Annotated in this window: 98 protein-coding genes and 1 pseudogene (1 of these 99 running past the window's edge); 63 read left to right on the forward strand and 36 right to left on the reverse strand. The window is 67.5% G+C overall.

All coding sequences use genetic code 11. The features are described from left to right. Positions 1-75 precede the first annotated feature (75 nt). The gene (locus GD429_RS15430) at positions 76-897 is read left to right on the forward strand and encodes an SH3 domain-containing protein (protein ID WP_152857684.1); all 822 of its coding nucleotides are present in this window, start codon (positions 76-78) and stop codon (positions 895-897) included. A 152-nt stretch (positions 898-1,049) separates the two neighbouring features. On the opposite strand, the gene ilvD is transcribed toward GD429_RS15430, so the two are convergent. From ilvD to GD429_RS15455, 5 genes are all read right to left on the reverse strand, one after another. Continuing rightward, the gene (ilvD, locus tag GD429_RS15435; RefSeq protein ID WP_152857685.1) at positions 1,050-2,909 is read right to left on the reverse strand and encodes a dihydroxy-acid dehydratase; all 1,860 of its coding nucleotides are present in this window, start codon (positions 2,907-2,909) and stop codon (positions 1,050-1,052) included. A gap of 280 nt (positions 2,910-3,189) precedes the next feature. Then, positions 3,190-4,212, reverse strand: a complete 1,023-nt coding sequence (locus GD429_RS15440; protein WP_152857686.1) for an Ldh family oxidoreductase — start codon at positions 4,210-4,212, stop codon at positions 3,190-3,192. After that, positions 4,205-5,797 (reverse strand): aldehyde dehydrogenase (NADP(+)), encoded by a 1,593-nt coding sequence (locus GD429_RS15445; protein ID WP_152857687.1) that lies wholly within the window; start codon positions 5,795-5,797, stop codon positions 4,205-4,207. The genes GD429_RS15440 and GD429_RS15445 overlap by 8 nt, the downstream gene beginning before the upstream one ends. A 77-nt stretch (positions 5,798-5,874) precedes the next feature. After that, positions 5,875-7,500, reverse strand: coding sequence for an APC family permease (locus tag GD429_RS15450; protein ID WP_152857688.1), 1,626 nt, complete (start codon positions 7,498-7,500; stop codon positions 5,875-5,877). Positions 7,501-7,731: 231 nt separating this feature from the next. Further along, positions 7,732-8,652, reverse strand: coding sequence for a dihydrodipicolinate synthase family protein (locus GD429_RS15455; RefSeq protein WP_059591384.1), 921 nt, complete (start codon positions 8,650-8,652; stop codon positions 7,732-7,734). A gap of 251 nt (positions 8,653-8,903) precedes the next feature. On the opposite strand from GD429_RS15455, the gene GD429_RS15465 reads away from it, so the two are divergent. From GD429_RS15465 to GD429_RS15480, 4 genes are read left to right on the forward strand one after another with little or no spacing between them, the layout of a single operon-like run. Then, positions 8,904-9,836, forward strand: a complete 933-nt coding sequence (locus GD429_RS15465) for a 4-hydroxyproline epimerase (RefSeq protein WP_152857799.1) — start codon at positions 8,904-8,906, stop codon at positions 9,834-9,836. Continuing rightward, positions 9,833-10,960, forward strand: coding sequence for an FAD-dependent oxidoreductase (locus tag GD429_RS15470; RefSeq protein ID WP_321574630.1), 1,128 nt, complete (start codon positions 9,833-9,835; stop codon positions 10,958-10,960). The genes GD429_RS15465 and GD429_RS15470 overlap by 4 nt, the downstream gene beginning before the upstream one ends. After that, a complete protein-coding gene (locus GD429_RS15475; protein WP_006491351.1) occupies positions 10,957-11,190 on the forward strand; it encodes a 2Fe-2S iron-sulfur cluster-binding protein in 234 nt (77 codons plus the stop codon). Before GD429_RS15470 ends, GD429_RS15475 begins: the two co-directional genes overlap by 4 nt. Next, positions 11,187-12,455, forward strand: coding sequence for an FAD/NAD(P)-binding oxidoreductase (locus GD429_RS15480; RefSeq protein WP_152857689.1), 1,269 nt, complete (start codon positions 11,187-11,189; stop codon positions 12,453-12,455). Before GD429_RS15475 ends, GD429_RS15480 begins: the two co-directional genes overlap by 4 nt. A gap of 43 nt (positions 12,456-12,498) precedes the next feature. Here GD429_RS15480 and GD429_RS15485 read toward each other — a convergent pair. Continuing rightward, positions 12,499-12,654: pseudogene (locus GD429_RS15485) on the reverse strand (LysR family transcriptional regulator); the annotation flags it as partial. A 169-nt stretch (positions 12,655-12,823) separates the two neighbouring features. Here GD429_RS15485 and GD429_RS15490 point away from each other — a divergent pair. The 3 genes from GD429_RS15490 to GD429_RS15500 are packed head-to-tail and all read left to right on the forward strand — an operon-like array spanning position 12,824 to position 14,022. Then, positions 12,824-13,174, forward strand: coding sequence for an ArsR/SmtB family transcription factor (locus GD429_RS15490; protein ID WP_105391262.1), 351 nt, complete (start codon positions 12,824-12,826; stop codon positions 13,172-13,174). Further along, positions 13,164-13,598, forward strand: a complete 435-nt coding sequence (locus GD429_RS15495) for a YeeE/YedE family protein (RefSeq protein ID WP_152857690.1) — start codon at positions 13,164-13,166, stop codon at positions 13,596-13,598. The genes GD429_RS15490 and GD429_RS15495 overlap by 11 nt, the downstream gene beginning before the upstream one ends. A gap of 1 nt (position 13,599) precedes the next feature. Continuing rightward, a complete protein-coding gene (locus GD429_RS15500) occupies positions 13,600-14,022 on the forward strand; it encodes a DUF6691 family protein (protein WP_152857691.1) in 423 nt (140 codons plus the stop codon). A 224-nt stretch (positions 14,023-14,246) separates the two neighbouring features. On the opposite strand, the gene GD429_RS15505 is transcribed toward GD429_RS15500, so the two are convergent. Beyond that, positions 14,247-14,597, reverse strand: a complete 351-nt coding sequence (locus GD429_RS15505) for a hypothetical protein (protein ID WP_152857692.1) — start codon at positions 14,595-14,597, stop codon at positions 14,247-14,249. A gap of 203 nt (positions 14,598-14,800) precedes the next feature. On the opposite strand from GD429_RS15505, the gene GD429_RS15510 reads away from it, so the two are divergent. Then, positions 14,801-16,285 (forward strand): PLP-dependent aminotransferase family protein, encoded by a 1,485-nt coding sequence (locus GD429_RS15510; protein ID WP_415748937.1) that lies wholly within the window; start codon positions 14,801-14,803, stop codon positions 16,283-16,285. 65 nt (positions 16,286-16,350) lie between these two features. On the opposite strand, the gene GD429_RS15515 is transcribed toward GD429_RS15510, so the two are convergent. The 3 genes from GD429_RS15515 to GD429_RS15525 all read right to left on the reverse strand — a co-directional run bounded on the left by GD429_RS15515 (position 16,351) and on the right by GD429_RS15525 (position 19,602). Beyond that, a complete protein-coding gene (locus tag GD429_RS15515) occupies positions 16,351-16,626 on the reverse strand; it encodes a hypothetical protein (protein ID WP_152857694.1) in 276 nt (91 codons plus the stop codon). Between the two features lie 97 nt (positions 16,627-16,723). After that, positions 16,724-18,142 (reverse strand): cytochrome-c peroxidase, encoded by a 1,419-nt coding sequence (locus GD429_RS15520; RefSeq protein WP_321574631.1) that lies wholly within the window; start codon positions 18,140-18,142, stop codon positions 16,724-16,726. Further along, positions 18,139-19,602, reverse strand: coding sequence for a metallophosphoesterase (locus tag GD429_RS15525; RefSeq protein ID WP_152857695.1), 1,464 nt, complete (start codon positions 19,600-19,602; stop codon positions 18,139-18,141). The genes GD429_RS15520 and GD429_RS15525 overlap by 4 nt, the downstream gene beginning before the upstream one ends. 190 nt (positions 19,603-19,792) lie before the next feature. Between GD429_RS15525 and GD429_RS15530 the strand changes: the two genes are divergently transcribed. Further along, a complete protein-coding gene (locus GD429_RS15530) occupies positions 19,793-20,641 on the forward strand; it encodes a class I SAM-dependent methyltransferase (RefSeq protein WP_152857802.1) in 849 nt (282 codons plus the stop codon). Positions 20,642-20,738: 97 nt separating this feature from the next. Here GD429_RS15530 and GD429_RS15535 read toward each other — a convergent pair whose 3' ends face one another. The 5 genes from GD429_RS15535 to GD429_RS15555 all read right to left on the reverse strand — a co-directional run bounded on the left by GD429_RS15535 (position 20,739) and on the right by GD429_RS15555 (position 28,540). Further along, positions 20,739-21,050 carry a hypothetical protein gene (locus tag GD429_RS15535; RefSeq protein ID WP_152857696.1) on the reverse strand — a complete coding sequence of 104 codons (312 nt, stop codon included), beginning with the start codon at positions 21,048-21,050 and terminating at the stop codon, positions 20,739-20,741. 61 nt (positions 21,051-21,111) lie between these two features. Continuing rightward, a complete protein-coding gene (locus GD429_RS15540; protein WP_152857697.1) occupies positions 21,112-23,133 on the reverse strand; it encodes a BCCT family transporter in 2,022 nt (673 codons plus the stop codon). A gap of 386 nt (positions 23,134-23,519) precedes the next feature. Then, entirely contained in the window at positions 23,520-24,707 is a 1,188-nt protein-coding gene (locus GD429_RS15545) for a porin (protein WP_152857698.1), read from the reverse strand. A gap of 113 nt (positions 24,708-24,820) precedes the next feature. Further along, on the reverse strand, positions 24,821-27,241 hold the full coding sequence (locus GD429_RS15550) for a glycoside hydrolase family 31 protein (RefSeq protein ID WP_152857699.1): 2,421 nt from the start codon (positions 27,239-27,241) through the stop codon (positions 24,821-24,823). A gap of 27 nt (positions 27,242-27,268) precedes the next feature. Next, a complete protein-coding gene (locus GD429_RS15555) occupies positions 27,269-28,540 on the reverse strand; it encodes an MFS transporter (RefSeq protein WP_072436590.1) in 1,272 nt (423 codons plus the stop codon). A 466-nt stretch (positions 28,541-29,006) separates the two neighbouring features. On the opposite strand from GD429_RS15555, the gene GD429_RS15560 reads away from it, so the two are divergent. The 8 genes from GD429_RS15560 (at position 29,007) to GD429_RS15595 (ending at position 38,360) form a co-directional block, all read left to right on the forward strand. Continuing rightward, the gene (locus tag GD429_RS15560) at positions 29,007-29,951 is read left to right on the forward strand and encodes a MurR/RpiR family transcriptional regulator (protein ID WP_152857700.1); all 945 of its coding nucleotides are present in this window, start codon (positions 29,007-29,009) and stop codon (positions 29,949-29,951) included. Continuing rightward, on the forward strand, positions 29,948-30,952 hold the full coding sequence (locus GD429_RS15565) for an isoaspartyl peptidase/L-asparaginase family protein (protein WP_152857701.1): 1,005 nt from the start codon (positions 29,948-29,950) through the stop codon (positions 30,950-30,952). The genes GD429_RS15560 and GD429_RS15565 overlap by 4 nt, the downstream gene beginning before the upstream one ends. A gap of 25 nt (positions 30,953-30,977) precedes the next feature. Continuing rightward, on the forward strand, positions 30,978-32,873 hold the full coding sequence (locus GD429_RS15570; RefSeq protein ID WP_152857702.1) for a dipeptide ABC transporter ATP-binding protein: 1,896 nt from the start codon (positions 30,978-30,980) through the stop codon (positions 32,871-32,873). Between the two features lie 129 nt (positions 32,874-33,002). Further along, complete coding sequence (gene gsiB / locus GD429_RS15575) at positions 33,003-34,565, forward strand: glutathione ABC transporter substrate-binding protein GsiB (protein WP_152857703.1); 1,563 nt, start codon at positions 33,003-33,005, stop codon at positions 34,563-34,565. A gap of 67 nt (positions 34,566-34,632) precedes the next feature. Continuing rightward, a complete protein-coding gene (gene gsiC, locus GD429_RS15580) occupies positions 34,633-35,553 on the forward strand; it encodes a glutathione ABC transporter permease GsiC (RefSeq protein WP_152857704.1) in 921 nt (306 codons plus the stop codon). Positions 35,554-35,560: 7 nt separating this feature from the next. Next, complete coding sequence (gene gsiD / locus GD429_RS15585; RefSeq protein WP_152857705.1) at positions 35,561-36,454, forward strand: glutathione ABC transporter permease GsiD; 894 nt, start codon at positions 35,561-35,563, stop codon at positions 36,452-36,454. After that, entirely contained in the window at positions 36,454-37,536 is a 1,083-nt protein-coding gene (locus GD429_RS15590; protein WP_152857706.1) for a P1 family peptidase, read from the forward strand. The genes gsiD and GD429_RS15590 overlap by 1 nt, the downstream gene beginning before the upstream one ends. Continuing rightward, positions 37,533-38,360, forward strand: a complete 828-nt coding sequence (locus GD429_RS15595) for a M55 family metallopeptidase (RefSeq protein WP_152857707.1) — start codon at positions 37,533-37,535, stop codon at positions 38,358-38,360. Before GD429_RS15590 ends, GD429_RS15595 begins: the two co-directional genes overlap by 4 nt. A gap of 35 nt (positions 38,361-38,395) precedes the next feature. On the opposite strand, the gene GD429_RS15600 is transcribed toward GD429_RS15595, so the two are convergent. Then, on the reverse strand, positions 38,396-39,175 hold the full coding sequence (locus GD429_RS15600) for an alpha/beta fold hydrolase (protein WP_152857708.1): 780 nt from the start codon (positions 39,173-39,175) through the stop codon (positions 38,396-38,398). A gap of 142 nt (positions 39,176-39,317) precedes the next feature. Between GD429_RS15600 and GD429_RS15605 the strand changes: the two genes are divergently transcribed. Further along, positions 39,318-40,097, forward strand: a complete 780-nt coding sequence (locus tag GD429_RS15605) for a helix-turn-helix transcriptional regulator (protein WP_321574632.1) — start codon at positions 39,318-39,320, stop codon at positions 40,095-40,097. A 456-nt stretch (positions 40,098-40,553) separates the two neighbouring features. Here GD429_RS15605 and pcaG read toward each other — a convergent pair whose 3' ends face one another. From pcaG to GD429_RS15620, 3 genes are all read right to left on the reverse strand, one after another. Next, complete coding sequence (gene pcaG / locus GD429_RS15610; RefSeq protein WP_152857710.1) at positions 40,554-41,147, reverse strand: protocatechuate 3,4-dioxygenase subunit alpha; 594 nt, start codon at positions 41,145-41,147, stop codon at positions 40,554-40,556. A gap of 3 nt (positions 41,148-41,150) precedes the next feature. After that, complete coding sequence (gene pcaH, locus GD429_RS15615) at positions 41,151-41,858, reverse strand: protocatechuate 3,4-dioxygenase subunit beta (protein WP_072436602.1); 708 nt, start codon at positions 41,856-41,858, stop codon at positions 41,151-41,153. A gap of 277 nt (positions 41,859-42,135) precedes the next feature. Beyond that, complete coding sequence (locus GD429_RS15620; protein WP_152857711.1) at positions 42,136-42,699, reverse strand: YiiX/YebB-like N1pC/P60 family cysteine hydrolase; 564 nt, start codon at positions 42,697-42,699, stop codon at positions 42,136-42,138. 120 nt (positions 42,700-42,819) lie between these two features. On the opposite strand from GD429_RS15620, the gene GD429_RS15625 reads away from it, so the two are divergent. The 4 genes from GD429_RS15625 (at position 42,820) to GD429_RS15640 (ending at position 45,476) form a co-directional block, all read left to right on the forward strand. Further along, entirely contained in the window at positions 42,820-43,557 is a 738-nt protein-coding gene (locus tag GD429_RS15625; protein WP_034179749.1) for a helix-turn-helix domain-containing protein, read from the forward strand. A gap of 77 nt (positions 43,558-43,634) precedes the next feature. Beyond that, a complete protein-coding gene (gene pcaQ / locus GD429_RS15630; protein ID WP_152857712.1) occupies positions 43,635-44,621 on the forward strand; it encodes a pca operon transcription factor PcaQ in 987 nt (328 codons plus the stop codon). Between the two features lie 127 nt (positions 44,622-44,748). Then, on the forward strand, positions 44,749-45,108 hold the full coding sequence (locus tag GD429_RS15635) for a type II toxin-antitoxin system RelE/ParE family toxin (protein WP_152857713.1): 360 nt from the start codon (positions 44,749-44,751) through the stop codon (positions 45,106-45,108). Between the two features lie 71 nt (positions 45,109-45,179). After that, a complete protein-coding gene (locus tag GD429_RS15640) occupies positions 45,180-45,476 on the forward strand; it encodes an XRE family transcriptional regulator (RefSeq protein WP_011355454.1) in 297 nt (98 codons plus the stop codon). 141 nt (positions 45,477-45,617) lie between these two features. On the opposite strand, the gene GD429_RS15645 is transcribed toward GD429_RS15640, so the two are convergent. From GD429_RS15645 to GD429_RS15660, 3 genes are all read right to left on the reverse strand, one after another. After that, the gene (locus GD429_RS15645; protein WP_152857714.1) at positions 45,618-46,892 is read right to left on the reverse strand and encodes an APC family permease; all 1,275 of its coding nucleotides are present in this window, start codon (positions 46,890-46,892) and stop codon (positions 45,618-45,620) included. 135 nt (positions 46,893-47,027) lie between these two features. Next, positions 47,028-51,482, reverse strand: a complete 4,455-nt coding sequence (locus GD429_RS15650; RefSeq protein ID WP_152857715.1) for a DEAD/DEAH box helicase — start codon at positions 51,480-51,482, stop codon at positions 47,028-47,030. A gap of 219 nt (positions 51,483-51,701) precedes the next feature. Further along, complete coding sequence (locus GD429_RS15660; RefSeq protein ID WP_152857716.1) at positions 51,702-52,226, reverse strand: metal-dependent hydrolase; 525 nt, start codon at positions 52,224-52,226, stop codon at positions 51,702-51,704. A 398-nt stretch (positions 52,227-52,624) separates the two neighbouring features. Here GD429_RS15660 and ggt point away from each other — a divergent pair, with 398 nt between their 5' ends. Further along, positions 52,625-54,346, forward strand: a complete 1,722-nt coding sequence (ggt, locus tag GD429_RS15665; RefSeq protein ID WP_152857717.1) for a gamma-glutamyltransferase — start codon at positions 52,625-52,627, stop codon at positions 54,344-54,346. A gap of 409 nt (positions 54,347-54,755) precedes the next feature. Then, positions 54,756-55,706 (forward strand): polyphosphate kinase 2, encoded by a 951-nt coding sequence (gene ppk2 / locus GD429_RS15670; protein WP_152857718.1) that lies wholly within the window; start codon positions 54,756-54,758, stop codon positions 55,704-55,706. Positions 55,707-55,761: 55 nt separating this feature from the next. On the opposite strand, the gene GD429_RS15675 is transcribed toward ppk2, so the two are convergent. Then, positions 55,762-56,052 carry an H-NS family nucleoid-associated regulatory protein gene (locus tag GD429_RS15675; protein ID WP_152857719.1) on the reverse strand — a complete coding sequence of 97 codons (291 nt, stop codon included), beginning with the start codon at positions 56,050-56,052 and terminating at the stop codon, positions 55,762-55,764. 264 nt (positions 56,053-56,316) lie between these two features. Then, on the reverse strand, positions 56,317-56,904 hold the full coding sequence (locus tag GD429_RS15680) for an IMPACT family protein (RefSeq protein ID WP_152857720.1): 588 nt from the start codon (positions 56,902-56,904) through the stop codon (positions 56,317-56,319). A 502-nt stretch (positions 56,905-57,406) separates the two neighbouring features. Here GD429_RS15680 and GD429_RS15685 point away from each other — a divergent pair. From GD429_RS15685 to GD429_RS15770, 18 genes are read left to right on the forward strand one after another with little or no spacing between them, the layout of a single operon-like run. Further along, positions 57,407-58,105 carry a beta-ketoacyl synthase chain length factor gene (locus GD429_RS15685; protein WP_152857721.1) on the forward strand — a complete coding sequence of 233 codons (699 nt, stop codon included), beginning with the start codon at positions 57,407-57,409 and terminating at the stop codon, positions 58,103-58,105. Beyond that, entirely contained in the window at positions 58,089-58,883 is a 795-nt protein-coding gene (locus GD429_RS15690) for a lysophospholipid acyltransferase family protein (RefSeq protein WP_152857722.1), read from the forward strand. Before GD429_RS15685 ends, GD429_RS15690 begins: the two co-directional genes overlap by 17 nt. Continuing rightward, the gene (locus GD429_RS15695) at positions 58,858-59,157 is read left to right on the forward strand and encodes a phosphopantetheine-binding protein (protein ID WP_152857723.1); all 300 of its coding nucleotides are present in this window, start codon (positions 58,858-58,860) and stop codon (positions 59,155-59,157) included. Before GD429_RS15690 ends, GD429_RS15695 begins: the two co-directional genes overlap by 26 nt. A 3-nt stretch (positions 59,158-59,160) precedes the next feature. Continuing rightward, positions 59,161-59,412: an acyl carrier protein gene (locus GD429_RS15700; RefSeq protein WP_034179728.1), complete on the forward strand. Its 252-nt coding sequence runs from the start codon at positions 59,161-59,163 to the stop codon at positions 59,410-59,412. Positions 59,413-59,426: 14 nt separating this feature from the next. Further along, positions 59,427-60,044 (forward strand): hypothetical protein, encoded by a 618-nt coding sequence (locus GD429_RS15705; protein ID WP_227791656.1) that lies wholly within the window; start codon positions 59,427-59,429, stop codon positions 60,042-60,044. Further along, complete coding sequence (locus GD429_RS15710; protein WP_152857725.1) at positions 60,041-61,732, forward strand: AMP-binding protein; 1,692 nt, start codon at positions 60,041-60,043, stop codon at positions 61,730-61,732. Before GD429_RS15705 ends, GD429_RS15710 begins: the two co-directional genes overlap by 4 nt. Further along, on the forward strand, positions 61,729-63,438 hold the full coding sequence (locus GD429_RS15715) for a glycosyltransferase family 2 protein (RefSeq protein WP_152857726.1): 1,710 nt from the start codon (positions 61,729-61,731) through the stop codon (positions 63,436-63,438). The genes GD429_RS15710 and GD429_RS15715 overlap by 4 nt, the downstream gene beginning before the upstream one ends. Next, the gene (locus GD429_RS15720) at positions 63,413-65,032 is read left to right on the forward strand and encodes an HAL/PAL/TAL family ammonia-lyase (protein ID WP_152857727.1); all 1,620 of its coding nucleotides are present in this window, start codon (positions 63,413-63,415) and stop codon (positions 65,030-65,032) included. The genes GD429_RS15715 and GD429_RS15720 overlap by 26 nt, the downstream gene beginning before the upstream one ends. Continuing rightward, positions 65,029-65,451, forward strand: a complete 423-nt coding sequence (locus GD429_RS15725; protein ID WP_152857728.1) for an acyl-CoA thioesterase — start codon at positions 65,029-65,031, stop codon at positions 65,449-65,451. The genes GD429_RS15720 and GD429_RS15725 overlap by 4 nt, the downstream gene beginning before the upstream one ends. Further along, positions 65,448-66,122 (forward strand): LolA family protein, encoded by a 675-nt coding sequence (locus GD429_RS15730; protein ID WP_152857729.1) that lies wholly within the window; start codon positions 65,448-65,450, stop codon positions 66,120-66,122. The genes GD429_RS15725 and GD429_RS15730 overlap by 4 nt, the downstream gene beginning before the upstream one ends. After that, positions 66,122-68,527: an MMPL family transporter gene (locus GD429_RS15735; protein WP_152857730.1), complete on the forward strand. Its 2,406-nt coding sequence runs from the start codon at positions 66,122-66,124 to the stop codon at positions 68,525-68,527. The genes GD429_RS15730 and GD429_RS15735 overlap by 1 nt, the downstream gene beginning before the upstream one ends. Beyond that, positions 68,524-69,711 (forward strand): beta-ketoacyl-[acyl-carrier-protein] synthase family protein, encoded by a 1,188-nt coding sequence (locus GD429_RS15740; protein ID WP_152857731.1) that lies wholly within the window; start codon positions 68,524-68,526, stop codon positions 69,709-69,711. Before GD429_RS15735 ends, GD429_RS15740 begins: the two co-directional genes overlap by 4 nt. Before the next feature lies 1 nt (position 69,712). Next, positions 69,713-70,216 carry a hotdog family protein gene (locus GD429_RS15745; RefSeq protein WP_152857732.1) on the forward strand — a complete coding sequence of 168 codons (504 nt, stop codon included), beginning with the start codon at positions 69,713-69,715 and terminating at the stop codon, positions 70,214-70,216. After that, on the forward strand, positions 70,213-70,938 hold the full coding sequence (locus GD429_RS15750; RefSeq protein WP_152857733.1) for a 3-ketoacyl-ACP reductase FabG2: 726 nt from the start codon (positions 70,213-70,215) through the stop codon (positions 70,936-70,938). The genes GD429_RS15745 and GD429_RS15750 overlap by 4 nt, the downstream gene beginning before the upstream one ends. Further along, complete coding sequence (locus tag GD429_RS15755; protein ID WP_152857734.1) at positions 70,938-72,167, forward strand: beta-ketoacyl-ACP synthase; 1,230 nt, start codon at positions 70,938-70,940, stop codon at positions 72,165-72,167. Before GD429_RS15750 ends, GD429_RS15755 begins: the two co-directional genes overlap by 1 nt. After that, positions 72,164-73,402, forward strand: coding sequence for a beta-ketoacyl-[acyl-carrier-protein] synthase family protein (locus tag GD429_RS15760; protein WP_193727115.1), 1,239 nt, complete (start codon positions 72,164-72,166; stop codon positions 73,400-73,402). Before GD429_RS15755 ends, GD429_RS15760 begins: the two co-directional genes overlap by 4 nt. A gap of 32 nt (positions 73,403-73,434) precedes the next feature. After that, the gene (locus GD429_RS15765; RefSeq protein ID WP_152857736.1) at positions 73,435-73,860 is read left to right on the forward strand and encodes a signal peptidase; all 426 of its coding nucleotides are present in this window, start codon (positions 73,435-73,437) and stop codon (positions 73,858-73,860) included. 13 nt (positions 73,861-73,873) lie between these two features. Then, positions 73,874-74,308: an excinuclease ABC subunit A gene (locus tag GD429_RS15770; protein ID WP_152857737.1), complete on the forward strand. Its 435-nt coding sequence runs from the start codon at positions 73,874-73,876 to the stop codon at positions 74,306-74,308. A gap of 48 nt (positions 74,309-74,356) precedes the next feature. On the opposite strand, the gene GD429_RS15775 is transcribed toward GD429_RS15770, so the two are convergent. Then, on the reverse strand, positions 74,357-75,076 hold the full coding sequence (locus GD429_RS15775; RefSeq protein WP_152857738.1) for a class I SAM-dependent methyltransferase: 720 nt from the start codon (positions 75,074-75,076) through the stop codon (positions 74,357-74,359). Positions 75,077-75,180: 104 nt separating this feature from the next. On the opposite strand from GD429_RS15775, the gene GD429_RS15780 reads away from it, so the two are divergent. Then, positions 75,181-76,440: an NAD(P)/FAD-dependent oxidoreductase gene (locus GD429_RS15780; protein WP_152857804.1), complete on the forward strand. Its 1,260-nt coding sequence runs from the start codon at positions 75,181-75,183 to the stop codon at positions 76,438-76,440. An 87-nt stretch (positions 76,441-76,527) separates the two neighbouring features. Here GD429_RS15780 and GD429_RS15785 read toward each other — a convergent pair whose 3' ends face one another. Continuing rightward, positions 76,528-78,729 carry a glycoside hydrolase family 3 C-terminal domain-containing protein gene (locus tag GD429_RS15785; protein WP_152857739.1) on the reverse strand — a complete coding sequence of 734 codons (2,202 nt, stop codon included), beginning with the start codon at positions 78,727-78,729 and terminating at the stop codon, positions 76,528-76,530. A gap of 484 nt (positions 78,730-79,213) precedes the next feature. Then, the gene (locus GD429_RS15790) at positions 79,214-80,296 is read right to left on the reverse strand and encodes a polysaccharide biosynthesis/export family protein (RefSeq protein ID WP_227791659.1); all 1,083 of its coding nucleotides are present in this window, start codon (positions 80,294-80,296) and stop codon (positions 79,214-79,216) included. Between GD429_RS15790 and GD429_RS41075 the strand changes: the two genes are divergently transcribed. From GD429_RS41075 to GD429_RS15855, 14 genes are all read left to right on the forward strand, one after another. Further along, on the forward strand, positions 80,202-80,696 hold the full coding sequence (locus tag GD429_RS41075; protein ID WP_227791661.1) for a hypothetical protein: 495 nt from the start codon (positions 80,202-80,204) through the stop codon (positions 80,694-80,696). The genes GD429_RS15790 and GD429_RS41075 overlap by 95 nt on opposite strands. 348 nt (positions 80,697-81,044) lie before the next feature. Further along, positions 81,045-82,091 carry a dehydrogenase gene (locus GD429_RS15795; protein ID WP_152857741.1) on the forward strand — a complete coding sequence of 349 codons (1,047 nt, stop codon included), beginning with the start codon at positions 81,045-81,047 and terminating at the stop codon, positions 82,089-82,091. Beyond that, a complete protein-coding gene (locus tag GD429_RS15800; protein WP_152857742.1) occupies positions 82,088-82,669 on the forward strand; it encodes an SIS domain-containing protein in 582 nt (193 codons plus the stop codon). The genes GD429_RS15795 and GD429_RS15800 overlap by 4 nt, the downstream gene beginning before the upstream one ends. Beyond that, positions 82,666-83,397 carry a sugar phosphate nucleotidyltransferase gene (locus GD429_RS15805; RefSeq protein WP_152857743.1) on the forward strand — a complete coding sequence of 244 codons (732 nt, stop codon included), beginning with the start codon at positions 82,666-82,668 and terminating at the stop codon, positions 83,395-83,397. The genes GD429_RS15800 and GD429_RS15805 overlap by 4 nt, the downstream gene beginning before the upstream one ends. Then, complete coding sequence (gene gmhB / locus GD429_RS15810) at positions 83,387-83,959, forward strand: D-glycero-beta-D-manno-heptose 1,7-bisphosphate 7-phosphatase (protein WP_321574637.1); 573 nt, start codon at positions 83,387-83,389, stop codon at positions 83,957-83,959. Before GD429_RS15805 ends, gmhB begins: the two co-directional genes overlap by 11 nt. A 210-nt stretch (positions 83,960-84,169) precedes the next feature. Continuing rightward, positions 84,170-86,392: a GNVR domain-containing protein gene (locus GD429_RS15815; RefSeq protein ID WP_152857744.1), complete on the forward strand. Its 2,223-nt coding sequence runs from the start codon at positions 84,170-84,172 to the stop codon at positions 86,390-86,392. Between the two features lie 42 nt (positions 86,393-86,434). After that, the gene (locus tag GD429_RS15820) at positions 86,435-87,616 is read left to right on the forward strand and encodes a glycosyltransferase (RefSeq protein WP_152857745.1); all 1,182 of its coding nucleotides are present in this window, start codon (positions 86,435-86,437) and stop codon (positions 87,614-87,616) included. A 20-nt stretch (positions 87,617-87,636) separates the two neighbouring features. Further along, a complete protein-coding gene (locus GD429_RS15825) occupies positions 87,637-89,061 on the forward strand; it encodes a DUF6418 domain-containing protein (protein WP_152857806.1) in 1,425 nt (474 codons plus the stop codon). Beyond that, the gene (locus GD429_RS15830; RefSeq protein WP_152857746.1) at positions 89,058-90,296 is read left to right on the forward strand and encodes a hypothetical protein; all 1,239 of its coding nucleotides are present in this window, start codon (positions 89,058-89,060) and stop codon (positions 90,294-90,296) included. Before GD429_RS15825 ends, GD429_RS15830 begins: the two co-directional genes overlap by 4 nt. Positions 90,297-90,414: 118 nt before the next feature. Beyond that, the gene (locus GD429_RS41835) at positions 90,415-91,623 is read left to right on the forward strand and encodes a glycosyltransferase (protein ID WP_152857747.1); all 1,209 of its coding nucleotides are present in this window, start codon (positions 90,415-90,417) and stop codon (positions 91,621-91,623) included. Positions 91,624-91,861: 238 nt separating this feature from the next. Then, positions 91,862-93,652, forward strand: coding sequence for an alpha/beta fold hydrolase (locus GD429_RS15840; protein WP_152857748.1), 1,791 nt, complete (start codon positions 91,862-91,864; stop codon positions 93,650-93,652). A 167-nt stretch (positions 93,653-93,819) separates the two neighbouring features. Next, on the forward strand, positions 93,820-94,986 hold the full coding sequence (locus GD429_RS15845; protein WP_152857749.1) for an acyltransferase family protein: 1,167 nt from the start codon (positions 93,820-93,822) through the stop codon (positions 94,984-94,986). Between the two features lie 165 nt (positions 94,987-95,151). Then, positions 95,152-96,399 carry a glycosyltransferase family 4 protein gene (locus GD429_RS15850; RefSeq protein WP_152857750.1) on the forward strand — a complete coding sequence of 416 codons (1,248 nt, stop codon included), beginning with the start codon at positions 95,152-95,154 and terminating at the stop codon, positions 96,397-96,399. Positions 96,400-96,463: 64 nt separating this feature from the next. Further along, positions 96,464-97,747: a hypothetical protein gene (locus GD429_RS15855; protein ID WP_152857751.1), complete on the forward strand. Its 1,284-nt coding sequence runs from the start codon at positions 96,464-96,466 to the stop codon at positions 97,745-97,747. Between the two features lie 59 nt (positions 97,748-97,806). Here the strand turns inward: GD429_RS15855 and GD429_RS15860 are convergent, their stop codons facing one another. Together GD429_RS15860 and GD429_RS15865 are read right to left on the reverse strand one after the other, a co-directional pair. Further along, positions 97,807-99,372, reverse strand: a complete 1,566-nt coding sequence (locus GD429_RS15860) for a mannose-1-phosphate guanylyltransferase/mannose-6-phosphate isomerase (RefSeq protein WP_152857752.1) — start codon at positions 99,370-99,372, stop codon at positions 97,807-97,809. After that, positions 99,369-99,953 (reverse strand): drug:proton antiporter, encoded by a 585-nt coding sequence (locus GD429_RS15865; protein WP_152857807.1) that lies wholly within the window; start codon positions 99,951-99,953, stop codon positions 99,369-99,371. Before GD429_RS15865 ends, GD429_RS15860 begins: the two co-directional genes overlap by 4 nt. Positions 99,954-101,030: 1,077 nt before the next feature. On the opposite strand from GD429_RS15865, the gene GD429_RS15870 reads away from it, so the two are divergent. Continuing rightward, positions 101,031-102,422 carry a sigma-54 dependent transcriptional regulator gene (locus GD429_RS15870; protein WP_174417868.1) on the forward strand — a complete coding sequence of 464 codons (1,392 nt, stop codon included), beginning with the start codon at positions 101,031-101,033 and terminating at the stop codon, positions 102,420-102,422. A gap of 72 nt (positions 102,423-102,494) precedes the next feature. On the opposite strand, the gene GD429_RS15875 is transcribed toward GD429_RS15870, so the two are convergent. The 6 genes from GD429_RS15875 to GD429_RS15900 all read right to left on the reverse strand — a co-directional run bounded on the left by GD429_RS15875 (position 102,495) and on the right by GD429_RS15900 (position 109,417). Further along, complete coding sequence (locus GD429_RS15875; protein WP_321574638.1) at positions 102,495-104,978, reverse strand: glycosyl hydrolase 2 galactose-binding domain-containing protein; 2,484 nt, start codon at positions 104,976-104,978, stop codon at positions 102,495-102,497. Next, positions 104,975-106,030, reverse strand: coding sequence for a DUF1839 family protein (locus tag GD429_RS15880; RefSeq protein ID WP_152857754.1), 1,056 nt, complete (start codon positions 106,028-106,030; stop codon positions 104,975-104,977). The genes GD429_RS15875 and GD429_RS15880 overlap by 4 nt, the downstream gene beginning before the upstream one ends. Next, positions 106,027-107,001: an amino acid--[acyl-carrier-protein] ligase gene (locus GD429_RS15885; RefSeq protein WP_321574639.1), complete on the reverse strand. Its 975-nt coding sequence runs from the start codon at positions 106,999-107,001 to the stop codon at positions 106,027-106,029. Before GD429_RS15885 ends, GD429_RS15880 begins: the two co-directional genes overlap by 4 nt. Beyond that, positions 106,998-108,194, reverse strand: coding sequence for an acyl-CoA dehydrogenase family protein (locus GD429_RS15890; RefSeq protein ID WP_152857755.1), 1,197 nt, complete (start codon positions 108,192-108,194; stop codon positions 106,998-107,000). Before GD429_RS15890 ends, GD429_RS15885 begins: the two co-directional genes overlap by 4 nt. Continuing rightward, on the reverse strand, positions 108,191-108,442 hold the full coding sequence (locus GD429_RS15895; protein ID WP_258283600.1) for an acyl carrier protein: 252 nt from the start codon (positions 108,440-108,442) through the stop codon (positions 108,191-108,193). The genes GD429_RS15890 and GD429_RS15895 overlap by 4 nt, the downstream gene beginning before the upstream one ends. Before the next feature lie 192 nt (positions 108,443-108,634). Then, positions 108,635-109,417, reverse strand: coding sequence for a Crp/Fnr family transcriptional regulator (locus GD429_RS15900; protein WP_321574640.1), 783 nt, complete (start codon positions 109,415-109,417; stop codon positions 108,635-108,637). A gap of 921 nt (positions 109,418-110,338) precedes the next feature. Here GD429_RS15900 and GD429_RS15905 point away from each other — a divergent pair. From GD429_RS15905 to polX, 4 genes are all read left to right on the forward strand, one after another. After that, on the forward strand, positions 110,339-111,121 hold the full coding sequence (locus GD429_RS15905) for a Crp/Fnr family transcriptional regulator (RefSeq protein ID WP_152857757.1): 783 nt from the start codon (positions 110,339-110,341) through the stop codon (positions 111,119-111,121). 32 nt (positions 111,122-111,153) lie between these two features. Then, complete coding sequence (locus GD429_RS15910; RefSeq protein ID WP_152857758.1) at positions 111,154-112,539, forward strand: undecaprenyl-phosphate glucose phosphotransferase; 1,386 nt, start codon at positions 111,154-111,156, stop codon at positions 112,537-112,539. Between the two features lie 380 nt (positions 112,540-112,919). Further along, positions 112,920-113,312 carry a TraR/DksA family transcriptional regulator gene (locus GD429_RS15915; protein WP_152857759.1) on the forward strand — a complete coding sequence of 131 codons (393 nt, stop codon included), beginning with the start codon at positions 112,920-112,922 and terminating at the stop codon, positions 113,310-113,312. 163 nt (positions 113,313-113,475) lie between these two features. After that, complete coding sequence (polX, locus tag GD429_RS15920) at positions 113,476-115,242, forward strand: DNA polymerase/3'-5' exonuclease PolX (RefSeq protein WP_152857760.1); 1,767 nt, start codon at positions 113,476-113,478, stop codon at positions 115,240-115,242. Between the two features lie 39 nt (positions 115,243-115,281). On the opposite strand, the gene ald is transcribed toward polX, so the two are convergent. Next, positions 115,282-115,343, reverse strand: the end of a protein-coding gene (ald, locus tag GD429_RS15925) for an alanine dehydrogenase (RefSeq protein ID WP_152857761.1). It continues 1,054 nt past the right edge of the window; 62 of the gene's 1,116 nt are visible here — the last part of the coding sequence; its start codon lies off the right edge, out of view; the stop codon is at positions 115,282-115,284.

Consider the following 115,343-nt stretch of genomic DNA (forward strand, 5'->3'; position numbering starts at 1 on the left):
CATTGGGGTGGCGGCCACTGGGGCGGCGGCCATCGGCACTGACGGGCGCGCGGCGGGGCCGCGCGGGAGAGCATCATGAGGAACACGATTGTTCGAAGTCTGTGCGTCGTCCTGCTTGGCCTCGCGGCCGCGCCGGGCGTCGCCGATGCGCAGAGCAGCGCTTACACGAACTCGCCGGCCGAGTTGTACGCCGGGCCGGCGCCCGATTATCCGGTGGTCGCGCAGATCCCGCCCGACACGGCGCTGGAGGTATTCGGCTGCCTGAGCGACTACTCGTGGTGCGATGTCGCGCTGCCGGGCGTGCGCGGCTGGATCGATGCGCAGCTGCTCGAGTATCCGTACCAGGGCAACTACGTGCCGTTGCTCGAATACGGCGCGATCATCGGTGTCCCGGTGACCGGTTTCGCGATCGGCGCGTACTGGGATCGTCATTACCGGCACCGTCCGTGGTTCCACGACCGCGATCGCTGGGAGCATCGCGCGGAACCGCGGCTCGGCCCCGGCGGGTTCCCGCCGGGACAGGGCCGTCCGCAGCCGGGCGGGCCGAGGCAGGTCGCACCGGGCGGCCCGCCGCAGGGGCAGCATGATGCGCGGCCGTCGGCCACGCGCGGCGGCTGGAACGGCGCGAACCGCACGCCGCCGCCGGCGGCGGCACCTGCGCCCGCACCGATGCCGGGCGCGGCGGGCAATGCTCGTCCGGCAAGCCCGCCGCCGGCCGTATCGCGTCCGTCACCCGCACCGGGCGGTGAAGCCCGTACGATGCCGCCGCCGGTGCGTCAGGGAGGAGGCGGTGGTGGTGGCGGCGGCGGCGGTTACGCGCGGCCGCAAGGTGGCGGAAACGGCGGCGGTAGCCACGGCGGCGGTGGTGGCGTCGGATCCGACGAATTCCGTCGCTGACAGCGCCGGCGCCGCGGTTGCTCCGCGCGCAGGACGAAAAAAAGCCGCTCCGGAGAGCGGCTTCTGGATGGGGCGAGCGGGAGGTTGTGTGGCCCGCGGCCGGATCGGCTACGCGTTGCCGGCTGGCCGCCCGTCGTCGGTAGGCCGCCCCGTCAGTCGTCGAGCAGCGACACGTCGCGCACCGCGCCCTTGTCGGCCGACATGACCAGCTTCGCGTATGCCTTCAGCGCCGCGGACACCTTGCGCGGACGCGGCTGCGCCGGCTTCCAGCCCTTCGCGTTCTGCTCTTCGCGGCGGCGCGCCAGTTCCTCGTCCGATACCAGCACGTCGATCGTGCGGTTCGGGATGTCGATGCGGATCCTGTCGCCGTCGCGCACGAGGCCGATCGCGCCGCCCGCTGCCGCTTCCGGCGAGCAGTGACCGATCGACAGGCCCGACGTGCCGCCCGAGAAGCGGCCGTCCGTCAGCAGCGCGCATGCCTTGCCGAGCCCCTTCGACTTGATGTAGCTGGTCGGGTAGAGCATTTCCTGCATGCCGGGGCCGCCCTTCGGGCCTTCGTAGCGCACGATCACCACGTCGCCCGCCTTGACCTTGTCGTTCAGGATGTTCTCGACCGCTTCGTCCTGCGATTCGGTCACGTGAGCCGAGCCTTCGAACACGAGGATGCTTTCGTCGACGCCGGCCGTCTTCACCACGCAGCCGTCGAGCGCGATGTTGCCCGTCAGCACCGCGAGGCCGCCTTCCTTCGAGAACGCATGCTCGTACGAGCGGATGCAGCCTTCGGCGCGGTCGAGGTCGAGGCTCGGCCAGCGCGTGTTCTGGCTGAACGCGACCTGCGTCGGGATGCCGGCCGGGCCGGCCAGGTAGAACGTGCGGACCGCTTCGTCCTGCGTGCGCACGATGTCCCACTGGTCCAGCGCGTCCTTCAGTGTCGGTGCGTGGATGGTCGGCACGTCGGTGTGCAGCTTGCCGGCGCGCTCGAGCTCGCCGAGGATCGCCATGATGCCGCCTGCGCGGTGCACGTCCTCGATGTGGTACTTGTTCGTGTTCGGCGCGACCTTGCACAGTTGCGGCACGGTGCGCGACAGGCGGTCGATGTCCTTCATCGTGAAGTCGATGCCGGCTTCCTGCGCGATCGCCAGCAGGTGCAGGATCGTATTGGTCGAACCGCCCATCGCGATGTCGAGCGTCATCGCGTTCTCGAACGCCTTGAAGCCGACCGAGCGCGGCAGCACCCGTTCGTCGTCCTGCTCGTAGTGCTGGCGCGTCAGTTCGACGATGCGGCGGCCGGCGCGCTTGAACAGTTGCTCGCGATCGGCGTGCGTCGCGACCACCGTGCCGTTGCCGGGCAGCGACAGGCCGAGCGCTTCGGTCAGGCAGTTCATCGAGTTCGCGGTGAACATGCCCGAGCACGAGCCGCAGGTCGGGCAGGCCGAGCGTTCGACTTCGGCGACGTCGGCGTCCGAATACGACTGGTCGGCCGCGATCACCATCGCGTCGACGAGGTCGAGCTTCTTCAGTTCGACGGTCTTGGTGACCGGGTTCGCGAGGCGCGTCTTGCCGGCTTCCATCGGGCCGCCCGACACGAAGATCACCGGAATGTTCAGGCGCATCGCGGCCATCAGCATCCCCGGCGTGATCTTGTCGCAGTTCGAGATGCACACCATCGCGTCCGCGCAGTGCGCGTTCACCATGTATTCGACCGAGTCGGCGATGATGTCGCGGCTCGGCAGCGAATACAGCATGCCGTCGTGGCCCATCGCGATGCCGTCGTCCACCGCGATCGTGTTGAACTCCTTCGCGACGCCGCCGGCGGCCTCGATCTCGCGCGCGACGAGCTGGCCGAGATCCTTCAGGTGCACGTGCCCGGGCACGAACTGGGTGAACGAGTTGACGACCGCGATGATCGGCTTCGAGAAATCGTCGTCTTTCATGCCGGTGGCGCGCCACAGCGAGCGCGCACCTGCCATGTTGCGGCCGGCGGTGGAGGTTTTGGAACGGTAAGTGGGCATTGTGGTTGCTGAAGAAATATCGCGGAAAAGGGTGGAGGCACGGGAATAAAGGCCTCTCTCGCGCCCGTGCGAACAACCTCTTGAGCTGCGCCCTGGGCAAACCGGGCGATTATCCCACAGCCGCCGGGGGCGTGGCGCCCGCGGGGCCGGCAACCGGCGCGTGCGGCGTGCGCGGCGCGAAACGCGCGAGCGGCTGCGGCATGCCCGCGCGGCCGGTTCGGGAGGCGGCCGGATCGCGCTTTTATCGACGATCCAACCGCGCCACTCCCGCGCTCCGGCATCAGTCGAGCAGCGTCAGGATCTCGTCGTAAAGCGCCTGCGGAATCCGCACGCCGTTCGCGATGCTGCGCGCGCGGGCGTCGAAGCGCCGTTGCGACGGCAACCGCGCGCCTTGCGCGACGATCGACCCGAACATCCGCTCGCCGCGCGCGAGCCCCGCGTCGAGATCGTCGCCGAGGAACACCTTCGGATCGAACGCGATCACGAGCTCGCCGTGGCACGGCGTCGCGCCGACGCCTTCGTCGAAATCCATCGATTCCCGGCTCGTCATGTCGCCGATCAGCGCGCCGCCGAGCAATTCGACCATCGCCGCGAGCGCCGAGCCCTTGTGGCCGCCGAACGTGCGCATCGCACCCTGCAGCGCGGCCTTCGGATCGGTGGTCGGCTGGCCGTCGGCGTCGATCGCCCAGTGCGGCGGAATCGCCTTGCCTTGCTTCGCGTGCAGCTCGATGTCGCCACGCGCGATCGCGCTCGTCGCGAAATCGAACACGAACGGCTCGCCGCCCGGGCGCGGCCACGCGAACGCGATCGGGTTCGTGCCGAACACGGGCTCGCGGCCGCCTTCCGGCGCGACCCAGCTGTGGCTCGGGTTCATCGCGATGCCGACCAGCCCTTCGGCCGCGATCGCCTCGACCTCGGGCCACAGCGCGGAGAAGTGGTAGCAGTGGTTGATCGCCATCGCGGCGATCCCGTGCTGCTTCGCCATCTCGACGAGCACGGGCAGGCCGGTTTCGAAGCTCAGCAGCGAGAAGCCGCGATGCGCGTCGACCGCGACGATCGACGACGACAGCCGGCGCAGCGTCGGCACCGCTTGCGGATCGACCTTGCCCTTCTTCAGCGAACGCACGCAGACGAGCAGCCGGTACACGCCGTGCGAGTGGCATTCGTCGCGCTGGCCCTGCATGATGACATTGGCGATCGCCCGCGCATGCGCATCGGACATCCCGTTGTGCGTCAGCACGCGCAGCGCGAGCGCATGGACTTCATCGAGCGGCAGGACGACTTCGGCGGTTTGCTCAGACATGGTTCACCTCGCGCGGCGCGGGCACGCCGTCGATGCGCTGCGGCACGTTCAGTGGATTGCCGTTGCGGATCGCTTCCGGCAACAGCGCGTCCGGCAGGTCCTGGTACGACACGGGGCGCAGGAAGCGCTCGATCGCGCGTGCGCCGACGGACGTCGTGCGCGTGTCGGACGTCGCCGGGAACGGGCCGCCGTGCACCATCGCGTGGCCGACCTCGACGCCGGTGCCGAAGCCGTTGACGAGAATGCGGCCGGCCTTGCGTTCGAGCGTCGGGCGCAGCGCGGCGAACAGCGCCGCGTCGCCGTCGGCGAGATGTGCGGCGATCGTCAACTGGCCTTCGAGCGACTTCAGCACGCGATGCAGCGTATCGGCGTCCGGGCAGCGCACGATCAGCGAAGCGGGGCCGAATACTTCTTCACGCAGTTCGGGGCGCGCGATGAACGCGTCGGCCGACGTCGCGAACAGCGCCGCGCGGGCCTGGTAGCGACTGCCTTCGACGCCTTCCGCCAGCAATTCGACCGCCTCGTGCCCGCGTAGCGCCGCGACGCCTTGCGCATAGCTTGCGTGGATGTGCGGCGTCAGCATCGTCTGCGCGGCCGCCGCGCGCACGGCATCGGCCGCCGCGGCTTCGAACGCGCGCAGCGCGGGGCCGTCGACCGCGAGCACGAGGCCCGGGTTCGTGCAGAACTGGCCGGCGCCGAGCGTGAGCGATGCGACGAACTGCGGCGCGATGGTGTCGTGACGCGTATCGAGCGCGGCGGGAAACAGCAGCACCGGATTGATCGAGCTCATTTCCGCATAGACGGGAATCGGCTCGGGGCGTGCGGCCGCGATATGCATCAGCGCGACGCCGCCGCGGCGCGAGCCGGTGAAGCCGACGGCCTTGATGCGCGGATCGGCGACGAGTGCCTGGCCGATCTCGCGCGACGCGTCGAACAGCAGCGAGAACACGCCGGCCGGCATTCCGCATTCGCGCGCGGCCTGCTGGATCGCGCGGCCGACGAGTTCCGACGTGCCCGGATGCGCGGAATGCGCCTTGACGATCACCGGGCAGCCGGCCGCGAGCGCCGAGGCCGTATCGCCGCCGGCCACCGAGAACGCGAGCGGGAAGTTCGACGCGCCGAACACGGCGACGGGCCCGACCGCAACGTTGCGCAGGCGCAGGTCGACGCGCGGCAGCGGCTTGCGCTCGGGGCGTGCCGGATCGATCCGCGCGTCGAGAAAACCGCCGTCGCGCACCAGCGATGCGAACAGCGCGAGCTGACCGACCGTGCGGCCGCGTTCGCCTTCGACGCGTGCGCGCGGCAGGCCCGTTTCGGCGACGCAGCGCTCGATCAGGTCGTCTCCGAGCGCCATGATGTGCCTGCCGATCGCGTCGAGAAACGCGGCGCGCGCGTCGAGCGTCGTTTCGCGATACGTGTCGAACGCGTCGTCGGCGAGCGCGCAGGCCGTCTCCAGGTCGTGCAGGCTCGCGCCGCCGAAAGCGGGTTCGAGTGGCTCGCCGGTCGCGGCGGCGATCGCGTGAAGGGTGCCGTTCTGTCCGGCGACGGCGGACTGGCCGATCAGGACCTGACCTGTGAGTTGCATGATTTTCCTCGGAAAAAAACAGGGGCCGGGCGTGGTGCGCCCGGCCGGAGTGATGGTGCGAAAAGGGAGCGGGTGCGTCAGTCCTCGTCGTCGTCGAGCTGCAGCTTGTCGGAACGCACGCCGGTATTCGCGCCCCAGTAATAGATGACGAGCGCGACGGCCGCGACCACGACCGTGTCGTACGGATGCGCGAGCCGGCCCGTGCCGCCGAAGCCGCCGAGATACGACAGCACGATCATCGCGGCGTAGAACGCGATCAGCCACGCGGACGAGCGCACCTGTTCGGCGAGGCTCAGGTGCGCGGTCGGCACCCAGCGGCGGCACGCGAGATAGATGACGAACATCGCGATCTGCAGGCCGAGCAGCCAGGACACCGTGCTCCAGCCCGACCAGTAGACGATCAGCGCGGCGATCACGAACGACGCGGGGCCGGTGATGCCGAACGCACTCGCGCGGAACGGCCGCGGCAGGTCGGGCGCGGTTCGGCGCAATGCGGCGACCGAGACGGGCGCGACCGCATAGCTCAGCACCAGCGCGGCCGACACGATGTTGATCAGCGCTTCCCACGACGGGAACGGCATCGTCCAGAAGATCGCGAGGCCGAACGTGAGCCACAGGCCCGCGCGCGGGATGCCCGACGCTTCGTCGACGCGCGTGAACACCTTGAAGAACGTGCCCGTCTTCGCCCAGCCGTAGACCACGCGCGGCGTCGCGTTCATGTAGATGTTGCCGCAGCCGCTCGGCGAGATCATCGCGTCGGCGACGACCATCACCGCGAGCCAGCCGACGCCGAGCGCGAGCGCGATGTCGCGGTACGGCAGCGTGAATGCCTTGCTGATGTCGTGCCAGCCGCCGGCGAGCATCGCGGTCGGGATGCTGCCGATGAACGCGAGCTGCAGCAGCACGTAGATCAGCGTCGACAGCAGGATCGACAGGATCAGCGCGATCGGGATCGTGCGCTGCGGATTGCGCACCTCGCTCGCGACCGACACGATCGGCGTGAGCCCGAGGTACGCGAAGATGATGCCGCCCGCGGACACGGCCATCTCGATGCCCGGCATGCCGAACGGCGCGAAGCCGTGCACGGTCAGGTTCGCGGGCTTGAAGAACGTGAACAGCACGCCGATCACCGCGAGCGGCACGATGAACTTGAAGATGCTGATGATGTTGTTTGCCTTCGCGAACGTCTTCACGCTCGAATAGTTCAGGTAAAAGAAGAAGCAGAGGAGTGCTGCCTGCACGAACCAGCCGATCGTCGTCGGGTCGCTCGATCCTTCGACGGTGAGGCCCGGAAACCACGCGGCCGCGTACTGGCGCGCGGCGACGACTTCGATCGCGATCAGGCTCGAGAACGCGATCAGCGTGATGAAGCCCATCAGGTAGCCGAGCAGCGGGCCGTGCGAGAACACCGGGTAGCGGACCACGCCGCCCGCGCGCGGCAGCGCGGCGCCGAGTTCGCAGTAGACGATGCCGAGCAGCAGCACCGCGAAGCCGCCGAGCAGCCACGAGAAGATGCCGGCCGGGCCCGCGATCGTCGACACGTGACTCGCGGCGAACAGCCAGCCCGAACCGAAAATGGCGCCGAGACCGATGAACGTGAGATCGGTCAGCGACAACTGTTTCTTGAACTTGCCGTGACCCGCGTCGGGGTGCACGGCACGGGAAAGCGGGACCGACGGGTGAGCGTTGCCTTGGCCTGGCATGGGCTTGTCTCCTGAGGGAATGGCGGTGCAGGCGTCGAGTGCGCCGCGCTCCGACGGAGCCGCGCGCACGCCTGCCGGCCGGCGTCGCCCGGTTCGAACGACCGGGGCGGGCCGCGGGCCGTTCACGCGCGGCGCAGGCGGGCGCCGGGGCGAACGGGCCCGCAGGCCATGCCGGACCGGAGACGGCGGCGCGCAGGGGGGAGGCCCGCGCGCGGCCGCAGGGGAAGTCGATCAGAGACCGACGTCGGGCAGCGCCGGGCGCGTTTCGAGCGCCTTCGCGACGATTGCCTTCACTTCCGCGAGCGTGTCGCCCTGCAGCGCGAGGCGCGGCGGGCGCGTGACCGCGCTGCCGCGGCCGACCAGCTCTTCGCACAGCTTGATGCACTGCACGAGGTCGGGGCGCGCGTCGAGGTGCAGCAGCGGCATGAACCAGCGGTACAGCGCGAGGGCTTCGTCGAAGCGCTTTTGCTTCGCGAGGCGGAACAGCGTCTCGCCTTCCTTCGGGAACGCATTCGACATGCCCGACACCCAACCTTCGGCACCGACCGCGATGCTCTCGACCACGACGTCGTCGAGGCCGGCAAACAGCACGAAGCGATCGCCGACCGCATTGCGCAGGTCGATGAAGCGGCGCGTGTCGCCCGACGAATCCTTGAAGCAGACGATGTTCTCGCAGTCCTGCAGCGCGATCAGCACGTCGGGCGTCACGTCGTTCTTGTAGATCGGCGGGTTGTTGTAGACCATCACCGGCAGGTCGGTGCTCGTCGCGACCGCGCGGAAGTGCGCGGCGGTTTCATGCGGCTTCGCCGAGTAGACCAGCGCGGGCATCACCATCACGCCGTCGACGCCGACGCGCTGCGCTTCGCGCACCGTGTTGCGCGCGAATTCGGTCGTGAATTCGGCGATGCCGGCGATCACCGGAATCTTGCCGCCGGCCGCGTCGCGCGCTGCCTCGATCACCTGGAGCTTCTCGCTCGTCGACAGCGACGTGTTTTCGCCGACCGTGCCGCAGACCACGAGGCCCGACACGCCGTCGTTCACCAGGTTCTTCACCACGCGGTGCGTGGCGTCGATGTCGAGGGAAAAGTCCGGCTTGAACTGGGTGCTGACGGCCGGGAAAACCCCGGTCCACTGAATGGCTTTGCGGCTCACTGAAATCTCCTACGTTCGTATCGGTCGGCCGACAGGTGTGTCGGTGTGGCAACCAGTATCGCCGCGCAAATGCCCATCACGCTTGAGTCGTATCGCGGAGCAAAATGACGAAATCGGCACAGCGGCCGCCCGATGCGCGAAGGGCGCCTCGCACTATGCCGATTTCGTCGTCGTCCTTATCGAAAAGCCACAAGCGGATGGACGCGCGACGGAGGAAGCTATGCTCCTTTCCCCACTTCGGACGGCTCATGATGAAGCGCATCCAGATCATCGATTCGCACACGGGCGGCGAACCCACTCGGCTCGTCGTGTCCGGTTTCCCTTCGCTCGGCAGCGGCACGATGGCCGAGCGGCGCGACGTGCTCGCGCGCGAGCACGATCGTTATCGCACCGCGTGCATCCTCGAGCCGCGCGGCAGCGACGTGCTGGTCGGCGCGCTGCTGTGCGAACCGGTATCGCCCGACGCGGCGGCCGGCGTGATCTTCTTCAACAATAGCGGCTATCTCGGCATGTGCGGGCACGGCACGATCGGCGTCGTGCGCACGCTGCATCACATGGGGCGCATCCGGCCCGGCATTCATCTGATCGAAACGCCCGTCGGCACCGTCGAGGCGACGCTGCACGACGACCTGTCGGTCAGCGTGCGCAACGTACCCGCGTATCGGCACGCGAAGGGTGTCGCGGTCGACGTGCCGGGTTACGGGCCCGTGAAGGGCGACATCGCATGGGGCGGCAACTGGTTCTTCCTGATCAGCGACCACGGGCAGCGCGTCGCCGGCGACAACGTCGCGGCGCTTACCGCGTATGCGTCGGCCGTGCGCGAAGGGATCGAACGCGCGAGCATCACCGGCGCGAACGGCGGCGAGATCGACCATATCGAGCTGTTCGCCGACGATGCCGAGCACGACAGCCGCAGCTTCGTGCTGTGCCCCGGCCTCGCATATGACCGTTCGCCGTGCGGCACCGGTACGAGCGCGAAGCTCGCGTGCCTCGCGGCCGACGGCAAGCTCGCGCCGGGTGCCGTGTGGCGGCAGGCGAGCGTGATCGGCAGCGTGTTCCAGGCCAGCTACGAGCAGGCCGACGGCGGCATCGTGCCGACGATTCGCGGCAGCGCGCACCTGAGCGCGGAAGCGACGCTGCTGATCGAGGAAGACGATCCGTTCGGCTGGGGCATCGTGTCGTGAGCAACGCAAGTACCGACGTCGTCGTGATCGGCGCCGGCATCGTCGGCGCGGCGTGCGCGCACGAACTCGCGCAGCGCGGGCTGCGCGTGCTCGTCGTCGACGACGCGAGCGGCGGCGCGACCGGCGCGGGGATGGGCCACCTCGTCGCGATGGACGACAACGCGGCCGAACTCGCGCTGAGCCATTACTCGATCGAACTGTGGCGCGCGTTGAGCTGCGAGATGCCGGAAGGCTGCGCGTACCGCAACTGCGGCACGTTGTGGCTCGCGGCCGACGCGCACGAAATGGATCTCGCGCGCGCGAAGCAGGCGACGCTTGCCGCGCACGGCGTGGCCGGCGAGCTGATCGACGCGGCGACGCTCGCGCAGCTGGAGCCGATGCTGCGCGCGGGGCTTGGCGGCGCACTGAAGATTCCCGGCGACGCGATCCTCTATGCGCCCGTCACCGCGAACTGGCTGCTGCAGCGCGCCCCGCGCATCACGTTGCGCCGCGACCGGGCCGTTGCGGTCGACGGGCCAAGCGTGACGCTCGCGAGCGGCGACACATTGCGCGCGGAACGCGTGGTCGTCGCGAACGGTGTCGCGGCACGCACGCTGCTGCCCGAACTGCCGCTGCGCCCGAAAAAGGGCCATCTGCTGATCACCGACCGCTATCCGGGCCACGTGTCGCACCAGCTCGTCGAGCTTGGTTATGCGGCGAGTGCGCATGCGAGCGACGGCACGTCGGTCGCGTTCAACGTGCAGCCGCGGCCGACCGGCCAGTTGCTGATCGGCTCGTCGCGCCAGTTCGATACCGAGGACGCGCGCGTCGAGCCGCCCGTGCTCGCGCGGATGCTGCGCCGCGCGGTCGGCTACCTGCCGGATCTGGCCGACCTGAACGGGATCCGCTCATGGACGGGTTTCCGCTCGGCGAGCCCCGACGGCCTGCCGCTGCTCGGCGAGCACCCGGCGCGGCCGGGCGTGTGGCTCGCGGTCGGGCACGAAGGGCTCGGCGTGACGACCGCGCCGGGCAGCGCGCGGCTCGTCGCCGCGCAGATGGCCGGCGAACGGCCGCCCATCGATATCGAACCGTATTTGCCGGGACGCTTCCTGACCGCGTCCCCCGTAGCCGGAGCGCTGACATGATCATTCATCTGGACGGCCGCGCGCTGACGGTGGCCGACGGCGCGACCGTCGCGGCCGCCGTCGCGGCGAGCGGCGACGATATGACGCGCGTGTCGTGCACGGGTGCGGCGCGCGCGCCGTTTTGCGGAATGGGCATCTGCCAGGAGTGCCGGATGACGATCGACGGCCGCCGCCGGCTGGCTTGCCAGACGCTGTGTCGCGATGGAATGCAGGTGGAGCGGACGAGATGAAACAGGAACGACTGAGCGTCGACGTCGCGATCGTCGGCGCCGGCCCGGCCGGGCTGTCGGCGGCGCGGGCCGCCGCAAAAAGCGGCGCAACGGTGGCGATCGTCGACGACAACCCGCGAGCGGGCGGGCAGATCTGGCGGCAAGGCGCAGCGGCCGCGCCGGTTTCGGCCGCCGCCGAACGCCTTGCCGTACTGCGGCAGCCGAACGTCACGCACCTCGCAGCGACGCGCATCGTCGCCGAAACGCAGCCGGGTACGCTGCTGCTCGAGGACGACGAACGCGGCCTGCTGCTCGAGTTCCGGACGCTGATTCTCTGCTGCGGCGCACGCGAACTGCTGCTGCCGTTCCCGGGCTGGACGCTGCCGGGCGTCACCGGCGCGGGCGGCTTGCAGGCGCTGATCAAGTACGGCCTCGACGTGCGCGGGCAGCGCACGGTGATCGCGGGCAGCGGGCCGCTGCTGCTGGCGAGCGCGGCGACAGCGCGTCAGGCCGGCGCGCGCGTGTCGCACGTGCTCGATCAGGCCGCATGGGGCGACGTGGCCGGCTTCGGCGCGGGGCTGTGGCGCTGGCCGTCGAAGCTCGCGCAGGCCGCGAAGCTCGTCACGGCCGCCTATCGGCCGGATGCGCACGTCGTCGAGGCGTTCGGCGACAAGCGGCTCGAACGCGTGCGGATCCGCCACGGCGATCGCGAGTTCGACGTCGACTGCGACCGGCTCGCGTGCGGCTTCGGCCTCGTGCCGAACACCGTGCTGCCGAGCCATCTCGGCTGCCGGATCGAGAACGGCGCGGTGGCGGTCGACGCGCACCAGCGTACGAGCCGCGACGGATACTTCGCGGCCGGCGAGTGTACGGGCGTCGGCGGCAGCGAGCTGGCAATGGTCGAAGGCGAAATCGCCGGTTATGCGGCGACCGGGCAGACGGCGCCGTTGGCCGCGCTCGTCGCGCGGCGCGCGCACTGGCAGACTTTTGCAGATGCGGTACGCGAGCGTTTTGCGATTCGCGAGCCGATCCGCCGGCTGGCGCGGCCCGATACGCTGCTGTGCCGCTGCGAGGACGTGCGCTTCGATGCGGTCGCGCAGGAGCCGGGCTGGACGGCCGCGAAGCTGCAGTCGCGCTGCGGGATGGGCGCGTGTCAGGGCCGCGTTTGCGGTGCGGCCGCGCAGGCGCTGTTCGGCTGGACGCCGCCCGTGCCGCGTACGCCGCTCATACCCGCGCGGGTCGGCACGCTGATGCTGGACGGCACGGCGTCCTGCGACGGCGCGTGAAGCGTCGCAGCGGAGCGGCCCGGTTTGCGCCGGGCCGCGCGATTCACTCCACTTTCACTTTCTCCCATCTACCTGCCTGAGGCGCCGCGCCGGCGCGCAGGCATTCGATCGTCGTGGCACGGCTGCGCGATTCGCGCTGTCGGGGTTCGGGGTACCGGTACATCGACACCGCGCCCTGGCCCTCGAGTTCCATCGGCAGGGCGCTGGCGCGCGACATGGTTCGCGCCGACGCGAAGCGTGTGTCGGCGCCTGTGCGATCGCTGGCGAGCAAGCCTGAGCGAACAGGGCGCAAGGTCGCCGATAGATAGCAGGAAGCAACGCTATATAAATTGATATATTATTTATTCTTTAATTGTTTTCCCGCTCCGATGAACCACGATCTTCCCGCCGGGCTGCCCGAGCCCGACCAGATGCGCGCAGCCGCCGAATCGGCCTGCGCGTTCCTCAAGGTGCTGTCGAATCCCGACCGGCTGCTGCTGCTCTGCGAACTGTCGCAGGGCGAGCGCTGCGTGAGCGATCTCGAGACGACGCTGGACATCCGCCAGCCGACGCTGTCGCAGCAGCTCGGCGTATTGCGGGACAACGCGCTGGTCCGCACGCGGCGCGAAGGCAAGAACATCCACTATTCGCTCGACAGCCCGGCCGCGATCGCGGTGATGGGCGTGCTGTACGAACAGTTCTGCGGCCCGGCCGCGAAGGGGACGCGCGATGCAGCTTGATACGCTTCATTTCACGCCGTGGCTGTCGTTGGCCGGCGGCGTGCTGATCGGGCTCGCGGCCGCGTGGCTCGTCGCGTTCAACGGCCGGATTGCCGGCATCAGCGGAATCGTCGGCGGCCTGTTCACGGCGGGTTCCGGAGAGCGCGACTGGCGCGTCGCATTCGTCGCCGGGCTGATCGCCGCACCGATCGCGATGCGCGTCGCCGGAGCCGGTCTGACGCCGCAGGTAGACGCAAGCTGGCCTGAGCTGCTGGCGGCCGGGCTGCTGGTCGGGATCGGCACGCGATACGCGGGCGGTTGCACGAGCGGCCACGGCGTGTGCGGGATGTCGCGCGGCGCGCTGCGTTCGGTGGTCGCGACCGCGACTTTCATGATCGCGGGCTTCGTGACCGTATTCGTGCAGCGGCACGTGCTGGGAGGCTGACATGCAGGCAGGATTCGCGTTTCTGGCGGGGCTGCTGTTCGGCGTCGGCCTCATCGTGTCGGGCATGGCCAATCCGCAGAAGGTGCTCGGCTTTCTCGACCTGGCGGGCCGCTGGGATCCGTCGCTCGCGTTCGTGATGGCCGGGGCGACGGGCGTGGCCGTGTTCGCGTTCGCGTGGGCGAAACGCAGGACGCGGTCGTGGCTCGGCTTGCCGATGCAGTTGCCGGCCTTGCGGGCGATCACCGTGCGCCTGGTCGCCGGAAGTGCGGTGTTCGGCATCGGCTGGGGGATGGCCGGGTTCTGCCCGGGGCCCGCGATCGTGTCGATCGGCTTCGGATCGGCCAAGGGGATCGGGTTCGTCGTCGCGATGCTGGCGGGGATGGCGATATTCGAGTGGGTCGAGCGCCGCAGGAACGTGCGGTGATTCGATGGCCGCCGCGTGCCGGGCAGGCTGCGGCGGACAACGCCATTTCTTCGGATGAGGATGGCCGGAGCGCAGTGCGTTCGCTCGTTGCCGCGATGATGAGGTGGCTGCGTGGCCGTCTCCACGAATCGGTGAGTCGGTGAGTCGGTGAGTCGGTGAGTCGGTGAGTCGGTGAGTCGGCAAACCGGCAAACCGGCAAACCGGCAAACCGGCAAGGCGCGACGTCAGGAATGCTCTCGCACACGATGGCCGCCGCGCACCCGCCCGGACAGCCGGCGCAGGATCGCGCGGCACGCTGCGAGCACGCTTCTGCGGCCGGCAGGCTCCACAACCGCCGTGCTGACCGCACCGGCGCCGCCGGCCGACAACGCCACGTGACCGGCCGTCTCGAGCACCAGGCATTCGCCTTCGTCGAGCACGCGGCGAATGTACTGCGGCGAGTCGGGCAGCCAGTCGAGCCCGCCGTGACGCAGCGTAACCGCGAGTGCGCCGTCCAGCACGATCACCTGGCTGCCCTTGTCGAACCACGCAAAGTGGCTTTGCCCGGCGTCGAGCCGGATATGTTGCGTCCGCATGGCGATTCCTTTTCCCTGTTGCGCGGCCTCGCGACGGCGAGGCGACAGCGTGCAGTCAGGTTAGGGAAACCAGCGCGGGCACGACAGATTCAGGGGACGGGAATCTGTTGCGGTGCAGGTGCCGATTTTGCGTCGCTGTATCGGTGGTTTTTCCCGGAATCTGTATCTGGCGTGCACCCGGACGCGCGGGCACGATGGCCCGCATGACGCCTTTCGCCGACGCATCCCGCACGCCTTTGCCGATGGACGGCGAGCCGCTTTACGAACGGCTCGCCGAACATTACCGCCGCATCATCGCGGCCGGCACGCTGTCGCCCGGCGACCGGATGCCGTCGGTGCGCGCATTCATGGCGCAGCACGGCGTGAGCCTGTCGACCGCGATCCAGGCATTCCGGCGGCTCGAGGATACGGGCTGGTGCGAGGCGAAGCCGCGCTCCGGCTACTTCGTGCGGCGCCGCGCGTCGGCCGCGCTCGAAACACTGCCGGAAAGCGACGGGCCGCCGCTGAGCGTCGAGCCGCCGTTCGCGGGCCTGCACGAACGCGTGTCGCGCGTGATCGACCGCGCGAATGCGGCAACCGATGCGTTGAATCTCGGCGGCGCGTCCGCGCTGGCCGCGCTGTATCCGACCGAGCGCCTGCAGGCGCTGGCGATCCGGCTGCTGCGGCGCAAGCCGACGTTGCTGACCGACGCGGGACCCGTCGGCGGTTCGCCCGAATTCCGGCAGACGATGGCCAAACGCGCGCTGTCGTACGGCGTGACCGTTTCGCCGGACGACGTGATGTCGACGAGCGGCGGCGTCGATGCCGTGAATCTCGCGCTGCGTGCGGTGGCACGCCCCGGCGACACGATCGCGATCGAATCGCCGGCCTTCTTCGGCTTGATCCAGCTGCTCGAAAGCCTCGGCCTGCGCGCGCTGGAAATCCCGGCCAGCCCGACGACCGGCCTGTCGATCAAGGCGCTCGAAGTGGCGCTGACCGCGTATCCGGACATTCGGGCCGTGGTCGTCGTGCCGAACCTGCAGAACCCGCTCGGCTGCGTGATGCCCGACGAACGCAAGGCCGCGCTCGTCGCGCTGTGCGCGCGCCACGGCGTGGCCGTGATCGAAGACGAGCCGTATCGCGAGCTCGTCGAGGCGCCGCAGGCGGTCAAGCCGGCCAAGGCATGGGACCGCGACGGCACGGTGATCTACTGCCCGTCGTTCAACAAGGTGCTGGCCCCCGGGATGCGGCTCGGCTGGATGAGTGCGGGGCGCTGGCATGCGCGCGTGAAGATGCTGAAGTTCGCGCACAGCCGGCACAACGCCGCGTTGCTGCAGGCCGTTGCCGCCGAATTCGTCGGCTCGGGCGCGTTCGATCGCCATCTGCACCGGTTCCGCGAACAGTTGCGTGTGCAGCGCGATGTGACGATCGACGCGATCGCGCGGCATTTCCCGGCCGGAACCCGAATGAACCAGCCGCCGGGCGGGATGCTGCTGTGGATCGCGTTGCCGGAAGGCGTGCGCTCCGACGCGCTGTTCGACGCCGCACTGGCGCACGGGGTCAAGATCGCACCCGGTTCGATCTTCTTGAATTCCGACCGCTTCGACGCTTATATCCGGCTTGCGTGCACGCGCGTGTTCGATGCGGCGCACGAGGCGGCATTCGAAACGCTCGGCCGCCTGATACGCGACGCGGCTGCTGCCGCATAAGCACGACAGCGGCCGGCGCGCGATCGCTCCGGCCGGCCGCGCCGCCGCAGCGGCGGGACGTCATGTCAGCGGCTGGCCGAGTGCGAAGCGAGGTGCTGGCGGATCAACGACAGGTAACGATCGCCGACCGAGAAGTCGCGTGCGACGCGCGGCCGTTCGGCCTGGCGCAGCGTGGCCGGCGCGCTCATGCCCAGATACCGGCAGACCGCCGACGGAAACGGCTTGCGCGTATGCCCGAGCTGGCGCGCCGCGCGCTCGACGCGGGCGTCGCCGACCTGGGCGCGAAGCCACGCCAGCACTTGGCGATCGGTGTCGTTGACGATTCGGACCAGATGTTCCATCGCGCACCTCACTGTTCATAAATACAGTACTGTAAATATAACCAGTGTTTGCGGCGACCGCAAGCGGGCGCGCTTGCGGCTGGCCGTTCGGCCAGGGTCAGCGCGCCGGCGAGGTGGTTCGACGGTCCGGCGATGCGGCGATCCGGGCGGCGGGGGAAGCAGGGGCAGCAGGAGCGGCGATGTCCGTATAACGCGCGTCGGTCAGCGCGCCGAGGAACGCGACGATGTCGTCGATTTCCGCGTCGGTCAGCGCGGGCGGCGTGCCGGGCCGGCGGTTCATCGGCGTCGAGTTGACGTTGATGTTGCCGCGATAGGCGGCCGGCACGTCGTCGAACGTCGTGGCGCCGTGATACCAGAAGCCGGGGTCGGTCGAGCGCGTGTTGTAGAACGCGACCGCGTCGCGCAGCGTCGTGAACACGCCGTTGTGCATGAAGGTCTGCTTGACCGTGACGTTGCGTAGCCCCGGCGTGCGCAGGTAGCCGCACCATTGCGTCGGCTCGGGCCAGCGCAGCCGCCGTGCGGTGTCGCACAGCCCGTTGTCGAAATGGCGCGGATCGCGGTTCGCCGGCAGCGCGCGGTTGCGCGGCACGGCGATCGCGTCATAACCGAAATCGGTGAACAGCGAGCGCTCCGGGCGGCTCGACGTGTCCGACAGCGTGTGGCAGGTCATGCAGTTGCCCTTGTCCGGATTCCGGAACAGCGCGAGGCCGCGCATCTCGGCCGGCGCGAGCGGCTTGCGGGTGCGCAGGAACGCGTCGAAGCGCGACGTGAACGGCGCCATCTCGTCGCTCTGCAGATAGGCCTCCACGGCCGAACCCAGCGCGCGCACGAGTTGCTCGGGATCGCGCCGCACCGGGGTGCCGAAGCGCGCGGCGAGATCGGGCGCGAGTTCGGTCGCATTGACCTTGCGCAGCAGCGCGGCCGGCGACCGGTTGTTCATCTCGTTCGGATCGAACAGCGGCCCGCGGATCTGCTCGGCGAGCGTATCCGCGCGGCCATCGCTGAACAGTCCGCCGAACGGCGACGGCGCGGGCGCATCGTCGTCCTGGTAGAAGTGGCGGCGCGGCACGTAGCGCACATAGAGCAGCGACGGCGCATTGCGCCGGCTGAAGCGCCCGGGCCGGCTGCCTTCCGGCACGCCGGGCCCCGCGAGCGAAGCTGCCGACAGCGTCGGCGCGAACGCGCGGCCCGGATCGTGGCAGCCCGCGCACGACATGCCGCGCGGCTCGGACAGCCGCCGGTCGAAGAAGATCCGGCGGCCGAGTGCGACGAGCGTCGGGTCGGGCGCGAAGCGCGCGGTGGCCGCGTCGATCTTGCCCGTCACCTGCGGCGTGCCGTTGCCGATCGTGTCGACGACGCGCGACGGCGGCGCGCCGGGGAGCAGGACCGTTTCGGACGGCGCGGCGTGCGCCGCGTGCACCACCAGCGCCAGGCCGGCGAGCACGGCCGCGGCAAGCGTGTGCAGCGTTTGACGGCCGCGCGCAACGCGGCCGTCACCTCGAACCTGTTCACTCACGGCGCAATGAACCCCGTCTTGTCGCAGGCGAGCGTCGTGCCCGACTGGTTGCACGACGCGAGCAGCTTGCCTGCCGCCGAATACGCATGGAACACCCAGCCCGTCGCCGGTGCCGCGCGGCGTTCCATGATCAGGAAGCCGAAGCTGTTGTTGTGCGACAGCCGCTCGATCACGGCGCCCGGTGCCGGCGTCAGGCCGGCCGGGAACGGGTCGGGCAGTGCGACGTCGAGATTGTCGCCGCCGTTGCCGGACACGATCGTCGCCGGGTGCCCGGACGAGAAGTTGATCGCCTGGAAGTCGTGCACGTGACCGTGCAGCGCGACGTGCACGCCCGGCGGGTAGTACGCCTGCGCGTTGAGGCTCGCCATCACCGACTGCAGCGCGAGGTTGCCCGGCGCGGGCGTGCTGCCGGCGATCGGCGCGAACGCGAGGATCGGATGATGGTTCGTGAAGATCGTCGTCGTCATGCCGGCCTTCGACGCAAGCGCGGCCACCGTCTGGAACTGCTTCTGGTAGATGCCGAATTGCGCGTCGGTCGTCTTGAGCGGCGCGCGGCCGACCTTTGCGGTGTCGAACACGATCACCTGCGAGCCGCCGCCGAGCGACACCGCATAGGGTTCCGAATAGTTCGCGTTGTTGTCGTTGGCCGGATCGTCGCACGAGCGGGCGGCCGAATACGGTCGCGGGTCGAGGAAGCGGTACCAGCCCTGGCCTGCGCGCGCGCATTCCTCGTGGTTGCCGCGCACGACGACCCACGGCGCCTTCGCGAGCAGCGGTGCGGCCGGGCGGAACAGGTCGGCCTGCCACGTATCCCAGCCATAGCCCCACGGGCTGTCCTTGCAGCCGGCGATGTCCGGCGGGCAGGCGTTCTCGCGGTAGTGGTAGTCGCCGACGTGCAGCACCAGGTCGGGCGACAGCTTCGCGACGCTGGCCGCGATCGTGTCGAACGGCCAGACCGTCGCGTCGTTGCACGCCTGCCATGCGTTGTCGGCCTTTTTCATCCGGCAACCGGTGTCGGCAATGATCGCGATGCGCTGCGGCTGTGCTTTCGGCAGCGGCAGCGTGCGGCCCGCGACGCTCGCCGCCTGCGCATCGGCCGGCAACGTCGTTTCGCAGACGGAGACCGGGAAGCTCGACGGCTTCGAATCGGCCGGGTCGCTGGCGGTCGGGCGCTGGGCCAGGGTCGCGGCGCCGGCGCGCAGCGTCATGCGCGACAGCTTGCCGTCGACGGTCAGTTGCGGACACAGCGGATCGCCGGCCGATGCGGGGGTGTAGTTCGTGATGACGCGCGCGATCGCCTGGTTCGCGTCGCCGATCTCGACCCACGCGGCCTGGACGTTGACCGACGCACTGGCCGGATCGGCCGGCGAGTCGATGTGATTCGAGCACGCGGACAGCGCGGCGAGGGCAACAAGGGGGGCGCAGCGCGCGAGCAGTGCGCGCGGGAGGAGTCGTCGCATGGGAGGCACCGTAGGAAAGCCGTCAACGATACGCAGCGCGAATGTAAGAAATGTGAAAAACCGGGGGCGCGACGGGGGGCTCGCCTTCGCGTCGGGTATCGCCGGGTATCGCGGCCGGGGCCTTGACCTCAAGCCGGCTTGAAGCAGCATAGTGCGCTTCATGATCAACGAACGAGAAGGGGAAGCGACGATGGAAACCAACCTGCCCAACGACGAACAATCGGCGCTGTGGAATGGCCCGTCGGGGCGTGCATGGGTCGATGCGCAGGCGGCGCTCGACCGGATGTTCGAGCCGTTCGAGGCGCTGCTCGCCGATGCGGCGGCCGCGTCGGCCGCGCGCGGCGTGCTCGACGTCGGCTGCGGCACGGGCGCGGTCACGCTCGCGATCGCGCGCCGGCTCGGCGCGGAAGCCCGATGCACGGGCATCGACATCTCGGCCCGGATGATCGACGCCGCGCGGGCGCGCGCCGAACGCAGCGGCATTCATGCCCGCTTCGTGCGCGCGGACGTGCAGACGCATGCGTTCGAGCCCGCGAGCGTCGACCTGATCGTGTCGCGCCTGGGCGTGATGTTCTTCGACGATCCGGTCCGGGCGTTTGCGCATCTGCGGCACGCGGCGCGGCCGGACGCGCAGATGCGGTTCGTCGCGTGGCGCAGCGCGGCCGACAACCCGTTCATGACGACGGCCGAGCGGGCCGCCGCGCCGTTGCTGCCGAACCTGCCCGCGCGCCGGCCCGGCGCGCCGGGGCAGTTCGCGTTCGGCGACCGGCAGCGGATCGCGTCGGTGCTGTCGGGCAGCGGCTGGACCGACATTGTGATCGAGCCGGTCGATATGGCGTGCGCGTTGCCCGAGCCAGCGCTGAACGACTACATCGCGCGGCTGGGCCCGGTCGGGCTCGCGTTGCTGGAGGCGGACGACGCGGCGCGGCGGCGCGTGGTCGACACGGTGCGTGCCGCGTTCGAGCGTTACGTGCACGGCGCGGAGGTGCGCTTCGACGCGGCGTGCTGGCTCGTGACGGCGCGTGCGCCGTCCGCGTAACGCGTTGCGATAAAAGGCGGATCGGGAAAGGGCCGCCTGCCGGCCCTGCGCATTGCTGTTCGCGCATGCCGCAACAGCGCCGCGCGACATGCGCGCGTCAGCGTTTGCGCGCGCGCAGCATCAGCCACGCGCAACCACCGGCAACCAGCGCGAGGCCGAGCAGGACGGCCTCGACGCCGAGCGCGAAACCGGGTGGCATTTCACCGCTGTTCGGTGCGGGCGACAGGTTGTCGCCCATCGCGACGGCGCCGCCCGCCAGCAGCGCCGTGCAGACGACCCAATAGAGCTTGCCGCGCGGCGTCGCGGCCCGAATCCGCCACAGGGCGATGCCGGCTCCGCCGAGATAAAGCAAGGCAAGCGTGCCGAGCGCGACGAGGTCGGCGGCGCGGCTTTGCAGGAGCCCGCTCATCGCGCGGCTCCTTCGGGCATGGCGGACCGGCGCGGCGCGGCAAAGGCTGCGGCGTGCGTGCTCATTCGGCCTCCGTCGCGTGTCCCGGCGCGCGGCTCAGCAGGTGCGTGCGCTTGTCGGCCGCGAGCGACACGTAACGCTCGTACTGGCGCAGCACGTCGGCAATCACTTCGTCGCCGCGCAGGTATTCGAGGTCGTAGCCGAGCCGCCCGTCCTCGAAGAACGTGACGATCCCGTATACGTGCGCACGCGCCGCTTCCGGCTCGGCCGCCTCGCGCACCAGGAACGCAGCCGCGGATTTCACCGTCACGCGCACGCCGTACACGAAATCGCGGTGCTCGGCGGTCGGCACGGTGAGCCGCACGGCGTCGTCGTTGTCGCGCTGCACGTGCGCATCGACGCCGCCCGCGCGCAGTTCGTCGGCGACCTTGCGCAGCGCGGGCTCGACCGTCTCGGCGACGAACTGGCGCGCCTCGGCCTCGGTCGTCTGCCGCAGGATGTGCGTCAGGCGGTGGCGCCAGTGCTGGCCGGTCCAGAAGCTCGCCGCAGGCGCGATCTCCTGCGAATAGTGCGCACGGTCGGCCGCGAGCCCACGCCACAGCCCGTAGCAGAGCGCGAGCATGATGATGGCGACCGGCAGCGCGGCGATCAGCGTCATCGCCTGCAGCGCACCGAGCCCGCCCGCGACGAGCAGCACCGCGGCCGTTACGCCGAGCAGCGCGGCCCAGAACAGCCGTTGCCAGACGGGCGAATGCGCGGTGCCGCGCGTCGCGATCTGGTCGATCACGAACGCGCCGGAATCGGCGGACGTAACGAAGAACACTGCGATCAGCACGATCGCGGCGATCGACAGCCATTGCGACAACGGCAGGAAATCGAAGAAGCGGAACAGCAGCGAATCGACGTTGGTGGCCGTCTGCGCGAGTGCGCCGGCGGCGCCGTGCGTGTCGAGCCAGATCGCGCTGTTGCCGAACACGGTCATCCACACGAGGTTGAACGCGGTCGGCACGAGCAGCACGCCGATCACGAACTGGCGGATCGTGCGGCCGCGCGAGATGCGCGCGATGAACATGCCGACGAACGGCGACCACGAGATCCACCACGCCCAGTAGAGGATCGTCCAGCCGCCGAACCAGCCTTCCTCGCGCGGCGACGCATACGCATAGGTGCGAAACGACAGGTCGACGAGGCTCGACAGGTACTGGCCGATGTTGTCGCCGAGCGCGCGGAACAGGAACGCCGTCGGGCCCGCGACGGCCACGAATGCCAGCAGCAGGAACGCGAGCAGCAGGTTCAGCTCGGACAACCGGCGCACGCCCTTGTCGAGGCCGCTTGCGGCCGACAACCCTGCGAGGATCACGACGAGCGCGACGAGCCCGATGCGAAACGCATTGCTGCCCGTGTCCCAGCCGGCGACCGTATGCAGGCCCGCGCTGATCTGCATCACCCCGTAGCCGAGCGTCGTCGCGATGCCGGCGACGGTGCCGACCAGCGCGAACGCGTCGACCGTGTGGCCGATCCAGCCGTTGATGCGCTCGCGCAGCACCGGATACAGCCCCGAGCGCAGCGTCAGCGGCAGGTTGTAGCGAAAGCCGAAGTACGCGAGCACGAGTCCCATCAGCCCGTAGATCGCCCATGCATGGAAGCCCCAGTGGAAGAAGGTCATCAGCATCGCCTCGCGCGCGGCGGCGGGCGTGCCGGGGTCGACGGTCGGCGGTTTCAGGAAGTGCTGCATCGGCTCGCCGACGCCGAAGTACATGAGCCCGATGCCCATGCCGGCCGCGAACAGCATTGCCGTCCACGATAGGAAGCTGAATTCGGGTTCGGCGTCGTCGGGGCCGAGCCGGATGTTGCCGAAGTCGCTCGCGGCGATCAGCACGAGAAACACGAGGAAGCCGGTGACGGCGAGTACGTAGAACCAGTCGAAGCGCGCGATGACCCATTGCTGGCCGGCGGAGAACAGCGCGCCGGCTTCGCTCGGGAGCAATGCGCACACGACGAGCAGCGCACCGATGACCGCGAGCGAGGGCAGGACGACCTGCGGCTTGAATGTCGTGCGCGGGGAGGGATGGGAATCTGGCATGTCGGGCATCCAGTTGTGGGCGCAACGAGGCGCGACGCCGTCCGGCGCGCAGGTTGCGCGGCGGACCCTGCTACGGCGTGCGTCGAGTGTACCGCGGTGTCAGGACTGCAAGAAGGGGCATGCAGAAGGGGGCAACCTGACGAATTGTAAGGTATTGCGGCGATCGAGAACACCCGTACGGTTCGCGCGGCGGGCGGACGGGGCGTGGAAAGACTGGTGGGCGCCGGGCTTCCGGCGCCCGGACGGCGCGGGCAATGCGCATCGTCCGGGGCGCGGGCAGCGCGCTGCAGGCGCAGCCGTGCGGGTTCTCAAGAAAACGCTGGGCCGCCCCAAGTTTTCTTGACCCCCTCGGGGGGCCTGGCGCGAAGCGACCGGTCTGGGGGCGCTCAGAACGTGACGGCGATCCCGGCCATGCCGACGAACTGGCCGTGCGTCGTCGACGGCGTGAGCTGCTGCGAATCGCCGACGATCGGCGCCGCGTCGATGACGTGGCCGGCGCCTTGCGCGCCGAGCGTCTGCCCGCTCGAATGCGTGTACGCCTGCAGCGCATACAGCGTCGTGCGCTTCGACAGGCTGTACGACTCCTTCAGCGAATACTGCTGGTAGCGGGCCGCGCTCGCGACGCCGTTCGCTTTCGACGCGAGCGTGTACGCGAACGCGCCGGCTACCGCGAACGCCGGCGTGAAGCGGTACGCGGCAAGCGCGCCGTAGGTGTTGAACACGGCCGTGTCGGTGAATGCGGAGCCGTTGCCGGGCAGGTACTTCACGTTCGAATAGTTGACGCCCATCGTCAGGTTGCCGAGCGTGTAGTTGCCTGCCGCCGCGACGTGCTCGATGGCCTTCGCGGTCAGGTAGCCCTGGTTCAGCACGGACACCGCGAAGCTGCCCGACGACGCGGTGGCCGGGTTCAGGAAGCCCGCCGACGAGCCCGAGCTGTTGATGCGCAGGTAGCCGGCCGCGATCCCGACCGGCCCGTTCGCGTAGCGCAGCGCGGCGCTGAACGTATTGCCCTTGCCGGTCGCGCCGGCAATGCCGCCGAATGCGTACATCGCGCTCGCGCTCAGCCCGGAGAATGTCGGCGACGTATAGGTTACCGAATTGTTCACGCGGATCGTCGTGTCGAGGCCGTCGATGTCGCCCGGATGCGCGCCAGTCGCGCCGGTCAGCCAGCTGCTCGACGCGTACGGTCCGACGAACAGGAAGTAGGGCGTGTACTGGCGGCCGGCCGTCAGCGTGCCGTAGCGATCGTTGCGCAGCCCGACGAACGCCTGGCGATTGAAGATCGTGCCGGCGGCGGCCTGCGCGCCGGTGTTCAGGTTGAAGCCGGACTGCAGGTCGAAGATCGCGTGCGTGCCGCCGCCGAGATCCTCGTCGCCGCGCAGCCCGAATTTCGACGCATACAGGTTGCCGTCGCGCATGTAGATGTTCGAGTGGCCCTGCTGGTTGTTCACGTATGCGAGCGAATCGTCGACGACGCCGTACAGCGTCACGCTGCTCTGCGCGTGGGCGGCGGTCGCGCCGAGCGATGCGGCCGATAAAATCAGGATTGCATATCGATTGGCGGGTGCTTTCATTGTCGATCTCCAGATCTCTTCATCAGTTCAACGGGGCGGGAGGCTGAAGCACCTCCTCTGTGGCGGGAGGCGGGCCGCGCGAACGGCCCGCCCGATCGGTGCGGCGTGCGCGGTCAGCTATCGAACGCGACGACGATGCGGCGCCATGCGCCGTCCTGTACATCCTGCTCGACGCGCGCGCCGCGGACGGCGAGCGGGCCTTGCAGCGACGCGGGCAGCAGGATCTCGACGCGGTCGGCCGGGCGGGCCGGGCGGCCGTCCCAACGGACCGACACGCCGAGCGCGCCCGACGCCTCGCGGCCGGTCTCGATCCGCCACAGTCCGTATTCGCCGTCGCGCCACGCCTCCGTCTCGCCGTCGTCCTCGACGCATTCGCCGTACGCGACGCCGTCCTCGATGCGCGGCGCGACGAGGAAGCCGCGCGTGTCGGCGCGCGCGCCGAAATGCTGTGCCGCGACGTTCAGCGGCAGCACGCGGCCTTCACGCAGCAGCATCACCGGCGTATCGAGCGGCGCGGGCAGCGTGATGCTCGCGCCGCCGTCGAACGACTGCGCGCTCGCGCAGCACATCCAGCGTGCACCCGACGGCAGGTAGACCGTGCGCTCCGTGCGGCCGGGATCGACGACCGGCGCGACCAGCAGCGCGTCGCCGAGCATCATGTCGTCGCACTCGTCGTAGCAGCGCGCATCGGCGGGGAAATCGGCGAAGGTCGGCCGCAGCACGGGCTCGTAGCGCGTCGTCGACAGCCACAGCAGGTGATACAGGTAAGGCAGCAGCCGGTAGCGCTGCTTGATCAGCGACGCGACCTGCGCGGCGATCTCCGGATACATCCACGGCTCGTTAACGGTGCCGTCGTCGTTCCACGAATGGATGCTGAGGCGCGGCATGAAGATGCCGAACTGCACCCAGCGCAGCAGGAGCTCGGGCGATGGCGCGGGCCCGGAGAAGCCGCCGATGTCGTGACCGATGTTCGACACGCCCGACAGCGCGAGCCCGAGGCCCATCTTCAGGTTGTAGCGCAGCGTTTCCCACGACGTATAGTTGTCGCCGGACCAGGTCTGCACGTAGCGCTGCATGCCGGCGCCGCCGGAGCGCGACACCAGGAACGGCCGCTGCGCCGGCGCATGCGCGCGCTGCGCGTCGCGCGACGCACGCATCATCAGCATCGTCTGCAGCACCTTCGCCTCGCGCGCGGGGAAGGGCCGGCCGAAGCCGTGCGCGATCGCGTCGGGCGACCAGATCTCGTATTCGTTGTTGTCGTTCCAGGTCGAATCGATCCCGTATTCGAGCAGCGCCGACGTGACCTGCTCGCGCCACCAGCGATACGCGTCCGGCTGCGTGAAGTCGAGATACGCGCCGACCTCGTCCCAGAACTGCACCCACGCGGGCTCGCCGGACGCCGAGCGGATCAGCAGCCCGCGCCTGGCGGCTTCGTCGAATGCGGGATGGTCGCGCAGCAGGCACGGCTTGATGTTCGCGCACAGGCGGATGCCGTGGTCGCGGTAGTGCTTCACGAAACCCTTCGCGTCGGGAAACTTGTCGCGGTTCCAGTTGAACACGTAGCGCTTCGCGCCGATCGACGTATAGCCCGACGACAGGTGGAACGAATCGCACAGGATGTCGTGCGCGTCGCACTGCTCGACGAACTGGTTCATCTGCTGCTGTGCGTCCGGCGCATCGGTGTAGCTCATCGTCGAGCCCGAATAGCCGAGGCCCCATTTCGGCGTGCGTGCGGGGCGCCCGGTGAGCCACGTGAAGCGCCGCGCGGCCGCGAGCGGCGTGCCGGGCGATGCGATGAAGTAGTAGTCGAGGTCGCCGTGCTCGGCGACGAAATAGCGGTACGGGCCGTGATAATTGTCGAGCTCGCGGCCCATGTCGAACGAGCAGTCCGACAGCGTGTCGTAGAAGAGGCCGAACCCCTGGCACGCAGCGGGCGACCACGTGATGTAGAACGGGATGTGCTTGTACAGCGGGTCGGTGTGCTTCGCGCTGTAGCCCATCGCGTCGATGTTGCGCATCTCGAAGCGCGCGCCCGTGCGGTCGAGGTCGCCCGCGCGTTCGCCGAGGCCGAACACCTTGTCGCCGCGCTCGCGGGCGACGTAGTGATACGCGCGCTCGTCCCACCAGCCGAAGTTGTACGCCTGCGTCGCGCGGTCGGCGAGCGCGACGCGCCACGCGCCGTCCGCGCCGCGCATCGACCACGTGCAATGGCCGCCTTGCAAGCGCACCGCGAGCCGGATCTGCGCGGTTTCGATGCACAGGCCGTCGTCGTCTTCGACGAGGCTCCAGGAAGGCAGCGCGAAGCCGTCCAGATCAAGGCGGTCGCGGCCGTCGAGCGGCACGTCGTCGAGGCCCGGTGCGATCGACCACGTGCGCGGGTTGCGTGCCGTCGCGTCGGGCAACACGCGCACCCGCACGATGTCGTCTTCGAGCACGAAGATCTCGAGGGTCGCGCCCGCGTCGGACGCGAGCAGCAGGCGGTTGGCGTGCCGGCCGGCGATGCGGAACACGGGCGGATGAAGAAGCGAAGTCATGAAGGCGATTCCTGGTGAGAGCGAATGTCAGGCGTGCCGTGCGAGCAGGCGTTCCTGCTTCGACTGCCCGCGGATCAGCACCGCGAGCAGCGTGACGCCGATGAGGTCGAACAGGCCGAGGCACGCGAACAGCGGCGCATAGCCGATCTTGTCGGCAAGCGCGCCGACCAGCAGCGAGAAACCGAGCCCGCCGATCCACGCGGCCATCCCGGCGAAGCCGCTGGCGGTGCCGACTTCCTCGGAATCGAACACGTCGGCCGACAGCGTATTGACGAGCGCGGAGATCATCTGGTGCGCGAAGCCGCCGACGCAGAACAGCGCGATGGCCGTGTACGGCGACGACACGAGGCCGATCATCGCAGGCCCGAGCATCAGCACCGCGCCGAGCGCGACGCCGGCGACGCGCGACCACACGAGCGGCAGTTTGAAGCGGTTGGCGAGATACGGCGACAGGTAGCCGCCCGCGATGCCGCCGGCGTCGGCCGCGAGAAACGGCATCCACGCGAAGATCGCGATCTGCGTGAGCGGCATGTGGCGCTCGGTCGCGAGATACAGCGGAATCCAGAAGCTGAAGGTCTGCCACGCGGGTTCGGCGAAGAAGCGCGGCAGCGCGATGGCCCAGAAGCGCCGCGCGGTGACGACGTCGCGGATGCGGCGCTTCGACACCGGCGGCATCGTGGCCTGGCCGTCGCGGATCAGCGCGCGCTCCTGCGGCGTGATGCGCGGATGGTCGGCCGGCGACCGGTATTGCGTGTACCAGAGCGCGGCCCACACGAAGCCGAGCGCGCCGGTGACCATGAACGCCGACTGCCAGCCGAACCGCATCGAGATGAACACGACGAGCGGCGGCGCGATCGCGGCGCCGAGCGACGTGCCCGCGTTGAAGTAGCCGACCGCGACGGACTTCTCGCGATCGGGAAACCATTCGGCGACGGCCTTCATCCCCGACGGAATCGCGGCGGCTTCGAACAGCCCGAGAAAGCCACGCAGGATGCCGAGCGACAGCCAGCCCGACGCGAAGCCGTGCGCGACGCCGACCACCGACCACAGCATCGCGAACAGCGCGAACCCGAGCCGCAGCCCGATCAGGTCGACGATGAACCCGCAAACGGGCTGCATGATCGTGTAGCCGATCTGGAACGCGCCGACGATGTACGAATACTGCTGCGTCGAGATCGCGAATACTTGCTTCAGCTCGGGGGCGAGCACCGCGAGGGAGTTTCGTGCGAGGTAGTTGAGGATCGTGCCGAGACACACGAGCACGATGATCCACCAGCGCAACGCCTTGACTGTTTTCACTGCTGTCTCCTGTTGGGCAGGGCGGGCATGCGGCACCTGCCTGATCCATGCAAGCCGTCCGGTCAGGAAGGCTTTTTCGGCTTATTTGTACGATGTCCGATCTTGATGGGCGCCGGTTTTACCGGTTTCTATCGAAATGATGCTGTTCGAGCGAACATTTCGTCGTCATTGGATGCGGATGTTATCGGACGACTGATCATTTTCGAACATCCTATGTTCGAATGCGAATCCGGTCAACGTGAATTTGCATTCGAACGAACTTGCTCGGGGTTTTCCCGATGGGAGGGGAGGCGGCGCGAGCGGAAACACACGGCGGTTGCGTGCGAATGCCCGTGCGGCGGGGCTGTGCGATGGCCTGGAGAGCGATGGGCGCAGGATGGGGCGTGACAACCCTGATGAAAATTTATTTTTTCTTGGCTGCGGATTGTGTAAATTGATTTTCATCTTCCTTGCAACAATCATTCGCATGACGCCTCTCGTTTCGCACGACGCCAGTCAAGACGAACCCGCGATCGCCGAGCGGATCGCGTCGGCAATGCCGTTGATGACGCCGATCCACCGGCGCATGGGCGAATTCGTGCTCGCGAATCCGTTTCGCGCGGCGACGATGCGGATCGATGAACTCGCGCAGGCCGTGAATGCGTCGATCGCGACCGCGAACCGCTTCGCGAAGGCGCTCGGCTTCGACGGCTATCCGGCGATGCGCGCGGCGCTCGTGCGCGGCTTCGAGGCGACGCTCGGGCCGGTCGAGCGGCTGCGTTCCGCGCAGGAACAGGAGCCCGGCGTACGCGGTGCCGTGTGGATCGACGCGGTGTTCGACCAGGCCGTCGCGAACATCGAGAACACGCGCGCACAACTGGACGCGGCCGATGTCGAGGCCGCGGTCGAGGCGATCGTCGGCGCGCGGCGCGTGCTGATCCTCGGTGCGGGGTCGAGCGCGTTTCTCGCCGGGCTGATGGAGCATGGGCTGTCCGTGTGTCACGACAGCGTGCAGTCGCTCGCGTTGCTCGGCGGCCCGTCGCACGCGGCGCGGCGCCTGTATACGGTCGACTCGCGCGATCTCGTGATCGCGCTCGCGTTTCCGCGCTACGTGAAGGACACGATCGAGCTGGCCCGCCGCGCGGCGGCGCGCGGCGCGCGCGTGCTCGGCCTCTCCGACGGCCCGGGATCGCCGCTTGCGCCGATCGCGTCGCTGAACCTGTACGTCAACGCCGAACGGCGCTTCGCGGCCACGTCGGAAGCGGCCGTGCTCACGATGATCGAGGCGCTGATCGATGCGGTCGCGCTGCGCACGCACCGGTCCGCGAAATCCGCCGCCGAGATGACCGAATTCCTGCTGCCGTGGCTCGTGCAGCCGCAAGCGGCGCTGCCGGCCGCCAACCCTTCTTCCACCCGTCCGAAAAAATCATGACTTCACCCGCGATCGTCGCGATTCACGGCGGCGCAGGCACGATCCTGCGCGATGCGATGGATACCGACACCGAACGTCGGTACCGTGCCGAACTGACCGCGATCCTGCAGGCCGCGCAACAAGTGCTGGCCGACGGCGGCAGCGCGCTCGACGCCGTCACCGTCGCGGTGCGGATGCTCGAGGACTGCCCGCTGTTCAACGCCGGGCGCGGCGCCGTGTACACGGCCGAAGGCAAGCATGAACTCGACGCGGCGGTCATGGATGGCGCGACGCTCGGCGCCGGCGCGATCTGTTGCGCGACGCGCGTGCGCAATCCCGTGCTGGCCGCGCGGCGCGTGATGGAGGCGAGCGAACACGTGCTGTTCGCCGGCGCGGGCGCCGATGCGTTTGCGGCCGCGCAGGGGCTCGAACTCGCGGAACCCGGCTACTTCGACACCGAAGCGCGTCATGCGCAGTGGCTCAAGGCGCGCGCGGCGGCCGGCATGATGCTCGACCACGATGCGGCGACGTTCGCGTTCGGCGCATCGCAGGCACAGCCGCAGCCGCAGCCGGCCGAACCGCTCGATCCGGACCGCAAGCACGGCACGGTCGGCGCGGTCGCGTGCGACCTGCACGGCCACATCGCGGCGGCGACGTCGACGGGCGGTATCACGAACAAGCAGCCGGGGCGCGTAGGCGATTCGCCGATCATCGGCGCGGGCTGCTATGCGGACGATGCAACCTGCGCGGTATCGGCGACGGGCACCGGCGAGACGTTCATCCGGCTCGCGACCGCGCACGACGTTGCCGCGCAGATTGCGTATCGCGGCGCGTCGCTGGCCGACGCCGCGCACGACGTCGTGATGAACAAGCTGTCGCGCCTGGCGGGGCGAGGCGGGATCATCGCGGTCGACGCGCACGGCAACGTCGCGATGCCGTTCAATACCGAAGGGATGTACCGCGGCTACGCGCGCGTGGGCGAAGCGCCCGTCGTCGGCATCTATCGCGACGACGCAGCCTGATTCCGGATCGCACGAGGAGATACGCATGAGTTCGAGCCGTAACCCGTCCGGCCTGGCGCTGCCCGAGCAGCGCGTCATCGCCGTGGAAGACCTGTCGGTCACGTTCCGCCGCGAAGGCGCGACGTTCGACGCGGTGCGCAACGTGTCGTTTCACGTCGATCGCGGCGAGACGCTCGCGATCGTCGGCGAATCGGGTTCCGGCAAGTCGGTCACGTCGCTCGCGCTGATGCGGCTCGTCGAGCACGGCGGCGGCGCGATCACGAGCGGCCGGATCGCGTTCCGGCGCCGTGGCGGCGCGCTGGTCGATCTGGCGCAGGCGAGCGCCGCGACGATGCGCGGCATCCGCGGCTCGGACATCGCGATGATCTTCCAGGAGCCGATGACGTCGCTGAACCCGGTGTTTACGGTCGGCGACCAGATCAGCGAGGCGATCGCGCTGCACCAGTCGAAAAGCGCGGCCGAAGCGCGCGCGGAAGCGCTGCGGCTGCTCGATCTGGTGCGCATCCCGGAAGCGCGCCGCGTGTTCGTGCGCTATCCGCACCAGTTGTCGGGCGGGATGCGGCAGCGCGTGATGATCGCGATGGCGTTGTCGTGCCGGCCCGCGCTGCTGATCGCCGACGAGCCGACGACCGCGCTCGACGTGACGATCCAGGCACAGATCCTGCAACTGATTCGCGGGCTGCAGGACGAGATGAACATGGGCGTGATCTTCATCACGCACGACATGGGCGTGGTGGCCGAGGTGGCCGACCGCGTGCTCGTGATGTATCGCGGCGAGAAGGTCGAGGAGGGCGAATCGGATCGCATCTTCGCGACGCCCGCGCATCGCTACACGCGTGCGCTGCTCGCGGCCGTGCCGCGGCTCGGCTCGATGCAGGGCACCGACATACCCAGGAAATTCCCGCTGCTGAAGGTGGACGGCGCGAGCGCCGCGGCGCCCGCGCCTGCGGCGAACGACGATGTGCAGCCGCCCGTCGACCCGGCTTCGTCGCCGATCCTGAGCGTGCGCGATCTCGTCACGCGCTTTCCGGTGAAGAGCGGCGTGTTCGGCCGCGTGTCGCAATACGTGCATGCGGTCGAGCGCGTGAGCTTCGAGCTGCGCGCGGGCGAAACGCTCGCGCTCGTCGGCGAGTCGGGCTGCGGCAAGTCGACCACCGGCCGCTCGCTGCTGCGCCTCGTCGAATCGCAGAGCGGCTCGATCGAATTCGACGGCCGCGACATCAGCGCGCTGAAGGGCCCGGACCTGCAGGCGCTGCGCCGGAACATCCAGTTCATCTTCCAGGATCCGTTCGCGTCGCTGAACCCGCGCCTCACGGTCGGTTTCTCGATCATGGAGCCGCTGCTGGTGCACGGCGTCGCGAGTGGCCGCGAAGCGCAGGCGCGCGTCGACTGGCTGCTCGACAAGGTCGGCCTGCCGCCCGAGGCGGCGCGTCGTTATCCGCACGAATTCTCGGGCGGCCAGCGCCAGCGGATCGCGATCGCGCGTGCGCTCGCGCTGAACCCGAAGGTCGTGATCGCCGACGAATCGGTGTCGGCGCTCGACGTGTCGGTGCAGGCGCAGATCGTCAACCTGATGCTCGACCTGCAGCGCGAGCTCGGCGTCGCGTACCTGTTCATCTCGCACGACATGGCCGTCGTCGAGCGCGTCAGCCATCGCGTCGCGGTGATGTATCTCGGCCAGATCGTCGAGATCGGCCCGCGCCGCGCGGTGTTCGAAGCGCCGCAGCATCCGTACACGAAGAAGCTGATGAGCGCGGTGCCCGTGGCCGATCCCGCGCGCCGGCATGCGCCGCGCCAGCTCGCGGTGGACGAGATCCCGAGCCCGATCCGCGCGGCCGGCGACGAGCCGGTCGTCGTGCCGCTGGTCGCGGTCGGTCCCGATCACTACGTCGCGACGCATCGCGTCGGCGGCGCGTACTGAACGCGCGGGAGGTTGCATATGGACCGCAGCTGCGCACGAGCGAGGCAACGGCGTCTTTTTCCCGAGCGGGGGCAGTCACGCCGCGATTTCCACCATGCGTTACCGAATCATCCACAGGAGCCCAACAAGATGAACAAGCCGCATTCGTTCCCGATGTTCCGTCCGCGCGCGCTGCTCGCTGCGGGTGCCGGCGCGTTCGCGTTGTCGGCCGCGATGCCCGCGTTCGCGCAGCAGAACGTCGTGGTTGCCGTGTACTCGACGTTTACGACGATGGACCCGTACGACGCGAACGATACGGTGTCGCAGGCTGTCGTCAAGTCGTTCTACGAGGGTCTGTTCGGTTTCGACAAGAACATGAAGCTCGTCAACGTGCTCGCGACCAGCTATACGGCGTCGCCGGACGCGAAGGTGTACACGGTCAAGCTGCGCCAGGGCGTGAAATTCCACGACGGCACCGACTTCAATGCCGCCGCGGTGAAGGCGAATTTCGACCGCGTGACCGATCCGGCGAACAAGCTGAAGCGGTACGGCCTGTTCCGGGTGATCGAGAAGACCGAAGTGGTCGATCCGACCACGGTGCGGTTCACGTTGCGCGAGCCGTTCTCGGCGTTCATCAATACGCTCGCGCACCCGTCCGCGGTGATGATTTCGCCGGCCTCGCTGAAGAAGTGGGGGCGCGACGTGTCGCTGCATCCGGTCGGCACCGGGCCGTTCGAGTTCGTCGAATGGAAGCAGACCGACGACATGAAGGTGAAGAAATTCGCCGGTTACTGGAAGAAGGGCTATCCGAAGATCGACGCGATCGACTGGAAGCCGGTGGTCGACAACAATACGCGCGCCGCGCTGATCAAGACCGGCGAAGCCGATTTTGCATTCACGATTCCGTTCGAGCAGGCGAACGATCTGAAGAGCAATCCGAAGGTTGACCTGATCGAGGCGCCGTCGATCATTCAACGCTACATTTCGCTGAACACACGGCAAAAGCCGTTCGATAACCCGAAGGTACGTGAAGCGCTGAACTACGCGGTCAACAAGGATGCGCTCGCGAAGGTCGTGTTCGCCGGTTACGCGACACCGCAGACGGGGGTTGCGCCGATGGGCGTCGAATACGCAACGAAACTCGGGCCCTGGCCGTATGACCCGGCGAAGGCACGCGCGTTGCTGAAGGAAGCCGGTTATCCGAACGGCTTCGAATCGACGCTCTGGTCTGCCTACAATCACACGACGGCGCAGAAGCTGATCCAGTTCGTCCAGCAGCAGCTCGCGCAGGTCGGCGTGAAGGTGCAGGTGCAGGCGCTCGAGGCCGGCGAGCGGGTGGCCCGGGTGGAGAGTGCCCAGGACGCGGCGACGGCGCCGGTGCGGATGTACTACAGCGGCTGGTCGGCGTCGACCGGCGAGGCGAACTGGGCGCTGTCGCCGCTGCTTGCTTCGGAGTCGGCGCCGCCGAAGCTGTACAACACGGCGTACTACAAGAACGGCCTTGTCGACGACGACCTCGCGCAGGCGCTCTCTACGACCGATCGCACGAAGAAGGCGACGCTCTACGCCGATGCGCAGAAGCAGATCTGGGCCGACGCGCCGTGGATCTTCCTCGTGCAGGAGAAGATCGTCTACGCGCGCAGCAAGCGCCTGCAGGGCATGTACGTGATGCCGGACGGCTCGTTCAACTTCGACGAGATCTCGCTGAAATGACGGCGGTTTGCCCGCCACGCGGCGCCGGCGGCGCAAGCTGCCGGCGCGCTGACTCGATCGGTGCCCCATGCTGAATTTCCTCGTCAAACGCCTGTTCGGCCTGCTGCCCACGCTCGCGATCGTCGCGGTGCTGGTGTTCCTGTTCGTGCACCTGCTGCCGGGCGACCCCGCGCGGCTCGCGGCCGGCGCCGAAGCCGACGACGCGACGGTCGCGCTCGTGCGCGCCGATCTCGGCCTCGACAAGCCGATGCCCACCCAGTTCGCGAATTTCTTCGTGAAGATCGCGCACGGCGATTTCGGCATGTCGACGCGCAGCAAGCGGCCGGTATCGACCGAGATCGGCGAGCGTTTCATGCCGACGCTGCTGCTGACGCTCGTCAGCATGGTGTGGGCGACGCTGTTCGGCATGGCGATCGGGATCGCGTCGGCGGTGTGGCGCAATCGCTGGCCCGACCGCATCGGCATGACGATCGCGGTGTCGGGCATCTCGTTTCCCGCGTTCGCGCTCGGCATGCTGCTGATGGAAATCTTCTCGGTGAAGCTCGGCTGGCTGCCGGTCGTGCCGGACGGCACGTGGAAGAGCTACGTGCTGCCGTCGCTGACGCTCGGCGCCGCGGTTGCGGCCGTGATGGCGCGCTTCACGCGCGCGTCGTTCGTCGAGGTGCTGAACGAGGATTTCGTGCGCACCGCGCGCGCGAAGGGCGTGCACGAGCCGATGGTCGTGCTCAAGCACTGCCTGCGCAACGCGATGATCCCGGTCGTCACGATGATGGGGCTGCAGTTCGGCTTCCTGCTCGGCGGCTCGATCGTCGTCGAGGCCGTGTTCAACTGGCCGGGGCTCGGGCGGCTGCTCGTCGATGCGGTGACGATGCGCGACTACCCGGTGATCCAGGCGATCGTGCTGCTGTTCTCGCTCGAATTCATTCTGATCAACCTGACCGTCGACGTGCTGTACGCGGTCATCAATCCGACCATCCGGTTCAAGTGAGGCGCGCATGAACGCGACTGTCCAGACCGCGGCGCCTGCCGCATCGACCGCGATCCGCACGCCGTGGCGCGAATTCTGGCGCAAGTTCCGCAAGCAGACCGTCGCGCTCGTCGCGGGCGGCTTCGTGCTGGCGCTCGTCGTGCTGGCATTCGTCGGCCCGCATATCGTGCCGTTCGATCCGGAGAACTACTTCGACTACGACGCACTGAACGCGGGGCCGTCGGCCGTGCACTGGTTCGGCGTCGATTCGCTCGGCCGCGACATCTTCAGCCGGATCGTCACCGGCACGCGCATCTCGCTCGCGGCCGGCTTCTTCTCGGTCGCGCTCGGCGCGCTGATCGGTACGATCTTCGGGCTGCTCGCCGGCTACTACGAAGGCTGGTGGGACCGCATCACGATGCGCATCGCCGACGTGCTGTTCGCGTTTCCCGGGATCCTGCTCGCGATCGGCGTGGTCGCGATCCTCGGCAACGGGATGATCAACGTGATCTGCGCGGTCGCGATCTTCAGCATCCCGGCGTTCGCGCGGCTCGTGCGCGGCAACACGCTGATGCTCAAGCACATGACCTACGTCGAGGCCGCGCGCAGCATCGGCGCGTCGGACTGGACGATCATCATGCGGCACATCCTGCCGGGCACCGTGTCGTCGGTCGTCGTCTACTTCACGATGCGGATCGGCACGTCGATCATCACGGCCGCGAGCCTGTCGTTCCTCGGGCTCGGCGCGCAGCCGCCGACGCCGGAGTGGGGCGCGATGCTCAACGAGGCGCGTGCGGACATGGTGACGGCGCCGCACATCGCGGTGTTCCCGAGCCTCGCGATCTTCCTGACCGTGCTCGCGTTCAACCTGCTCGGCGACGGGCTGCGCGACGCGCTCGACCCGAAGCTGGAGCGCCGCTGATGCTTGCTGCTCCGATGTGGACGGCGACGCTGCCGGCCGGGCCGCGCGGCACGATCGCCGACGTGCCGGGCGTGACGGTCGGCCATTGCACGCTCGATGCCGGCAACGTGCAGACCGGCGTGACCGTCGTGAAGCCGCATCCGGGCGACGTGTACCGCAGCAAGGTGCCGGCCGGCGCAGCCGTGATCAACGGCTTCGGCAAGAGCGTCGGGCTCGTGCAGGTGGACGAACTCGGCACGCTCGATACGCCGATCGCGCTGACCAACACGTTCGCGGTCGGTGCGGTTGCCAACGCGCAGATACGCGCGGCCGTCGCCGCGAATCCGCAGATCGGCCGTGACTGGCCGACCGTCAACCCGCTCGTGTTCGAGTGCAACGACGGATATCTGAACGACATCCAGGCATTCGCGGTGACGGCCGCGCATTACGACGACGCATGCCGCGCCGCGTCGCGCGACGTCGTACGCGGCGCGGTGGGAGCCGGGCGCGGGATGTCGTGTTTCGACCTGAAGGGCGGGATCGGTTCGGCGTCGCGCGTTGCCGTCGCGGCCGGCAGGCCCTATACGGTCGGCGCGCTCGTGCTCGCGAATTTCGGCCGGCTGCCGATGCTGACGCTCGGCGGCGTGCCGCTCGGGCGCATCGTCGCGCAGCGGCATGCGGCCGCTGCCGCGCACGCGGCGCCGCCCGAGCGGGGCTCGATCATCCTGTTGCTTGCCACCGATGCGCCGCTCGATGCGCGGCAACTGTCGCGGCTCGCGCGCCGCGCGGGCGCGGGGCTGGCCCGCACGGGCTCCGTCTACGGGCATGGCAGCGGCGACATCGCGCTCGCATTCTCGACCGCGTACACGATCGCGCACGACGCGTCGACCATCGCGCTGCCGGCCCTCGTGGCCGATGCGGCGCTCGATCCGCTGTTCATGGCCGCGGCCGAAAGCGTCGAGCACGCGATCGCCGATGCATTGCTGCAGGCCGTGACGGTCGCCGGGCGCGACAGCCATGTGCGGCAATCGCTGCGCGATGCGGTGCCCGATCTCGATCACCTGTTCAACGAAGGCAACGAAGGGCGTCTTACCCAGTCATGAAGATTCTGATCTCGACCGACATCGAGGGTGTCGCCGGTGTATTCGCCACCGAGCAAACACGTGCCGGCAATCCGGAATACGAGCGCGCGCGCCGCTGGATGACCGCCGAGGCGAACGCAGCGATCGAAGGCGCGTTCGCGGGCGGCGCGCAGGCCGTCTGGATCAACGATTCGCATGGCGGTTTTCGCAACCTGCTGCCCGACGGGCTCGATGCGCGCACGCGCGTCGTGCTCGGCAAGCCGCGCACGCTCGGGATGATGGCGGGCCTCGAACAGCAGCCCGACCTCGTGTTCATGATCGGCTATCACGCGAAATCGCAGACGCGCGGCGTGCTCGCGCACACGATCAACAACTTCGCGTTCACGCAGGTATGGCTGAACGGCGTCGAGATCGGTGAAGCCGGATTGTACGGCGCGCTGGCGCGCGAATACGGCGCGCACGTCGCACTGGCAACCGGTGACGACGTGTTCGCCGAGGAAACGCAGCCGCTGTTTCCGGATGCGCGTTTCGAGACGGTCAAGACAGCCGGTGGCGCATCGAGCGGCGACACGCTCACGCCTGCTGCATCGTGTGCGCGCATCGCGGCCGCCGCGCGCGAAACGGTCGCGCAGGCGCTGTCGGCAGGCTTGCGCGCGGGCGCCCACCGGCCCGCGCCGGCCGCTTGCACGCTGCGCGTGCAGACGGCCGCGCTGGCCGACCTGTTCTGCGTGCTGCCGTCGCTCGAGCGCGTCGATGCGGTGACGCTGCGCTTCGACGGGCCATCGGTCGAGCATGTGGTGCGCACGCTGAACAGCCTGTCGGCGATGTCGTTCATGTTGCGGTGATGCGCGCCGCAACGATGCCGCTTGCGTGCGGCGGGTCAGTCGCTGGCGACCGGGTGTGCCGTCGCGGCGAGCAGGAACGCTTCCATCGCCGTGACCAGCGCGAGCGGCGTCTCGTTCATCGGATAGTGGCCCGCATTGCTCAGCACGTCGACGGTGGCGCGCGGATAGCGCCGCAGGTAGGTGCGCGCCATCAGTGCCGCGTCGAACGCCGGATCGTGCTCGCCGATCAGCACTTTCACCGGATGGACGCCCGCGATCTCGTTGCTGAAATCCGTATCGGCCCACGCGCGAAAGTACGCGCCGAATGCGTGCGGCGACGAACAGGCTGCCGAATACGCGGCTTTCCACTCGACCCAGGCGGCGGGTAGCCGGCCGCCCGTGCTGCGATCGATGATGGTCCTGCGATCGGCGAGGGTGTCGGCGGCGCGCTCGAATAGCGCGCGTCGCTCGGCGTCGAACGGCAGGCCGCCGCACGGCACGGGCGCGATCGGCACCAGCGCGCGCACGCGATCGGGCGCGACGGCGGCGATCTTCTCGATCGCCATGCCGCCCATCGAATGGCCGACGAGGCTGAAGGTCGGGAAGCCGAGCGCGTCGGCGAGCGCGAGGGCATCGGCGGCGATCTCGTCGATCGTGTAGTCGCCGCGTGCGTCGCGCATGCTGCCGTAGCCGCGGTAGTCCATGAACACATAGCTGAAGTGCTCGCGCGACAGCCATGCTTCGACAGGTTCGAACGCGCGGGCGTCGCCGAACCAGCCGTGCAGCACGAGAACAGGGTGGGGGCCGTCCCCCACGCGATGAAACGTATTCGGCATCTCCGCTCCGATGAGGTTGTTATCCGGCCGATCGGGCCGACGGGTCTTGCGGCCGTCAGGTCGCGCAAGCGTGGAGCGGATCGTAGATGGATCGAAGGAGACCCGCCTTCGATATCGGGTCATTGATGATGGAATTCGGGCCGTGAGAAATACGCTGTTAGATCCCTACGAACACATTCCCCGGAGCGTGGTCGTGACCGCCAACGACTATGCGGCGGGCACGACGTTTCCGGAACACGCGCACGGGCGCGGGCAATTCGCGTTCGCGTCGCGCGGCACGATCAGCGTGTCGACGCCGCACGGTCGCTGGCTGGTGCCGCCGCAGCGCGCGTGCTGGGTGCCGGCCGGCGTGCGGCACGAAATGACGATGACCGGGCCGGTCACGATGCTCAACACGTTCGTGTCCGGCGACGCCGCGCAGGAGGCGGGCCTGCCCGCGCAGTGCGGCGTGTATGGCGTGTCCGCGCTGCTGCGGCAGTTGATCGACGATGCGATCGACCTGCCGGCCATGTACGACGTCGACGGCCGCGCGGGCAAGCTGATGGCGCTGCTGATCGCGGAAATCGCGACGATGCCGCGCCTGTCGCTGCATGCGCCGCTGCCGGCCGACGCACGGCTCGCGAAGGTGTGCCGGCACCTGTTCGCGTCGCCGTCGATCGCGGCCGATCTCGACCGCGTGGCCGCCGACGTGGGCGTGAGCCGGCGCACGTTCACACGGCAGTTTCGCGCGCAGACGGGCGTGAGTTTTGCCGCATGGCGCCTACAGGTGTGCATGCTCGCGGCGATTTCCCGCCTGAGCGACGGGCAGCCGGTGACGCGCGTCGCGCTCGATCTCGGGTATGCGAGCGCGAGCGCGTTCACGTCGGCGTTTCGCCGCATTCTGGGCGACACGCCGAGCCGGTATCTGGAGATTCGGCGCTAGGTGAAAGGAGTCGACGCCACGCCCGTTCGCCCGCTACGGCCACAAAAAAATACGCGCCTGCCCGATTCGGTCAGACGCGCTTAAAGGCACTCGGTCAGAAAAAAACGCGCACAGCCGGCAGGGCGGTGTCGCGCATTGCTTGCGGGATTGTTTCTTTTTTAGATTCAATCCGGCCGGCTCATTGTGGATACCAAAGAATACGCCGCATAACACGCAAACGATATCCTGTCGGCCCGACGATTCATGTGCTGTCGCAGCATGCGTTTCAATCGCGCGTTTGATCTGGGGGCAGAAGCCCCGACCAATGGACATCGGCACCCGCGGCTCGGCGCGATGCGGCGCAGCATCGAAAGATTGCGACCAAACACGAAAAACGCCGCGTGGCGCGATGCATGTCGGTATCGCGCCACGCGGCGGTGCGTCTGTATCCGGAACCGGCCTGCGCCGGCGCGTGCGTCAGACGTCGAAGAACACCGTTTCGTCCGGCCCCTGCATGCGGATGTCGAAGCGGTAGACGACCGGGCGGCCCGGCTGCGCGTCGCGTTTCGCGACGAGCGTCGCACGGCGTTCGGCCGGCACCGCATTCAGCACGGGGTCGGCCGCGTTCGCCGCGGCTTCGTCGTCGAAGTACACGCGCGTGAACGCATGGGAGAGGATCCCGCGCATCATCACGGTCACGTTGATGTGCGGCGCGTCATCGGCGGCGATGCGGCCCGGCTTCACCGTCTCGACGACGAAGCGGTGCTGCGCATCGGTGCCCGTGCCGACTCGCGCGAAACCGGTGAAGCCGGATTTCGCGATGTCGTCGCGCGACGCCGGGTAGCGGCCCGTGCCGTCCACTTGCGTGAATTCGAGCACCGCGTCGCCGACGACGTTGCCGTCGCCGTCGAACACCTGGCCGACCAGCAGCACGTGCTCGCCTTCGGCGTGCGTCGCGGCGATCGTCGGCGTGAACAGGCTCTTCAGGTCGTAGTCGTATTGCTGCGGGCACAGGCCGTATGCGAAGTACGGGCCAACCGTCTGCGAAGGGGTTTGCTTCAGCGTCGTCATGGTTCAGCGCTCCATCGGGGTAGCGTCGCGGCCGCGCAGCACGATGTCGAATTCGTAGCCGAGCGCATAGCCTTCTTCGGTGATGTCCATCGAGAAGCGCGAGATCAGGCGATCGCGCGCGGCCTCGGGCGTGCCCTGGAAGATCGGGTCGTACGCGAGCAGCGGGTCGCCGGGGAAGTACATCTGCGTGACGAGACGCGAGCCGAAATAATCGCCGAACAGCGAGAAGTGGATGTGATTCGGACGCCACGCGTTCGGATGGTTGCCCCACGGATACGCGCCGGGCTTGATCGTCAGGAAGCGGTAGCGGCCTTCGTTGTCGGTCAGGCAGCGGCCCGCGCCGAGGAAGTTCGGGTCGAGCGGCGCGTCGTGCTGGTCGACCTTGTGCACGTAGCGGCCGGCTGCGTTCGCCTGCCACACCTCGACGAGCGTGTTGCGCACGGGCTTGCCGCCTTCGTCGAGCACGCGGCCCGTGACGACCATGCGCTCGCCGAGCGGCTCGCCGTTCTTCACGGCGTTCTTCGTCAGGTCGTGGTCGAGTGCGCCGAGATCTTCAGCGCCGTAGACGGGCGCGTACTGGTCGCGCAGCTTGTCCTTCAGCGGGATCAGCGGGCGGGTCGGGCCGCGCTTCACCGACGAGCGGTATTCGGGGTGGACATAGGCCGGATGCGACGGCCAGTCGCGCGGCGTGAGGATCGTGGGGGAATCCATCGGGCGTCTCCTGATAGGTATTTCGCGAAGTGGATGGCAGGACTTTAGCCAATCCGGGAAGTTATGCAAAATGACCTTTTTTCGCGAGAAGCATAACCGTTCGTTATGCGCGATGCGCCAATGAAAAATCCGCCGGACAGGATGCCTGTCCGGCGGATGAAAGCGATCGGGCTTCGCGTCGTCGGTGACGACCCCGTGCACGGCCCTCCAGCCAGCCCGTCGCTATTTTTTGTCTTTTATTCTTGTTCTTATTCGGCCTCCCCGAGCCTGCCCGTCGTCATTTGTGGCCGGGATCGAACACGATCCCGTCGAATTCGAGCGACAGCGTGCCGCTGCGCAGCAGTGCGGCCGGCGTCGCGGCCCGGTCGGCGCCGAGCACATCGCTTACGTACTGCGCGCAAAACCCGCGCCGCGCCCGCAGATTGAAGCGGTTGCCCAGCAACGCGTCGATTCGCCGTTCGGCCGTCGCGTGCAACCGGCGCTGCTCGTCGGCGGTCGATGCCGCGACGCGGCGCGCCAGCGCGATGCGTCCGCCGTCGGCATGGGCGACGAAGCGCGACAGCGGCGTGAGCTTCGTCCACGCAAACGCGGGCTCGGCGATCACGGGTTCGTCGCCCGACGTATCGACCACGATGACGAAGCGATTGGCCCACGCAGCCGTCGTGCCTGCCGCGTCGCGCGGCGAGCCGGCCGGCACGCGGATGAACACGAGATCGCCGACATGGGCGCCGGCGGCCAGCGTGCGGACGGTGGCGAGCGGCATCGCGCGATCCGTGTCGCGTGCATCGCGCGGTGCGGTGTGCTGCGGTTCGTAAGCGGCGGTTTCGGTTCGAGTGGCCATTTCGGCTCCGTCGTTGAGTGACAGGACGGAGCGGATTATGCAGACAAGTATCCAAAAGTGTTCATCTTCATACGGAGGTAGCCTAATATCCGACCTTGAGCATCGTTTTTCGATACCGAAATGACCGAAACCGCCCAACTCATCGAAACGCTGAAGCGCCAGTTGAAGGCGCAGGGAATGACCTACCGCGACGTCGCGCGTGCGCTCGACGTTTCCGAGACGAGCGTGAAGCGGCTGTTTGCGAGCGGCCGCTTTACGCTGGAGCGCGTCGCGGAGATCGCGCAGTTGCTCGGCTATACGCTGGCCGAACTCGTGCAGGAGGCATCGGCGTCGGCGCCGAGGCTGCACGTGCTGACCGAGCAGCAGGAGGCGCTGCTCGTGTCGGACGAGAAGCTGCTGCTCGTCGCCGTCTGCGCGATCAACTACTGGACCGTGCAGGACATCGTGTCGGCCTATCGCTTGACGAAGGCCGAGTGCGTGAAATACCTGCTGATGCTCGACCGGATGAACGTCGTCGCGCTGCTGCCGGGCGACCGGATTCGCGTGCGCGTCGCGCGCGATTTCGACTGGCTGCCGGGCGGGCCGATCCGCCGTTATTTCCATGCGCACGCGCTCGGCGATTTTCTCGATAGCCGTTTCGACGGCGCGGGCGAGACGATGACGTTCTCGCAAGGGATGCTGACGGAGGCGGCCGCCGCGGAACTCGAACTGGAATTGCGCCGGCTGCGCAGCAAGGCGGCCGCGCTGCATGCGGAATCGTCGTCCGCGCCGCTCGGCCAGAAGCACGGGACGGGCTTGCTGATCGCAAAGCGGGTCTGGGAGCCGACCGGTTTCCACGCGCTGCGGCGTGGCGCGTGACGTGTCACCGAATGCTTGGGCTTATCCGGAAAGTTATGCAAAATGGCATTTCATCGTCATTCGCATAACCACCCGTTATGAATAACCGTATCGCCGACGGCCGCGTCAAGTTCCGGCATCTGCAGTGTTTTCTCGCGGTCGCGCAGTCGGGCGGCGTGCAGAAGGCGGCCGAAAGCCTGTCGATCACGCAGCCGGCCGTGTCGAAGACGATCACCGAACTGGAAGCGATCCTCGGCGTGAAGCTGTTCGAGCGCGGCCGGCAGGGCGCGCAGCCGACCCGCGAAGCGCAGTTGTTCATGCCGCACGCGAATGCGTGCGTGCTGGCGCTGCGGCAGGGCGTCGGGCTGCTTGCGCGCGAGGGCGGGGCCGCCGCCGCGACGCTGGAAATCGGCATGCTGCCGACCGTCGCGGCATCGCTCGCGCCCGCGTTGATGAAGGCGCTGGCCGAGCGCTGGCCGCGCATCGTCGTGCGGATCGCGACGGCCGCGAACGCCGATCTGCTCGAGCGCCTGAAATCCGGTGCGATCGAATGTGCGATCGGGCGACTGTCGGAGCCGGAGCGGATGATCGGGCTCGCGTTCGAGCAGTTGTACAACGAGCCGCTCGTCGCGGTCGTGCGCGCCGGGCACCCGCTGCTGTCGAGCGCGGCGCCGGCCGCCGAGCTCGCGCGCTATCCGGTCGTGCTGCCGCCGTACGGCACGCTGATCCGGCAGTCTGCCGAGCAACTGCTCGGCGCATGCGGCGCGCCGCCGCTGGATTCGTTCATCGAGGTGCTGTCGGTATCGGTCGCGCGCGCGCTGGCGCTCGAGAACGACGCGGTGTGGTTCGTGCCGCTCTATGCGGCCGAATACGATCTGTCGGCCGGTGCGCTGGCGCGCCTGCCGCTGCCGTCCGCGGGTACCGACGAGCCGGTCGGGCTCATTCTGCGCACCGATGCGCAGCCGTCGCCGGTCGCACGGACGCTGATCGATGCCGTGCGCGACATCGCGCGGTCGCGGTTCGGCGACAAGCGCCCGCACCGGACGCCGCGCGCCGCACGCAAGCCGGGTCGCGGCGATCGCTGATCCTTCGGGCCGCGCGGCAAGCCCGGCTCAATCCCTTTCCCCGCTTCCGGATCGGCCATCCGGCCAGTAGCCGCCCTCGTGGTGCTTGGCATATCGTATCGTTTTTGGTGCGCTCGGTGACAAGACGATGGCGAGACAGCAGATTCAGGTCACGCTCGGCGTGCGGTTCTTTCGCACGGCCCGAGGCAACGAGCCGGTGCGCGAATGGCTCAAGGCACTCGGGCAGGTGGAGCGAAGGGCGATCGGCGAAGAGATCAAGAGCGTTCAATTGGGCTGGCCGCTCGGCATGCCGCTGGTCCGGAAGATGTCGAAGGATCTATGGGAGATCCGCGTGATGCTGCCGGGGCGGAGCGCCCGCGTGCTGTTCACGGTCGTCGGCGACACGATGGTCCTGCTGCACGGCTTCTTCGAGCAGTCGCGGGCCACGCCGTCGGACGATCTCGACGTCACCGTCGCGCGCCTGAAGGCGCTGACGCACGCCATTTGAATTCCCGGTTGCGCCGGAACGCACCGTCTCCGACGGTCGGGCAGCCGCAACGCCATGCACTGGAGTACGACATGACGACCACGAACAATCCGCATATCGGCAGCGACTTCGATACCTTCCTCGAAGAGGACGGCAATCTCGAAGCGGCCACCGCCACCGCGATCAAGCGCGTGATCGCGTGGCAGATCGGGCAGGAAATGAAGGCGCAGCACATCACGAAAACCGCGATGGCCGCGCGGATGAAAACCAGCCGTGCCGCGCTCAACCGGCTGCTCGACGAAACCGACACGAGCCTCACGCTGGCGACGCTCGCGAGCGCGGCCGCCGCGCTCGGCAAGCGGCTCAGCTTCGAGCTGGTACCGGCGTGACGGGCGTGACGAAACGGCGCGCGGTCGGTTGGCGGCGGCCGTCCGCGTGATGCGCGCGGAGAATTGGCCGGTGATTCGGCCTGCGATTCACCGGTGCGTCACCGTGAGCGGGCAGGCGTCAGCCTATGCGCATACGCCGGGTCATTTGCGCGGCCCGGTCACCTGCAGATAAAGCAGCGCGCCGCCCGCGAGCAGCAGCGGGCACAGCAGATACCAGCCCGTCGTCAGGAACAGCCCGGCAACCGCAACCAGCGAAATCCATGCGCAGCGGTAAGCGATGCCGCCGCGCGGCAGCAACTTCAGCGCGGCGGCCGCGCCGAGCCCGTACACCATCACGAAACACCCGGACGTCACGAGCACGAGCGGTTTCGGTCCGACGTCCGAGATCGTCGTCGCGGCCAGCGCGACGGCCGCGAGCACGGCGATCACGCCGAGGCTGCGGCGCGGGACGCCGCCGACCTGGCTGCCTTGTGCGAGCCACGCGGGCAATGCGCCGTCGCGCCCGAGCGCCGCGCCGAGCTTGGCCGCACCCGCGAAATACGCGTTCATCGTGCCGAGCGTGAGCAGCAGCGCGGCCGCGGCTGCGAGCACCTGCGCGTGGCCGCCGATGCCGCCCGCGATCAGTTCGGCGAGCGGCGCGCCCGATGCGCCGGCAGACGGCCCGAGCACCATCACGCTCGCGGCGGCGACCGACAGATACAGGAACCCGACGACCACGACCGCGATGCCGGCCGAGCGCGGCATGTCGTGCGCGGGGCGGCGAAATTCGGCCGCGAGATGCGTGATCGCCTCCCAGCCGGCGAAGCTCCACACGAGCAGCGCGGCAGCCTGGCCGACCGCGAGCCAGCCGTGCGGCGCGAACGGCTGCAGGTTCGCGGTGCGCGCATGCGGCGCGGACGCCAGCACCGCGGCGAGCAGCAGCGTGACGAGCAGCGCCGACAGCACGAGCTGCATGCGGCCCGATACGGTGACGCCGAATGCATTCGCGGCCGACACGGTCGCGATCAGTGCGGCGGCAGTGACGATGACCGTCGTGTGCCCGCCGCCCGTGACGGCAGCGACGTACGCGCCGCCGAACATCGCGGCGGCCGGCGCGCCGGCCGGCACCGCAAAGTAGAAGCACCAGCCGACGATCGCCGCCGCCTTCGGCCCGAATGCGCGCCGTGCGTAGGTCGACACGCCGCCCGCGTCGGGATAGCGTGCGCCGAGTGCGGCGAAGGTGGCCGCGAGCGGCCCGGACAGCACGACGAGCGCGGCCCACGCGAGCAGCGACGCCGGGCCGGCGACCTCGGCGGCCAGCGCAGGCAACGCGATCACGCCGGTGCCGAGCACCGCGCCGATATACAGCGCGGCACCCTGGAAAATGGTCAGCGAGCCCGCGTGACGAGCGGCGGGCGAGTCGGCATGCGCAGGCATGAGCGGCAGTCTCCGGAAGTCTTGTTGTGTGTGGGCGCGGGAGCCCGCGCGGTCAAGCGCTCGATGCTACCCGAACGATGGCGGTAGCGCGGCCCGGCGATCAGTAGTCTGCGCCGCGCCGCCTGTCAGCCGATGTCAGCAGTGGCGCGCGAGCCGCAGGCGCGCATCCTCGCGCGCGGCGGGCGGTAATTCGGGTGCGTAGTGGAACGTACCCGACACGAGCGATGCGACGGGCACGCCGTCGCGGAACAGCACGCGATTGCCGGCCAGCGCCGGCACCTTGTCGCCGGGCAGCAGCGTGCCGGCGAGATTCAACGGGTCGGCGCCCGTCACGCATACGTATTGCCCGTTGCCGGGTTGCCGCCGCAGTTCGCGCAGGATCGGAATCGCCTCGGGCAGCGCGAACTGCTCGCCCGCGAGCCCGGCGACGAAACGTCCGCCGCGAATCTCGCCGCGCGCTTCGAGGCGCTGCAGCACGCGCGCGAGTTCGCGCCAGCTCGGCAGCCAGTCGGCCTCGCGTTCGAGCAGTCGCCAGAACACGACGCCGTAGCGGCGCAGCAACGTCCACGCGATGTGCTCGAGTGCGTCGGGATCGGTCGCGGCCGGGCCGCGTTTCGGCGCCGGCGCATCGTCCGGCGGCGCCTGACGCTGCACGAGCGCCCAGCGGCCCGCATCGTCCATCCCGCCGATCAGCGCGCCGCCGCGCCGCGTGCGCGGCGCATAGGTCGCGCTGCGCTTGACGGCCGGCTTCAGCAGCGCGCGCAGGCCCGCGTAGCTGTCCGCATTCACGAGGCCTGCCGACACGAGCTCGCCGAGCGCCTGTTCGAGTTCGACGGGCAGCATGTGCAGGTCGTCGAGCAGCGCATCGAAGAACATCGCGCCATGCGCGGCGAGCGCATCGCGCACCTGTGTGGCTCGCGCGGACAGCGCCGGTTGCGCGTCGGGGTCGCGCAGCACCTGCCATGCGGCGAGGTGGCGGCGCGGCAGCAGCACGATCGGCGTCGTCTTCACGGGCGTGCCGGCCGCGCGCGCCGGCGCGCCGATGCGCGTCCATACGAGCTTGCCCGAGCGGCACAGCTCGTCGAGGCCGCCCGCCATGTAGTCGGTGAGCCGCGCGGGCAGCAGCGCGTCTTCCCACGCGCTCGCCGCGGCTTCGTAGCCTTCGAGTTGTTCGACCACGGCCGCGAGTGCGTCGCGGCCGGTGCCGCGCGTGTCTGGCGTCAGATGTTGCCAATGGAACAGGAAGCGCATGAAGTCGGCGCGCTCGACCGGTTCGATCTCGCGGCGCAGCCGCTTCACCGTATAGCGATGAATGCGTGCGAGCAGGTGGCGTTCGCACCATTCGTCCGTCGTCGCACCCGGCGTGAACCGGCCGCGCATCACATAGCCTTCGCGCTCCAGCGCCGCGAGTGCCGTCGCGATCGATGCCGGCGGCAGGCCGAGCGGTGTCGCGATCGCGTCGAGCGCAAGCGGCCCGAAGCCGGTGAGCCGCGCGCGGATCACGTCGACGAGTGCGGCATCAGCTTCCCACGGTTGCGTGCAGGCGGCCGGCACCTTGAGCGCCGGCGTCACGCGTGCGTCGGGATGGAGTGCGCGCAGGCACACGAGCCGCTCGACCGGCACCCACAGCGCGGCGCCGTCCGGCGCGACGAGTTGGGTTGCGCGGCGGCGTTCCGCGAGTTCCGCGAGCCGGTCGGGCCAGCCTCCGTGGGCCTGTGCTTCGCTGTCGGCGACGCATGCGAGCGTGAGCAGCGCATCGTGCATTTCGTCGGCGTCGCGCACGAGCGGCCATGCTTCGTCGCGCACCGCGTCGATCGCATCGGCGTCGAGCGCGCCGAGATCGTCGGCCGATTCGGGATCGCTCCAGCGGCGCGACTGCACGGCCTGCGTGCGGCGTTCCTCGAGCGGCGCATCGTCGAGGAACGCGTAGGGTTTCGCGTTCAGGATCTCGGCCGCGAGCGGCGATGGCGCGGGCAGGTCGCGCGCGACGAGCTCGATCGCGCCGCTTTCGATCCGGCGCAGCAGCGCGAGCCAGCCGTCGGTGTCCATCGCGTCGTGCAGGCAATCGTCGAGCGTCTGGTCGACGAGCGGGTGATGCGGTATCTCGCGTTCGCCGACGATGTTCTCGAGGCACGCGACCTGATCCGGGAACACGGTCGCGAGCAGATCCTCGCTTTTCATCCGCTGCAGTTGCGGCGCGGTGCGCCGGCCGCCCGTGAAGCGCGGCAGCGCGAGCGCGGTCGTCGCGTTCCAGCGCCAGCGCACGCCGAACATCGGTGCGTCGAGCAGCGCCTGGACCAGCACGTGCTCGGCGCTGGCCGAACGCAGGTAGCGCCACACTTCGTCGAGCGCGAAGCTGTGCGCGAGCGACAGCGACAGGATGATCGCGTCGTCGGTCGCGGCGGCCTGCAGCTCGAAGTTGAAACTGCGGCAGAAGCGCTTGCGCAGCGCGAGCCCCCACGCGCGGTTGATGCGGCTGCCGAACGGCGAATGGATCACGAGCTGCGTGCCGCCCGATTCGTCGAAGAAACGCTCCATCACGAGCGTGTCCTGTGTCGGCAGCGCGCCGAGCGCGGCGCGCGTGCGGGCGAGGTAGTCGGCGATCTGGTACGCGGCGTCGGGCGACAGGTGGAGATCGTCGACGAGCCAGCGCAGTGCCGGCGCGAGGCGGCTTTCGGCACGGGCGATCGCGGTGCCTGTTTCGGTTTCCGCGTTCGCTTTCGCGTTGCTCGCGGCTTTACCACCCGCGCGTTTGCGCTCGCCGGCGTCCGCTTGCCGGTCGCCGTCGGCGAACAGCCCGTCGAGCCGTGCGCGCAGCCGGCCGACCGCCGCCGACAGCTCGTCGCTGCGCCCCGGCGCCTCGCCGAGCCAGAACGGAATGTTCGGCGACTGGCCCTGCGCGTCCTCGACACGCACGCGGCCCGTTTCCACGCGAATGATCCGGTACGACTGGTTGCCCAGCTGGAACACGTCGCCGGCCAGGCTCTCGATCGCGAAATCCTCGTTGACGGTGCCGACCTGGATGCCCTGCGGTTCGAGCAGCACCGCGTAGTCGGCCATGTCGGGGATCGTGCCGCCCGATGTGGTCGCGGTCATCATCGCGTTGCGGCGCCCGCGCACCGTGCCGCCGATCACGTCGCGATGCAGGTACGCGCCGCGCACGCCGCGGCGGCTCGTGAAGCCTTCGGCGAGCATCGTCATCACTTCGTCGAAGCGCTCGCGCGTCAGCCGCGCGTACGGCGCTGCGCGCGTGAAGCTCGCATACAGCGCGTCCTCCTGCCATTCCGTGCACGCGACTTCGGCGACGATCTGCTGCGCGAGCACGTCGAGCGGCGCTTCGGGAATCCTCAACGTGTCGAGTTCGCCGCGTTGCACGCAATCGAGCAGCGCCGCGCATTCGACGAGTTCGTCGCGCGACAGCGGGAACAGCCGGCCCTTCGGCACGCCGCCGACGTGGTGCCCCGAGCGGCCGACGCGCTGCAAGAACGGCGCGATGCCGCGCGGCGAGCCGACCTGGCAGACGAGATCGACGTCGCCGATGTCGATGCCGAGTTCGAGCGATGCGGTTGCGACGAGCAGCTTCAGTTCGCCGCGCTTCAGGCGCTGCTCGGCATCGAAGCGGTGCTCCTTCGCGAGACTGCCGTGATGCGCGGCGATCGCTTCCTTGCCGAGCCGGTCGGCGAGATGGCGCGCCATGCGCTCGGCGGTGCGCCGCGTGTTGACGAACACCAGCGTCGTGCGATGCGCGGCCGCGAGCCCCGCGATGCGGTCGTATATCTGTTCCCACACGTCGGTCGCCATCACGGGTTCGAGCGGCACGTTCGGCAGTTCGAGCGCGAGGTCGCGCTCGCGCGTGTGGCCCGTGTCGACGATCGTACAGTCGCGCGGCGCATCGGCCGGTCCGCCGACCAGGAACCGCGCGACCGCGTCGATCGGCTTTTGCGTCGCCGACAGCCCGATGCGCGGCAGCGCATGGCCGGCCAGCGCGTCGAGACGTTCGAGCGACAGCGCGAGATGGCTGCCGCGCTTGGACGATGCGAGCGCGTGGATTTCGTCGACGATGACCGAGCGCACGTTCGACAGCATCTGTCGCCCCGACGTCGACGACAGCAGTACGTACAGCGACTCGGGCGTCGTGACGAGGATGTGCGGCGCGCGCTTGCGCAGTGCGGCGCGCTCGGCCTGCGTCGTGTCGCCGGTGCGCACGGCGGTGCGGATCGCCGGCACCGGCAGGCCGAGTTGCGCGAGCGATTCGGCGATGCCGGCGAGCGGCGCGTCGAGGTTCACGTGGATGTCGTTCGACAGCGCCTTCAGCGGCGACACGTAGACGACGAGCGTCGCATCGGGAAGCGTGCCGTCGTGCGACAGCGCATCGCGCACCAGGTCGTCGAGCGCGCACAGGAACGCGGTGAGCGTCTTGCCGGAGCCGGTCGGCGCGGCGACGAGCGTCGAGCGGCCGGCCTTGATGTGCGGCCACGCGAGCGCCTGCGCGCCGGTCGGCGCGGCGAACGTGCGCCGGAACCACGCGGCGACGGCCGGGTGGAACACGTCGAGCGCACTGGCGGCAGGGCGGGTGGCGGTGACGTCCATCGAAGCGTTGAAATAGGGTGCGAGCGCGCGGACGGATCGCGCGCGAATCGAATCGTCAGTGTGCCAGACGCCGCGCGTGCGTGCCGGGCGCCGCGTACCGTTCGGGCACGCGTGTCGACGATTCAGATCGAGATGGGGGCCCGCACCGCACTTTCAATGGACGTAAAGTTGCGTGCGCGCCGGCAGGCCGATATCGCGCCGAAGCAACACTACACGCGACTACACACGATGCAGCCAGCCGAGCCAGTGTTCGAGCAGCGGCGCGCGTGTCCACAGCGACTGCGCGAGCCACAGCGTGCCGCCCCATGCGGCGGCCACCACGATCAGGTCGCAATGTCCGCTGTTCCACAGGTTCAGCGAATGGCGCCGCCAGATCCACGGCACGCCGAGCGGGTTCGGCCAGTCGGCGAGCAGGTGCATCACGCCGCCGCACGCGAAGCCGAACAGCGGCGCGGCCCACAGCGGATGCGGATGATGGGTGAGCCCGTGCCACCCGAGCGCGAGCAGCGCGACCCAGCCGATGCCCCAGTGCGTGACGGTGCGGTGCGTGATCCACAGCCGCCGCTTGCGGGTCCACCATGCGACTTCGAGCCAGTCGGGCGCGGTGCCGCCCGCGACGCCCATAACGAACGCGGCGAGCATGCCCGCGTGCCACGGGCCCGTTGTGCCGGTCTGCGCGACGAGGACGGCGGCGGCGACGCCGGCCGCGAAGCCGGACGCGTGATGCGCATTGTGTGATGCCATAGGGAATGAGACGAAGAAACGTGAAGCGGCGCGTGAGCGAAAGAAAATGATTCGGCGCGAAAGCGGGGCGCTATCTTCTCAGATCGGGCTGGGCAACGGGCGGCTCGTCCGCAGATTTTTTTGTATGCATGTGTTGCATGCAGCGCAGTTCGCAACTTTCCGTTTTGTGCATTGCGTGATGACGCGTACCGCATGCAATTTCGACCGGTTCGTATGCATGCTGCTGCGCTGCTGCGTGACCGGACGCACCCGATCGACGGGCTTTCGCGCCGCGTCGCGTGTTCGACCCTTTTTGTCCCCCTATACTACGAAACCGGCATATGGCCGTCGGCGCGCCAGCGGCTATAAACGGACAGGTACTTTTCCTGCCTGAAGGAGATCCACATGGGGGACATGCAATGACTACGCTGAATCGCTTCAAATCATCCGCGGTCGTGCTCGCGACGGTGGCCGGCATCGGTTTCCTGCCGAACGCGCCCGTCTATGCGAAAGGTCCGCAGCCGGCGGTCCTGACGAGCTCGGCGGTCGCGGTGGCCGACAAGTACAGCGCGGATGCCGCGGAGCGGATCTTCAAGGAAGGCGGCAACGCGATCGACGCGGCCGTCGCGATCGCATTCACGCTCGCCGTCACGTACCCCGAAGCCGGCAACATCGGCGGCGGCGGCTTCATGACGATCTACAAGGACGGCAAGCCGTACTTCATCGACTACCGCGAGCGCGCGCCGCTCGCCGCGACGAAGGACATGTACCTCGACAAGGACGGCAACGTCGTCAAGGGCATGAGCCTGTACGGCCCGCGCGCGGTCGGCGTGCCGGGCACGGTCGCGGGCATGTGGGAAGCGCAGAAGCGCTTCGGCAAGCTGAAGTGGAAGCAGGTGCTCGCGCCGGCGATCCACTATGCGCGCGACGGCTTCGTCGTCGACGAACAACTGGCGCAGCGCGGCGTCGACGCGTCGAAGGAATTCGGCGGCAAGACCAACTTCGACAAGTACTTCTCCGGGCTGAAGGCCGGCGTGAACTTCAAGCAGCCCGACCTCGCCGACGTGCTCACGCGAATCTCGAACGACGGCGCGGAAGGTTTCTACAAGGGCAAGACGGCCGAGCTGATCGCGGCTTCGATGAAGACCGGCGACGGCAGCGGGCTGATCACCACCGAGGATCTCGCGCAATACCGCGCGGTGTGGCGCCAGCCGGTGCAGGCGAAGTGGAACGGCTATGACGTGATCACCGCGCCGCCCCCGAGCTCGGGCGGCATCGGCCTCGTGCAGTTGCTGAAGATGAAGGCCGACCTGAAGCAGGATTTCGAGGGCGTGAAGCTCAACTCGCCGCAGTACATCCACCTCGTCGCGGAAATCGAGAAGCGCGTGTTCGCCGATCGCGCGCAGTATCTCGGCGACCCCGACTTCTACAAGGTGCCGATCGCGCAACTGACCGACGACGCGTACATCGCGAAGCGCGCGCGCGAGGTCAACCCGAAGGAGCCGTCGGACACGAAGAGCGTGCAGCCGGGCCTCGGCACGACGATGCCGGAGAAGGCCGAAACGACGCACTTCTCGGTCGTCGACAAGTGGGGCAACGCGGTGTCGAACACGTACACGATCAACGGCTATTTCGGCTCGGGCGTGATCGCCGACGGCACGGGCATCGTGCTGAACGATGAGATGGACGACTTCTCCGCGAAGCCGGGCGTCGCGAACATGTTCGGCGTGGTCGGCAGCGACGCGAACGCGATCGAACCGAAGAAGCGCCCGCTGTCGTCGATGTCGCCGACGATCATGACCAGGAACGGCAAGGTGTCGCTCGTGATCGGCACGCCGGGCGGCTCGCGCATCTTCACGTCGATCTTCCAGGTGATCAACAACATCTACGACTTCAGGATGCCGTTGAAGGAAGCCGTCGGCGCGATGCGCTTCCATCACCAGCTGCTGCCGCCGAACACGATCTTCTGGGAGCCGTACCACCCGATCGAAGGCGAACTCGCGAAGCAGATCGAGGCACGTGGCTACACGTTGAAGGGGCAGGACTTCAGCGGCGACATCCAGGTGATCAAGATCGACGGCAAGACGCCGGAAGCGATGGCCGACCCGCGCGGGCGGGGGGTGACGCGGGTGATTCACTGACCGGATGCGTGCGGCCGCGAATGGCGGCCGCTTGTGCATCGACGAACGCCGGGCGGATGCCCGGCGTTTTTTATGCGCGGCTGGTTCGGCGTTGCGGGCGCGCTCATCCATCTCGGCGCGCAGAATGCCACGCGCCAGATTCGGTGTCGGCCGTTCATGATGGCGAGCGCAGCGTCTGGCCATGACGGCGGGCTTCATGGGGGCGTCAGTTTCCGTGAACATCGATACAAAACCGCGGGCGGGGATGTCTCGTGCCAACCATGCTTAATCGAATGCTGTCGGGGAAGGCCAACGTATCGGCGAAGGTGAAGAGCGTATGGGAGCCCTGGGCAAGCGTCTTTCATCAATTTGACGCGCGATGCTGGGATAATGGCCGGGTTAGGCTGCGTCAATGATGGAAGGAGGCCCCATGGGCGACAACGATACCCGCACCGAGACCGACAACCTCACCGATATGGAATCGATGGAGACGCGTCAGCGCCGCTTCGAGGAAGACCTCGTCGATGCTTACGACGAAGAGCTCGAGATGGAACTCGACGACCGCCGCTTCGACAACGGCGAGGACCTGCTGTTCTCGCTGGAGCGTCGCGAGGCGCGCAAGGAGTATTTTCGCGAGCTGTTCCGGCTGCAGGGCGAACTCGTGAAGCTGCAGGACTGGGTCATGACCACCGGGCACCGGCTCATCGTCATTTTCGAAGGGCGCGACGCGGCGGGCAAGGGCGGCGTGATCAAGCGCATCACGCAGCGGCTGAACCCGCGTGTCTGCCGGGTCGCTGCGTTGCCCGCGCCGAACAACCGCGAGCGTACGCAATGGTACTTCCAGCGCTACGTCGCGCATCTGCCGGCCGGTGGCGAGATCGTGCTGTTCGACCGCAGCTGGTACAACCGTGCGGGCGTCGAACGTGTGATGAATTTCTGTACCGACGACGAGTACGAGGAGTTTTTCCGTTCGGTGCCCGAGTTCGAGAAGATGCTCGTGCGCAGCGGGATCCAGATCGTCAAGTACTGGTTCTCGATCACGGATCACGAGCAGGAGGTGCGCTTCGAGGCCCGGATCCAGGATCCGCTGAAGCAGTGGAAGCTGAGCCCGATGGACCTCGAAAGCCGCCGCCGCTGGGAAGCCTATACGGCCGCGAAGGAAGAGATGCTGCAGCGCACGCATATTCCCGAGGCGCCGTGGTGGGTCGTGCAGGCAGTCGACAAGAAGCGCGCGCGGCTGAACTGCATCCACCACTTGCTGGGCCAGGTGCCGTATCACGACGTGCCGCGCCCGGCGATCGCTCTGCCGCAGCGCGAGCATCACGAGGATTACATCCGCCGGCCGGTGCCGGACAACATGATCGTGCCGGATATTTACTGAGCGGCCGGGCGGGTTTGGCCGGCGACGAGGGGCGAGCCGCGCAAGGCGGCGCGCGTTACTCCCGGATCAGGAAGGCGGCCCGGTCGCGCCCGGCAATCCATGCGGGTGCGCGGCCGCGCCCGCTCCACGTTGCGCCCGACACTGGGTCGCGATACTTCACGCCGACGGTGAACAGCTTCGCACGGTCGCTGTAACCGTGACCGAAGATTTCGCGTGCGGTCAGCGCGTAGCTCGTGACGAGTTCGCGCACCTGCTCCAGCACCACATTGCGTTCGCGGCACCGTGCCGCCTTGATGCGCTGATCGAGTTCTGCAAGCTGGGCTTGCAGTTTTTGGATTTGCTGCATGCGTCCGTTATCCCGTGGCCGATTTGATTATTGGCGACGCGTGATGAGCTGCATGGCAGCATGCCCGGCCATGGCGTGCTGCGTTGGCCGGAGGCGCATCTCATGCTGCGTGCTCCGGCCTGCCGGCAAGGCATTTACGGAGCGTGTCGCCGGGAACCCGGTGAGATTAAGATTTGGCGCGCCGTTTTTCTATCGGACGTATCTGAATTTTCGGCTGAATTTGCATGAGGTCGTGATGGCGAGGCGGGGGAGGCGCGTCAGTTCTTACAGCTCCGGAAACCCCGACCGCCCCTGCGTCAGGTCGAACAGCTCGGTTCTCGCATCGGCCGCGGCGGTCTCCGGCAGCTTGATCACGAGCTTCACCGTCATCCCGTACGCGCTGTCCACCAACTCATACCCGGCCTGTTCGATCCAGCGGCGCACGCGCGCCTCCTCGGGGTAGCCGATCTCGATCGCGAGCCGCGTCTGGCGGATGCGCTCGACGCGCTCGGCATCGAGCAGCGCCGACGCGATCGCATCCGTGTACGCGCGCACCAGCCCGCCCGCGCCAAGCTTCACGCCGCCGTAGTAGCGTACGACCGCGCCGAGCACGCCGTCGAGTTCGTGATGGCGAAGCACTTCGAGGATCGGCCGGCCCGCGGTGCCCGACGGCTCGCCGTCATCCGACATGCCCGACTGGCCGCCCGCCAGCAATGCCCAGCAAACGTGGGTGGCCGTCGGATGCTCGTTGCGCAGGCGCTGCAGCACCTGCATCGCGGCGTCGCGGTCGTCGACGGGGATCGCGTGCGCGATGAAGCGGCTCTTGCGGATCTCGAGTTCCCGGGTAGTGGCGGTGGCGAGCGTATAACTCATCGAAGGGAGGGCGTGCGATCCTGCATCGGGTTCACGGCAGTCAATTTTGAGGTGCGGCTGAAATGGCGGGCGTCGGCGGACCGTCGAACGGCCGGCGGATACTCGATGTGTGCCCCGCATTTTATCTCACCGTGCAATTTGCCTTCCGGCCTGTGTCCGGCCCAACCGGCGCGAAGTGCGCGTTGCTTATCATGAACAAAATATTGGGCGCGGCGAAATTTCGGCCAATTGGCAAATCATTTTAAATGCCCCGGATTCGCTGCCGTCCGATGTTGATTTTTTGTAACACGTCTGTTACAGTTCCGCCCCACCGGAATGCCGGTGATTAAGTAATGCTGATTGATAATCCGGCTGCTGCGTTGTCCGGCGATTTTCCTTTATTTTCTCGATGGGCATGCCGCGTTGTCTGCGCGTCTCGGCGAAAATAGCGATCGGCCGTGCGACACCCGGTGACGCAGAATACGAAAAACCCCAAGGAAAACAAGTCTAATCGAGAATAATAATGGCTGATTTGCATTGGACCATGCCGATCGCCAGATGGACGTCGATTTCGACCACGGGGGTGCCGGGCGTCGAAGCCCTCGATCCGATGGTGCGTCGCCGATTGAGCCGATTGTCGCGGCTCGCGCTGCAGGCCGCTTGCGACTGTGCGGACGTAACGGGTGCATTGCGCGTGGTATTTGCGTCACGCCACGGCGAACTGGCGCGCACGACAACCATTCTCGATGCCATTCAGGCCGGCGAGCCCGTTTCTCCGACAGCCTTCAGCCTGTCGGTACTCAACGCGGTCACGGGTATCTTCGGTATCTCCCGCCGCGACCGATCTCCCGCGACGGCAGTCTCCGCCGGGCACGAAACCCTCGGCTATGCGCTGCTCGAGGCATTCTGCCAATACGAAACCTCTTCCGTGTCGCCGGTGCTGCTGGTTCATGCGCATGAACCGGCCGACACTGTCTACGGCGATGTCGGGGACGATCCGCAAAGCGGGGGAATCGCGATCCTGGTCGACGCGACCGCGCCGGCCGGCTACTTGACCTGCGACGTCGCGATCGACTGCGCAAACGATTCGCCGATGGCGGACGGCGTGGAGGCCGATACGCAGAGCGCGGCGGTCCGGCATTGCCTGGCCGAACGTGTCGCCACGACATGGCGCGGCGACGACGCGTACTGGCGCTGGAGCTGGCATGATCGCGCGGCTTGATTTCGGCTGGCGGCTCTTCGCGACCGGTGCCAGCCTGGCCTTCTTCGTGCTGTGCGGATCGGTTTTCTCGCTGGTCGCCATCACGGCCGCGGCGCTGTGGCCGCATCGACGCTCGCGTCAGCGAGTCGTCACGTTCGTTATCCACCACTTCTTTCGTCTGCTGGTCGCATTGCTGCAGCGCATCGGCGTGATGCGGCTGGAGGTGTCCGGCGTATCGCGCCTTGGCGCAGGCGGTCCGGCAATCGTCGTCGCCAATCATCCGACCTGGCTCGACGTGATGGTGCTGTTGTCGTTGACGCCGAAAGCATGCTGCGTGGTCAAGCGCGGGCACTGGGGCAATCCATGCTTCTGGGGTATCGTCCGTGCGGCCGAATACGTGAGCAACGCCGATGCCGTCGAATTGGTCGAGTCCGGCGCGCGGCAACTGGCGGCCGGCTACACGATGATCATCTTCCCCGAGGGCACGCGCAGCCCCGGCGGCGACCGTCTGCACGCGTTTTCGCGCGGCTTCGCGCACATGGCGCTGCAGTCGCGCGCCCGGATCCTGCCGGTCCTGATCGATTGCGATCCACCGGTATTCACCAAGACGCTGCGCTGGTATCACGTGCCGTCGCGCGCGTTCCGCATGCGGATCGACGTGCTCGATCCGATGGATACGGATGGGTTGACCGGCGGCGCCGTGTCGCCGTCGATCGCGGCCCGTACTATCGCGCACGAAGTAGAAACGCACATTACCCAACACCTGTTTCGGCATGGATACTTTAAAACTGCAAATTAAGCAGCTTCTGATCGAGATGCTCGATCTCAACGACATGACCGTCGACGATATCGGCGACGACGTGCCGCTTTTCTCGACCGACGGAATCGGACTGGATTCGGTCGATGCGCTGGAGGTCGGGATCATGCTGCGCAAGAAGTTTCAACTGTCGATCGCGGCGAACGATGAGCACGCGAAGGCGCATTTTCGTTCGATCAATACGCTGGCCGCATTCATCGCCAGTCAGCAGGCGCATCACGCGCCTCAGGAAGCCGTGCCGGCAAAAGGGGAATGACACGTGACCGACGCAGAAATCCTTGAGCGCATCCGCGCCATCTTTCACGAGAACTTCGCGATCGAACCGGAGCGCGTGACTGCCGATACGCATCTGTTCGACGAACTCGATCTCGACAGCATCGATGCAGTCGATCTCGCCATCAAGCTTCAGGAAATGACGGGCCAGCGCATCAAGCCGGAGGAGTTCAAGTCGGTGCGAACCGTCGGCGACGTGATTGCCGCGGTTCACGCGTTGCTTGCACGAGCCGGATGACACCGGTTGCGCATATGCGAGTGACCGGCGCTGTCCGGCCGCGTTGGGTCGGTGTCGTGGCGCGAGCGGCGCTTGCGCTCGTGTATCCGCTCGTCATCCTGTTCGCGTGGCAGATGCTGACGCCGCGCTATGTCGGCTGCCTGCTGTTCGTGCTGCTGTGGGTGCAGCGCACGGTCGGGAAAGGGGCGCTCGCGATGGCGCTCAAGCGGCTCTCCGCGCACGACTGGTGCGTGGCAGGCGCCTTGACCGTCCTGTCGCTCGCGATCGCCGTGACGGACAGCGAGCGGCTTCTCCGTTTCTATCCGGCGTGCGTGAGCGCCGGCCTGCTGGTTGCATTCGGCGCGACGCTGCAGCGCGGCCCGACGATGGTCGAGAAATTCGCGCGGCTGCGGTATCCCGAGCCGAGCCGGACGATCGTTCGCTATACGCGGCGCGTCACGCAGATCTGGTGTGCGTTCTTCATCGTGAATGGCGGGTTTTCCATCTATACGGCGCTGTACTGGAGTCGGTCCGCGTGGGCGCTCTACAACGGCGCGATCGTGTACGTGCTGATCGGTGCGTTGCTTGCCGGCGAATGGCTCTGGCGTCGCTTGTTCATAACGGCGCGCTCCGGCGAGGGTGACGTCGCATGATGGCGCTGTTCGACCTTCTGTGCGCCGACGCGGACGTGGCCACGATCGTCTGCCGCGACGGTGACGCATATTTCACGCTGGCCGATTTGCGCGCGCGCACGGAAGCGATCGCGCGAACGATCGAAGCCGCCGGTGCGCGACGCGTCGCGGTCTGTGTCGACGATCCATACGATTTCGCAAGCGCGTTCTTCGCCGCGATGGCGACGGCGAGCGAAACGGTGATTCCGGCCAGTGCGGCTCCCGGTTACTTGCACGAGCTCGCACACGCGTACGATCTGCTGCTCGACGCGGCGGCGCTGGCGGAATGCACGCGCGAGTGCGTGGGAGGCATCGAGGCCGCCGGGCGCGCGATCGCACCGGACGCGGAGATCACGCTCTACACGTCGGGCAGCAGCGGCGCCGCGAAACCGGTGCGCAAGTCGCTGGCGCAGTTCGATGCCGAGGTGCGTACGCTGCAACGCGAATGGGGCGGGCAGGTCGGTGCGGCGGTCGCGCTGTCGAGCGTTCCGCATCATCATATCTACGGACTGCTTTTCAGAATCCTGTGGCCGTTGGCGGTCGGGCGCGCGTTCGACCGCGTGTCGGTGCTCGAACCGCAGCAACTGCAGCAGCGGCTCGCGGCATACGGCGACGCCATTGTCATATCGACGCCGTCGCAGTTGATGCGCTGGCCGGCATTGCCGGGTTTCCCGATGCAGGATCCCGCGCCGCGCCTGTTCTTCTCGTCGGGCGGCCCGTTGCCGGCGGAAACGGCGTCGGTTTATTCGGCGGCCTTCGGTGCCGCGCCATTCGAGATATTCGGCAGCACCGAGACAGGCGGCATCGCGTGGCGCCGTCAGGATCTGACGAGCGCGTGGCGGCCGATGGCGGGAATCGATGTGCGGTGCGATGACGACGGTGCGCTGAGCGTGCGCTCCGCGCATCTCGGCCACGACGACTGGCATCGCACCGACGATACCGCGCGCTTCGATCGGCAGGGACGTTTCGAATTGACGGGGCGTCGCGATCGCGTGGTGAAGCTCGATGGCAAGCGTGTGTCGCTGCCCGAACTCGAAACGCGGATTCTCCTGCATCCATACATCGGACAGGCCGCGGCGACGGTCGTCGAAGGCACGTCGCGCGCACACATCGGCGTGGTCGCGGTATTGACCGACACCGGCCGACAGATATTGAAGACCGATGGCCGCGTGGCACTCGCTGCCACGTTGCGGCACGATCTCGGCGAGTATTTCGATGCGGCCGCGTTGCCTCGCTACTGGCGGTTCCGCCGCTCGATGCCGTTCGATGCGCGCGGCAAGCTGCCGGCCTCGGCGCTCGCGGCCGCGTTCGCACCGACGGCGGAGGGTTTTGAACTGCTGGCCGAGTGGCGCGACGCCGACAGCCTGCATTACGAGCTGCGCGTGCCGGCGGCGCTCGCGCATTTCGACGGGCATTTCCCCGGCATGCCGATTCTTCCCGGCGTCGTCCAGATCGACTGGGCCGCCCGGCTTGCCGGCCGCGCGTTCGATGCGGCGCTCGCGGTCCGCTCGATCGATCATCTGAAGTTCAAGGCGCCGGTTCCGCCGGGCGCCGTGCTCGCATTGCGCCTCGCGCACGATCCGGCGCGCGGATGCGTGCGCTTTGCGTTCCGGCGCGGCGCGCGCGAATGCACGTCGGGTACGCTCGTTTATCGCGAGGCGGTGCAATGACCGGCGTCTGTATCGTCATCCCGATCTACAACCATCGCGACGCGATCGGCGATACGCTCGCGCGGCTTGCCGTGCACGGGCTGCCGATCATCGTGGTCGACGATGGCAGCGATGAGCCGACGCAGCAGACCCTGGCCGGGCTCGCCGTGCGGTATGCGGACTGCATGAGCTTGCTGCGGCTGCCGGTGAATGGCGGCAAGGGTGCGGCGGTGATGGCCGGATTGCGCGCGGCGCGCGACCGCGGTTACCGGCATGCGATCCAGATCGACGCCGACGGACAGCATGACGCGGCCGATGTGCCGAAGTTCGTCGCGGCCGCGCAAGCGGAACCGGACGCGGTCGTGCTCGGCCGTCCATGTTTCGATGCAAGCGTGCCGAAGGCGCGCTTGTACGGCCGCTACCTGACGCACGTGTGGGTCTGGATCGAGACGCTGTCGCTGGATATTCCCGACGCGATGTGCGGATTCCGCCTCTATCCGGTCGATGCGGTCTGCACGCTGATCGACGCGGTGCCGATGCCGAAGTGGATGGCGTTCGACAGCGAGGTGCTGGTGCGGCTTCACTGGCGCGGCCTGACGTTCCGGACGATTCCGACGCGTGTCGTTTATCCGGAAGACGGCATGTCGCATTTCGATGTATTGCGCGACAACGTGCGCATCAGCGCGAGCCATACGCGACTGGCGCTGGGCATGCTGGCGCGCGCACCGTGGTTGATCGCGCGTCGGCTGTGCCGGCGACGCGGCGCGCCGGGCGCGGGCCGGGCGCAGTCGTGGTGGCGCATGCCGGAACGCGGCAGCCGCGTCGGGATGGCGTTGCTGGCGTTGAGCTGCCGCTGGTTCGGCACGCGCATCACGTCGATGTGGCTGTATCCGATCGTGGGCTACTTCGTGCTGACCAACCGCACCGCGCGCGTCGCTTCGAACGCCTATTTCACACGCCTGCGCGGGGCGGGCGGCGCGGGCGCGGCACCGCGCCCGGGCTGGCGCACCGCGTACCGGCACATGCTCGCGTTCGCGCAATCGGGCTTCGACAAGTTCGTCGCGTGGTCCGGCCGGCTCGACGAATTCGACGTGCGCTTCGACGACGCGTCGGCGTTCGACGCACTGGCCGCCAGCGGGCGCGGCGCGCTCGTGATCGGCGCGCATCTCGGCAACCTGGAGATGACGCGGGCACTCGCATTGCGCGACGCGCATACGAAAGTGACCGCGGTGGTCTACACGGAGCACGCACAGCGCTTCAACGAGATCTTGGCGAAGACGAGCCGGGATTTCGGCAAGCAACTCGTCCAGGTGACGGATTTCGGGCCGGACACGGCGCTGATGATGCAGTCGCGCATCGACGCGGGCGAACTGCTCGTGATCGTCGGCGATCGCGTGCCGCCGCACGATGCGGGCAAGACGGTCGATGCGTGCTTTCTCGATGCCGCCGCGCCGTTTGCACAGGGGCCGTACATCCTTGCGCACGCGCTCGAATGCCCGGTTTACCTGTTCTTCTGCCTCAAGGAAGGGCGCGGTCACCGGCTCTATTTCGAATCGTTCTCAGAACGTATCGAGCTGCCGCGCAGCGAACGCGCGGCACACGTGGCCGCATGGGCGCAGCGCTATGCCGAACGGCTCGAGCATTACTGCCGCAAGGCTCCCTACCAATGGTTCAATTTCTTCGATTTCTGGGCGCGGCCCGATGGAGATCCGCGTGGCCGAACATAACGTGACCGACGAATTGCACACGCCCGACGCGGTGCGGTCCGAAACGGCCCATGCGCCGGTCGTGATCGGCGCACGGCATCTGACCATCGAGGATGTCGTCGCGATCGCCCGCGGCGGCGCGCCGGTGAAGCTGAATGCGGATATCGGCTGGCGCGAGCGCATCGAGCGCGGCGCGGCACGGCTGCGCGATTACCTCGCCGGCGGCGGGATCCTGTATGGCGTGACCACCGGATACGGCGACGCGTGTGTTGTCGACGTGCCGCCGTCGCTCGTCGAGGCGCTGCCGCTGCAGTTGACGCGTTATCACGGATGCGGGATGGGCGACTGGTTCGATGCGCAGCAGACGCTGGCGATCGTCGCCGCGCGGCTCAATTCGCTCGCGTTCGGCTATTCAGGTGTGCGATTCATGCTGCTCGAACGGCTGGCCGACCTCGTGAATCATCGGATCCTGCCGCGGATTCCGTCCGAAGGTTCCGTCGGCGCGAGCGGCGACCTGACGCCGCTGTCCTATGTCGCGGCCGCGCTGGCCGGCGAGCGCACCGTCCTGTTCGACGGCGCCGAATGCGACGCGCGCGATGTCTGGAGCACGATCGGCCACGCGCCGCTGCAACTGGCGCCGAAGGAGGGCCTCGCGCTGATGAACGGCACGGCGGTGATGACGGGGCTCGCTTGCCTCGCGTTCGCGCGCGCCGACAACCTGACACGCATCGCCGCACGCCTGACCGCGCTGACGACCATCGCGCTCGACGGCCGCGCCGCGCACTTCGACGCGCGGCTGTTCGAAGCGAAGCCGCATGCCGGGCAGGCCGACGCGGCGGCATGGATCCGCGCGGACCTGGCCGGTCGCGACGACACGCCGGGGCACCGTCTGCAGGATCGCTATTCGGTGCGCTGCGCGCCGCATGTGATCGGCGTGACGCGCGATGCGCTGACGTGGGTGCGCCGCGATGTCGAGAACGAGCTGAACAGCGCCAACGACAATCCGTTGATCGATCCTGACGACGGCAGCGTGCTGCACGGCGGAAATTTCTACGGCGGTCACATCGCGTTCGCGATGGACGCGCTGAAAACGGCGGTGGCCAATCTCGCGGACCTGATGGACCGCCAGCTCGCGCTGCTCGTCGACGACAAGTTCAGCAATGGCTTGCCGCGCAACCTGACGGGCGCAACGGGCGATCGCGCGGCCATCAATCACGGCTACAAGGCGGTGCAGATCTCGGCATCCGCATGGACGGCGGAAGCGCTGAAGCACACGATGCCGGCGAGCGTGTTCTCGCGCTCCACGGAATCGCACAACCAGGACAAGGTGAGCATGGGCACGATCGCGGCGCGCGATTGCCTGCGCGTGCTCGCGCTCACGGAGCAGGTTGCCGCGGCGCATGTGCTCGCGACCGTGCAGGCCGTGCGGCTGCGCCAGCGGGATGCCGCCGGCACGCACCTGTCGCCCGCGCTGCGCGCGTTCGTCGACGACGTGGGCAGCCGTTCGCCGCTGGTGGTTGAGGATCGGCCGCTGGAAGCCGAGCTGCGCGCGTTGACTGCCCGGCTCGCCGCCTGCGACCCGATCGGTGCATCGTCTTGCAGGGAGACCGCATGAGTGCGCGTCTGGCGCCGCTGACGGCGACGGCCCGTGTCGAAGTCCCGTTTCACGACGTCGACGCGATGAACGTCTGCTGGCACGGCCACTATCTGAAGTATTTCGAAAGCGGACGCGCGGCGTTGCTGCGGATGATCGACTACGACTATCCGGCGATGCTGGCGTCGGGTTACCTGTGGCCGGTCGTCGAAGCGCACCTGAAGTATGTGCGGCCGGCGACCTACGGCCAGCAGCTCGATGTGCGCTCGACGCTGCTCGAATTCGAGAACCGGCTGAGGATCGGCTACGAAATCGTCGATGCCGGGTCGGGCGAGCGCCTGACGAAGGGGTACACGGTCCAGTTGGCCATCGACGCCGCGACGCGCGAGTTGCAGTTCGTTTCGCCGGCAGCGTTGATCGAACGGGTGCAGGCGCGATGACGACGAACAGAGGTTGCCGGGGATTGCTCGCGGCGCTCGGCGCATGCGCGACGTTCGTCGCGGGCGTTGCGCAAGCGGCTCCGGCGGCGGCGACAGCGTCGGCCGCGGCGCGGCCCGAGAACACCGCGCTCGTGTCCGATATCGCGGCGCGGCTGGCGCGAGTCGGCGCAATCCGCGCCGATTTTCGGCAGACCCAGACGCTCGCGGCGATGAAGCAGCCGCTCGTCAGCACGGGCTCGATGCTGTTCGATCGAGCGTCGGGTGTCGTGTGGCGGATCCAGACGCCGTACCAGGCGACCTACGTGATTACCGATGGCGGCGTGCGCGAAGTCGGGGCCGATGGCAGCCTTGTCGCGCCGAGCGGCAACGGCCGCGGCGTCGCGCAGGTGTCGCGGATGATGCGAGACATGCTCGGCGGCGATCTGTCGGCGCTATATGCGCAATTCGACGTCGAAGCGAGCGGTACGCGCGAACGCTGGCGGATGATCCTTCGTCCCAACCAGCCGCAGCTCGCGCAGGCGGTCCGCACGCTCGAGATGGGCGGCGGCACGTATCTCGGCCGGCTCGACATGACGTTCGCGAACGGTAACGTAACCTCGCTCGAATTCACGCGGGCGACGCCGGTGGACGGTCCCGCGCCGGCCGAGCGCGCGTGGCTGGAGACGCGCTGATGAGCGAGACGCGCGACGCGATCGACGTCCCGGCCCGGCTTGCCCGGCGCCGGCTGCGCTGCGCCGCGTGGGGCCTGGTCGCGCTCGTCGCGGTGCTTTACTGCATCTGGCGTTTCACGGGGCCGTCGCCGCTGCAGACGAACCTGCTGGCGCTGCTGCCCGCGACCGAGGCGAATCCGGTGGCCGAGAAGGCGGTCGAGACGATCGGCAACATGCTCGGCGGCCGCACCGTCTATCTGGTGACCGACCGCGACGCCGCGCGCGCGAAAGCCGCCGCAAAGCAGTTCGGTGCCCGGCTCACGCATAGCAGCGCGTTTCGCTCGGTGACGGTCGAGGTGCCCCCGTTCGACGTGTCGCGGATCGCGGCGACCTATCTGCCGGCCCGCTTCGGATTGCTGACCGAGGCCGATCGCGCGTCGCTCGAACGAGGCGACGCAGTGCTTGCCGACCGGCTGGCCCGGCGACTCTACGGGCCGCCGGCCGACGGCCTGCCGACCGCCGTCGCGGACGATCCGTTCGGCTGGCTCCAGCACTGGCTCGCGGGCCTGCCGCTGGCAACGTCGAATCTCGCGCTCGAGGACGGCATGCTCGTGTCGCACCGCGACGGTGTCACGGGGGTGCTCGTGATGACGTCGCTGGCTGGTTCGGCATACGAATCGAAAGTCCAGCAGGCGGTGCGCACCGCGACCGCCGATGCGGAGCGCTCGATCGGCACGGCTTATCCGGGCGTGCGAATCGATCGCGCCGGCGCGGTGTTTTACGCGGAAGCCGCGCGCGCGAGCGCGGAGCGCGACGTGCACGTGATCGGCGCGGTGTCGCTCGTCGGCATCGCGTTGCTGCTGACGAGCGTGTTCCGCACGCCGCGCCTGCTGGCGCTGGCGTTTGCATCGACGGCGTTCGGCATCGCCTGCGCACTCGCGGCGACGCTGCTCGTGTTCGGCAAGCTGCATCTGCTGACACTCGTGTTCGGCGTGAGCCTGATCGGCGAAGCGGTCGATTATTCGATCCAGTATTTCGTCGTTCATCTATCCGCCGGAAAGCAGTGGGACGCGCGGCGGGGCGCGGCTGCCGTGCGACCTGCGCTCGCGGTCGCGCTCGCGACGAGCCTGCTCGGCTACGCGATCCTGATGTGGGTGCCGTTTCCGGCACTGAAGCAGATCGCCTGCTTCGCGATGGTCGGCATTGCGGCCGCGTTCGCGGCCGTGACGGGGTTTCTGCCGCTGATGCTCACCCAGGCGCCGAAGCGAACGCCCGCCCGCGTGTTCGCGTGTGCCGCGCGCGTGCTGGCAGGCTGGCGGTCCGTGCTGGGCGGGCGGCGTGCGATGGCGGCCGCGGTGCTGCTCGCGCTCGTCGCGATGCCGGGCTGGATCGCGCTGCGTAGCGACGACGATATCCAGTTGCTGATCCAGCGCGATCCGGACCTGGTGCGCCAGGAGGGCGAAATTCGCGCGGCGGTCGGCCTCGAGAACACGGCCAGGTTTTTCGTGGTCCAGGGTGCGACACCCGACGACGTGCTTGAACGATCGGCCTCGCTCGTCGCATCGCTGGCGCCGCTGCATGTCGGCCGGGTCCAGTCGATCGCGGCATTCGTGCCGTCGGCGCGGCAGCAGGCGCGCAATCGCGCGGTGTTGGCCGAACGCGCGTTCGCGGATCCGGCGGCGTTGCGCGCGACGCTCGAACAAGCGGGATTCCGCGACGATGTCGCGCGTGCGTGGGTCGACGCGTTCGCTCGCGACGCGCGGGCATCGCTGTCCGTCGATACCTGGCTGGCCGCGCAATGGTCGGCGCCGTTCCGCCATCTGTGGCTCGGCAAGGTCGGCGAGCGCGATCCCGTATACGCGGCGATTGCGATTCCCGAACGGGCCGATGCGACGGACGTCGCGTCGTTCGAAGCGATCGCGCGCGGCCTGCCGGGCGTGACTTGGGTCGACAAGGCCGCGAGCGTGTCGCGGCTGTTCGGTGCATACCGCATCGACAGCGGCTTGTGGCTCGCCGGCGCGATCGTCGTGGTCGCCGGTCTGCTGGCGTGGCGCTATGGCGTGCGCGGCGGTCTTGCGACGACGCTGCCGGTCGTGCTGGCGATCGGCGTGACGCTGGCCGTGTTCGGCTATGCGAACGTGCCGCTGACGCTGTTCAACTGGCTCGCGCTGATGCTGGTGCTCGGCGTCGGCGCGAATTACGCAGTATTCCTGCGCGAAGGGTGCCTGCGGGACGCGGCCGATCTCGGCGCCGTCTGGACCGGCGTGCTGCTGTCCGCCGCGACGACGCTGCTGTCGTTCGGCATGCTGGGCGCGAGTGCGATGCCGGCATTGCGCAGCTTCGGTACGACGCTCGCGTTGGGCATCGTGTTTTCGGTCCTGTTCGCGCCGCTCGCGACACCGTCCCATACGGAGAATCGCGCATGAACCCGACACAGGCGCCCGTCTATCTGTCGGCACTCGGCATGGTCAATGCGCTCGGCGGGTCCGTCGACGAGATCGCCGCCGCACTTCGCACCGGCGTGTCGCCAGGCATGGGCCCGCACTCGGCGGAACCTTCCCGCGGCTGGGTCGGGCAGGTGCGCTCGCCGCTCGATATCGCGCCGCCCGCGCGACTGACGCATTTCGACTGCCGCAACAACCGCCTGCTGCTGGCCGCGCTCGCGCAGATCGCGCCCGCCGTCGATGCGGCGGTGGCGCGTCACGGGCCGCGCCGGATCGGTGTCGTGATCGGCACCAGCACGTCCGGCATTCGCGCGGCCGAGGACGCGTTCGCGCAGCGAGCGGCGACCGGCGCGATGCCGCCCGGATTCGATTACCGGCAGATGGAGATCGGGACCGCCGCACCGTTCGTGCGGGCGGCGCTGGGCCTGGCGGGGCCGGCCTATACGGTGTCGACCGCGTGTACGTCGAGCGCGAAGGCGTTCGCGGCGGCGCGCCGCCTGCTGCGCCTGAACCTGTGCGATGCGGTGATCGTCGGCGGCGCGGATTCGCTGTGCGAGATGACGTTGCAAGGCTTTGCGTCGCTCGAATCGGTCAGCCCGACGCGGACCAACCCGATGAGCCGCAACCGATGCGGGATCACCATCGGCGAAGGTGCGGCCGTGTTCGTGATGAGCCGCGACGAAGCCGCGGTGCGGCTTGCCGGTGTCGGCGAATCGAGCGACGCGCATCACATCTCGGCACCGGACCCGGCCGGACTCGGCGCCGAGGACGCGCTGCGCGCGGCGCTCGCCGACGCGGGCGTGACGCCGTCCGCGATCGGCTATGTGAACCTGCATGCGACGGCAACGCGCCTGAACGACGAGATGGAAGCGCGCGTGACCGCGCGGGTGTTTCCCGCCGGCGTACCCGCGAGCGGAACGAAGCCGCTCACGGGGCACCTGCTCGGCGCGGCGGGCGCGACCGAACTCGCATTCGGCTGGTTGACGCTCGCGCGCGGGGTGTCGCTGCCGGCGCACGCTTGGGACGGCGAGGCCGATCCGGCGTTGCCGGCGCTGGATCTCGTGCAAACGGAACGCCGGCTGGCCGGCGATGCGTCGGGACAGTATGTGATGAGCAATTCGTTCGCTTTTGGCGGCAGCAATGCCAGCCTGATCCTGGGGAACTGACATGCAGACCGGTTCGCTGACCGAAACATTGCACGACGGTGCGGAGATCGCCGTTTGCGACGTGCTCGACGTGCTGCCGCATCGCGGCACGATGTTGCTGCTCGACGCGATCGAACGCTGTTCGGAAACGGCAATCGAGGTGGCCGCGAGCGTGCGCGACGATGCCTGGTATGCCGGCGACGACGGCGCGATGCCGGCCTGGATCGGTATCGAGCTGATGGCGCAGGCGATTGCCGCGCACGTCGGCTTGCTCGCGCGGCATGCGGGCGGGCGAGCGAAACCGGGCGTGCTGCTCGGCGCGAACCGGTACACCGCGCACCTGGCCGCGTTCGACGCCGGCACGGCATTGCGGATCACCGCGCGCGAATTGCTGCGTGGCGACGAAGGGCACGGCGCCTACGAGTGCGAGATCCATGCAGGCGATCGGTGCTGTGCGGAGGCGATCGTCAAGGTGTACCAGCCGGACGATTTTCAGTCTTTTATCGAAGGGAGTTTCAATTCATGACTCGGCGAGTACTCGTGACCGGCGCGAGCCGCGGTATCGGCCGGGCCGTCGCCATGCGCCTCGCGTCGGACGGCTTCTCCGTGACGGTTCACTGCCGCAGCGGTCGCGACCAGGCGGAAGCCGTCGCGGCCGCGATCCGCGAGCAGGGCGGCACGGCGGGCGTGCTGCAGTTCGACGTGCGCGACCGCGCGGCCTGTCGGCAGCAGCTCGAGGCTGACGTGGCAGCGAACGGCGCGTACTACGGCATCGTATGCAGCGCCGGCGTCACGCGCGACGGCGCGTTTCCCGCGCTGACGGACGAGGACTGGGACGTCGTGATCGAAACCGGGCTGGACGGGTTCTACAACGTCGTCCATCCGCTGACGATGCCGATGGTGCGGTTGCGCGCCGGGGGCCGCATCGTGACGATCGCGTCGGTATCGGGCGTCATGGGCAATCGCGGGCAAGTCAACTACAGCGCGGCGAAGGCCGGGTTGATCGGCGCGACCAAGGCGCTCGCGGTCGAACTGGCGTCGCGACGCATCACGGTCAATTGCGTTGCCCCCGGTCTCGTCGATACCGGCATGCTCGATGACGTACCGCTCGAGCACGCGCTGCAGACCGTGCCGATGGGACGCGTCGGCCAGCCCGACGAAGTGGCGGCGGTGGTCGGATTCCTGATGTCCGATGCGGCGACCTATGTGACGCGGCAAGTGATCGGCGTCAACGGCGGGATGGTGTGATGAAGCGAGTCGTCGTGACGGGAATGGGCGGCGTGACCGCTTTCGGCGAAACGTGGCCGGAAATCGAGGCGCGCCTGCGCGGCGGGCGCAACGCGGTGCGGCGCATGCAGGAGTGGGACTGCTACGAGTCGCTGCATACGCGGCTCGCGTGTCCGCTGCCGGGCTTCACGGCGCCGGCATGGTACCCGCGCAAGAAGACCCGGTCGATGGGGCCGGTGTCGCTGTATGCGGTGCGGGCGAGCGAGCTCGCGCTCGCCGATGCCGGGCTCGCTGACGACCCGTCGATCAAGGACGGCCGGATGGGTGTCGCTTACGGCTCGTCGTCGGGTTCGGTCGAACCGATCCGCGCGTTCGGCACGATGCTCGAGACCGGCTCGATGCGCGACGTGACGTCGAACAGCTACGTGCAGATGATGCCGCATACGACGGCCGTCAACGTCAGCCTGTTCTGGGATCTGAAGGGCCGCATCGTGCCGGCGTCGTCGGCGTGCGCGTCCGGCAGCCAGGCGATCGGTTACGCCTACGAGGCAATCGCGGCCGGCAAGCAGGCGCTGATGCTCGCCGGCGGCGCCGAGGAGTTGTCGGGGCCGGCCGTCGCGGTGTTCGACACGCTGTATGCCACCAGTACGCGCAACGATGCCGCCGCACTGACGCCGCGGCCGTTCGACGTCGGCCGCGACGGTCTGGTCGTCGGGGAAGGGGCCGCGACGCTGGTGCTCGAGGAATACGAACATGCGCTTGCGCGCGGCGCGACGATCCATGCCGAGATCGTCGGCTTCGGCTGCAATTCGGACGGCGGACACATTACGCAGCCGACCGCCGAAACGATGGCGATCGCGATGCGGCTGGCGCTGCGCGACGCGTCGCTCGATCCGGCGGCGATCGCGTACGTGAATGCGCACGGCACGTCGACCGATCGCGGCGATGTCGCCGAGAGCCATGCGACGGCATCGGTGTTCGGCGACAACATGCCGATCAGTTCGCTGAAGAGCTATGTCGGTCATACGCTGGGCGCGTGCGGCGCGCTCGAGGCGTGGTGGACGATCGAGATGATGAAGCGCAACTGGTACGTGCCGACGCTCAACCTCGATAGCGTCGATCCGGCTTGCGCTTCGCTCGACTACATCGTCGGCGGCGCGCGCGCGATCGACGCGGAGTTCGCGATGAGCAACAACTTCGCTTTCGGCGGGATCAACACGTCGTTGATCTTCCGCAGGGGCGTCGCGTGAGCGCAGCCGGTTACGCGCCGGCGCGCGTCGTCGTCACGGGGCTCGGCATCGTGTCGTGTCTGGGCAATTCGCTCGACGACGTGTCGGCCGCGCTGTGTGCCGGCCGCTCCGCTATCCGTCGCGTCGACGGCTGGCGCACACGTGGTTTCCGCAGCCAGGTCGCGGGCGTCGCCAGTGTCGATGCGGCTGTGCCGTTCGCGCGCAAGCACGAGCGCTTCATGGGCGATACCGCCCGCTTCGGCGCGCATGCCGCGGCCGCGGCACTCCGCGATGCCGGGCTCGATCCCGCGATGCTGCGCTCGCCGCGCGCCGGCGCGATCATCGGCTCCGGCATCGGCTCGATGGCCGACTACGACGATGCGATGGCGATCGCGGCGCAGCGCGGGATCGACAAGACGCCGCCCTATATCGTCCCGCGTGCGATGAGCAGCACGGCGTCGGCGTGCGTTGCGCAGTTGTTCGGCATCGAGGGCGTGTCCTATTCGCCGTCTTCCGCGTGCACGAGCGGTGCGCTGGCGATCGGGCATGCGATGCAGCTGATCCGGTCGGGCTGCCAGGACATCGTGCTCGCGGGCGGCAGCGAGGCGCTCCACGACAACATGACGCTGATGTTCGACGCGATGGGCGCGTTGTCGGCCGGTTACAACGACACGCCGGCGCAGGCGTCGCGGCCGTACGCGTCCGGCCGCGACGGCTTCGTGATCGCGTCGGGGGCGGGCATCCTCGTGCTCGAGTCGCTCGACCATGCACGCTCGCGCGCCGCGCGAATCTACGCGGAACTGACCGGGTTCGGCCAGGGCACGGATGGCGCGGGCATGGCCACGCCGCACGCAGCGGGGATCGCGCGTGCGATGCGCATGGCGATCGAAGGCGGCGGACGGCTGCCCGATTACGTGAACACGCACGCACCGTCGACATCGCTTGGCGATGTCGAGGAGCTGAAGGCGCTTGCCGACGTGTTCGGCGGCGACGTGCCGCCGTTTTCGTCGACGAAAGGCATGACCGGCCATCCGCTCGGCGCGAGCGGGGCGCACGAGGCGATCTACACGATCCTGATGATGCGTGACGGTTTCGTTGCCGGCACGGCGGTCGAGGGCGAGTCCGATCCGGCGCTCGGACGGATGCCGCTGGTGCGCGAAGCACGCACCGCGCGGATCGAGCGCGCGCTGTCGATCTCGTTCGGGTTCGGCGGAAGCTGCGCAAGTGTGTTGTTGGATGCCTGGAAAGGCGATTGAAGTGAACCTACTGAGCTGAGAGGACAAGAACAATGAAGCAGAAAGCACATCTGGCCGGCATGCTGATCGCGGCGACGTTGTTGACGGGCTGCGGCACCGTGGTTCGTTCGCTGCCGCTGCCCGCGTCGGCGACGGCGCAGGATGCGTCGGGTGTCAGCCTGTATTTCGGCGCGCAGGCTCATCCGGCAGTGAAGACCAGCATCGGCCCGCGTTCGGAGTCGGTGCGCGTGCGGCGTGCGACCGACGCGGAACAGCCGACGTGCGAACAGGCGTTGAGCACGGCGCTGGACCGTCTGCGCGAATATGCGAAGAATCATGGCGGGAATGCGGTCATCAACGTGACGACGCGCTTTCACGACAAGCGTTCCGATTCGACGACCGAGTACACCTGCGGCGTGAGCGGCAGCGCCGGCGCGATCGCGGTGTCCGGCGACGTCGTGCTGCTCGACAAGCAATGACACGGAGGACGGCATGAAATACCGGATTGCATTCTCGCTGCTCGTCGCCACGTTGGCGATGTCGCAGGCTCATGCGCGCGATTCTGTCGGCAACTATCCGATCGAGAGCGCGATGACGAGCGAGGGCGACAAGCTCGGCGACGATGTCGCGCTCTATTTCGGCGACCAGTCGCACCCGAAGATCGTCAAGTCGTACGGCACCTTCGCGACCAACAAGAAGACCAACGCGTTCGGCAAGAGCGACGAGGCCGCGTGCCAGCACGTGTTCCTGTCGGCGGCGCTCGAGCTTCAGGCGCGAGCGCGGAAGGAGGGCGGCAACGCTGTCGTCGGGATCAAGAGCAACTACCGGAACGTGTTGCGCAGCAGTACGACCGACTTTACCTGCGGTGCGGGCGCATTCGTGGCCGGCGTGGCGCTGACGGGCGAGGTCGTGACGCTGAAGCACTGACGCGCGGCGGGCGAGCCTGAACGAGGGCTGCCCGATGGCAGGCCCCGTTCAGGCCGGCTTGCGTGCGGCGACGTTGACGAGCGTCTCGCGACGCTTGCCGGGTTTCGGGCTGTGCAGGCCGATGCGTTCGAGGAGGCCGAAGTCTTTCGCGCGGCTCCACCACAGATACGGAAACGACACGTTTCGGGCGTCGAACGCGAAGCCGGTTTCACGCAGCATCGCGAGATAACCGTCCGCGCTTTTCTGAACCTGCATAGGATGTCGAAACAATAGCCGGATGACCCACGACTTGATATAGGCATCGGTCGACTCGGCGAACAGCAGCACGCCGCCCGGCTTCAGCACGCGATGGAACTCGGCCAGCGCACGTTCCTGTTCGACGAGGTGATGGAAGGTCTGGTGGCAGAATACGACGTCGACGCTTGCATCGGCGAGCGGAATGCTCGCGCAATCGGCATGCCGCAGTTCGACGGGGGCGCCGCAGTGCCGGGCTGCGTCCGACGCGTGCGCAAGCGATTCGTCGTGGCAGTCGATCCCGACGATCTTGCCGGGAGCGAACGCGTCGTTCAGCAAGCGAAACGACTTGCCTTGTCCGCAGCCGGCATCGAGGATGACGGGCGACTTCGGCAACGGCGCCGCGACGAGCCGCTTCAGGTCGTTGATGGCCACGCGAAGCACATGATGTTCCCAGGTGTGCGTGCGAAGAAACCAGATGCCGAATGCGGTTTCGGGAACGTAAGTGGACGTGCGCGTGCGATAAGCTGTCATGTGCCTCTCGTTGGTCTCTCTTGTTGAGCGATTATTGTAGTTTGCATCGCCGAATTGCGGCGCAAAGAATCAACCTGCCGGATGAACCGGGATGGAAGGCAAGCATGAATGAAATGAAATCGGAATCGGTCGACGTTGCGATCATCGGCGCAGGACCTGCCGGCGCGGTTGCAGCGGGGCTGTTGCGCAAGGCCGGTCGGTCGGTGCTGGTGCTGGAGCGCCAGCACTTTCCGCGATTCTCGATCGGCGAAAGCCTGCTGCCGCAGAGCATGGATTATCTCGACGAGGCCGGCATGCTGCAGGCGGTCGTCGAGGCAGGGTTCCAGTTCAAGAACGGCGCGTACTTCGTGCATCGCGACCGGATGTCGTCGTTCGATTTTCGCGAGAAGTTTACGGAAGGATGGGGGACGGCGTATCAGGTCGAGCGCGCCACGTTCGACGACGTGCTGATTCGCTGCGCGGCTCGGCAAGGCGCCGACGTGCGATTCGGTCACACCGTGCGCGCGTTTGCGCCGGGCGATCGCCCGACGCTCGAGGTCGTGGACGAAGCCGGGCGCGATTACCGCGTGCACGCGTCGTTCGTGCTCGATGCCAGCGGATTCGGCAGGGTGCTGCCGCGCCTGCTCGATCTCGAGGCGCCGACGCGGCTGCCGACGCGCGCCGCGATCTTTTCGCACGTCGAGGATCGCTTGCCTGCGGGATCGACCGATCGCGACAAGATCTGCATCGCGGTGCACCCCGAGCGGCGCGACGTGTGGTTCTGGATGATCCCGTTGACGAACGGACGCTCGTCGGTCGGTTGCGTGGCGGAGGCAGAATTCCTCGACGTGCCGGACACGCATCGCGAAGCGCTGCTGCGCGAGTTGCTGCAGACCGAACCCACGCTGGCGCGCCTCGTCGGCAGCAAGCCGTTCGTGATGCCGGTGCGGCACATCGGCGGCTACGCGTCGAACGTCGAGCGCCTTCACGGCCCCGGTTACGCGCTGCTCGGCAATGCGGGCGAGTTCCTGGATCCGATCTTCTCGTCGGGCGTGACGATCGCGCTGCGGTCGTCCCATCTGGCGGTCGCGACGCTCGAGCGGCACCTGCGCGGCGAGACGGTCGACTGGCAGCGCGACTACGGCACGCCGCTGCGCAAGGGAATCGATACCTTCCGCGCATTCGTCGAACGCTGGTATTCCGGCGGTCTTCAGGACATCGTCTTCCATGAGGACAAGGCGCCGGAAATCAAGCGGATGATCTGCTCGATCCTGGCCGGCTATGCATGGGACGAGTCGAATCCGTTCGTGCGCGAGCCGGCGCGTGGTCTCGATGTGCTTGCCGAAATCTGTCGATCGGCCCGGCCGGAGCAGGGCGCCGGCTGAGCGGTTCCGGTGAAGATCGTCGGCAGATGAGCCAATGCGGGAGCGCCGCGCACGTCATGTGCGGCGCTCCCGTCGGTTCATCGACGCTCAGTTGCCCTGCAGCCGGATATCGCGCGACGACGCACCGACATACACCGTCCCGCCCGGCACGACGCGCCAGCCGTTGCGCGACGTATCCCACACGCTTTGCATCCGCGGCGACACCGTGACGCGAACATGCCGTGCTTCGCCCGGATTCAGCCGGATCTTCTCCCAGCCGACCAGCCGCTTCGGCGGTTCATCCTTGTACGGCACGCCGAGATAGACCTGCGGCGTTTCCGCACCGGCGACGCGCCCGTCGTTGCGCACGGTGAATGCGACGCTCAGCGAGCCGTCCCATTGCTTCGACACCGACAGCCCCGAATACGCGAAGTGCGAATACGACAGCCCGTAGCCGAATTCGAACATCGGCTTGATGTTGCGCGCGTCATACCAGCGATAGCCCATGTTCAGCTTCTCCGCGTAGACGGGATCGTTGTCGAACGCGCCGTTTTGCCCCCACGACGGCGAATCCTGGTCGCGCGCGGGGAACGTGACGGGCAGCTTGCCGGACGGATTGACGGCGCCGAACAGCACGTTCGCGATCGCCTTGCCGCCGGCTTCGCCCGGATACCACGCCTCGACGATCGCGGACACCTGGTCCTGCCACGGCATCAGCACCGGATTGCCGCTCTGGACGACGACGATCGTATGCGGGTTCGCGCGCGCGACGGCTTCGACGAGCGCATCCTGGTTCGACGGGTTCGCGAGGCTCAGGCTTTGCAGCTCGCCGAAATCCTCGCCAGCCGGCTGCGCGACCACGACGATCGCGACGTCCGAGCGGCCCGCGAGCGCGGCGGCCTGGTCGATCTCCTGCTGCGTGTACGCGCGGAACGGCGACTGCTGGTCGCTGTTGCCCGCGTACGTGACCTGCGCGGCCGGCGCGAGCGCGCGGATCGCCGCGACGATCGGCACGTCGACCTTCAGCCACGGATTACGCCACCAACTGCACCCCGTCGACGACCCGAACGTCAGGCCGCCGCAGCCCGCGAACGAACCGGTCACCGGGTCGCGCGTGTTGCCCGAGCCGCCGCCCGACAGCACGGCCGCATCGGCATGGCCGCCGATCACGGCGATATGCGACAGCGCGGACGCGGCAAGCGGCAACTGGTTGCCGTCGTTCTTCAGCAGTACGATCGACTGCTCGGAGGCCGCCTGCGCGAACCGGTTCGCGGCCGCGAAATCGATCGTGCCGCCGCCCCTGGCCGGATCGTCCATCACGCCGACGCGGATCATCACGGCGAGCTTGCGGCGCACCATGTCGTCGAGGCGCGCGGTCGACACCGAGCCGTTCGCGATCGCCTGCTTGACGGCCGCCGGCGTCAGGTACACGGTCGGCCCGACGTCTTCTTCCTCGTCGAGCCCGGCGTTGATCGCGGCGGCGGTGCTGTGCGCGGCGCCCCAGTCGGACTGCACCTGGCCCTGGAAGCCCCATTCGTTCTTCAGCACGTCGTTCAGCAGGTGATCGTTCTCGCACGCATACGTGCCGTTCAGGCGGTTGTAGCTGCACATCACGCTGCCGGGCCGCCCGCGCTTCGCGGCGATCTCGAACGGCAGCAGGTAGAGCTCGCGCAGCGTGCGTTCGTCGATCTGCGTGTTGCCGCCCATCCGGCCGTGCTCCTGTTCGTTGCCGGCGTAGTGCTTGATGGTCGCGATGACTTTCTGCCGCTGCGTCGCGAGCGTGCGTTCGGCGAGCAGGTCGCCGGCGAGCAGCGGATCCTCGCCGAGATACTCGAACAGGCGGCCGCCGCGCGGTTCACGCGCGAGATTGGTGCCGCCGGCGAGGCCCATGCCGAACCCTTGCGCGCGCAACTGGATCGCGACCTGCTTGCCGAATTCGTACGACAGGCGGCGATCCCAGCTCGCGGCGACGGCGATCGTCGCGGGAAACGTCGTGCTGGCCTGCGACGTGCTGCCGGAACCGGTGGCCGAGTCGACCATGTTGAGATCGGGAATGCCGAGCCGCGGCACGCCCTGGATGTAGCCGGCGCCACCGCCCGGCACCTTCGACATTTCGTATTGCGAATGAATGAACTGAAGTTTTTCGTCGAGCGTCATCTTGCGCACGAGCAGGTCGGCGCGCCGCTGCGCGGCGGCCGACGCGAATGCATCGGTGGCGTCGCCCTGCGAGTTGAAATCGGCGTTGCCCGCGTAGGCGGTGGTGCAGAGGGTCGCTGCCAGCACGACGGCCGGCCAGAGTTTGTCCCGCATGTTGCTCTCCATGATCGAATTGCCGGTTGTTCGAATGATGTCTGGAGCTGCGCACGTCCGGTGGGTTCGCACCGGACGCATTCGGCTGGCGATGCAGTGTGGTTGTGCGTCGGCATGCCAGGCCAGGCGGGGAATCGTTACGGCCGGTTGGGCTCGACCGGTCAACGCGGGCGGCGACGCACAGGCCGCTCGACGCTGTCGAATCGGATGTAGCGACTCTCAGCAGCGACTAATGGTATGAATGTAGTCCGACTACAGCATCGGTGTTTCTACCGATACGTACGATCTTTATTCGGCACGGTCGCGCGACGCTTCGAAAAGACGGTCATCGTTCCCGAAAGTGGGTGTAGGGCGGAGTAAGAAGTACCTGCATGCACGTATTCGCGCGGGAAAATGCGCCGATGAAGGCGGTTCGGCTCGTTGCGTGCGCATCGAATCGGGCCGGGCACGCGCAGGCCAGCGCGGCCCGGCCGGAACGCGCGATTTACTTGGTGACGAGTGCGCCGGTCAAGCCCGCGCTGATCGCCGGCAGCAGCAGGTTCAGCACGCGGCTCGCACGGACGAGCCCAGTGTTGTCGACATAGACGATGTCTTTCGACGCCAGCGGGAACTGGTTCGCGAGCAGCATCGAAACCGGCGACTGCATGTCGAGGTGATAGATGACCGGCGCGCTGTCGGCGGCCTTGCGCAGCACGAAAACCTGCTTGGCATTCGAAGTCTGCTGGTTGAGCTGGCCGGCCTGCGTGAGCGCTTCGCTCAGCGTGAGCGAACCGTCGCGAAGCGGTGCAACGGCTTGCGGCCTGACCACTTCGCCCATCACGTACACGGGATTGTCGTCGCGCGCGCCGACATGCAGCATGTCGCCGGGCTTCAGCACGATGTCCGCCGGATTTTTCCCCGTCTTCATCATCCGGGCGACGTTCAGCGGGTAGATCGTGCCATTGCGGGTGATCGTGACGCGGCTTTGATCCGCGGTCGGCGCAAATCCGCCCGCGCGACTGACGGCCTCGATCAGCGTCATCGGAATGTCGTTGATCGCCTGTGCGCCCGGGTTGCGCACCTCGCCGTCGATATAGACCTGCGTGGCGCGGAACGATGCCACGCGAACGGTGACCTGCGGCTTGACGAATACCTTGGCGAGTTCGGTCTTGACCTCGCCCTGAATCTGCGCGACGGTTTTCCCGGCCGCGTGGATCGACCGCGGTATGTACGGAAACTGCACGTTGCCGTTGCTGTCGACGACAAATCCGGGCGCAGCGTCCGCGGCCTTCGTGTTCTGCACCGGCTGCCCCGCGGCAGTGGCGAATTCGGGGTGATCCCATACCGTGATCTGCAGCACGTCGCCGGCGCCGATCCGGTATATGTCCGACTTCGCGAACAGGTTCGGCGGGATGGACGTGGCGGGCGTGCCTTTCTGTTCGGCCCGGATCCGCTCGATCTGCGTCAGGTCGATCTGCTCGACCGGAACCTGCATGTCGCTGGTCACGTCGCCGTTTTCGGCGGTCGTGACCGGTAGTGCGGTCGAGCTCATGTGCTGCCCCGGCACGACCGTGCATGCGGAAAGCATCGTGACGGTCGCGAAGGAGAGTGCCGTGCACACGCGGCGCATGGCAGTGCGATGGTGGTCCGGCATCACGCCATCGAACGGTCGATCGTTGTTCATTTTTCTGTCCAGCATCGTTGAACCAGGGAATTCGGGGCGATCGCTTCGATGTCGGGATATCGGGCTGCGTGCCGGCTGGTTGCGAAGCGACGGCTGCCCGGCGCAGTCGTCGCCGCAAGGCTTCTGCTGCCATTCATTTGATACGTTATCCGGATCGAATTCGGGCCGGTTGCCGCGAGCCCGTTTCGCTCTGCACATCGTCGTGACGCTCCTTGATGGAATTCAAACCCACGGCAACCGGTCCGTTCTTCATGGCGAGGCCGTTTCCGGAATCGATTGTCAAAAATTGGCAATGACGGAATGACGTTGGCATGCCCGGCCGGGGATGTGACGGCGATTTCGATGCCGATTCACACGTCGCGATTGCCGATCGCGAACAGAGCGTAACGCAGGTTGGCCGCTTCCATTTCGCGGAGGCGGCTTAATGTAAGCCATCGCACTCAGCGTGTTGCACATCTATCGCATAGTTGCGCCAACGAACATGGTCGCGCATTCCGGCAGCAACGCAGCAGCTTCCCGGTCATGCGAATTCGTGGTCCGGCACCGGCAACCGGCGCGATGCGTCAGGCGAGCGGCTCCGGCATGAGCGACGGATGTGCGGGTCGGGCACGGCATCGTGCCGGCTTCCGACTCATTGTCTGCGAGAGATTTCATGACACGCTTCATTGCCCGTTCGAGGGCTCCTCTGCGGTTGGGTTTGGGCGGCGGCGGAACCGATGTGCCGCCTTATTCGGACCGGTTCGGCGGTCTGGCGCTCAATGTGACGATCGAAAAATTCGCGTATGCGTCGATCGCGCCGCGCGACGACGCGAAGGTCGAACTGGTGGCGGCGGATACCGACACGCGGTGGATCGGCTCCGTGTCGCCGGTGCTCGAGGTGCAGAGCGGGCTCGGGTTGCATGTCGGCGTCTACAACCGGATCGTCAGGGATTTTCACGGCGGCTACCCGTTGGCCGTCACGATCACGACGTGCTCCGAGGCGCCGCCGGGATCCGGACTCGGATCGTCGTCGACGATCGTCGTCGCGCTGGTCAGGGCCTTCTGCGAACTGTTGTCGTTGCCGCTCGGCGAATACGATATCGCACACCTCGCGCATGACATCGAACGAGAGGATCTGGGGCTTGCCGGCGGCAAGCAGGATCAGTACGCGGCGACCTTCGGCGGGCTGAACTTCATGGAGTTCTACGGCGACCGCGTGATCGTCAATCCGTTGCGGATCAAGCAGGAAATCAAGGCCGAGATGGAGGCGTCGCTCGTGCTGTATTACACCGGCGTATCGCGCGAGTCGGCCAACATCATCAAGGAGCAGAGCAGCAACGTGACGGAAGGCGTCGTCGATTCGCTGGCCGCGCTGCACGAAGTCAAGGACGAGGCCGTGCGGATGAAGGAGGCCGTGCTGCGCGCCGATTTCGACACGTTCGCTGCGTCGATGCGCGACGCATGGGAATCGAAGAAGCGGATGGCGAAGAACATCTCGAACTCGATGATCGACGATCTGTACAAGGTCGCGGTCCGGGCTGGCGCGAAGGCCGGCAAGGTGTCCGGCGCCGGCGGCGGCGGCTTCATGATGTTCTTCGTCGACCCGGTCGACCGGTCGGCCGTGATGCGTGCGCTGGATGCGTACAACGGGATCAATGGCCAGGTGCTCAACTGTACGTTCACGGACATCGGCGCGCAGTCGTGGAGAAAGAACCAATGACGATCGGGGTAGAGAGCGAAATTCGCCGGACGCTAGCGGTCTTGACGGCGCTCGTGTCCGACCGCGAGCAACTTGCTCGGATCGAGCAGGTGGCGGAGCGCGTGACGGCGGCGCTGCGCACGGGCAACAAGATCCTGCTCGCGGGCAACGGCGGCAGCGCGGCGGACGCGCAGCATATCGCCGGCGAATTCGTCAGCCGCTTCAATTTCGACCGGCCGGGTCTCGCGGCCTTTGCACTGACCGTGGACAGCTCGGTCATGACAGCGATCGGCAACGACTACGGATACGAGAAACTGTTCGAGCGTCAGATTCAGGCGACGGGGCGTCCGGGCGACATCTTCTGGGCCTATTCGACGTCCGGGCGTTCGCCGAACATTCTCCGTGCGCTGGACGTGGCCAAGGCGGCCGGCATGTTTTCGGTCGGGTTCACCGGCAACGGGCCCGGCGCCGCCGAGATGCGTCAGCGCGCCGACATCAGCATCGAGATTCCGTCCGCGTCGACACCGAAGATCCAGGAAGGGCATCTCGTGTGCGGCCACATCATTTGCGGCATCGTCGAAGAGCGGATCTTCGGATGAACGCGATGTTGCCATGCCTGATCCTTGCGGGCGGCCTCGGCACGCGGCTGCGCCCGGTGTTGGGCGACGCGATGCCGAAGGCGCTCGCATCGATCGATGGCGAGCCGTTTCTGTGCTGGATGCTGAGAGGGCTCCTGCAGCGGGGCGTGACGGACGTGGTGCTGTCGCTCGGCTACGGCAGCGGCCCGATCAAGGAGCTCGTGAAGTCCCGCAACTTCGGGCTCGCGATTTCCGTCATCGAGGAAGACGAGCCGCTCGGAACCGGCGGCGCGATCGTGCACGCGATGAAGGCCCGCGGTGCAACCGACATGATCGTGATGAATGGCGATACGTTGTCGAATCCGGATTTGAGGTCGTTGTCGGCGTTCTATCACGCGACGCGCCCCGATCTCGTCGTGGCGGCTGCGCAGGTCGATGACGCTTCGCGCTACGGCACGCTCGATTTCGACGCGGTGTCGTGCAGGTTGTCGGCATTCCGCGAGAAGCGTCCGGCACGGGGCTACATCAATGCGGGCACGTATGTCGTCAATGCGCGGACGCTGCTTGGCTTCGATCTCCCGGCGAAATTCTCGTTCGAGCAGGATTTCCTGGGCGAACGGGGCGCCGCGCTCGATATCCGCGTGTTTCCCGAGGTCACGGAGTTTATCGATATCGGCGTGCCGGCGGATTACGAGCGTGCGCAAACCGTCATTCCGCTGATGCTGGAGACCGGGACCCGTGAAGCGTAAAGCCCTTTTCCTGGATCGCGACGGCGTGATCAACGTCGACTACGGATACGTGCACCGGCAGCAGGACTGCGTGTTCGTCGACGGCATCTTCGATCTCGTGCGACTTGCCAATGCGACCGGCCACCAGGTGGTCGTCGTAACGAATCAGGCCGGTATCGGCCGCGGGTATTTTTCGGAGTCGCAGTTCGTCGCGTTCATGGACTGGATGCGCCGCAGGTTCGAGGAGCGCGGCGCGAGAATCGACCGCGTCTATTTCTGCCCGCACCACCCGGTGGCCGGCATGGGGCGCTACCGGCAGGCATGCGCGTGCAGGAAACCGCAACCCGGGATGCTGAACGACGCACGGCGCGATCTCGACCTCGATATGTCCGCATCGATCCTGGTCGGCGACAAGCGATCCGATCTCGATGCCGGCGCGCGCGCCGGCGTGGGGCGCCGCTTCCTGTTGGCGGGCGACCGGCCCGGCCACGCGGAAGCCGAATCGGACGTCGACGTCGTTGCGCGGCTGTCCGACATCGGCTCGGCGCTGGAAGCGATCGGAATCGCTGCTGCGCGAGTCTAGCCATGGCAGCCGGATCGACGATTCGTATGCCGGAATGAAACGAACGAAGCATCGATTCGCGCGGATACACGCGAGGAATTCAGGTTTCCGGCGCGGCGGATCCCCGGTCGGCACGGAAGGGTTTTCAGCCGGATTTTCAATGAAATGAACGTGAACGACAACGCGCGTAAAGCGGCGAAGCCAGCCGGATCTTCAATTCTGGAGTTCAGCATGAAGATGGACCGACCTGCATTGACCGGGCATCAAAACGAACCGAAACAGGTTTCCCGGAATGTGGCGCGGTTGTCGCCGATCGACTTGCTGGAGAACGTGCTCGACAACGGGCGCCTGTTTGCGACCGTTGTCGCCGCATGCCTGCTGGTGGCGATCGTCTATGCGGTCGCGGCAACGCCGGTATATTCGGCCGACACGCTGATCCAGATCGAGGAGAACAAGGCCAGCGCGCTGGGTTCGCTTTCGTCGATCTCCAAGGCGCTGGATATCCAGAATTCGGCCGTGGTCGGTGAAATCGACATCGTCCGCTCGCGCTCGGTCGTCATGGAAGCGATCGACGCGACGGCCGCGCAGGCCGAGGTGTCGGTCGAGAACCGGTTCCCGCTCGTCGGCGCTCTCATCGGCTCGTTCCTGCCGAAGGACGCGAACGGTCTCGCCGAACCGCCGCCGGGGATGTCGTCCTGGGCGTGGGGCGGCGAGCGTCTCGAATTCAGGAAGTTCGAGGTTCCGTCCGCGCAGATCGGCAAGGCGCTGGAGTTCGATTATCTCGACGACAACCGGTTTCGGCTGAGGGACCGTAGCGGTCGGGAAGTGCTGAGCGGTGTGGTCGGCGTGCCGAGCGCGGGCAACGGTTACGAGGTCGACGTGTCGCGGATCGTCGCGCGTCCCGGTGCGGAATTCCGCGTGCGGCGCGTGGCCACCGAGGTTCGCCTTGAAGCGATCCTGAAGAAGCTGGGCGTGACCGAGACGAAGCGGCAGTCGGGCATCATGCAACTGAGTTTCGAGGATGCCGATCCGGTCTTTGCCGCACGCATGCTCAATGCGATCGCCGCGGCCTATCTGGGCTTCAACGCGAGACGCCGCGCCGACGACGCCGAGCGCAGTCTCACGTTCCTCAACGCGCAGATGCCGATCGTCAAGGCCCGGCTGCAACAGGCCGAGCAGGCGTTGAACGCGTTTCGCAATCAGCAGGGTTCGATCGACGCGCAGGGCGACGTCAGGCTGCTCGTCGACCAGCTCGCGTTCGTCGACAAGTCGCGGCTCGAGACCAGGCTCGAATACCAGGACCTGTTGTCGAAATACGTTCCCGGGCAACCGCAGGTCGTCGCGGCGGCCAACAAGCTGAAGGAACTCGACAAGCAGGCCGCCGTGCTGAAGGACAAGGCCGCGCGCCTGCCGTCGCAACAGCAGACGTACTTGCGTCTGGCGCGCGACGTCGAGGTCAACAACCAGCTCTACGTCGGATTGCTGAACAACACGCAGCAGTTGCAGATCGCGGAAGCCGGTACGGTCGGCAACGCGTCGATCGTCGACAAGGCGATCGTCGGCGACAAGCCGGTCCGGCCGAAGCGCCTGATCGCGATCCTGGCTGGTGCCGTGATCGGGCTGATGCTGGGCTTCCTGGCGGCGCAGGGCCGTGCACTGCTGTCCGGGCGCATTCGCGATCCGCTTGACCTGGAAGCGGCGCTCGGTATCCCGATGCTCGGCATTCTCCCGAATTCGCGGCGCCAGGCCGACGCGGATGCGAACCGCACGCCGGCCTTCATCGCGACGAAGGAGCCGGCCGACGTGCCGCTGGCCGATGCGATGGACAGCCTGGCGCTGACGTTGCGACATCGGCTGGCCGCCTATGGCAGCGACGCGAAGGTCGTGCTGGTGTCGTCAGCGGAGCCCGCGCAGGGCAAGTCGATGATTGCCGCCAATCTCGCTTGCCTGTTCGCCGAGAAGGGGCTCAGGACGGTGCTCGTGGACGCCAACGTGCGCGCTCCGGCACTGCATCGCTACTTGCCGGTGACCGCGACGAAAGGTTTGTCGGAAGTACTGAAGGGTTCGCTGCCGGCCGAGGAAGCGATCACCCGCGTTGCCGAACATCTCGATGCGCTGTCCGCCGGAAAGCAGGGCGCGTCGACGCGCAACCTGTTCGACATGGTTCGTCTCGACAAGCTGGCCGCCTCGTTGCGAGGCCGGTACGACATGATCGTCGTGGATTCGCCGTCGGCGCTTCCGGTGGCCGATATCGCGGCATTGTCGCGCATCTCCGACATGACGCTGCTGGTGGCGCGCCAGGGGGTGGCCAGCCTGGCCGGCATGACGGATGCGCTCGAGATCCTGGGCAAGGTCGGCGTGCGCGTCGACGGGCTGGTGTTCAACGGCTTCGAACCGTCGCCGCTGCATGGCGTTCGCCGAATCGGCGCCGGCTTTGCCGCGGCGCGCACGTGATCGAGCGGGCGATTCGATGCTATTGGGCGAGGAGCGCATCGCATGATTGATTCGACGGCAAGCAAGGATGGACTGCGACGCGAGTCGCGAGCAGTGCGGGTCGTGTGGTTTCTCGGGCCGCGCTCGGTGAGCTGGAATGGCGTCATGCGCTACAGCCTCAAATGTATCGATTTCATCCCCGCATTTGCAGGATTCGACGTCGAGCCGATCGACATTCCGGCCGAGCCGCGTTCGTTCCGGCGCTACTGGACCCAGTTCGTGCTGTATCCGCTGCGCGCGGTTGCGGCGGCGCGCTCGGGGCACTTTGTCATGCTGTATCAGGAGGACCTGGCCTTCATGATTCCGCTGATCCGGTGGGTCGGCGGGCACGTCGGCATCGTGCTTCATCACGTGCAGCGTCCGGGACAGGTGCGCGGCGTGGTCGAGCGGCTGAAGAACGCGTATATGCGGTTGACGCAGTCGCTGATCGCGACGGCGGATGTGGTGCTCGCGCCGTCGGATGTGACGGCGCAAGAAGCGCTTGCGGATCTTCGCATTCGGGCCGACCGGATGCAGGTCGTACCCAATGCGTTCGACGATCGCCATGCGCCGATCGACGCCGGCGTGCGCGAACAGGCGCGCTCGATGCTGCTGGCGCGCTTCGGCATTCGCATCGGCGAAGCGCTGGTCGTGCTGAACGTCGGTTCGGATGAAACGCGCAAGAACAACGTGACGCTGTTTCGCGCACTGGCGTCGCTCGGACGCACGGACGTGATGGTGCTGCGGGTGGGCAGTGCGCAAAACCAGGCCAACCGCGACGAGTGCCGGGCGATCGCCACGCAGGCGGGAATCGCCGCCCATTTCGTCGAGAACGTCGACGACGAGGATCTCGGCTATTTTTTTCAGGCGTCGGACTTGTATGTGTCTCCGACGCTGCACGAAGGTTTCGGCCGCACGGCGATCGAAGCACAGTTCGTCGGCGTGCCGGTCGTCGCATCGGATTTGCCGGTGCATCGCTACACGATGGGGGATTCGTTCGCGGCGGTTGCCGACGCGATGGATGTCGCCGAATGGGGCCGGCAGATCGAGCGTGTCGCGGGCGACCCGACACTTCGGGCGAGACTGGTGCGCGACGGGCGGACGAACGCACAGCGCTTTTCGTCTCGCGCGGTCAGCGCGCAACTGCACGGTGTGCTGGACCGGGCCGTGCATGGCCGGTCGCGCGCGAGCCGGGCCGAAGCGTGAAAGAGGCGGCGATGCGAACGATGCGAGCCGACGCCAGGGTCGAAGCGGCATTTGGCCTGACGGTATCGACGCTGTTCGTGCTCGCATTGACGGTCAATGCGATGCTGCCGGCGCTCGGTGCGATGGAATCGAGCGCGATCTGTACGTTGCTGGTCGCGGTGGCGGGGGTGATCGCGCTGATCGGCGCGCGCCCGGTGTTCGCCGTGTCGATGCTTTACACGCTGGTGATCGGATTGACCGCATTCGTGGCCGGCGTGGGGATCGAATCCGGCGGATTTCTGCGGGAAACGGACATTTTCGGCGTCGCGAACGGCGCGTTCAGCCGGTTGCTGTCGTTCTATGTGATTTTCGTTGCGTGCGCACTTTTCGCGTTCGGCCGGTTACTGAAAGAGCGTTCCGCGCACGAGCCGATCCGCGCGCGGATGACGCACCAGCCGATCAGCATCGCACTCGGCCTGGGGCTGGTCGCCGCCATCCTCGCCACGGGCGTGCTGGCGGGCTTGACGGGCGGCTTCGCGGTTCTGAGCGGCGTCAACCGCTACGCGCTGCGCAACGACGCGTCGAACAGCACGCTGTTCAACCTGTTCCTGAACAACCAGACGTTCGTCGCCGTGCTGCTCGGCACCTTTTGCACGAGTTCGAACAGGATCGTGCGATGGGTGTCCGTCTTCATGATCGTCGCCGATCTGGTGCTCGAAGCGTTGCACGGCGAACAGTTCATGGCCGTATTGCATGTGTGCCTGACCTTCCTGATCCCGTTCATCGCGATTCACGCGATGAACGGCAAGCCGGTGATGCGCTATCTGGGGATCGGCTCGGCCATCGCGCTCGCGATCGGCAGCGTTTCCGTGTTTTATGCGTACAAGGGGCAGGGGCTGGACGTCGTCGAGACGGTGGTGTCGCGTTTTCTCGAGCAGGGGCAGGCGTGGTACGTGGTGGACGGCGACGCGCATCTGTTCGGCGCGCCGGCGCTCGGCGGGATGGCCGCGTTCGGGCGCTTCGCGGCATCGCTCGGCTCCTTCACGGAACCGACGTTCTTCAGCGATGCGCCGGCGAGCGGCTTGCGCGACCTGATGCTGTCGTACGGCACGCCGGAGATCCTGAAGGCATACGTGTTCGACGACGTCACGTTCACGATGGGAAACATGGCGGTGCCGGTCTACTGGTTCGGCTATGCGGGCGGCGCGATCTTCGTTGCATTGACGGGCGCGATGTACGGCGCGGCGAGCGCGATGCTGATCCTGGTCGCGATGCGCGGCGGCGTCGTGATGCTGTGGCTGACCACGAAGATCTTCGCGTACGCCACCTACGCGATCCAGCAAGGCGATTACTGGACGCTGTTCGGGGCGCGCACGCTGTTCTACCTGCTGATCGCACTGATCTGGTGGGTCTGCATCGACGCGAAGCGCTCGAACGCCGATGCGAAGCGGCCGGGGATATCTTGAACGCATTCGTCAGGCTTCTGTTTTCGTCGTTCGCGGGCGTGGTGTGCGAAAAGATCATCGGGGTGCTCGCGGCGATCGCGAGCAATCACCTGTTCGCGAATATCTACGGCGCTCGCCTGTTCGGCGAACTGCAGTTCGCGTTGTCGCTCGCCTACGTGATCGGCAGCGTCGCGCTGATTTTCGGCGCACAGGTGATCCAGCCGATCCTCGGCAAGCACCCGCGCTTGCGACACATGGTCGTCTACCGCGCTTTTCGCCTGCGGCTCACGTTGACGCTGGCCGTCATGCTGCTGTTCATGGGCATCGTGGTGATCGTCATGCGGCCGTCGAGCGTGTCCGAGTTGACGTTGATCGCGGCCTTCGCGTTGATCGTGGAGCCGATCGCGCTCGGCTCGCTGATGGCCTATGCGGAATCCAAGCCGTGGGTGATCACGCGGGCGAGGGCTTACGCAAGCTGTGTCCGCGTGCTGTGGCTGTACGTTGCGGCACACGCGTCGATGGGCGTGATCGTTGCCGCGTTCGCTTGGCCGCTCGAGGCGTGCGTGGCGGCAGCCGCGCCGTTCAGCCGCTATCGCTCGCTGGCGTTGAAATCGCCGAAATCGTTGCGCGGCGACGCAGCCGTGACGAAAGCGCTGGTCGTGCGCGGGCTGAGGATATGGCCGGCCATCGCGGCCAGTGTCCTGGTCTTGCGGATGGACCGGCTGCTGCTCGGCGTGCTGGTCTCCAAAGCGGATCTCGGCATCTACGCGTCGGCGGCCTCGCTGGTCGAGCAGTGGAACTCGGTCGGAACGACGCTGGCACTGGCATTGGCGCCGAGCATGGTCTTTGCCGCGCGGACCGAGTCGCTCGTGCGCGACAAGGCGTTCAGGCTCGGCCTGTATCTCGGCCTCGTCGGCTGTGTCGCGTGGGTGGGCAGCTATTTCATCGGCCGCAAGGTGTTCCTGATGATCTACGGGCCGGCGTTCGTCCAGGGTGTGCCGATCATGATCTACGCGACCGGGTGCTCGATCGCCACGTTCGTCGATGCGGGCCTGAGCACGTGGCTCCTGGCGGTGCGCCGCTACCGGCTCGTCATGATCAAGCAGGTGCTGATCGTCGCGGCCATCGTCGCCGCGCCATTCGTGATGCCGCGCGCGCTGGTGATGTATGCGCCTTCGACGGGCATAGCCGTATCGCTCGTTGTGTTCTGGTGCATCGTGCTCGGGAATCTGGCGTACACCAGGGAGCGTTCGTGAAAAGCCGCTTCCGTGCGGACCGTCGTTCGTCGCACCGGCAACGGGCCGGACGCGAGCGCCGGGATTCGCATTCGGTGAATGGAATGAAGAGGAATTCGGATCGATGGGGAGGCCGCTCGTGAAAAATCGGGTGATGATGGTGATGACGCGGGACATTCCGCAGGAAGTGTCGAATGGGCGGGAGCGTACGCTGAGCTTCATCCGGAAAGCGCTCGGCGACCAGACGGAAGTGGCCGAATTCAAGATTCGGTCGGTGTTCGAGGACGGTGGTCTCCGAGCGAAGATCGGCGCGGCGGTTCGCGTCGGATGGAGCGTGTTGCACGGCGCGCCGTGCGCGCTTCAGGTGGCGATGTTTTCGCACCCGCGCAAGCGGACGGCGCTGCTTCGCGCCGTCGACGCTTTCAAGCCGGACGTGATCTATTTCGACGGCATCCGGCTGGTGGACTACGCGATCCTGGTTCGGCGCAACGTGCCCGATTGCCGGATCGTCGTGGATTTCGACGATCTCATGTCGCGCCGCGCGAAGATCCTGCGCGAGCAGGATTTTCCGTTGTCGGCCGGGTATCTGGAAAAGTCGATTCCGGGGCCGTTCGTCAGGCTCGCCAACGCGAGGATGATCCGCAACGCATTCCTTGGTTATGAAGCGTTCGCGCTCGAGCGGCAGGAACGCGCGGCGATCGGGTCGTCGAATGCCGTCACGCTCGTTTCCGTGGAGGATGCCCATTCATTGAGGATGTCGCTCACGGACGACGAAGCCGCGAAGACGCATGTGATCGCGCCGCCGATGAATTCGCTGAAGCCGGTGTGTCCTCCGGCGGCGCCGTTCCGGTTCGTGTTCATCGGTTCGGACCGCCAATTGCAGAACCGGCTCGCGATCGAGTACCTGGTTGCGTTATGGGCGCGTGTCGGGCCGGCCACGCCGCTGGTGATTTTCGGGCGCATGACCGGTCGGTACGATCCCGTTCCGAACGTCGAATTCGCCGGATTCGCGCAGACGCAGGCGGACGTCTATACCGGATGCTCGATCGCGCTGTGTCCCGCGTTCCTTCGCGGCGGCATCAAATCGAAGGTGCTGGAGGCCATTTCCTACGGATGCGTGCCGGTCGGGAACGAAGCCGCGTACGAGGGCCTCGGCTTCCACGACGATGCGCTTGCGATGAGCGAATCGCGACTGGAGCGATTCGTCGGCGAACCGTCCGCGGATCTGGGGCGTGTCGTCGAAGCGGCGACGCGATTTGCCGCCTATTGCGAGCAGCACTTCAGCATGTCGGTATTCGATCGGCGGTGGCGCGAGCTGATCGCGCCGCCGCCGGACAGCCCGTCGTGACGGGCCGGGCAGCGTGCCGCGCCCGATGGGACCGGAAAGCCGGCGCAGCGCAAGGGAGGGCCTCGATGTCGTGATCCGAACGGCTTGCGGATGGCCGGCTTTCGGACCCTTGCATGGGGAGCCGGACAACCGGAAAGGGGAAAGCCTTCCGCGAGCGACTTGCCGTCCTTCGGCCGACCGATTCGGCGGCTCGGCCGAAGGACGCCATATCCCATTCTTCACCGATACCTAATAGAAAATGAGACCGATCATATTTGGCGGGCGGTTCGGATGGCTGCATCCGGGCGAAGGGACGCGGGGCGTCGTCCTGTGCAGCGCTTACGGGCACGAATCCGTGTGGAGCCACGGCGGCATGCGGAGCCTGGCGGACCGCCTGTCCGCCGGCGGGATTCCGGTGCTTCGTTTCGATTACCGCGGAGCGGGCGATTCCGTGGGAGGCGATGGCGCGAGCGACCAGTTCGAGACGGCCGTCGACGATGTGTGCGCGGCCATCGCGCAGCTTCGCGAAGAAACGGGCGTTGCCCTGGTGACGCTGTGCGGCCTGCGGCTGGGTGCGGCATTCGCGCTGCTGGCGGCGAGCCGATGCGAGGTGGACGCGCTCGTGCTGCTTGCTCCGGTAGTGAGCGGGCGCAGCTACGTGCGCGAGTTGTCGATCATGCGCAATATCTGGCTCGACCAGTTGCCGACGCCACTGCGCGAGGCCCAGCCGAAAGACGCACCGTTCAACGTGCTCGGGCAGGTCTACAGCCCGGTGTTCCGTGCGCGGCTCGATGCGTTCGACGCGGTCGATGCGCTGAAGGACAGCCTGCGCGCGCCAGCGTCGGAAACGCTGATCGTCAACGTGAATGCCGGCGGCAGCGAACCGCTGCAAAAGAAGCTCGAAGGGCTGGGTGCTGAAGTCGAGTCGAGGCCGTTCGAAGGCTACGCCGCGTTCATGCAGGAAACGACTTTCTCGAGCGTGCCGACTCGTGTTTTCGACGCCGTGGTCGGCTGGATCGCGGCCGGGGAGGTTGGGCAGAAACCGTCGTCGCGCATAGCGTCGAAAGCGGACTGGGATTCCGGCCTGATGCTTCGGACACCGGAAGCATGCGAACAGCCGGTCAGATTCGGCGTTGCCGGCCTGTTCGGCATCCTGTGCCTGCCGCAGGCCATGCGCGATCTCGGCCCGGTTCTTCTGATCGCGAACACGTCGGCCAGCCCGCATGTCGGCGACAGCCGGCTTTCGGTGCGGATCGCCCGGGAGCTGGCGCGCCGCGGCATCGCTTCGCTGCGGTTCGACGGACGGGGGATCGGCGACAGCGCGTCCGTGTGCGGCATCAGCGCGCCGGTCTATTCGAGTGCCGTCGTCGAGGACGTCGCGACGGCTGCCCACTGGTTGAAGGAACAGGGATATCGACATGTCGTGTCGTTCGGCATCTGCTCGGGGGCGTACAGCGCCTTGCGCGCGGCGCTCGTGGGGCGGGCGCTGTCGGGTGTCATATCGGTGAACCTGCAGAGTTTCCATATGCCCGACGGCATGTCGACCGACGCGCTGCGCAAGCATCGACCCAATTCGATCGCCGGTTACCGGTCGTCGTTCTTCGAGCTGAAGAAATGGAAACAGGTGTTGAGCGGCAATCGCAGGATCATGCCGTTCGTCCAGCTCGTCCTGAAGCGCGTGACGGCGCTTGCGGCAGTCCGGATCGGCGCGTGGCGAAGTCGGATCGCCGGGTGGTCTTGCGCGGAGACGATGCCGGTCGATCCTCATGAAATCCTGCGCACGTTGCAACGCAAGGAGGTGAGCACGCTGTTCGTATGCGGCGCATACGACAGCAGCCTGGACCTGATGACGATGTATTTCGGCCCGCGCGGAAAGCGGCTATCGCGATTCCCGGGCGCACGCACGGTCGTGCTCGACGATCTCGATCACAGTCTGTTCAGTTCGCATGCGGCCGAACAGGTGATCGGGTTGTGCAGCGAATTCGTCAAGGGTCTCGATTCTCGCCGCGCGCCGCTCGGCAGGATCGTCAAGGCTGAATCGCCCGCGTGATGCGAGGCCGGCGCCGGCGTTGCAACGCGCCGGCCTCGTGCTTGCCCGACGGCACGCGATGCCTGCACGGGGCTATGTCAGGTGTCGCACAGTCGGCGAGCGGCTGCGGTGATACGGTAACTCGCCTGTTCTCGGCGACACCGCCTGGCCACGACACGACCCCAACGATGAATTCCGAAAGCTCCGGACGTCTGGATCATATCGACGCGATGCGCGCCGTCGCGGTCCTGCTCGTCATCTGGACGCACTACGCCGAGCGGTTCGTATCGATGGCGGGCGCCCAGCAGTGGCTCGACACGCTGCAACGCTCCGTCAATTTCGGGCGGATCGGCGTGGTGGTGTTCTTCGGCATCAGTGGCCTGCTGATTCCGAGCAGCCTGCGCGGCCCCTTTGGACCAGGCACGCGACGCTTCCTGATCCGTCGCTTCCTGCGGTTGTATCCGGCATTCTGGTTGTCCATTCCGGTCGGCTGCCTCGTCTTCTGGACGCTGTTCGGCAAGCCGGTGAGCGTGTCGTTGCTCGTTGCCAACGCCACGATGATTCCGACCGCGTTCGGGCAGGAGCCGGTCATGGGGCACTACTGGACGCTCGAAACGGAACTGTACTTCTACGGTATGTGCCTCTTGCTGTTCCGGTGGGGCGGCCTGCATCGGATGCGCGATCTCGCGCTCGTCTGCATCGGGCTCTGCACGGTATTCGTGATCACCCTCGGGTTACGCATCATTCCCGAGAATGCGTTGGGCCAATACAAGGCGATGCCGTATCACCTCGCGATCATGTTCTGGGGTGCATGTTTTCGTCAGGCCCATGACAGTCCGCTCGATGTGTTGCGTGTGAGATGGGGGCGCGGCGAACATGCCCGGATCACGCTGACGTACCGATCCGTGGTTGGCCTGCTGGCGGCGATGATAGTCGGCGTCGCACTTGTCGGGGTTGCCAACGACTGGCGGCGTCACGACCTGGTTCATCTGCCGTCGTCGCTGGCTTATGCGGTTGGCATCGCGATATTCGCGGCGATGGCGACGATATTGAAAAGCCGCGCGCGGTTTCTCGCGAAGCTGGGCGAAGTCAGCTACTCGATTTACCTGTTTCACGCGATCCCGCTGTTCGGGTTTTACTGGTTGTGTGAGCGCTATCAATGGACCGGGTGGCCGCTGGGCGTCTACATGATCGTTCCCGTCGCGCCGTTGATTGCGTTGTCGTATGCAAGCTACCGATATTGCGAGCTGCCATGCGTCCTGCTTGCGCATCGCCTGACTGCGTCGCGGCAACGCGGCAATCTGCCGATCGGCAATCGTCCGGCCGAGGCGGCGCGAGATCCGGTTCGAAACTGACCGCGCCCGGACGCGTGGCGGCTGAAAGTGGCGATGTCGTGTCGCCGAAATGAATGGAATCGACTGCACGGAGTGAGAAATGATGCTGGCGAGTGCGATTGCGCGTGACGATGGCGGTGGTGTGCCGCGATATCGAATTTTTCGACGCACGTCCGGGAAAATCAATTGAACAGCTTCCCGTCGGTCGGCTCCCGCGCGGAAGTGACGCGCATCGTCGTGATCAATGACTACGCGCGAAAGGGCGGCGCGGAAGAGGTCTACCGGACTTCCATCGAGGTGCTGCGAAAGATTCCGCACGTCGACGTGTACTCGTTCGACGAGACGAATTTCCCGCCGGGCGAAGGCCCGCTCACGCGCGGCTGGAACCGTGCCGCGGCGAGCGCCCTCGCGGCGCTGCTCGACCAGGTGCGCCCGCATCGTGTGCTCGTGCACAACTACCACAACCTGCTGACGCAATCGATCCTGCCGGTACTCGCGCGTCGACGCCGCGAGCAGGGATTCCGCACGTATCTCACGTGCCACGATTACCATCTGGTCTTTTACAACCCGAATCTGCTGGCCTATCGCAACGGGCGCCCGGTGCCTGTCCCGGTCGATGCGCTGTCGAATCCGGCGCGACTTTTCGCGCTCGCGAGCCCTCGCGGTCGTGTTCATGACGCGGTGAAGAAGCTGCACTGGCATGCGGTGTACGCCTATTGCAATCCGCAACACGTATTCGACCTGTTCCTGTGCCCGAGTCCGTATATGCGTGCCGCACTGGCGCAGCGAGGCATCACGCGAAGCGCGTTGCTTCCGAACCCGGTGAGCACGCTGGCAGAACCGTTTCCGCCGCGCGTGTGCCTTCGCGAGCAGTTCGATCTGGCGTATGTGGGGCGCCTCGATGCGGAGAAGGGCATTCACGAGTTCATCGAACTGGCGCGCCAAACCGATTTTCATCGTATCGGCAGCCTGACGCTTTACGGCGACGGGGCGATGCGCGCGCAACTCGAAACACGCCACCAGGATCTGGTTCAGGCCCAACGGCTGCGCTTTGCCGGGCGGCTTGACCACAGCGAGCTGTTTCATGCACTCCGCGCACACGACGCGCTGGTGTTGCCGTCCGTCTGGGCCGAAAACGCGCCGCTGGTGCTGGTCGAGGCGGCAACGCTCGGGTTGCCGGTTCTCGCGCACGAGATCGGCAGTCTGTCGACGTTCGGCAGCGAGATCGGCAACAAGATCCTGTACCGGAATTCGCGGGCCGGCCTGACGAGCGCACTCGATGAAATGAACCGTCATTTGCGTACCGACGGTCGACACTACGATTGTTCGGAATACACACCGTTGCGCTACGCGGCGCAGCTTGCCTCGTGGATGGGGCTTGGCGGGCAACAGAACGTCCAGGATCTACGCGACGCGGACTCATCGATTGGGTAATGTCCGGACAAAACAGGCCGCACGGTTTGCCGCGCGGCCGCGATACTCACGCAAGAGGAACGTCATGCGGGCACTTCGACGCGTCGTGGCGGCCATGCTTGGCGCATTGGCCTGGTCGGCGGGGCACGGCTACTGCGACGAGCGGGTGACGACGATCGCGCCTGCCAATACATCCGGCAGCCGCGACTTCAAGGGTTCGTCCAACGGGCTGCTCGCCGGCACGTCGTCGATATCGAAAGTCGATGTGCATACGTTGCTGTATCCGGGCAGCACGACCCGTGTGCTGGCCCACTATCTTCCGTGGTGGGGGCCCGACCCGCGCGGCGTGAACGTCGGCTATCGATCCGACGATCCTCGCCAGGCCTATCGCACCTTCGCCGATATGCAGTCGAGAGGCATCGACGGTGTGATCGTCGACTGGTACGGCCAGGGCCATTTCGTCGACAAGGCGTGGCAGGCATCGATGCCCGAATTCGCGAAGTTTCCCGGGATGACGTTCTCGATCATGATCGACAGCGGCAGCTTCAAGTTCAATGCGTGTCGCGGGTGCGACCTGAGTGAAACCATTCTGCACAATCTCGCGTACATCAGCCGCGAATACTTCACGTCGAATCAGTATCTGCGTTACGACGGCCACCCGGTCGTGTCGGAGTTCGGCATGGATGCGGTCGGGAAAGCGGACTGGGCGCGCATTCATGCCGCGTACCCGGACATCTACTGGATCCATACGCTTGCACAGGGTTTCGATCTTCCGTACAGCAACGGGGCGTATGTCTGGGCGCAGCCGTCGTCCTGGGCCACGCAGCAACCGGCCGGAACGCGGCACGACCTGCTGTATCGAGAGCGCTTCTACAACATCGCCCGGAATCAGCCGCCGGCGACGATCACGGTCGGCGGCGCGTGGAGCGGGTTCGACGACACGAAGGCGTCTTGGGGCGCCGCGGCGCCACGTTTTCTTGCGCCTTCGTGCGGCCGGACCTGGCTCGACACGTTCAGGAGCATCAACGAGCGCTACAGCGCGCGGCAGCAGCTCCCGTTCGTTCAACTGATCACGTGGAACGACTACGAGGAGGGGAGCGCGCTCGAAACCGGCATTGCCAGTTGCACCGAAATCGACGCGCAGCCATTGGGCGCGAGCCTGACCGTGCGGATCACCCATCCGGAAACCGTCGATCACCTGGAGCTCTACGAGCAGCTCGGTGCATCGTCGTTCAGGCTGGTCGGCCGCTATCCGTCCGACGCGACGAGCATTTCGCTGCCGGATACCCGGGCGGGCACTTATTTCATCAAGGCGGTTGGCAAGCCGTTCATCCAGAATGTCGTTTCGGCGGCCATCGTCGTGCGCTGAAGGCTGGGGCGACGGCCGCCCCGCGCAGGGCAGCATCGCCATCGCTCACGGCCGTGCGGCTATCGCGCACCGTCCACCGCCGATCGAGCGGGCGGCGCCGGCGTCGACGCTTTGGGTTCCGCGGGTGCGCAAGTCGGTCGGCCATACTGATCGTCGAAGCGGACGATGTCGTCCTCGCCGAGATAGTTGCCGGACTGCACCTCGATGATCTCGAGCGGGATCCGGCCGGGATTTTCGAGTCGATGTACGTCGCCGACCGCGATGTACGTCGACTCGTTTTCGCAAAGCAGGAACGTCTCGCTGCCGCGCGTCACCTTCGCGGTGCCGCGCACGACGATCCAGTGCTCGGCGCGATGGTAGTGCATCTGCAGAGACAGTCGCTTGCCGGGCTCGACGACGATCCGCTTCACCTGGAACCGTTCGCCGAGATCGATCGAATCGTAATGCCCCCACGGACGCTGCACCTTGCGGTGCTCGCTCGCCTGCGGACGCCGGTCGCTCTTCAGGCGCGCGACGATGTTCTTCACGCGCTGCACGTCGTGCTTGTTTGCGACCAGCACCGCATCGGGCGTTTCGATCACGACGACGTCCTTCATCCCGACGCATGCGATGAGTCGCCCCTCCGAACGCACGAAGCTGTCCTGCGTGTCCTCGAACACGATCGGGCCGCGCGCGACGTTGCCGTGATCGTCCTTCGGCATGATTTCCCAGATCGCATCCCAGGTGCCGACGTCCGACCAGCCGGCCGCGAGCGGCACCACGATGCCCTCGATGCCGAGGTCGCCCCGCTCGGCGAGCCGCTCCATGACCGCATAGTCGATCGAATCGGACGGGCACGCATCGAACGCCGCCGCGTCGATCCGGAAGAACGGATCCTCGGCGACGCCCGCACGCCATGCGGCCTCGCAAGCCGAGTGGATTTCCGGTGCGAGCGCTCGGATCGCCTTCAGCCAGACCGACGCGCGCGTGACGAAAATCCCGCTGTTCCACCAGTAGTCGCCCGACTGCAGGTAGCGTTCGGCGAGCGTCGCGTCGGGTTTCTCGACAAAACGCCCAATCGAATAGCCGCCTTGTGCGCCGTGGCGGCACGTGCGCGGCTCGCCGACCTGGATATAGCCGTAGCCCGTTTCCGCGCGGCGCGGCAGCACGCCGAGCGTGACGATCGCGCCTTCCTGCGCGTAACGCGCCGCTCGCGCGATGGTGTCCTGGAACGCGCCGACATCGGCGATCACGTGATCGGCCGGCATCACCGCGAGCACGGGATCGTCCGCGAGCACGCTCGCATCGAGCGCGGCGAGCGTGAGCGCCGGCGCCGTGTTGCGTGCGGCTGGCTCGAGCAGGATGCGCGCCGGCGCCGCACGGTCGACCACTTGCGCGGCACTCATGATGCGATGCTGTTCGCCGCACACCAGCAGCAGTGTGTCGCCGAGCGACGCGTTCGCGATGCCGTTCAGACGGCGCGCCGTCGCCGACAGCGGCGATTCGTTCGAGATCAGCTCGATCAGTTGCTTCGGATACTGTTCGCGCGACAGTGGCCAGAGGCGCGTGCCCGAACCGCCGGCGAGGATGACCGGCAGGATCAGCGGCAGATCGGGTTCGGGAACCGGGCGAAGGATGCGGGTCATCGGTTGGCTCCGGTATCGGCGGGTAACCGGTTGTGCGCATGGCCGTCGGCATGCGTGTCGTCGTTGCGCGACCAGGGTGTCGAAACGACCCGTGACAGCAGTTGACGCAGTGCGCCGTCGGCGCGATGGGCCGGCCGGATCAGGCCGACGAACGGCGCACCCTGTTCGAGATACGGGCCGTAAGCCTTGCGGAATCCGAAGCGTTTGTAGAACGCCTGGCGCGACGCGGGAGCGTGGGTGCGCACGGCGGTGTCCGGCCATGCGGCGTGCGCGGCGGTGAGCGCGCGTTCGATCAGCCGTTCGAGCGTGTCGTCGTCGCGGCGTGCTTCGCTCGTCAGGACCTTGTCGATCACGACATCCGGATCGATGTCGTCGCCCGGCAGGATGCGCGCATAGGCCGCGACTTCCGCCGCGCTGCAGTCGCGCACGCGCGCGAACACGTGCAGCGCGCCTGCGTCCTTGCCGTCGATGTCGAGATGCGTGTGCGCGTCCTCGACTACCAGCACGGCGTTGCGCGCGCGCAGGATTGCATAGAGATCGACGGCGCTCAGATGTTCGAATTCACAACAATGCCATTCCATGATGCGGTCCTCGCGTGATGCCTTCGGCACGCCGTGCCGTGCGGCACAGCGATCTTCATCATCCGGATGCACCGTGCGCCGGTCTGTTCGAAAGCGCACTCACGCTCCTGTTTCGTGGGGCGGACGCGGGGGGCGCGGCGGCGCGCGTGCCACTGGAACGCCGCAATGTGCGGTAGCACACACCGTCGGTGCTCGTGCCTTTTCATAATTGATCCATCCTGGCGGCTCGCCGCGATACACGTTCGAGCGTTGCGTGCAGGGCGGTCATGGTGCGCTGCAGGAAACGGGTGCCGGCACCACCGAATTCGCGCCGGGCAACGGCAATTCGCCGGAAAATGGCATGCACCGGCGGCGTGCATCCCGCAGTGTCTCGACACCGCGAATACGTTGAACGGCGTGGCGTTGCGGATTACGACGTGTAACGGATGAGCCGGTCGCACGCTGCCGCGCCGCGATACGGCCGTCCGGCGGCGAGCGCGATTATGCGATACGTGGAACGCGGTGCCGGCCTTTTTCGGGGATTTCGATGGAATTCGCGGGCAATCGACGGCACTAATCTTGCCGAAAAGTAGTATTTGCCACTGATTGACGGGAATGGTCGGAGATAATCAAATTTCAGTGGTCAAAGGCGCTCGTGCGGGGCCGCCGGTGGCGTAACCGGATGAATCAGGATTATCTTTTGGTAACACGGCCAGTTCGAAACGGGGTGTAAATTCGGGAGCAGATGAAATGCGGCGGTCATTCCGGGACCGGGTTGGCGGCCATCCGGTTCGGCATCGGGTGCGACTGTCGTGTACGACGCGACGCACATGCGAGCGGATTTCCCGTTTGCCGCCGTGCCCCGCCTGACCGCACGTGCATCAAAGCGGGAACGTCGTGGCTCCCGCGGCCGCGCGTTCCCTTCGAGTTCGATGACAACGAGGCCGGATGACATCCGGCTCGACCTCCGGGGGCTCTCGCCGTGTGCAGTTTCGATCTTCGCCATGGCTGCGGAAACGCAGCGCGGACAGGCGGCCATGCGCCGCCGGCCGCGGCGCACGCGAATGGTTCGCGGAGTGGAGAAAGTGATGGTTCGTTATGAATATGCCAATAACGCGCGATAAGCGCGCCGGCGGGGGAAGCGGTAACGGGCAGCGTCCGCTGATTTACTGGACGCAGTCGCCGTCCGTCATGCTGCGAAAGGAACTGGCGCGACGCGACTGGAAGGTGTCGATCGTCGCGCATGCGAACGAGCTGCGCGACACGTCCGGCGAAATCACCTGCGGCATTCTCGACCTGAGCGGTGGCCACGCCGATGCGATCGGCAGCATCGCGTCAACCTGCGCGTCGATGCGCGACGTCGTGTGGGTCGCGCTCGTCGACGTCGGCCAGACCGCTTCCCCGAACGTGCGCGCGCTGTTGCGCGACTATTGCTTCGACTACGTCACGTTGCCCGCGTCGCACCAGCGGATCGCCGATACGGTCGGTCATGCGTACGGCATGGAGTGCCTGTTCGCGCGCGACCGCGAGCAGCTCGAATCGGACGAGAAAGGCATCGTCGGCACCTGCAGCGCGATGCTGCGGCTGTTCGATACGGTGCGGCGCTTCGCGCGCACCGACGCACCGGTGTTCGTGTTCGGCGAAACCGGCACCGGCAAGGAACTGACGGCCGTCGCGATCCATCGTCATTCGGAGCGACGCAACGGCCCGTTCGTCGCGGTCAATTGCGGCGCGATTCCGCCGCATCTGCTGCAATCGGAGTTGTTCGGTTACGAGCGCGGCGCGTTTACCGGGGCGAACGCGCGCAAGATCGGTTATGTCGAGGCCGCGAACGGCGGCACGCTGTTGCTCGACGAGATCGGCGACCTGCCGCACGAGAGCCAGGCGAGCCTGCTGCGTTTTTTGCAGGAGCGCTCGATCCATCGCCTCGGCGGCAGCGATCCGGTGCCGGTCGACGTCAGGATCGTATCGGCGACGCACGTCGACCTGCGCGGCGCGATGGAGGAAGGGCGTTTCCGCGCGGACCTGTTCCACCGCCTGTGCGTGATGCGGATCGACCAGCCGCCGCTGCGTGCGCGCGGCAAGGACATCGAGCTGCTCGCGCACCACATGCTCGAACGCTTCCGCGGCGATGCGCGCCATCGCGTGCGCGGCTTCTCGACGGATGCGATCACCGCACTCTACAAGCACGACTGGCCCGGCAATGTCCGCGAACTGATCAACCGCGTGCGCCGTGCGGTCGTGATGACCGAAGGGCGCCTGATCACCGCGCGGGATCTCGAGCTCGAATACTGCCTCGATGCGGCGTCGCCGTCCGTGGCCGACATCCGCAAGTCGATCGAGCGCGAGGCGATCGAAACCGCGCTGCTGCGCACGCGCGGGCGCGTCGCGGCTTCGGCGCGCGAGCTGGGCGTGTCGCGCGCGACGCTGTATCGCTGGATGGAGGCGTACGGGATCGAGCGGCCGCGCGGCACGGGCTCGTCCGACTGACGTTCGAATTGCGCCGCTCGCGCCGCTCGCGCCGCTCGCGCCGCACCGGCGCACCGGGCCGCGAGCGTCGCGTCAACCGGCCTGCGTGGCGCGCACCGCTCGCGCGGCGTTTACCGCGCGGATTTCCACGGCAGGCGGCCCGCCGTCGGCCTCCTTAGTCATCCCGACGGTTTCCAGCGGAACGAGCGCGACGCGCGCCGGCGTGCCGGGCGCGAGATGAAACCAGTCGTCCTGCGGCATGAAACCCGGCGAGTCGATCTGCACGTGGCGCGCGACGTGCCGTGTGTCGATGTCGACGTGCCACGTATCACCGGTGCGCGACACGCACGCTTCGATGCCGAGTTCGCGGCGCGCCAGCACGGCTGGATGCGTGCGGGACGGAAAATGGAACGCCTGCGACAGCAGCGTGCCGTCGTCGGCGCGCAGCGTCGCGACGACGGTGTCGTGTTCGCAGGGCCCGAAACGGTACGCGTAAGTCCAGTCGAAGAAGCGGCCGAGCAGCTCGGCCGAGCCGATCCGCACCGTGTCGTGCGCGGCGATTCGCACCGGGCAAGCGGCCCGTGCGACCGGCGTGCGGCCGTCGCGCAGCGCGACCAGTTCGACGGCCGCCGACAACGGCGCCGGGCGTTCGTTGGTCACATGCACGTCGAGCCCGTTCAAGCCTTCGTCGACGAGCAGCACCTGCACGGGCTGCAGCACCTGGCGCAGCGCATACCACGCCGATTTCGGCCGGTGCGTGGCGTCGATCACGCCCCATCCGGCACCCGGCATCACATCCTGGAACTGCCACACGAGCGCGCCGGCGCAGCGCGAGCCGGTGCGCCGCCATTCGGAGAACGTGTCGCGCATCACGTCCGCGATCACGGCCCGCGACAGTTCGAAGTAGCGTGCCGGATCCTCGCGGCGCAGCCGGTCGGGCGCGACGTCGTACAGCGTCTGCAGATAGTGGTCGCGAACGTCCTCGAAATCCCACGACGTGCCGGGGTCGCGCGGCACGGCCGCCTTCCAGCGCGGCTCGTGCACGCCCGGCCAGCCGAGGCTGGCGAGCGTCGCATCGCACGGCACGTTCGCGAACGCAAGGCATTCGCTCGCGAAGCGCACGTCCGCGCGGCGCGCGTCGTCGAGCGGGCGCAGGTATGCGCCGACGCCGTAGTAGTGCGACACGCGCTCGCGCGGTACGAACGGTAGCCCGCCGCCGTCGGGCGAATCGGGCACGTACGGGACGTCGGGCCGGCGCGCGGCCGCATGGCCGGCCAGCCGCTCGGCGGTCAGCTCGAGGAAGCGCTGCTTCGGCCCGAGACCCGACATCGCCGCCTGCTGCGCGATCTCGCTGCCGCCGCACAGCACCGCGAGCGACGGCGACGCGCCGTGGCGCGCAAGGAATTGATCGGCTTCGCGGTCGACGTTGTCCGCGAACGCGGGATCGTCGAGCGCATGGTCGAAGTTCGCGAACATGAAGTCCTGCCAGACCAGCAGCCCGAGCCGGTCGCACCACGCGTGGAATGCGTCGGCCTCGTAGGTCATCGTGCCGCCGACGCGGATCATGTTGAAGCCCGCGTCGCGCGCGAGCTCGAGCAGGCGGCCGTAGGTCGCGTCGTCCGCATGCAGCGCGAGCGGCGCTGCGCTGCTCCAGCATGCGCCGCGCGCGAACACGGGTACGCCGTTGATGCGCAGCCCGAAACCCTTGCCGTCGGCGCCGGCATCGATCTCGATCGTGCGGAAGCCGGTCGAGCCGAGCGGCCGCCGTTCGTCGCCGATATGCAGCGCGATCTCGTAGAGTGCCGGCTCGCCGTGCGTATGCGGCCACCAGCGGCGCACGTTGGGCACCGCGACGCTCGCGCGCAGCCGGTCGGCGCCGGCGCGTTCGAGCGTGGCGTAGTGTTCGCCGCACGACAGCCGCGCCGCGAGCGCGTCGGGCAACGGTGCGGCAAACGTCAGTTCCGCATCGAGCCGGCCCGTGTCGCCCTCGATGCGCGCACGCAGGTCGCAGTCGACAGGAACGAAGCCGTCGGCCGGATCGAGCACGTCGACGGGGCGCCACGGGCCGGCCGGCACGTACGGCGGAAACCAGCCGGGCATGTGCCCGAACAGCGACGTGCGGACCGTGCGCAGCGCCGCCGGCTCGGCGAGCCGCGTGCGCCAGCGCGCCCGGCGCGGCGCCCGCGCGTCGCGCAGGTGCGGCGCGAGCGCGCGGAAGCAGAGGGTCAGCCGGTGCGCGCCATCGAGCGACACGGGAACGTCGTGTGCGACGAACATGCTGTCCGAGCGGAGGATCGGCGTGTCGTCGAGCCATGCCTGCGCGAGCGTCGCGAGGCCGTGAAAGCGCAGCACGCGCGGCCCGCGCCCGCGCAGCTCGATCCGGTACCAATGGTCGCGTTGGTCGAGCGACGCCGCTTCGTCGAGCCGGCCGGCCAGCGCGAGCGCCTGCGCGACCGTGCCGGGCACCGGCGCCGCGATCCAGCCTTTGCCGGCGGCCGGGAGGTCGCGCGGTTCCTCTACGGCGCCCGCGGCCGTCGCCAGCATCGACCACGCGGGCAGGGCGCGCGCGCGCGTCACCGCATGACCGGCACGGGCGCCGCGTCGATGTGCACGGGCGTCGCGTGCCGCAGCGGCGCGCCGATCTGCCGCGCGCAGGCGACGAGATCGACGTAGGCGGCCGCGATCGCTTCGAGCGTCGAATCGCCGCGTTCTTCCTTGCCGCGCGCGCAGGCACGCGCGAGCCGGAACTCCAGCACCATCGCCTCGGACGCGATGCGGTCGCACGCGGCACGGATCTCGGCGAACGGCCCGACGCAGCCGCTGGCCTGCAGCCAGCGCGCGTAATGGCCGAACAGTTCGAAATTCGCGCCGAGCTGCCGCACCGAATTGAACGAGTACGCATGGAAGTGTTCGAGCGGCGCATCGGCGAGCGTCCTGGCATCGGTCTGCAACTGCTGCCGGAATGCCGCGATCGGATCGACCAGCGGCAGGCGCCGCAGGTGGCGCTGCAGCGCGGCGAGCGACGCTTCGCACAGCGCGCGCTCGTCGAGCGGCGCAAAGCGCCGCTTCGCGATTTCGACGTACGGCGGCAGCGTCATCGGCGAACCGTCGCCGACGAGCCCGTCGTAGTCGAAATCCTCGACCACGTAGTAGCCGCTGTTGTGGAAATAGCCGATCTGGCGCTTCGCGCGGTCGATCGCGTCGATGCCGATCGTCGTCTTCGTGTGCTGCGTGCGGTAGCTGCTGCCGCGCGTGTCGGGCAGGAACCACGCGTCGACCTCGACGATCATCAGGTGACCGCGCGCGACCTGCGTTTCGATGTGCCGGTCGAGCGGCTCGTAGATCGAGTGTTCCTGCACGACGATCCCGTAGAGCCGCTCCAGTTCGTCGTGCGGAAACTTGAAGAACGTGAACTGGTCGCCCTCGAAATCGAGCGCGATCGTAAACGGCAACGCCGCGTACGGATTGAAGCCCCACCACCGGAGCACCTCGAGCCACATGTCGACGTAGCAGTTGGTCTGCTTCCAGACCATCTCCTGACTGTGCAGCGGGTGCGGCCGGTAGTGAAGCGCGCGGTGGCGCACGTCGTCGAACGACGCGTCTTCGCCGTCGCGGGAAACGAACCTCATGGCGTGCCCCACAGCACGTCGCGGACGTCGCGCGGCCACGCGTCGATGTCGAGGCCGTGATGGCGGAACAGCGCGAGCGTGAGCCGTTCGAGGCCGAAGCCGACGCAGCCCGTATGCGCGACGTCGCCCGTCGCGGTGCGGATGTCCCACAGCAGCCCGAAATGGTCCATGTGGTAGTTGAAGCTCAGGCACGCGGTCTGGCGGTCGTCGTGCTCGATCGGGATCAGCAGCTCGAACTTCAGGTTCTGCTCGCGCTGGCTGTTCGCGACGATCTTGCCGCCGCGCCCGAAGAACGGATCGTTCGCGAGATCGATCGCGTTCGGCAGGCGCAGCGCGTCGATCATTCGCGTGCCGCGCTCGATCCACGTCTCGCGGAACGCGACGATCTGCTCGGGCGTGCCGATCCGCACGTATTCGCGCATCCGGAACAACTGCATGCGGGTCGGATCGAGCGACGGCTCGTGGCGGAAGCAGTACGAGAACACGTCGACGATCCGGCCGTCGCCGGGCAGCGCGCCCGCGCGTGCGACGACCGGATAGACCGGGTAGCACGCGGCCGGCGTCATCACAACGTAGGTCGGCTTCTGGTTTTCCGTCCAGTCGTCGCCGCGATCGAGGCACTGCAACAGGCGCTGGTGCTGCTGCTCGTCGCCGCAGAACGCATGCACGCTGCCCGCGAGCTGCGGGAAGCTCTTCATGTATTCGCTGCGCTCGAATTCGGTGCGGCTCATCGCCGGCGGGAAGCGCAGCACTTCGGCCCGTTGATCCGCGCCGAGGCGCGTGACGAACGCGTCGAGCGCTTCGACGACGCGCTCGAACCGTTCGCTGCGGCCGAACAGGCCCTGGATGCCGGTCGAGACCAGCAGCCCGGCGTCGATCAGCTCGTCGCGCAGCGGGTTGACGCCCGCGCGGTCGAACGGTGCATCGGCGGGATTGGAGGCGGCGGAGGGCACGGCGAGGCGATCGTTCACGAATGTTTCTCCAGCGTCGCGGGACGCAGCGCGAGCAGCAGGCTCGAGGTGTTGGCGGCAATGCGGTCGTTGCTGATCATCAGCGGCGCCGCGTGCAGGTCGCGAATGTGGCGGCCGATGCTGAACGGCGTGCCTTGCTTGTAGCCGGCCATCCCGCAGATCATCATCGCCTGTTGCGCGACTTCCAGCGCGCTCGTCGACACGTAGGTCTTCAGCGTGTTGATCTCGGCGCCCCAGGCCATGCCGGCCGACCACGAACGGGCCGACGTATTCGCGTGGAGCCGCAGCACGTTGTCGACGCGCGCCTGCATCGCCTGCATCAGCGCGAGCGATTCGGCGATGCGCCGCGACGCGGGCGACGGCGCGCCGTCGGTCTGGCGTGCCTGCGCGCGGAAGAACTGGTGCGCGCGATGGAACGCATCGCCGGCCACGCCGATCCAGACCGCGGCCCACAGGATGTGCGAGACCGGCACCATCGTTTCCTCGGCGATCTTCGCGAACGGCACCGGCAGGCATTGAACGGCGGCGCCCTGGGCGTCGAGCACGAAGCCGTTGCTGCAGGTGCCGCGCATGCCGAGCGTGTCCCATTCGCCGCGGCGCGTGAGCGTATAGCCTTCGCGCAGCAGCGTGACGAGCACCTGTTCGGAAGCCGGCGCGTCCGCGTCGCGTCGCGCGGTCGCGAGGATGCCGTCCGCGTAGTCGCCGTACGAGATCGTCGGCGCGGATTTGCGCAACCGGAATTCGCTGCCGTCGGTTTCGAGCGCGCACTGGCTCGCGCGCAGGTTGCCGCCGACGCCGTCCTCCGACGTGGCCGATGCGAGCAGCCACTGGTGGCGCACGAGTTGCTGCAGGAACAGCTTGTGCCAGCCCTGGTCGGCGGCGTGATTGACGATGCAGGCAACCTGGATCTGGTGCATCGCGAACACCATCGCCGACGATGCGCAGGCCTGGCCGAGGATCGAACAGGCCGAAGCGATATCTTCCAGCGACGCGCCGGCGCCGCCGAGATGGGGCGGCACCATCGCGCCCAGCAGCCGGCGCGCGCGCATCGCCTCGATCGCCTCGACGGGGCAGCGCGCGTCCCGGTCGACCGCATCCGCGTGCTGCGCGGCGATCTGCGCGACGGCGTGCGCGGCCTCGTCGAGCCGATGCGATTCGCCGTCGGCCGCGAGTTCGGGAAGCAGCGCGCTCATGCGGAATGCTCGGTGCGTTGCAGCGTGGCGATCGTGTCCGCGAGCGCGTCGATGCTGCGGAACAGGTTGCGGTTCAGCATCTCGTCGGGAATCTCGATGTTGAACTGCTTCTCGATCGCGAGCATCAGCTGGATCGTGTCGAGCGAGGAGAGGCCCGCTTCGTAGAGGTCGTCCCCGTCGCCGATCGAATCGATCGCGGCTTCGAGGTGGGAGACGTGCTTGAGGATGGTTCTGATGTCGTTTTTCACGTGCTGCTCCGGCGTGCGTGGTGTCGTCCGCTCGGGCAGACGCGCGCATTGCGCTGACATCCCCCCGGCAGTCCGGCATCAGTAGACCATTCGCACGCCCGGCGTTCTGTTCGCCACCCTACAAACCGCTAACTCCGCATGCAGGCGCCGCACGAATCGGCGCGGCAACCGGTGCGGCAACCGGTGCGGCAATCACGCACGCGATGCTGCCGGCACGCCCGAGTCGGCCGACAGGATGCGCTTCATCTCGTCACGCACGATCGCGCGGCAGCCGCACGACATCTTCTCGAGGCCGTCGAGATCGGCCAGCTCGATCGAGCTCCGGTATTGCCGGATCAGGCCGAGCTTCTGGATCTCGCCGGCCGCATCGGTGACCGTTTCGCGCCGCACGCCGAGCATCTGCGCCAGCATGCTGTGCGTGACCTGGATCTCGATGCTGCGCGTGCGGTCGTACGCCAGCAGGAACCATCGGCATAACTGATGCTTGAGCACGTGATGGCGGCTGCAGAACGTGATCTGCGATACCTGCGCCATCAAGAGCCGCACGCAGACGAACACGAGATGGCGGATCACCGGAGATGCGTCGAACGCGGCCGCGAACACGCGCCGGTCGAGCCGGTAGACGAAGCCGTCGCGGCAGGCGACGGCACGGCACGGCATGTGGCCGCTGCCGCCGATCACGTCGTCGCAGACCACGCTTTCGCTGCCGATCTCCGCGACTTCCAGCGTCATGCCGCCGGACGACACGTACTGCAGCGAAATCGCGGTCGTGACGGGCAGGTAGACCGCGGCGAGCATTTCGCTGGGTTCACAGAGCACTTGCCCCGATTTCAGGTGGACGAGTTGAAGGTGGGGAACCAGCGTGGCGAGCTCGTCGCGGTCGACGGCCGCGAGAAACCGGTTCGCATCGAAGCTGTGGGAAAGCTCGATCATGCCGTTCGCGTGCGCGACGGCGTCGGGGGCCTGGTGGGTCACGGCGCATCCTCGTAGGGTGGCGGTCGCGCGCCGTCGCGGCGATACCCCCGAAAAGGGAATTTCGCACGCTCGTGCGGACTTGTGTTCATCGAAATTCGAATGACGATGCTGCGGAAAGGCTAGCACGCAATTGAATTCAGCCAATTGCATACTGCGTCACTTCACAAAGTTTGACGCTTTTGATTGAATGCAAACGTTATCCGGATTTAATGATTCATTTCCATGGAATTAATCATCCGGAAATGGAATGGCAGGCTGATCAGCCATTCGATGTCGATCCTGAGTCAATCGATCGACATCGCGCATCGTACAGGGAACGCGCCCGGAATACATTGAACATTATTTGACAAATAAATGTATGCCTTGCGATTGTTTTTGAAAATCAATGGGTTGTGTGGGATGTGTGCGATATCGCACCGAGCCTGCAGTTAGTGTGTCGATTCAAATTTGAGACAGTTTCAAACGAACGTGTGAAGCGTGGGGAGCGCGGTCGCATGCTGTCCGGCACATCACGGAAAAAATTGAAAATCCGCTGTAAGTATATGAACGATAAGCCTCGCGGCGCCGCTGCGACGGCCCCGATTCGGTGCATGCGAATTGATCGGTTGAATGCGCACTGTGTCCGAGGCGCGGAAGAGTGTCCGGAAATGAGACGCTTTTTTCTGTTTTGGACGGGTTATTCGGCCGATCTAAATCGGACGTGATTCATATATTAAGGATGGGCGGGTATTGGCACGTAAATCGCTTATTCGGGCTGGCGTGTCGAAACGGAACGGTCGACTCAATCCGGAGGTGGCAAGCCGATGGTCAGTCGGATTCAGGGTTGTGGGCCGCAACCGCCGTGAACGTCCGGGCGCGCATCGCGATAACGAGTTCCGTGCTTGCGGCTGCAGGCGGCGCAGACATAAAAGGGATACAGACATGCTTCATCTTCACTCGAGCTACTCGGCAAATGCCATCCTCGATGCCCTCCCGGAGGACAGCATCCGCACCATCGCACCGCACCTCGAACTGGTCAGGATCAAGGCCGGCATGCTCGATCGGGTCGGCGAACCGATGCGCCATCTGCATTTCCCGACGACGGCAATGATGTCGGTGCAGCACCTGATGGAGGACGGTGCGATGGTCGAGGTGGCGGTGGTCGGCCGCGAGGGCGTCGTCGGGCTTGGCACGCTGGTCGGCGGTGTCGCGGCGTCGAACCGGGTCGAGGTGCGCATCGGCGGCATGGCCTATCGCGTGCCCGCCTGCGTGATGCGTGCCGAATTCGAGCGGTCGCCCGAGACCTACCGGCTGCTGCTCAACTACTGCCAGGCGACGATGGCGCAGATCTCGCGCAGCGCGCTGTGCAATCGGCATCACTCGGTCAGCGAGCAGCTCAGCCGCTGGCTGCTGCTGGCGCACGACCGTATCGACGGCGACGAGCTGGCCGTCACGCAGCAGACGATCGCGAACATGCTCGGCGTACGGCGCGAAGGCGTGACGGAAGCGGCCGGCAACCTGCAGGAAGCCGGGCTGATCCGGCAGCGCCGCGGCCGCATCACCGTGCTCGACCGCCACGGCCTCGAACATCACGCGTGCGAATGCTATGACCTGATTCGCGCGGACTATCGCCGGTTGCTCGGCACGCGCGGGAATGCGCGGCCGGCGCCGGTGCGCCCCCGCATCCCCGAGGTGCGTCTCGGATTCCCGGCACGCGGTGCGTGACGATGCAGTCGAGGTCCGGTGGAACGAATACGATGCGGCGTGCCGCGATCGCGGCGGCCGACGTCGTGCTCGTGCTGGCGGGGGCGCTCGCGGCGCAGGCGGCGTCGGGCCTGGCGTGGCGCGAGCTGTCCGATGCGCAGCGCGGTGCGATCGCGCTGCTGTGCGTGCTGACGGTGGCGCTGCTGCCGCGCTACCTGCGCACCGTGCGCGGCGGCGTGGCCCCGCATCGCGGCACCCACGTGCCGACGCAGACGGTGGTGGCCGTCGTCTGCGCGAGCGTGCTGACGGTGGTCGGCACGATGTGGATCATGAACCGCGGCGGCACGGTCACGACGCGCTGGATCGTGCGCACGGTGCTGGCCGGCGATGCGGCGCTGCTGCTCGGCCGCACCGCGCTGCTGGCGCTCGCGCTGAGGCGTGACGACCCGCGCGCGCGGCAGCGCCGGGTCGCCGTCGTCGGCGCAACCGCATACGGGCGCGTGGCGATCGAGCGGATGCAGCTCGCGTCGAATGGCCCGTTCGTGGCGGCCTGCGTATTCGACGACGATGCGCAGGCTGGCGCGGGCGGCATCGGCGGCGTGCCGGTGATCGACGACTGGAACGCGTTGCGCGACATGATTCGCGGCGGCGCGATCGACGAGGTGTGGCTCACGCTGCCGATGTCGCACGAGTGGCGGATCCAGCGCATCGTGCGCGAACTGCGCGACGAATTCGTCGAGCTGCGGCTGTTGCCCGACGTGCGGCAGATGGCGGTCGTCGATCGCTCGGCGACCGACGTGCTCGGCATGCCGGCGATCAATCTCGCGACCACGCCGCGCTCCGCGCCGGAGCTGTGGGCGAAGTTCGCGTTCGACCGGCTGTTCGCGTTCGGCGTGCTGATTCCGTTGCTGCCGCTGCTGTCGCTGCTGGCGATCGCGGTCAAGCTGTCGTCGCCGGGCCCCGTGCTGTTCAGGCAGCGCCGCAAGGGCGTCGACGGTCGTGAGTTCGACATCCTGAAGTTCAGGACGATGCGCGTGCATCGCGGACAGCCGGGCGTCCTGCGGCAGGCGTCGCGCAACGATACGCGCATCACGCGCGTCGGCGCGTTCCTGCGGCGCACGTCGCTCGACGAGCTGCCGCAGTTCTTCAACGTGCTGTTCGGGCAGATGTCGGTCGTCGGCCCGCGTCCGCACGCGATCGAGCACGACGACTTCTATCGGCAGCTGATCGACTGCTACATGTATCGCTACCGCGTGCGGCCCGGCATCACCGGATGGGCACAGGTGAACGGTTATCGCGGCGAGACGCGCAAGGTCGAGGCGATGGCCGCACGCGTGAAGTTCGACCTGTTTTACATGCAGAACTGGAGTTTCTGGTTCGACATGAAGATCATCCTGCTGACGGTCGTGCGCGGCTTCATCGGGCGCAACGCTTTCTGAGGATAGCGAATCGTCCGGAAAGCGGCGGGTTGTTCGGTCCAACGTACCGGCCGTGTCGCGGGCGGCGGACACACCGACGGCACAGCGGCATCCCGCGTATCAAGCGACCCCGCGGCGTTTGCATCAGACGAATCCGGCGATGGCGCGTTTTCGCGTCCGTCCCCAGTTTTCGCACACCTGCGGCGGGCGCCGCGCGTCGCGCTGATTCCGGTCAACACATGCGTGATCAATGGGTTTATCCTGCGTCGAATGCATCCGGCGCTTCGTGCGTCCGGGCGCACATCCGGGCGCGGCGGCGCCGGTCGTGTCCGCCCGCCGCGCACCGGCGCGACACCGCGCGCCACACTTTGCGCGCGGAACCCGGAACAGGAGAGACGGCCATGGCGCTCGACCAACAACAACGGCAGACGCTGCAACAGCGGCTGAAAGAGAGCGAGCAGACGCTGCGTGCGGAGATCCGCACGAGCGAGGACCAGCGCGCGTCGGAATCCTATGCGGACCTTGCCGGCGCGTCGCCGGACGAGGGCGACGAGGCGAACGCGGATCTGTTCGTCGACGTCGATCATGCATTGATCGGCATGAAGCTGACCGAACTGCGTGCGATCGGGCGCGCACAACTGCGGATGCGCGACGGCAGCTACGGCGAATGCATCGATTGCGATGCGCCGGTCGGTTATGAGCGCCTGCTCGCGCGCCCGACCGCCGAACGCTGCACGCATTGCCAGTCGGTGTACGAACGACGCTACGCCACGACACCGCGCGCATCGCTCTGACGTAGCGGCCGCGCTCGCGCTCCAACTTTCACGCTGCACGCGATGCGCGGCCGGCGTAGGATGACGAACGGGCGCCCGGCGGCGTCGACATGCGGCGCCGGGCGGGCAGACGCCGTCGCGCGCGCGCGCGGCGCCATCCACGTGGAAGGGAGCCACGCCGATCATGCCGATCCACAATGCCGAGTGCGCGGCCGTGTTCGCCGAGATCGCGGACATGCTCGAAATCCAGGGCGCCAATCCGTTCCGCGTGCGTGCCTACCGCAACGCCGCACGAACGATCGCCGACTACGGGCGCGACATCCCGACGATGATCGCGAACGGCGACGATCTCGGGAAAATTCCGTCGATCGGGGCCGATCTCGCGGTGAAGCTGCGCGAGATCGCCGCGACCGGCACCTGCGAACTGCAGCAAACGCTGCGCCACGCGCTGCCGGGCGCGATCGTCGAACTGCTCGACGTACCGGGGCTCGGCGCGAAACGCGTGAAGGCGCTGCATGACGCGCTGCACGTCGATTCGCTCGAACAGCTTCGCGTCGAAGCGAAGAGCGGGCACGTGCGCGAGTTGCCGGGCTTCGGCGCAAAAACCGAAGCGCATCTGCTCGAAGCGATCGACGATCGCCTGCAGCGCGAACCGCAGCGTTTCCTTCTGCCGGATGCCGAGCAAGCGCTGACGCCGTTGCTCGAACGCCTGCGCGCGGTTGCGGGCGTCGGCAAGGCCGTGCCGGCCGGCAGTTTTCGCCGCCGCCGCGAGACGGTCGGCGATCTCGACATTCTCGTTACCGCACGCGATCCGCTCGCGGTCGCCGACGCGTTCGTCGGCTACGACAAGGTGGCGCGCGTGCTCGCGCACGGCAAGACGAAGTCGAGCGTCGTGCTCGTCAGCGGGTTGCAGGTCGACCTGCGCGTCGTCGATGCCGATGCATTCGGCGCGGCGCTCGTCTACTTCACCGGATCGAAGGCGCACAACATCGCGCTGCGCAGGATCGCGCAGGCCGGCGGGCTGAAGATCAACGAATACGGCGTGTTTCGCGGCGACGAGCGGATTGCCGGCACCACGGAGGCGTCGGTCTACGATGCAATCGGGCTGCACGTGGTGCCGCCCGAACTGCGCGAGAATCGCGGCGAGATCGACGCGTCGCGCGCGGGCACGCTGCCGGCGCTGGTCGAGCGCAAGCATATCCACGGCGACCTGCATGCGCATACGAACGCATCGGCCGGCCGCGACAGCCTGCGTGCGATGGCCGACGCGGCGCGCGCACGCGGGCTCGCGTACCTGGCCGTCACCGACCGCGCACCGCCTGCCGGCGGCGGACGCAACGGCTTCGAATGGCTCGCGCGGCAGCTCGACGAGATCGAGCGCGTCAATGCGTCGTTCGACGATTTCGTGCTGCTCAAGGGCGTGGAAGCCGGCATTCTTGAGGACGGCAGTCTCGACGTGCCCGACGCGATGCTCGGCCGGCTCGATCTCGTCGTCGGCGCGGTACGCGACGGCTTCGACCTGTCGCGTGACGCGCAGACCGACCGCGTGCTGCGCGCGATGGACCACCCGCATTTCACGATTCTCGCGCACCCGACCGGCCGCATGCTCGGCGAGCGCGACGCATGCGAGCTCGACATGCCGCGCGTGATCGCACAGGCCGCGGCGCGCGGCTGCTTCGTCGAACTCGATGCGCAGCCGCGGCGGCTCGACCTGCCGGACATCTGGTGCCGCGAGGCCGCGAAGGCCGGCGTGCCGGTCGCGATCGGCTCGGATGCGTGCAGCGCGGACGAACTCGACAACCTCGCGTACGGCGTCGATCAGGCGCGACGCGGCTGGCTTACGCGGCCGGACGTGCTCAACACGCGCACGCTCGCGCAACTGCGGCCGCTGCTGGCGCGCACGATGGGTGAGGGTGGCGGGTCGAAGCGGAGCCGGTCGAAGGGCGCGTGAAGACGGCTGGCAACGCGCGCTGCCAGCCGTGCGTTCATGTCACGTCAGCACGCCGGCGGCCGGCACATAAGGCAGGCCGAGCGCCAGCGCGACCGCCTCGT

Origin of the sequence: Burkholderia sp. BE17, from assembly GCF_009362305.1 — a bacterium.
Taxonomy (GTDB): Bacteria; Pseudomonadota; Gammaproteobacteria; order Burkholderiales; family Burkholderiaceae; genus Burkholderia; species Burkholderia pyrrocinia_C.

What these genes read in the sequence shown, in the direction of transcription:
- GD429_RS15880 (WP_152857754.1), bottom strand. Translation starts at nt 106,030, where the DNA reads ATGAGGTTCGTTTCCCGCGACGGCGAAGACGCGTCGTTCGACGACGTG.
- GD429_RS15595 (WP_152857707.1), top strand. Translation starts at nt 37,533, where the DNA reads ATGAAGATTCTGATCTCGACCGACATCGAGGGTGTCGCCGGTGTATTC.
- GD429_RS15490 (WP_105391262.1), top strand. Translation starts at nt 12,824, where the DNA reads ATGAACCACGATCTTCCCGCCGGGCTGCCCGAGCCCGACCAGATGCGC.
- GD429_RS15730 (WP_152857729.1), top strand. Translation starts at nt 65,448, where the DNA reads ATGACGACGAACAGAGGTTGCCGGGGATTGCTCGCGGCGCTCGGCGCA.
- GD429_RS15640 (WP_011355454.1), top strand. Translation starts at nt 45,180, where the DNA reads ATGACGACCACGAACAATCCGCATATCGGCAGCGACTTCGATACCTTC.
- ilvD (WP_152857685.1), bottom strand. Translation starts at nt 2,909, where the DNA reads ATGCCCACTTACCGTTCCAAAACCTCCACCGCCGGCCGCAACATGGCA.
- GD429_RS15645 (WP_152857714.1), bottom strand. Translation starts at nt 46,892, where the DNA reads ATGCCTGCGCATGCCGACTCGCCCGCCGCTCGTCACGCGGGCTCGCTG.
- polX (WP_152857760.1), top strand. Translation starts at nt 113,476, where the DNA reads ATGCCGATCCACAATGCCGAGTGCGCGGCCGTGTTCGCCGAGATCGCG.
- GD429_RS15495 (WP_152857690.1), top strand. Translation starts at nt 13,164, where the DNA reads ATGCAGCTTGATACGCTTCATTTCACGCCGTGGCTGTCGTTGGCCGGC.
- GD429_RS15775 (WP_152857738.1), bottom strand. Translation starts at nt 75,076, where the DNA reads ATGACAGCTTATCGCACGCGCACGTCCACTTACGTTCCCGAAACCGCA.
- GD429_RS15890 (WP_152857755.1), bottom strand. Translation starts at nt 108,194, where the DNA reads ATGAGCGCGCTGCTTCCCGAACTCGCGGCCGACGGCGAATCGCATCGG.
- ppk2 (WP_152857718.1), top strand. Translation starts at nt 54,756, where the DNA reads ATGGGCGACAACGATACCCGCACCGAGACCGACAACCTCACCGATATG.
- GD429_RS15715 (WP_152857726.1), top strand. Translation starts at nt 61,729, where the DNA reads ATGACCGGCGTCTGTATCGTCATCCCGATCTACAACCATCGCGACGCG.
- GD429_RS15510 (WP_415748937.1), top strand. Translation starts at nt 14,801, where the DNA reads ATGACGCCTTTCGCCGACGCATCCCGCACGCCTTTGCCGATGGACGGC.
- GD429_RS15860 (WP_152857752.1), bottom strand. Translation starts at nt 99,372, where the DNA reads ATGACCCGCATCCTTCGCCCGGTTCCCGAACCCGATCTGCCGCTGATC.
- GD429_RS15680 (WP_152857720.1), bottom strand. Translation starts at nt 56,904, where the DNA reads ATGAGTTATACGCTCGCCACCGCCACTACCCGGGAACTCGAGATCCGC.
- GD429_RS15465 (WP_152857799.1), top strand. Translation starts at nt 8,904, where the DNA reads ATGAAGCGCATCCAGATCATCGATTCGCACACGGGCGGCGAACCCACT.
- GD429_RS15480 (WP_152857689.1), top strand. Translation starts at nt 11,187, where the DNA reads ATGAAACAGGAACGACTGAGCGTCGACGTCGCGATCGTCGGCGCCGGC.
- GD429_RS15525 (WP_152857695.1), bottom strand. Translation starts at nt 19,602, where the DNA reads ATGCGACGACTCCTCCCGCGCGCACTGCTCGCGCGCTGCGCCCCCCTT.
- GD429_RS15800 (WP_152857742.1), top strand. Translation starts at nt 82,088, where the DNA reads ATGACGATCGGGGTAGAGAGCGAAATTCGCCGGACGCTAGCGGTCTTG.
- GD429_RS15815 (WP_152857744.1), top strand. Translation starts at nt 84,170, where the DNA reads ATGAAGATGGACCGACCTGCATTGACCGGGCATCAAAACGAACCGAAA.
- pcaQ (WP_152857712.1), top strand. Translation starts at nt 43,635, where the DNA reads ATGAATAACCGTATCGCCGACGGCCGCGTCAAGTTCCGGCATCTGCAG.
- GD429_RS15450 (WP_152857688.1), bottom strand. Translation starts at nt 7,500, where the DNA reads ATGCCAGGCCAAGGCAACGCTCACCCGTCGGTCCCGCTTTCCCGTGCC.
- GD429_RS15705 (WP_227791656.1), top strand. Translation starts at nt 59,427, where the DNA reads ATGCGAGTGACCGGCGCTGTCCGGCCGCGTTGGGTCGGTGTCGTGGCG.
- pcaG (WP_152857710.1), bottom strand. Translation starts at nt 41,147, where the DNA reads ATGACGACGCTGAAGCAAACCCCTTCGCAGACGGTTGGCCCGTACTTC.
- GD429_RS15445 (WP_152857687.1), bottom strand. Translation starts at nt 5,797, where the DNA reads ATGCAACTCACAGGTCAGGTCCTGATCGGCCAGTCCGCCGTCGCCGGA.
- GD429_RS15795 (WP_152857741.1), top strand. Translation starts at nt 81,045, where the DNA reads ATGACACGCTTCATTGCCCGTTCGAGGGCTCCTCTGCGGTTGGGTTTG.
- GD429_RS15780 (WP_152857804.1), top strand. Translation starts at nt 75,181, where the DNA reads ATGAATGAAATGAAATCGGAATCGGTCGACGTTGCGATCATCGGCGCA.
- GD429_RS15500 (WP_152857691.1), top strand. Translation starts at nt 13,600, where the DNA reads ATGCAGGCAGGATTCGCGTTTCTGGCGGGGCTGCTGTTCGGCGTCGGC.
- GD429_RS15765 (WP_152857736.1), top strand. Translation starts at nt 73,435, where the DNA reads ATGAAGCAGAAAGCACATCTGGCCGGCATGCTGATCGCGGCGACGTTG.
- GD429_RS15565 (WP_152857701.1), top strand. Translation starts at nt 29,948, where the DNA reads ATGACTTCACCCGCGATCGTCGCGATTCACGGCGGCGCAGGCACGATC.
- GD429_RS15770 (WP_152857737.1), top strand. Translation starts at nt 73,874, where the DNA reads ATGAAATACCGGATTGCATTCTCGCTGCTCGTCGCCACGTTGGCGATG.
- GD429_RS41075 (WP_227791661.1), top strand. Translation starts at nt 80,202, where the DNA reads ATGTCGCTGGTCACGTCGCCGTTTTCGGCGGTCGTGACCGGTAGTGCG.
- GD429_RS15755 (WP_152857734.1), top strand. Translation starts at nt 70,938, where the DNA reads ATGAAGCGAGTCGTCGTGACGGGAATGGGCGGCGTGACCGCTTTCGGC.
- GD429_RS15620 (WP_152857711.1), bottom strand. Translation starts at nt 42,699, where the DNA reads ATGGCCACTCGAACCGAAACCGCCGCTTACGAACCGCAGCACACCGCA.
- GD429_RS15750 (WP_152857733.1), top strand. Translation starts at nt 70,213, where the DNA reads ATGACTCGGCGAGTACTCGTGACCGGCGCGAGCCGCGGTATCGGCCGG.
- GD429_RS15675 (WP_152857719.1), bottom strand. Translation starts at nt 56,052, where the DNA reads ATGCAGCAAATCCAAAAACTGCAAGCCCAGCTTGCAGAACTCGATCAG.
- GD429_RS15825 (WP_152857806.1), top strand. Translation starts at nt 87,637, where the DNA reads ATGCGAGCCGACGCCAGGGTCGAAGCGGCATTTGGCCTGACGGTATCG.
- GD429_RS15915 (WP_152857759.1), top strand. Translation starts at nt 112,920, where the DNA reads ATGGCGCTCGACCAACAACAACGGCAGACGCTGCAACAGCGGCTGAAA.
- GD429_RS15695 (WP_152857723.1), top strand. Translation starts at nt 58,858, where the DNA reads ATGGATACTTTAAAACTGCAAATTAAGCAGCTTCTGATCGAGATGCTC.
- GD429_RS15845 (WP_152857749.1), top strand. Translation starts at nt 93,820, where the DNA reads ATGAATTCCGAAAGCTCCGGACGTCTGGATCATATCGACGCGATGCGC.
- GD429_RS15865 (WP_152857807.1), bottom strand. Translation starts at nt 99,953, where the DNA reads ATGGAATGGCATTGTTGTGAATTCGAACATCTGAGCGCCGTCGATCTC.
- pcaH (WP_072436602.1), bottom strand. Translation starts at nt 41,858, where the DNA reads ATGGATTCCCCCACGATCCTCACGCCGCGCGACTGGCCGTCGCATCCG.
- gsiC (WP_152857704.1), top strand. Translation starts at nt 34,633, where the DNA reads ATGCTGAATTTCCTCGTCAAACGCCTGTTCGGCCTGCTGCCCACGCTC.
- GD429_RS15735 (WP_152857730.1), top strand. Translation starts at nt 66,122, where the DNA reads ATGAGCGAGACGCGCGACGCGATCGACGTCCCGGCCCGGCTTGCCCGG.
- GD429_RS15745 (WP_152857732.1), top strand. Translation starts at nt 69,713, where the DNA reads ATGCAGACCGGTTCGCTGACCGAAACATTGCACGACGGTGCGGAGATC.
- GD429_RS15685 (WP_152857721.1), top strand. Translation starts at nt 57,407, where the DNA reads ATGGCTGATTTGCATTGGACCATGCCGATCGCCAGATGGACGTCGATT.
- gsiD (WP_152857705.1), top strand. Translation starts at nt 35,561, where the DNA reads ATGAACGCGACTGTCCAGACCGCGGCGCCTGCCGCATCGACCGCGATC.
- GD429_RS15910 (WP_152857758.1), top strand. Translation starts at nt 111,154, where the DNA reads ATGCGGCGTGCCGCGATCGCGGCGGCCGACGTCGTGCTCGTGCTGGCG.
- GD429_RS15535 (WP_152857696.1), bottom strand. Translation starts at nt 21,050, where the DNA reads ATGAGCGGGCTCCTGCAAAGCCGCGCCGCCGACCTCGTCGCGCTCGGC.
- GD429_RS15725 (WP_152857728.1), top strand. Translation starts at nt 65,029, where the DNA reads ATGAGTGCGCGTCTGGCGCCGCTGACGGCGACGGCCCGTGTCGAAGTC.
- GD429_RS15820 (WP_152857745.1), top strand. Translation starts at nt 86,435, where the DNA reads ATGATTGATTCGACGGCAAGCAAGGATGGACTGCGACGCGAGTCGCGA.
- GD429_RS15905 (WP_152857757.1), top strand. Translation starts at nt 110,339, where the DNA reads ATGCTTCATCTTCACTCGAGCTACTCGGCAAATGCCATCCTCGATGCC.
- GD429_RS15570 (WP_152857702.1), top strand. Translation starts at nt 30,978, where the DNA reads ATGAGTTCGAGCCGTAACCCGTCCGGCCTGGCGCTGCCCGAGCAGCGC.
- GD429_RS15590 (WP_152857706.1), top strand. Translation starts at nt 36,454, where the DNA reads ATGCTTGCTGCTCCGATGTGGACGGCGACGCTGCCGGCCGGGCCGCGC.
- GD429_RS15870 (WP_174417868.1), top strand. Translation starts at nt 101,031, where the DNA reads ATGAATATGCCAATAACGCGCGATAAGCGCGCCGGCGGGGGAAGCGGT.
- GD429_RS15505 (WP_152857692.1), bottom strand. Translation starts at nt 14,597, where the DNA reads ATGCGGACGCAACATATCCGGCTCGACGCCGGGCAAAGCCACTTTGCG.
- GD429_RS15650 (WP_152857715.1), bottom strand. Translation starts at nt 51,482, where the DNA reads ATGGACGTCACCGCCACCCGCCCTGCCGCCAGTGCGCTCGACGTGTTC.
- GD429_RS15740 (WP_152857731.1), top strand. Translation starts at nt 68,524, where the DNA reads ATGAACCCGACACAGGCGCCCGTCTATCTGTCGGCACTCGGCATGGTC.
- GD429_RS15540 (WP_152857697.1), bottom strand. Translation starts at nt 23,133, where the DNA reads ATGCCAGATTCCCATCCCTCCCCGCGCACGACATTCAAGCCGCAGGTC.
- GD429_RS15560 (WP_152857700.1), top strand. Translation starts at nt 29,007, where the DNA reads ATGACGCCTCTCGTTTCGCACGACGCCAGTCAAGACGAACCCGCGATC.
- GD429_RS15625 (WP_034179749.1), top strand. Translation starts at nt 42,820, where the DNA reads ATGACCGAAACCGCCCAACTCATCGAAACGCTGAAGCGCCAGTTGAAG.
- GD429_RS15720 (WP_152857727.1), top strand. Translation starts at nt 63,413, where the DNA reads ATGGAGATCCGCGTGGCCGAACATAACGTGACCGACGAATTGCACACG.
- GD429_RS15690 (WP_152857722.1), top strand. Translation starts at nt 58,089, where the DNA reads ATGATCGCGCGGCTTGATTTCGGCTGGCGGCTCTTCGCGACCGGTGCC.
- GD429_RS15440 (WP_152857686.1), bottom strand. Translation starts at nt 4,212, where the DNA reads ATGTCTGAGCAAACCGCCGAAGTCGTCCTGCCGCTCGATGAAGTCCAT.
- GD429_RS15530 (WP_152857802.1), top strand. Translation starts at nt 19,793, where the DNA reads ATGGAAACCAACCTGCCCAACGACGAACAATCGGCGCTGTGGAATGGC.
- GD429_RS15855 (WP_152857751.1), top strand. Translation starts at nt 96,464, where the DNA reads ATGCGGGCACTTCGACGCGTCGTGGCGGCCATGCTTGGCGCATTGGCC.
- GD429_RS15545 (WP_152857698.1), bottom strand. Translation starts at nt 24,707, where the DNA reads ATGAAAGCACCCGCCAATCGATATGCAATCCTGATTTTATCGGCCGCA.
- GD429_RS15430 (WP_152857684.1), top strand. Translation starts at nt 76, where the DNA reads ATGAGGAACACGATTGTTCGAAGTCTGTGCGTCGTCCTGCTTGGCCTC.
- GD429_RS15840 (WP_152857748.1), top strand. Translation starts at nt 91,862, where the DNA reads ATGAGACCGATCATATTTGGCGGGCGGTTCGGATGGCTGCATCCGGGC.
- GD429_RS15600 (WP_152857708.1), bottom strand. Translation starts at nt 39,175, where the DNA reads ATGCCGAATACGTTTCATCGCGTGGGGGACGGCCCCCACCCTGTTCTC.
- GD429_RS15790 (WP_227791659.1), bottom strand. Translation starts at nt 80,296, where the DNA reads ATGCTTTCCGCATGCACGGTCGTGCCGGGGCAGCACATGAGCTCGACC.
- GD429_RS15660 (WP_152857716.1), bottom strand. Translation starts at nt 52,226, where the DNA reads ATGGCATCACACAATGCGCATCACGCGTCCGGCTTCGCGGCCGGCGTC.
- GD429_RS15785 (WP_152857739.1), bottom strand. Translation starts at nt 78,729, where the DNA reads ATGCGGGACAAACTCTGGCCGGCCGTCGTGCTGGCAGCGACCCTCTGC.
- GD429_RS15550 (WP_152857699.1), bottom strand. Translation starts at nt 27,241, where the DNA reads ATGACTTCGCTTCTTCATCCGCCCGTGTTCCGCATCGCCGGCCGGCAC.
- GD429_RS15805 (WP_152857743.1), top strand. Translation starts at nt 82,666, where the DNA reads ATGAACGCGATGTTGCCATGCCTGATCCTTGCGGGCGGCCTCGGCACG.
- ggt (WP_152857717.1), top strand. Translation starts at nt 52,625, where the DNA reads ATGACTACGCTGAATCGCTTCAAATCATCCGCGGTCGTGCTCGCGACG.
- GD429_RS15635 (WP_152857713.1), top strand. Translation starts at nt 44,749, where the DNA reads ATGGCGAGACAGCAGATTCAGGTCACGCTCGGCGTGCGGTTCTTTCGC.
- GD429_RS15515 (WP_152857694.1), bottom strand. Translation starts at nt 16,626, where the DNA reads ATGGAACATCTGGTCCGAATCGTCAACGACACCGATCGCCAAGTGCTG.
- gsiB (WP_152857703.1), top strand. Translation starts at nt 33,003, where the DNA reads ATGAACAAGCCGCATTCGTTCCCGATGTTCCGTCCGCGCGCGCTGCTC.
- GD429_RS15710 (WP_152857725.1), top strand. Translation starts at nt 60,041, where the DNA reads ATGATGGCGCTGTTCGACCTTCTGTGCGCCGACGCGGACGTGGCCACG.
- GD429_RS15475 (WP_006491351.1), top strand. Translation starts at nt 10,957, where the DNA reads ATGATCATTCATCTGGACGGCCGCGCGCTGACGGTGGCCGACGGCGCG.